Source organism: Paenibacillus flagellatus (assembly GCF_003217775.1).
Taxonomy (GTDB): domain Bacteria; phylum Bacillota; class Bacilli; order Paenibacillales; family NBRC-103111; genus Paenibacillus_AB; species Paenibacillus_AB flagellatus.
The window spans coordinates 115,344-230,686 of the sequence record NZ_QJVJ01000011.1; the positions used below are offsets into that span (position 1 = coordinate 115,344).

At 61.6% G+C, this 115,343-nt stretch carries 95 protein-coding genes, 4 pseudogenes and 2 other annotated features (1 of these 101 only partly in view); of the genes and pseudogenes, 30 read left to right on the forward strand and 69 right to left on the reverse strand.

Annotated elements, in window-relative coordinates; translation table 11 throughout:
* From DLM86_RS23180 to DLM86_RS23205, 6 genes are all read right to left on the reverse strand, one after another.
* Positions 1-568, reverse strand: the 5' end (the start) of a protein-coding gene (locus tag DLM86_RS23180; RefSeq protein WP_110842451.1) for a rhamnulokinase. 905 nt of this gene lie to the left of the window's left edge; the window shows 568 of its 1,473 coding nt (coding positions 1-568); the start codon lies at positions 566-568; the stop codon falls past the left edge of the window.
* A complete protein-coding gene (gene rhaI / locus DLM86_RS23185; protein WP_110842452.1) occupies positions 565-1,785 on the reverse strand; it encodes an L-rhamnose isomerase in 1,221 nt (406 codons plus the stop codon). Before rhaI ends, DLM86_RS23180 begins: the two co-directional genes overlap by 4 nt.
* A 62-nt stretch (positions 1,786-1,847) precedes the next feature.
* Positions 1,848-2,225 (reverse strand): sensory rhodopsin transducer, encoded by a 378-nt coding sequence (locus tag DLM86_RS23190; protein ID WP_110842453.1) that lies wholly within the window; start codon positions 2,223-2,225, stop codon positions 1,848-1,850.
* Positions 2,226-2,241: 16 nt separating this feature from the next.
* Positions 2,242-4,311 carry a bifunctional aldolase/short-chain dehydrogenase gene (locus DLM86_RS23195; RefSeq protein ID WP_110842454.1) on the reverse strand — a complete coding sequence of 690 codons (2,070 nt, stop codon included), beginning with the start codon at positions 4,309-4,311 and terminating at the stop codon, positions 2,242-2,244.
* Between the two features lie 355 nt (positions 4,312-4,666).
* Positions 4,667-6,358, reverse strand: a complete 1,692-nt coding sequence (locus DLM86_RS23200) for a M3 family oligoendopeptidase (protein WP_110842455.1) — start codon at positions 6,356-6,358, stop codon at positions 4,667-4,669.
* A gap of 114 nt (positions 6,359-6,472) precedes the next feature.
* Positions 6,473-7,930, reverse strand: a complete 1,458-nt coding sequence (locus DLM86_RS23205) for a DUF5050 domain-containing protein (protein WP_110842456.1) — start codon at positions 7,928-7,930, stop codon at positions 6,473-6,475.
* A gap of 213 nt (positions 7,931-8,143) precedes the next feature.
* Between DLM86_RS23205 and DLM86_RS23210 the strand changes: the two genes are divergently transcribed.
* The 5 genes from DLM86_RS23210 (at position 8,144) to DLM86_RS23230 (ending at position 14,240) form a co-directional block, all read left to right on the forward strand.
* Positions 8,144-8,719 carry a TetR/AcrR family transcriptional regulator gene (locus DLM86_RS23210; RefSeq protein WP_158289624.1) on the forward strand — a complete coding sequence of 192 codons (576 nt, stop codon included), beginning with the start codon at positions 8,144-8,146 and terminating at the stop codon, positions 8,717-8,719.
* 13 nt (positions 8,720-8,732) lie between these two features.
* Positions 8,733-10,091 (forward strand): MATE family efflux transporter, encoded by a 1,359-nt coding sequence (locus DLM86_RS23215; protein ID WP_110842458.1) that lies wholly within the window; start codon positions 8,733-8,735, stop codon positions 10,089-10,091.
* Between the two features lie 168 nt (positions 10,092-10,259).
* A complete protein-coding gene (locus DLM86_RS23220; protein WP_158289625.1) occupies positions 10,260-11,954 on the forward strand; it encodes an RNA polymerase sigma factor in 1,695 nt (564 codons plus the stop codon).
* A 76-nt stretch (positions 11,955-12,030) separates the two neighbouring features.
* Complete coding sequence (locus tag DLM86_RS23225; protein WP_110842460.1) at positions 12,031-13,464, forward strand: VOC family protein; 1,434 nt, start codon at positions 12,031-12,033, stop codon at positions 13,462-13,464.
* A 5-nt stretch (positions 13,465-13,469) separates the two neighbouring features.
* The gene (locus DLM86_RS23230; protein WP_110842461.1) at positions 13,470-14,240 is read left to right on the forward strand and encodes a VOC family protein; all 771 of its coding nucleotides are present in this window, start codon (positions 13,470-13,472) and stop codon (positions 14,238-14,240) included.
* Between the two features lie 49 nt (positions 14,241-14,289).
* Here DLM86_RS23230 and DLM86_RS23235 read toward each other — a convergent pair whose 3' ends face one another.
* The 4 genes from DLM86_RS23235 to DLM86_RS23250 form a co-directional block, all read right to left on the reverse strand.
* Positions 14,290-15,564, reverse strand: a complete 1,275-nt coding sequence (locus tag DLM86_RS23235; RefSeq protein ID WP_110842462.1) for a glucuronate isomerase — start codon at positions 15,562-15,564, stop codon at positions 14,290-14,292.
* 82 nt (positions 15,565-15,646) lie between these two features.
* Positions 15,647-17,137: a tagaturonate epimerase family protein gene (locus DLM86_RS23240; protein WP_110842463.1), complete on the reverse strand. Its 1,491-nt coding sequence runs from the start codon at positions 17,135-17,137 to the stop codon at positions 15,647-15,649.
* A 125-nt stretch (positions 17,138-17,262) separates the two neighbouring features.
* Complete coding sequence (locus DLM86_RS23245; RefSeq protein ID WP_110842464.1) at positions 17,263-18,219, reverse strand: metallophosphoesterase family protein; 957 nt, start codon at positions 18,217-18,219, stop codon at positions 17,263-17,265.
* 52 nt (positions 18,220-18,271) lie between these two features.
* Positions 18,272-19,051 (reverse strand): DeoR/GlpR family DNA-binding transcription regulator, encoded by a 780-nt coding sequence (locus DLM86_RS23250; protein ID WP_110842465.1) that lies wholly within the window; start codon positions 19,049-19,051, stop codon positions 18,272-18,274.
* Positions 19,052-19,329: 278 nt separating this feature from the next.
* On the opposite strand from DLM86_RS23250, the pseudogene DLM86_RS33210 reads away from it, so the two are divergent.
* Positions 19,330-19,641, forward strand: a pseudogene (locus DLM86_RS33210) (Uma2 family endonuclease); the annotation flags it as partial.
* 219 nt (positions 19,642-19,860) lie between these two features.
* Here DLM86_RS33210 and DLM86_RS23260 read toward each other — a convergent pair.
* From DLM86_RS23260 to DLM86_RS23310, 11 genes are all read right to left on the reverse strand, one after another.
* Positions 19,861-20,235: a hypothetical protein gene (locus DLM86_RS23260; RefSeq protein ID WP_110842466.1), complete on the reverse strand. Its 375-nt coding sequence runs from the start codon at positions 20,233-20,235 to the stop codon at positions 19,861-19,863.
* A gap of 43 nt (positions 20,236-20,278) precedes the next feature.
* Positions 20,279-20,437 (reverse strand): YfhD family protein, encoded by a 159-nt coding sequence (locus DLM86_RS23265; RefSeq protein ID WP_110842467.1) that lies wholly within the window; start codon positions 20,435-20,437, stop codon positions 20,279-20,281.
* A 473-nt stretch (positions 20,438-20,910) separates the two neighbouring features.
* Positions 20,911-22,032, reverse strand: a complete 1,122-nt coding sequence (gene dnaJ, locus DLM86_RS23270; RefSeq protein WP_110842468.1) for a molecular chaperone DnaJ — start codon at positions 22,030-22,032, stop codon at positions 20,911-20,913.
* Between the two features lie 259 nt (positions 22,033-22,291).
* Positions 22,292-24,136, reverse strand: a complete 1,845-nt coding sequence (dnaK, locus tag DLM86_RS23275) for a molecular chaperone DnaK (RefSeq protein WP_110842469.1) — start codon at positions 24,134-24,136, stop codon at positions 22,292-22,294.
* An 80-nt stretch (positions 24,137-24,216) separates the two neighbouring features.
* On the reverse strand, positions 24,217-24,825 hold the full coding sequence (gene grpE, locus DLM86_RS23280; protein ID WP_110842470.1) for a nucleotide exchange factor GrpE: 609 nt from the start codon (positions 24,823-24,825) through the stop codon (positions 24,217-24,219).
* A gap of 25 nt (positions 24,826-24,850) precedes the next feature.
* Positions 24,851-26,377, reverse strand: a complete 1,527-nt coding sequence (locus DLM86_RS23285; protein WP_110842471.1) for a TCP-1/cpn60 chaperonin family protein — start codon at positions 26,375-26,377, stop codon at positions 24,851-24,853.
* Positions 26,378-26,417: 40 nt separating this feature from the next.
* Entirely contained in the window at positions 26,418-27,443 is a 1,026-nt protein-coding gene (gene hrcA, locus DLM86_RS23290) for a heat-inducible transcriptional repressor HrcA (protein WP_110842472.1), read from the reverse strand.
* A gap of 110 nt (positions 27,444-27,553) precedes the next feature.
* Positions 27,554-28,015, reverse strand: coding sequence for an N-acetyltransferase (locus tag DLM86_RS23295; RefSeq protein WP_110842473.1), 462 nt, complete (start codon positions 28,013-28,015; stop codon positions 27,554-27,556).
* A 148-nt stretch (positions 28,016-28,163) separates the two neighbouring features.
* Positions 28,164-29,372, reverse strand: coding sequence for a radical SAM family heme chaperone HemW (hemW, locus tag DLM86_RS23300; RefSeq protein WP_110842583.1), 1,209 nt, complete (start codon positions 29,370-29,372; stop codon positions 28,164-28,166).
* A 230-nt stretch (positions 29,373-29,602) separates the two neighbouring features.
* Complete coding sequence (gene lepA / locus DLM86_RS23305) at positions 29,603-31,417, reverse strand: translation elongation factor 4 (protein ID WP_110842474.1); 1,815 nt, start codon at positions 31,415-31,417, stop codon at positions 29,603-29,605.
* 182 nt (positions 31,418-31,599) lie between these two features.
* Positions 31,600-32,124, reverse strand: a complete 525-nt coding sequence (locus DLM86_RS23310) for an ADP-heptose synthase (RefSeq protein ID WP_110842475.1) — start codon at positions 32,122-32,124, stop codon at positions 31,600-31,602.
* A 459-nt stretch (positions 32,125-32,583) separates the two neighbouring features.
* Here DLM86_RS23310 and DLM86_RS23315 point away from each other — a divergent pair, with 459 nt between their 5' ends.
* A complete protein-coding gene (locus DLM86_RS23315) occupies positions 32,584-33,390 on the forward strand; it encodes a (2Fe-2S)-binding protein (protein WP_110842476.1) in 807 nt (268 codons plus the stop codon).
* A gap of 57 nt (positions 33,391-33,447) precedes the next feature.
* Here DLM86_RS23315 and DLM86_RS23320 read toward each other — a convergent pair whose 3' ends face one another.
* The 6 genes from DLM86_RS23320 to DLM86_RS23345 all read right to left on the reverse strand — a co-directional run bounded on the left by DLM86_RS23320 (position 33,448) and on the right by DLM86_RS23345 (position 39,772).
* Complete coding sequence (locus DLM86_RS23320) at positions 33,448-33,879, reverse strand: DUF3679 domain-containing protein (RefSeq protein ID WP_158289626.1); 432 nt, start codon at positions 33,877-33,879, stop codon at positions 33,448-33,450.
* A gap of 45 nt (positions 33,880-33,924) precedes the next feature.
* Positions 33,925-35,229: a stage II sporulation protein P gene (gene spoIIP, locus DLM86_RS23325; RefSeq protein WP_110842478.1), complete on the reverse strand. Its 1,305-nt coding sequence runs from the start codon at positions 35,227-35,229 to the stop codon at positions 33,925-33,927.
* Positions 35,230-35,322: 93 nt separating this feature from the next.
* Complete coding sequence (spoIIP, locus tag DLM86_RS23330; protein WP_110842479.1) at positions 35,323-36,555, reverse strand: stage II sporulation protein P; 1,233 nt, start codon at positions 36,553-36,555, stop codon at positions 35,323-35,325.
* Positions 36,556-36,736: 181 nt separating this feature from the next.
* Complete coding sequence (locus tag DLM86_RS23335; protein WP_110842584.1) at positions 36,737-37,528, reverse strand: YheC/YheD family protein; 792 nt, start codon at positions 37,526-37,528, stop codon at positions 36,737-36,739.
* Between the two features lie 222 nt (positions 37,529-37,750).
* Complete coding sequence (locus DLM86_RS23340; RefSeq protein WP_110842480.1) at positions 37,751-38,557, reverse strand: divergent polysaccharide deacetylase family protein; 807 nt, start codon at positions 38,555-38,557, stop codon at positions 37,751-37,753.
* 45 nt (positions 38,558-38,602) lie between these two features.
* On the reverse strand, positions 38,603-39,772 hold the full coding sequence (locus tag DLM86_RS23345; RefSeq protein ID WP_110842481.1) for a hypothetical protein: 1,170 nt from the start codon (positions 39,770-39,772) through the stop codon (positions 38,603-38,605).
* Positions 39,773-39,925: 153 nt separating this feature from the next.
* Between DLM86_RS23345 and DLM86_RS33215 the strand changes: the two are divergent.
* The 3 genes and pseudogenes from DLM86_RS33215 to DLM86_RS33225 form a co-directional block, all read left to right on the forward strand.
* Positions 39,926-40,660, forward strand: a pseudogene (locus DLM86_RS33215) (polysaccharide deacetylase family protein); the annotation flags it as partial.
* Between the two features lie 96 nt (positions 40,661-40,756).
* Positions 40,757-41,059, forward strand: a pseudogene (locus tag DLM86_RS33220) (L,D-transpeptidase); the annotation flags it as partial.
* 3 nt (positions 41,060-41,062) lie between these two features.
* Positions 41,063-41,314, forward strand: a complete 252-nt coding sequence (locus tag DLM86_RS33225; RefSeq protein WP_425453995.1) for a peptidoglycan-binding domain-containing protein — start codon at positions 41,063-41,065, stop codon at positions 41,312-41,314.
* Here DLM86_RS33225 and DLM86_RS23355 read toward each other — a convergent pair.
* Entirely contained in the window at positions 41,311-42,597 is a 1,287-nt protein-coding gene (locus tag DLM86_RS23355; RefSeq protein WP_110842482.1) for a Gfo/Idh/MocA family oxidoreductase, read from the reverse strand. The two genes, DLM86_RS33225 and DLM86_RS23355, sit on opposite strands and share 4 nt — an antisense overlap.
* Positions 42,598-42,763: 166 nt before the next feature.
* Between DLM86_RS23355 and DLM86_RS23360 the strand changes: the two genes are divergently transcribed.
* Positions 42,764-43,591: an AraC family transcriptional regulator gene (locus tag DLM86_RS23360; RefSeq protein ID WP_245954855.1), complete on the forward strand. Its 828-nt coding sequence runs from the start codon at positions 42,764-42,766 to the stop codon at positions 43,589-43,591.
* A 15-nt stretch (positions 43,592-43,606) separates the two neighbouring features.
* On the opposite strand, the gene gpr is transcribed toward DLM86_RS23360, so the two are convergent.
* Positions 43,607-44,611 (reverse strand): GPR endopeptidase, encoded by a 1,005-nt coding sequence (gene gpr, locus DLM86_RS23365; protein ID WP_110842484.1) that lies wholly within the window; start codon positions 44,609-44,611, stop codon positions 43,607-43,609.
* Positions 44,612-44,850: 239 nt separating this feature from the next.
* Here gpr and rpsT point away from each other — a divergent pair, with 239 nt between their 5' ends.
* Positions 44,851-45,117, forward strand: a complete 267-nt coding sequence (gene rpsT, locus DLM86_RS23370) for a 30S ribosomal protein S20 (RefSeq protein WP_110842485.1) — start codon at positions 44,851-44,853, stop codon at positions 45,115-45,117.
* A gap of 48 nt (positions 45,118-45,165) precedes the next feature.
* Here rpsT and holA read toward each other — a convergent pair whose 3' ends face one another.
* From holA to DLM86_RS23390, 4 genes and pseudogenes are all read right to left on the reverse strand, one after another.
* Positions 45,166-46,179, reverse strand: a complete 1,014-nt coding sequence (gene holA, locus DLM86_RS23375) for a DNA polymerase III subunit delta (RefSeq protein WP_110842486.1) — start codon at positions 46,177-46,179, stop codon at positions 45,166-45,168.
* A gap of 276 nt (positions 46,180-46,455) precedes the next feature.
* Positions 46,456-46,554: pseudogene (locus tag DLM86_RS32820) on the reverse strand (SgcJ/EcaC family oxidoreductase); the annotation flags it as partial.
* A 210-nt stretch (positions 46,555-46,764) separates the two neighbouring features.
* Entirely contained in the window at positions 46,765-48,087 is a 1,323-nt protein-coding gene (locus tag DLM86_RS23385) for an anti-sigma factor family protein (protein WP_110842487.1), read from the reverse strand.
* Entirely contained in the window at positions 48,084-48,632 is a 549-nt protein-coding gene (locus DLM86_RS23390) for an RNA polymerase sigma factor (protein ID WP_110842488.1), read from the reverse strand. Before DLM86_RS23390 ends, DLM86_RS23385 begins: the two co-directional genes overlap by 4 nt.
* 225 nt (positions 48,633-48,857) lie before the next feature.
* Here DLM86_RS23390 and DLM86_RS23395 point away from each other — a divergent pair, with 225 nt between their 5' ends.
* The 3 genes from DLM86_RS23395 to DLM86_RS23405 all read left to right on the forward strand — a co-directional run bounded on the left by DLM86_RS23395 (position 48,858) and on the right by DLM86_RS23405 (position 50,784).
* On the forward strand, positions 48,858-49,274 hold the full coding sequence (locus tag DLM86_RS23395) for a BlaI/MecI/CopY family transcriptional regulator (protein ID WP_110842489.1): 417 nt from the start codon (positions 48,858-48,860) through the stop codon (positions 49,272-49,274).
* Entirely contained in the window at positions 49,271-50,125 is an 855-nt protein-coding gene (locus DLM86_RS23400) for a M56 family metallopeptidase (RefSeq protein WP_110842490.1), read from the forward strand. The genes DLM86_RS23395 and DLM86_RS23400 overlap by 4 nt, the downstream gene beginning before the upstream one ends.
* A gap of 74 nt (positions 50,126-50,199) precedes the next feature.
* Positions 50,200-50,784 (forward strand): thioredoxin-like domain-containing protein, encoded by a 585-nt coding sequence (locus DLM86_RS23405; RefSeq protein WP_146250275.1) that lies wholly within the window; start codon positions 50,200-50,202, stop codon positions 50,782-50,784.
* A 108-nt stretch (positions 50,785-50,892) separates the two neighbouring features.
* Here DLM86_RS23405 and DLM86_RS23410 read toward each other — a convergent pair whose 3' ends face one another.
* The 4 genes from DLM86_RS23410 to trxB all read right to left on the reverse strand — a co-directional run bounded on the left by DLM86_RS23410 (position 50,893) and on the right by trxB (position 55,471).
* Complete coding sequence (locus tag DLM86_RS23410; RefSeq protein WP_110842492.1) at positions 50,893-51,237, reverse strand: DUF2512 family protein; 345 nt, start codon at positions 51,235-51,237, stop codon at positions 50,893-50,895.
* Between the two features lie 116 nt (positions 51,238-51,353).
* On the reverse strand, positions 51,354-52,637 hold the full coding sequence (tyrS, locus tag DLM86_RS23415; protein WP_110842493.1) for a tyrosine--tRNA ligase: 1,284 nt from the start codon (positions 52,635-52,637) through the stop codon (positions 51,354-51,356).
* A gap of 56 nt (positions 52,638-52,693) precedes the next feature.
* Positions 52,694-52,922, reverse strand: a binding site (T-box leader).
* 53 nt (positions 52,923-52,975) lie between these two features.
* Positions 52,976-54,190 (reverse strand): MFS transporter, encoded by a 1,215-nt coding sequence (locus DLM86_RS23420; protein WP_158289628.1) that lies wholly within the window; start codon positions 54,188-54,190, stop codon positions 52,976-52,978.
* Between the two features lie 354 nt (positions 54,191-54,544).
* Positions 54,545-55,471, reverse strand: a complete 927-nt coding sequence (trxB, locus tag DLM86_RS23425) for a thioredoxin-disulfide reductase (RefSeq protein ID WP_110842585.1) — start codon at positions 55,469-55,471, stop codon at positions 54,545-54,547.
* 225 nt (positions 55,472-55,696) lie between these two features.
* On the opposite strand from trxB, the gene DLM86_RS23430 reads away from it, so the two are divergent.
* From DLM86_RS23430 to DLM86_RS23440, 3 genes are read left to right on the forward strand one after another with little or no spacing between them, the layout of a single operon-like run.
* Positions 55,697-56,182: a MarR family winged helix-turn-helix transcriptional regulator gene (locus DLM86_RS23430; RefSeq protein WP_110842495.1), complete on the forward strand. Its 486-nt coding sequence runs from the start codon at positions 55,697-55,699 to the stop codon at positions 56,180-56,182.
* Positions 56,179-56,469, forward strand: a complete 291-nt coding sequence (locus DLM86_RS23435; protein ID WP_110842496.1) for a Rieske (2Fe-2S) protein — start codon at positions 56,179-56,181, stop codon at positions 56,467-56,469. The genes DLM86_RS23430 and DLM86_RS23435 overlap by 4 nt, the downstream gene beginning before the upstream one ends.
* Positions 56,470-56,515: 46 nt before the next feature.
* Entirely contained in the window at positions 56,516-57,253 is a 738-nt protein-coding gene (locus tag DLM86_RS23440; protein ID WP_110842497.1) for a spermidine synthase, read from the forward strand.
* On the opposite strand, the gene DLM86_RS23445 is transcribed toward DLM86_RS23440, so the two are convergent.
* Positions 57,240-58,121: a LysR family transcriptional regulator gene (locus DLM86_RS23445; protein ID WP_110842498.1), complete on the reverse strand. Its 882-nt coding sequence runs from the start codon at positions 58,119-58,121 to the stop codon at positions 57,240-57,242. The genes DLM86_RS23440 and DLM86_RS23445 overlap by 14 nt on opposite strands.
* Before the next feature lie 120 nt (positions 58,122-58,241).
* On the opposite strand from DLM86_RS23445, the gene DLM86_RS23450 reads away from it, so the two are divergent.
* The gene (locus DLM86_RS23450) at positions 58,242-59,426 is read left to right on the forward strand and encodes an MFS transporter (RefSeq protein WP_110842499.1); all 1,185 of its coding nucleotides are present in this window, start codon (positions 58,242-58,244) and stop codon (positions 59,424-59,426) included.
* A 53-nt stretch (positions 59,427-59,479) separates the two neighbouring features.
* On the opposite strand, the gene DLM86_RS23455 is transcribed toward DLM86_RS23450, so the two are convergent.
* On the reverse strand, positions 59,480-63,772 hold the full coding sequence (locus tag DLM86_RS23455) for a discoidin domain-containing protein (protein WP_110842500.1): 4,293 nt from the start codon (positions 63,770-63,772) through the stop codon (positions 59,480-59,482).
* A gap of 113 nt (positions 63,773-63,885) precedes the next feature.
* Complete coding sequence (locus DLM86_RS23460; protein ID WP_110842501.1) at positions 63,886-67,494, reverse strand: DUF4855 domain-containing protein; 3,609 nt, start codon at positions 67,492-67,494, stop codon at positions 63,886-63,888.
* A 587-nt stretch (positions 67,495-68,081) separates the two neighbouring features.
* Here DLM86_RS23460 and DLM86_RS23465 point away from each other — a divergent pair.
* Positions 68,082-69,431, forward strand: coding sequence for a glycosyltransferase (locus DLM86_RS23465; RefSeq protein WP_158289629.1), 1,350 nt, complete (start codon positions 68,082-68,084; stop codon positions 69,429-69,431).
* Positions 69,432-69,471: 40 nt separating this feature from the next.
* Here DLM86_RS23465 and DLM86_RS23470 read toward each other — a convergent pair whose 3' ends face one another.
* From DLM86_RS23470 to DLM86_RS23485, 4 genes are all read right to left on the reverse strand, one after another.
* On the reverse strand, positions 69,472-71,964 hold the full coding sequence (locus DLM86_RS23470; RefSeq protein WP_110842503.1) for a DNA internalization-related competence protein ComEC/Rec2: 2,493 nt from the start codon (positions 71,962-71,964) through the stop codon (positions 69,472-69,474).
* 64 nt (positions 71,965-72,028) lie between these two features.
* Positions 72,029-72,541, reverse strand: coding sequence for a deoxycytidylate deaminase (locus tag DLM86_RS23475; RefSeq protein WP_110842504.1), 513 nt, complete (start codon positions 72,539-72,541; stop codon positions 72,029-72,031).
* A 16-nt stretch (positions 72,542-72,557) separates the two neighbouring features.
* On the reverse strand, positions 72,558-73,850 hold the full coding sequence (locus tag DLM86_RS23480; protein WP_110842505.1) for a homocysteine synthase: 1,293 nt from the start codon (positions 73,848-73,850) through the stop codon (positions 72,558-72,560).
* A gap of 103 nt (positions 73,851-73,953) precedes the next feature.
* Positions 73,954-74,514, reverse strand: coding sequence for a ComEA family DNA-binding protein (locus tag DLM86_RS23485; protein ID WP_110842506.1), 561 nt, complete (start codon positions 74,512-74,514; stop codon positions 73,954-73,956).
* A gap of 122 nt (positions 74,515-74,636) precedes the next feature.
* On the opposite strand from DLM86_RS23485, the gene comER reads away from it, so the two are divergent.
* Positions 74,637-75,470, forward strand: coding sequence for a late competence protein ComER (gene comER / locus DLM86_RS23490; protein WP_110842507.1), 834 nt, complete (start codon positions 74,637-74,639; stop codon positions 75,468-75,470).
* An 86-nt stretch (positions 75,471-75,556) separates the two neighbouring features.
* On the opposite strand, the gene leuS is transcribed toward comER, so the two are convergent.
* The 3 genes from leuS to fabF form a co-directional block, all read right to left on the reverse strand.
* Positions 75,557-78,010, reverse strand: coding sequence for a leucine--tRNA ligase (gene leuS, locus DLM86_RS23495; protein WP_110842508.1), 2,454 nt, complete (start codon positions 78,008-78,010; stop codon positions 75,557-75,559).
* A 77-nt stretch (positions 78,011-78,087) separates the two neighbouring features.
* Positions 78,088-78,353 (reverse strand) — a binding site (T-box leader).
* A 73-nt stretch (positions 78,354-78,426) separates the two neighbouring features.
* Positions 78,427-79,554, reverse strand: coding sequence for a DUF3900 domain-containing protein (locus DLM86_RS23500; RefSeq protein ID WP_110842509.1), 1,128 nt, complete (start codon positions 79,552-79,554; stop codon positions 78,427-78,429).
* A gap of 177 nt (positions 79,555-79,731) precedes the next feature.
* On the reverse strand, positions 79,732-80,979 hold the full coding sequence (fabF, locus tag DLM86_RS23505) for a beta-ketoacyl-ACP synthase II (protein WP_110842510.1): 1,248 nt from the start codon (positions 80,977-80,979) through the stop codon (positions 79,732-79,734).
* A 139-nt stretch (positions 80,980-81,118) separates the two neighbouring features.
* On the opposite strand from fabF, the gene DLM86_RS23510 reads away from it, so the two are divergent.
* The 4 genes from DLM86_RS23510 (at position 81,119) to DLM86_RS23525 (ending at position 88,411) form a co-directional block, all read left to right on the forward strand.
* Positions 81,119-82,048 (forward strand): helix-turn-helix transcriptional regulator, encoded by a 930-nt coding sequence (locus DLM86_RS23510; RefSeq protein WP_110842511.1) that lies wholly within the window; start codon positions 81,119-81,121, stop codon positions 82,046-82,048.
* Between the two features lie 277 nt (positions 82,049-82,325).
* Positions 82,326-85,946 carry a glycoside hydrolase family 44 protein gene (locus DLM86_RS23515; RefSeq protein ID WP_110842512.1) on the forward strand — a complete coding sequence of 1,207 codons (3,621 nt, stop codon included), beginning with the start codon at positions 82,326-82,328 and terminating at the stop codon, positions 85,944-85,946.
* A gap of 925 nt (positions 85,947-86,871) precedes the next feature.
* Positions 86,872-87,051 carry a hypothetical protein gene (locus DLM86_RS23520; protein ID WP_110842513.1) on the forward strand — a complete coding sequence of 60 codons (180 nt, stop codon included), beginning with the start codon at positions 86,872-86,874 and terminating at the stop codon, positions 87,049-87,051.
* Between the two features lie 7 nt (positions 87,052-87,058).
* Positions 87,059-88,411 (forward strand): arsenic transporter, encoded by a 1,353-nt coding sequence (locus tag DLM86_RS23525; RefSeq protein WP_110842514.1) that lies wholly within the window; start codon positions 87,059-87,061, stop codon positions 88,409-88,411.
* A gap of 74 nt (positions 88,412-88,485) precedes the next feature.
* Here the strand turns inward: DLM86_RS23525 and DLM86_RS23530 are convergent, their stop codons facing one another.
* Together DLM86_RS23530 and DLM86_RS23535 are read right to left on the reverse strand one after the other, a co-directional pair.
* Positions 88,486-89,295, reverse strand: a complete 810-nt coding sequence (locus DLM86_RS23530; RefSeq protein ID WP_110842515.1) for an ABC transporter permease subunit — start codon at positions 89,293-89,295, stop codon at positions 88,486-88,488.
* The gene (locus tag DLM86_RS23535) at positions 89,292-90,179 is read right to left on the reverse strand and encodes an ABC transporter ATP-binding protein (protein WP_110842516.1); all 888 of its coding nucleotides are present in this window, start codon (positions 90,177-90,179) and stop codon (positions 89,292-89,294) included. The genes DLM86_RS23530 and DLM86_RS23535 overlap by 4 nt, the downstream gene beginning before the upstream one ends.
* Before the next feature lie 160 nt (positions 90,180-90,339).
* Between DLM86_RS23535 and DLM86_RS23540 the strand changes: the two genes are divergently transcribed.
* On the forward strand, positions 90,340-90,933 hold the full coding sequence (locus DLM86_RS23540) for a TetR/AcrR family transcriptional regulator (protein ID WP_110842517.1): 594 nt from the start codon (positions 90,340-90,342) through the stop codon (positions 90,931-90,933).
* 239 nt (positions 90,934-91,172) lie between these two features.
* Here the strand turns inward: DLM86_RS23540 and odhB are convergent, their stop codons facing one another.
* The 12 genes from odhB to DLM86_RS23600 form a co-directional block, all read right to left on the reverse strand.
* Positions 91,173-92,474, reverse strand: a complete 1,302-nt coding sequence (gene odhB / locus DLM86_RS23545) for a 2-oxoglutarate dehydrogenase complex dihydrolipoyllysine-residue succinyltransferase (RefSeq protein ID WP_110842518.1) — start codon at positions 92,472-92,474, stop codon at positions 91,173-91,175.
* 55 nt (positions 92,475-92,529) lie between these two features.
* On the reverse strand, positions 92,530-95,388 hold the full coding sequence (locus DLM86_RS23550) for a 2-oxoglutarate dehydrogenase E1 component (protein WP_110842519.1): 2,859 nt from the start codon (positions 95,386-95,388) through the stop codon (positions 92,530-92,532).
* A gap of 187 nt (positions 95,389-95,575) precedes the next feature.
* Complete coding sequence (locus DLM86_RS23555) at positions 95,576-96,223, reverse strand: HD domain-containing protein (protein WP_110842520.1); 648 nt, start codon at positions 96,221-96,223, stop codon at positions 95,576-95,578.
* A complete protein-coding gene (locus DLM86_RS23560) occupies positions 96,213-96,989 on the reverse strand; it encodes a class I SAM-dependent DNA methyltransferase (RefSeq protein ID WP_110842586.1) in 777 nt (258 codons plus the stop codon). Before DLM86_RS23560 ends, DLM86_RS23555 begins: the two co-directional genes overlap by 11 nt.
* 160 nt (positions 96,990-97,149) lie before the next feature.
* Positions 97,150-98,049, reverse strand: a complete 900-nt coding sequence (locus DLM86_RS23565) for a CvfB family protein (protein WP_110842521.1) — start codon at positions 98,047-98,049, stop codon at positions 97,150-97,152.
* Positions 98,046-98,393 carry a ribosome silencing factor gene (gene rsfS, locus DLM86_RS23570; RefSeq protein WP_110842522.1) on the reverse strand — a complete coding sequence of 116 codons (348 nt, stop codon included), beginning with the start codon at positions 98,391-98,393 and terminating at the stop codon, positions 98,046-98,048. The genes DLM86_RS23565 and rsfS overlap by 4 nt, the downstream gene beginning before the upstream one ends.
* Positions 98,394-98,461: 68 nt before the next feature.
* The gene (yqeK, locus tag DLM86_RS23575) at positions 98,462-99,034 is read right to left on the reverse strand and encodes a bis(5'-nucleosyl)-tetraphosphatase (symmetrical) YqeK (protein WP_110842523.1); all 573 of its coding nucleotides are present in this window, start codon (positions 99,032-99,034) and stop codon (positions 98,462-98,464) included.
* Positions 99,024-99,611, reverse strand: a complete 588-nt coding sequence (locus DLM86_RS23580) for a nicotinate-nucleotide adenylyltransferase (protein ID WP_110842524.1) — start codon at positions 99,609-99,611, stop codon at positions 99,024-99,026. Before DLM86_RS23580 ends, yqeK begins: the two co-directional genes overlap by 11 nt.
* A gap of 13 nt (positions 99,612-99,624) precedes the next feature.
* Entirely contained in the window at positions 99,625-99,915 is a 291-nt protein-coding gene (yhbY, locus tag DLM86_RS23585; protein WP_110842525.1) for a ribosome assembly RNA-binding protein YhbY, read from the reverse strand.
* An 89-nt stretch (positions 99,916-100,004) separates the two neighbouring features.
* Positions 100,005-100,859, reverse strand: a complete 855-nt coding sequence (gene aroE / locus DLM86_RS23590; RefSeq protein ID WP_110842526.1) for a shikimate dehydrogenase — start codon at positions 100,857-100,859, stop codon at positions 100,005-100,007.
* 71 nt (positions 100,860-100,930) lie between these two features.
* Positions 100,931-102,046 carry a ribosome biogenesis GTPase YqeH gene (gene yqeH / locus DLM86_RS23595; protein ID WP_110842527.1) on the reverse strand — a complete coding sequence of 372 codons (1,116 nt, stop codon included), beginning with the start codon at positions 102,044-102,046 and terminating at the stop codon, positions 100,931-100,933.
* Positions 102,047-102,048: 2 nt separating this feature from the next.
* On the reverse strand, positions 102,049-102,630 hold the full coding sequence (locus DLM86_RS23600) for a YqeG family HAD IIIA-type phosphatase (protein ID WP_342773115.1): 582 nt from the start codon (positions 102,628-102,630) through the stop codon (positions 102,049-102,051).
* A 217-nt stretch (positions 102,631-102,847) separates the two neighbouring features.
* On the opposite strand from DLM86_RS23600, the gene DLM86_RS23605 reads away from it, so the two are divergent.
* The 3 genes from DLM86_RS23605 (at position 102,848) to DLM86_RS23615 (ending at position 104,844) form a co-directional block, all read left to right on the forward strand.
* Complete coding sequence (locus DLM86_RS23605) at positions 102,848-103,264, forward strand: MerR family transcriptional regulator (protein WP_110842529.1); 417 nt, start codon at positions 102,848-102,850, stop codon at positions 103,262-103,264.
* Positions 103,264-103,800, forward strand: coding sequence for a hypothetical protein (locus DLM86_RS23610; RefSeq protein ID WP_146250276.1), 537 nt, complete (start codon positions 103,264-103,266; stop codon positions 103,798-103,800). The genes DLM86_RS23605 and DLM86_RS23610 overlap by 1 nt, the downstream gene beginning before the upstream one ends.
* Positions 103,801-103,911: 111 nt before the next feature.
* Complete coding sequence (locus DLM86_RS23615; protein WP_110842531.1) at positions 103,912-104,844, forward strand: aminoglycoside phosphotransferase family protein; 933 nt, start codon at positions 103,912-103,914, stop codon at positions 104,842-104,844.
* A gap of 196 nt (positions 104,845-105,040) precedes the next feature.
* On the opposite strand, the gene DLM86_RS23620 is transcribed toward DLM86_RS23615, so the two are convergent.
* The 8 genes from DLM86_RS23620 to DLM86_RS23655 all read right to left on the reverse strand — a co-directional run bounded on the left by DLM86_RS23620 (position 105,041) and on the right by DLM86_RS23655 (position 114,929).
* On the reverse strand, positions 105,041-107,281 hold the full coding sequence (locus DLM86_RS23620; RefSeq protein ID WP_110842532.1) for a transglutaminase TgpA family protein: 2,241 nt from the start codon (positions 107,279-107,281) through the stop codon (positions 105,041-105,043).
* Positions 107,282-108,505 (reverse strand): DUF58 domain-containing protein, encoded by a 1,224-nt coding sequence (locus DLM86_RS23625; protein ID WP_110842533.1) that lies wholly within the window; start codon positions 108,503-108,505, stop codon positions 107,282-107,284. It abuts the gene before it with no gap.
* Between the two features lie 34 nt (positions 108,506-108,539).
* A complete protein-coding gene (locus tag DLM86_RS23630) occupies positions 108,540-109,499 on the reverse strand; it encodes an AAA family ATPase (RefSeq protein ID WP_110842534.1) in 960 nt (319 codons plus the stop codon).
* A gap of 310 nt (positions 109,500-109,809) precedes the next feature.
* The gene (locus DLM86_RS23635) at positions 109,810-111,921 is read right to left on the reverse strand and encodes an LTA synthase family protein (RefSeq protein ID WP_158289630.1); all 2,112 of its coding nucleotides are present in this window, start codon (positions 111,919-111,921) and stop codon (positions 109,810-109,812) included.
* Between the two features lie 229 nt (positions 111,922-112,150).
* Positions 112,151-112,516 (reverse strand): stage V sporulation protein AE, encoded by a 366-nt coding sequence (gene spoVAE, locus DLM86_RS23640; protein ID WP_110842587.1) that lies wholly within the window; start codon positions 112,514-112,516, stop codon positions 112,151-112,153.
* 16 nt (positions 112,517-112,532) lie between these two features.
* Positions 112,533-113,546, reverse strand: a complete 1,014-nt coding sequence (spoVAD, locus tag DLM86_RS23645) for a stage V sporulation protein AD (protein ID WP_110842536.1) — start codon at positions 113,544-113,546, stop codon at positions 112,533-112,535.
* A gap of 1 nt (position 113,547) precedes the next feature.
* Positions 113,548-114,024 carry a stage V sporulation protein AC gene (spoVAC, locus tag DLM86_RS23650; RefSeq protein WP_110842588.1) on the reverse strand — a complete coding sequence of 159 codons (477 nt, stop codon included), beginning with the start codon at positions 114,022-114,024 and terminating at the stop codon, positions 113,548-113,550.
* A gap of 44 nt (positions 114,025-114,068) precedes the next feature.
* Positions 114,069-114,929, reverse strand: a complete 861-nt coding sequence (locus tag DLM86_RS23655; protein ID WP_110842537.1) for a DUF421 domain-containing protein — start codon at positions 114,927-114,929, stop codon at positions 114,069-114,071.
* A gap of 145 nt (positions 114,930-115,074) precedes the next feature.
* Between DLM86_RS23655 and DLM86_RS23660 the strand changes: the two genes are divergently transcribed.
* Complete coding sequence (locus DLM86_RS23660; RefSeq protein ID WP_110842589.1) at positions 115,075-115,281, forward strand: DUF1657 domain-containing protein; 207 nt, start codon at positions 115,075-115,077, stop codon at positions 115,279-115,281.
* The last annotated feature ends 62 nt before the right edge of the window (positions 115,282-115,343 follow it).

Consider the following 115,343-nt stretch of genomic DNA (forward strand, 5'->3'; position numbering starts at 1 on the left):
CATCCCAGCCGCCGCGAAGCGGATTGTACAGCTGCGTCGTCGTCGCGTTCGTAAACTCGTTATGCATGTCGCCCGTCAAGAAATAGCGGAGCAGGTCCGGGATCATCAGAAACCGGCTCGCCTCCCGGAGCAGCGGGGAACGGTCCCGCTTCATCGCCGCCAGCTGATAAATCGTGTTAAAGGGGAGAAACTGGATGCCGGTGCGCGAGAAAATCGTCTCCCGCGCCATCCCTTCCTCGAACAGCTTCTCCATGACGCCGTCCGTATGCCGGTCGCGGTAATGGTACGGGTTGCCGAGCAGCTCGCCGTTTCGGCCGACGAGGCCGAAGTCGACCGCCCACGAATCGATCGCGACGCTGTCCGGCGTCCTGCCGGCATGCTTCGCCTTGAGCAGCCCCTGCTTGATCTCGTGGTACAGCCGCAGCACGTCCCAGTGAAGCCGGGCGCCGACCTCGACGGGGTCGTTCGGAAACCGGTGCAGCTCCTCGAGCTCGATCGTCCGGCCGACCAGGCGGCCGGCGATCGCGCGGCCGCCGCTCGCGCCCAAGTCGTAAGCGAGTACCGTCACCAGCTCGCACCGCCCTTGCCGCGGGCGAGAATGCCGCTGCCGTAGCCGCTTTCGAGATACGCCCGCATCGGATCGAGCGGGAGGCCTTGCTCCTCGCGGACGGCGTGCAGCAGCGGCGTCACGTCGAACTCGAACGCCCGGCGCACCGCATCCTCGGCCCCGAGCACGTCGCCGCGCAGCTGCGCCCGCTCCACCTCGGCGTGGTCGACCAGCAGCGCCTTGGCGTACTGCGTCTGGACGTTCAGCACCGAACGGATCATCGCCGGTATTTTCGCCTCGATGTTGTGCGACTGGTCGATCATGTACGCGATGTTGTCGACCGTGGAGCGGATGCCGGGATCGGGATCGATCGACGCGTTCACGATTTGATAAAAGATCAGGAACAGCTCGTACGGGTTCGACGAGCCGACGATCAAGTCGTCGTCCGCGTACTTGCGGCTGTTGAAATGGAAGCCGCCGAGCCGCTTCTCGTCGATCAGGTACGCGACGATATGCTCGATGTTCGCGCCCTGGAGATGATGGCCCGTATCGACGAGCACTTCCGCCTGCGGCCCGAGCTTGAGCGCGAAATTGTACGCCATTCCCCAATCGGCGATGTCGGTATGGTAAAACGCCGGCTCGAAGCATTTGTACTCGATCAGCATCCGCATGTCCGGCGTCATCGCCTTGTACATCCCGGCGAGCGCCTCGAGCATCCACGCCTTCCGCTTGCGTATGTCGCCCTGTCCGGGATAGTTCGTCCCGTCGGCGAACCAAAGGCTCAAGTCGCGCGAGCCCGTCTCCTTGGCGATGTCGACGCATTCGAGCAGATGGTCCGCCGCCCTGCGCCGGATCGCCGGATCGGCGTTCGTGACGCTGCCCAGCATATACTCGTCGTCCTGGAACAAGTTCGGATTGACCGCGCCGACGGACAGCCCGAGGCTTTCCGCGTGGCGGCGCAGCTTCCCGTAATCGTCGACTTTGTCCCACGGAATGTGGATGGCGACCGACGGACATAGCCCGGTCAGCCGGTGAACCTGCGCCGCGTCCTCGAACTTCTCGAACGGATCGCGCGGCACGCCCTCCTTGCGGAACACCTTGAACCTCGTTCCCGAATCGCCGTAGCCCCAGGACGGCGTCTCGATCTTGAGCGCCTTCAGCTTCGCCTTCACCTGATCCAGGTCGATTCCTCTCGCCTTTTGCTGCTCTTCGAACAACGCGTATGCGCGGTCGGACACGTTCAACACCCTTTCGGTATGGAGGATGATTCTTGCTATCGGACAAATTCGGCTTTGCGCCCTTATCCGCCCTTCACCGGATACGCCATCGTGGACATGAGCGCATTCTCGGCCTGCGTCGCGTCGAGCCGGCTGTACTGCACGATGACGGGCACGTCGCTTTCGATCTCGATGGCGTACGGCACGCCCGCCGTGATCGTCTCGCCGTCCTTGACCAGCGAGCTCGTGCGGATATGCTTCGTTCGACGTCCGGGCACGATGACGCCAATAGACTCCAACGGCTCCCGGTCCTCGAAATAAATCGTAAAAACCAGCTGCGCGTCCTCGAAGCCCGTGTTCAGCACGCAGACCGATTCGTGGCTCGTCAGCTCCCCCGCGCTTTTCTCCGGAATGTACCCGTCCGGTATGACCCAATGCGTCGAGCCCGCTCCTGCCGCCATTCGATTCCCTCCGTTCTTATCGGGTGAACGCCGCCGGCACGCCGCCGTCGATCGTCAGCATGCAGCCGGTCGTTTTCGAAGCTTTCGAGGAAGCGAAGAAGGCGATGCCCTCGGCGATATCTTTCGGGAAAATGTTGACGAGCAGCGTCGTCCGCTTCCGGTAATACTCTTCCAGCTGGTCCGGCTCGATGCCGTAGGCGGCGGCCCGCTCGTTGCGCCAGCCCGAGTTCCAGATCGCCGACCCTTGCAGGATGGCGTCCGGCAGCACCGTGTTGACGCGGATGCCGTATTCGCCGCCCTCGGCCGCGATGCAGCGGGCCAGGTGCGCCTCCATCGCTTTCGCCGCACTGTAGGCGGATGCGTTTTTGCCGGCGTAAATCGAATTTTTCGAGCCGACGAACACCATGCTGCCGCCGGTGCCCTGCGCCTTCATCAGCTTGAACGCCTCGCGCGCGACGAGGAAGTAGCCGGTGCCGAGGACGCCGACGTTCAAGTTCCATTCCGCGAGCGACGTTTCGTCGAACGGGCTCGACGTGGCCAGCCCCGCGTTGTTGACGACGATGTCGACGCCGCCGTAGGCGACGATCGTTTCCGCATACGCCGAAGCGATCTCGTCTTCCTTCGTTACGTCCATTTTAACCGCAATCGCCCGATTGTCGCCGTATCGGCCGTTAATTTCCTCCGCGACCTTCCGCGCGCCTTCCAAGTTCAGATCGGCCAACGCCACGTGAGCCCCCTCCGAGGCGAGCCGCCGCGCCGTCTCGCTGCCGATCCCGCCCGCGCCTCCCGTAATGAAGGCGACTTGCCGGGAAAATTCCGCCTCCGGCGGCGCCAGCGTCAGCTTATACAGCTCGAGCGGCCAATATTCCACGTTGTACGACTCGTTCTCGTCGAGCGACACGAACCGGCCGAGCGACGTCGCCCCCCGCATGACCGCGATCGCGCGGCGGTACAGCGCCCCGCTGACGCGCGACATCGCCGCGCTCTTGCCCGTGTTGATCATGCCGACGCCGGGGATGAGGATGACGCGCGGCGCCGCCTCGAACATGACGTCTCCGTCGTTGCGGTTCCGCTCGAAATACGCCCGGTACCGCTCCTTATAGGCGGCGATGCCGTCCTTCAGCTTGGCGGCGAGCCCGGCCGCGTCGTCCGCGTCCGGCGTCCAGTCGACGAACAGCGGCACGACCTTCGTATGGACGAGATGGTCCGGGCATGCCGCGCCGATTTGCGACAGCTCGGCGGAATCGCGTCCGCCGACGAATTGCAGCACGTCCTCCCCGTCGTCGAACGACAGCATCATCCGCTTGTCGTCGCTTACCGCTCCGCGCACGGCCGGCATGACCGCTGCCGCCAGGGCGCGGCGCGCTTCCGGCGGCAGCGCTCCGTGCTTGACGCCGCCGAACAGCTTCGCCTCGTCGACGCGCGCCTCGATGAACCGCTCCGCCTCGGTGATGATCGCGATCGTCTTCTCGTAGCACGCCTCGGACGTATCGCCCCACGTGACGAGTCCGTGCTTCTCCATCAGGACGAGTTCGGCCTGCGGGTTCGCGAGGACCCCTTCGGCGATCATCTTGGACAGCGTGAAGCCCGGACGGACGTAAGGCACCCAGACGAACCGGTCGCCGAACAGCTCGCGGGCGAGCTCCCGGCCGTTATGCGCGCAGCACAGGCTGATGATCGCGTCGGGATGCGTATGGTCGACGTGCTTGAACGGCAAAAACGCGTGAAGCAGCGTCTCGATCGACGCGCGCGGATGCTTGGCATCGATCATGCAATGCGCCAGGTAGGCGACCATCTCTTCGTCGGTCATCGCGGACCGCTCGAACAGCGGACGGATGTCGTCCAGCCGCAGCCCGGTGAAGTGGCCGGCTTTCATCGTCGCGAGATCCGAGCCGCTCCCTTTGACGTACATCACTTCGATCTCGCGGCCGCGAAAGTCCGTCACCGTCGTCTTGGCCGACGTATTGCCCCCTCCCCAGTTGCAGACGCTCCGGTCCGTTCCGAGCAAGTTCGACCGGTAGACGAGCTGGTCGAGCGTTCCTTCCCGTTTTGAAGCCTCGGCGTTGTCCCACAATCGTTGTACCATCGTCGTTTTTCCTCCCGGTGTGCGATTCGAGTTATTCGATTTTTGTTTATGTCTGTTTTCACTATATCACGCCCGTTTATTTTTGAATATATGTTTTTTTGATAAACAACAAACAAAATCAAACAAACATAATAAGGATCTCGCTCCTCGCCCCGTTCCGCATTTCCCGGGCAACCGCACGTTTCCGCCGCTTTCGACATCGCCACACCGTTCCGTGAGCCACCTCCACTCGTTCGCTCCCTCGTCCCCTTTCGTCCATGGAACTTTTGGCCGCGGGCCCGGCAAAACGCCAAAACGGGCCGACATGCGGCATTCCGCATTCGGCCCGTTTCGTATCGGTTTCGGTATCGGTATATTACAGCTTCGTATCGTCGATGCCGTCCAGCCATCCCCGGATGTCGCCGATAATGGACGAGACGCACCCTTCCTCGAACGGGGAGCGCAGCCCGGCGAGCTTCACGAGCCCCGTGAACGAATCGCTGCCGCCCGCGCGGCAAAGCCGGATGTAGCTCGACCACGCCGAGTCGCGGTCGTCGTTCGCCAGCTTCCAATACTGCAGCGCGCATATTTGCGCCAGCGTGTAGTCGATGTAGTAGAACGGGCTTTTGAAAATATGCTGCTGCTGGTGCCAGAAGCCGCCCCGCTCCAAAAACGGCATGTCGTCGTAGACGCGGCTCGGCACGTATTTGCGCTCGACGTCGCGCCACGCCTTCTTCCGCTCGGCCGGCGTCATGTCCGGATGCTCGTAGACGATATGCTGGAATTCGTCCACCGCGACGCCGTACGGGATGAACGTGATGGCGCCGCTCAGGTGCGAATATTTGTACTTGTCCGTATCTTCCTTGAAGAACGAGCCGATCCACGGCCAAGCGAAAAATTCCATGCTCATCGAATGGATTTCGCAGGCGTCCAGCGTCGGATGCATATATTCCGGCACGGCGAAATCCCGGCTCATGTACGCCTGGAACGCGTGGCCCGCCTCGTGCGTCAACACGTCGACGTCGTGCGACGTGCCGTTGAAGTTGGAGAAGATGAACGGCGCCTTGTGCGTGCCGATATACGAGCAGTAGCCGCCGACGCGCTTGCCCGGCTTGCTCTCGAGGTCCATCAGGCCGTTGTCGAGCATAAACCGGAAAAATTCGTCCGTCTCCGGCGACATGTCCGCGTACATCGCCTTCGCCTGCGCGACGATCCAGTCCGGATCGCCCTTCGGCGTCGGATTGCCGGTCAAAAACGACAGCCCGTCGTAATACCGCAGCGAGTCGAGTCCGAGCCGGATGCGGCGCCGCTCGCTCAGCTCGGAGGCGACCGGCACGATATGCTCCAGCACCTGCTTGCGGAACGCGGCCGCCTGCTCCGGACCGTAATCGGTCCGGTTCATCCGGGCGTAGGCGAGCTCGATGAAGTTGCGGTAGCCGAGCTTGCGGGCCATCCCGGTGCGAAGACGGACGAGCTCGTCGTAGATGCCGTCCACCGTCTCCTCGTTCGCCTCGAAAAACGAATAGCGCGCGTCGGCGGCCCGCTTGCGCGTATCGCGGTCCGTCGACTGCATGAACGGCGACAGCTGGGACAGCGTCCGCTCCTGCCCGTCGAATTCGATTTTGGCGGAGGCGACCAGCTTGATATATTCGCTCGTTTTTTTGTTCTCTTCTTTCAAATCGTCCACGATGGCCGGGGCGAACGTCTTTTGCGACAGCTCGGCGGTGGCGAACAGCTGCCGGCCCCATTGCGCTTCGAGACGGTCGCGGAATTTCGATTCGGTCAGCGCTTTGTAAAAGTCCGTAATCAGCCCTTGGTAGACGGGAGACTGCTCGTCGATAAAGTCCTGCTCCGCTTTGTAGAACGGGTCCGCCGTATTGATCGTATACCGGATGCGCGCGATGGCGAGCATCGACGACACTTCCGTACGGGCCGCGTTGATCGCTTCGAAGGCGGCGTTCTGCTCCTCGAACGTGTCCGCGGCGGTGAACCGTTCCAGCAGCGCGGTAAATTCACGGCGGAACCGCTCCATGTCCGGGCGTTCGTAGACGTAATCTTGAAACTTCATCGTTTCCCTTCTCTCTTCGGAATTTTTCGGATGACGATGGATGACGTACGAAACCAGTATAGCAGAATCGGTCCCGAGGAAGAAAGAAACCGTCCGTAAGCGGCCCTTCGCCCGTTACTCGACTTCGAGCCGCTCCAGCTTGTTGTCGCCGAACATGACCGTTTTCGGATAATACAGCCAACGGTCGACGAAATAGATCGCCGTGGCGCGCGTTTCCAGGAGCCGCGCATGGCCGGTACCGTCGATTCTCAGCCTGTCGATGAAGGCGGAGCCGTGTACGCCGAACGAGCCGTTTATGAAATACAGCCACCCTTCGCGGTAATGGAGCGACGAAATCCACTCGCCGGATTCGTACAGCGGAATGTCGACGGAGCCGTCCGGGCTCGCTTTGCGAAGCTTCGTGCCGCCCTGAACGTAATACACCCATCCGTCGATGACGGCGGCCTCGGTCACGTCGTCCCGAAGCTTGACGAGCTCCGTTCCGTCGTCCCGCATCGCGTACAAGTTTCGCGGGCCGGCATCGACGTCTTGCATCAGGAAATAAAGGCGACCGGAATCGACGAACAGATTGAACAGCTGCCGTCCCGCCACAAGCTCCCGGTCGTCCGCGCCGTCCGTCCTCATCCTGCGAATGCCGTCCGGCTCGTAAAAGCCGCCTCCAAGCGCTTCCGTCTCGACGTAAGTCAAATGAATATACGAAATCCAGCCGTCCCTCACCCATAAATTCGCCGCAGGTACGGTCGACAGCCGCGTACGCTCCGTTCCGTCGGTTTTCATCTTATAGATGCCGCCGAGCTCGGTTCGGTCCGGGTCGGATACCGTGTAATACAGCCAGTCCCCCTCCACGTTAATATTTCTCGGGTTGTCATCGGACAGCTTCGTCTCCTCGCTTCCGTCCTTCCGCACCTTTACGAGACGGTTCGCCCCGCCGTTGCTTCGGGCCGGATTCATATAGATCCAGTCGCCTTGGACGGCCAGCTGACCGTCGTTCGCCACGTTCAGCGCGTCGGCTTGCTTCGACTGCGCGTTCGCCGCTCCGCCGCACGCCTCGATGCCGAAGCCGCGCTGATCGTCCCAGCTCGTCTGCCAGCCGAACTCGTCGTGCGTATACGTCCAGGTCATCGGAAAATATGTGATATTACGGAACAGCAGAATGGGATAAGGCTCCTGCGCAGACGAGACCGGCTTGCCGTTCACCTGTACCGGGAACGAAGCGACCGTCGCCGCGACCGACTTCTCGCTCGTCCGGACGCCGTTCGTCAACGGCTGCACGAACGGGGCGCAGACGTTCGTCTTCGTCAGCGACAGCCCGCTGTCCGCCTTCCAATCGACGGTCAGTCCGAGGGCGGTCGTATGGCTCCACGTCATCGGGAAGTACGTGATCCCCTTGTAGACAAGAGGGGGGTACTCGCTATGCCGCGCATCGATGACGGTGCCGTTGACCGCAACCGGATAGTCGGAAACGGCCGCCCGGACGGCCGGCGAATCGGCCGCCGCACCGGCGGATGGGGACAAGGCTGCGCCGAGTCCGAGGATGACTGCGGTAAGGCAGCTTTTTTTGAGAATGGACATTCGCTCTCTCTCCTATTTGCCGGAAATTCGCATTTTCGCTTGCTTACCATTAGACGGCCGGCCTTGTAAAAAGTTTCTAGCTGGACATCGTGCGAAACCCGCAACTGACTGAGGTCAGCTTCGGTGTTGATCTCCCATGCAAATCATGATAATATATCCGTTGTGTTAACCTGACCACGGTCAGTTTCATCCAATGCTCAATGGGGGATGTCCATGAATCGTAGGGAAGAGATCAAGAAAGCCGCGGTCGGCCATTTGCTGCAATACGGCTATGAGGGGACGAAGCTGGCGGACATCGCGGACGAGGTCGGCATCAAGAAGCAGTCGATGTACGCCCATTTCGCGAGCAAGAAGGAGCTGGTCGTCGAAATTCACGAGGAGGCGACGAAGCAGGAAATCGCCTTTCTCACCTCGTTCTTCGACGAGCATCGGGGCACGCCGCTTCGGGAGCTGCTCGATCGGTTCGTCGTCGAAACGAAAGACCGGTATTCGAACAACCGGAACGTCAAGCTGATGTTCCTGATGGGCTTCATGCCGCCCGAGCCGCTGCAGGAGCTGTTCATTACGATGTTCGATCTGTACTCGCATCATTTGCTCCATCTGCTCGAGCTCGCGTTCGCGCACGATCCGACGGTCCGGACGAACCCGAAACGGGGCGCCTTGGCCGTCCATACGATACTCGAGGGGCTGTCGGCCAAGCTCATCTTCGGCAGCCCGGACTACTACATGCAAGCCTCGGAAGCGACGTTTTCTTTATTGTGGGAAGGACTGCTTCGCGGGGACGATTAAGACGAGGTGCACCATGCATACGAACAACCGCGGCCTCGCGTCGCTGGAAACCGATTCCGTCGGAAAAGTATTCGTCCGTTATTTGATTCCGTCGCTCGTAGGCATGTTCATGATGTCGGTCAACGTCGTCATGGACGGCATTTTCGTCGGGCGCCGGCTCGGGGAGATCGCGCTCGCCGGCGTGAACGTCGCGGTGCCGGTTTTCTCGATCTATATCGCCGTCTCGCTCTGGGTCGGCATCGGAGGGGCGACGATCTATTCCGAGCATTTGGGGGCCGGGCGGCACAAGGAGGCCCGCTCCGTCTTCACCCATTCGCTCGCGCTCATTTTCGGCTTGACGCTGCTGCTGGCGGGACTCGCTTTCGCGTTCCGCGAGAAGCTGGCCGTCTTTCTCGGCGCCGATGCGGAGACGATGCCCTATGTCATGGACTATATGACCGTGCTGCTGGCGGGCGGATTCGCGATTACGGTGCAAAACGCGTTCAGCGTATTCGTCCGCAACGATGGCAACCCGAACTTGTCGATGCTGTCGCTGCTCGTCACCGCCGTCTTCAACGTCGTCTTGAACTACTGGTTTCTGTTCGTGCTCGACTTCGGGGTATCGGGGTCGGCGCTCGCGCTCGTCATCGCCGCCACGCTCGGAGCCGGCACGCTCGCCGCGCATTTTCTGCGCCGGGACGCGACGCTGCGCTTCGTCAAGCCTCGCCTGTCGTGGACGTTGATGAAACGGACGTTCGCCATCGGCTTCCCCAGCTTCCTCGCCGAAGTCGGGATCGCCGTCTTTACGGCCGGATACAACATGGCGATGGCGCATTGGGTCGGAACCGTCGGCGTGTCGGCGTTCTCCGTGCTCAATTACGTGCACAGCGTCATGCTCATGCTGTTCATCGGCATGGGAGCGGCCGTCCAGCCGCCGCTCGGCTATTACCGGGGAGCCGGTCGTACGGACCGGCAGCGGTCTTTGATCCGCATCGCGGTCGCGACCGCCTTCGGCACCGGATTGGCCGTCCTGCTGATCGGACTGGCGGCCGCGGACGGCATCGTCTCGCTGTTCGGCATGTTCGCGCCCGAAGTGAGGGCGATGGCCGTCGCCGGCATCCGGCTGTTCTTCATCGCCTACCTGGTTATGGGCGTCAACTTCGTCATGATGACCTACTTCCAGACGACCGGGCATGTCAAAATGGCCATCTGGATGACGATCGCCCGGGAAATGCTGCTTATGGCGGCGCTGCTCGCCGTCCTCCCGCCCGTGTTCGGCACGACCGGCATCTGGCTCGCCATCCCGATCTCCGAGACGATCGTCCTGCTGACCGTATTCGGTTACGTGCGCGGGCGGGCGCGCTCCGGGCAAACTTCGAGATCCGCCGCTTAGAAGCGGCGTGCTGCGACGCCGCATAGCAAACAGACCCGATCATCGACCGTGACGATCGGGTCTGTTTTTGCGTTCGAAACGGTCTTTCGGCGCGGGTTAGGAAGGATTCGGCGCGGGATGGGCGAATGAATGGATGGAGACTTGAATGAGGACGAGAGGTTGCGGACTATGGCGGAAACGTTCGATCGGGAACAGTACGAATTGGTGGAAAAAGCGAGAAACGGCGACGCTGCGTCGTTCGGAGAGCTCGTTCGGCTGCACCGCAGCCGCATGCTCGGATGGGCGAGCCGCGTCGTGCGCGACCGGGCGACGGCCGAAGACATCGTGCAGGATGCGCTCGTGCAGACGCTTCGAAAGATCGGCCGGCTCGAGCAGCCGGACAAATTTTTGCCGTGGCTGCGAACGCTCGTCCGCAATCAGGCGCTCATGTCGCTCAGGAGCGGATGGAGCCGCAACGAAACTCCCGATCGCTTCGAGGAGGGCGATTCGCCGACATGGTCCTCGCCGGCAGGATGGCATGAGGCCGTTGACGATCCGCAGGCCGAAGCGATCGGGCGGCTCGTCGCTGAAGATTTGCGCATGCTGCTGTCCCGGTTGTCCCCGCGCGACCGGGCGATCGCGGAATCGCACCTGCTTGGCGGATTATCCGTTCGGGAAGTCGCCGCACAGCGGAACATGACGGACGGCGCCGTCTATACGGCCGTTTCCCGCACCCGCAAAAAGTTGGAGGAAGCCCGCTATGAAGACGAAATCGAACGGTACGCGGCCGCTCGGCGGATAAGTGGGAGGCCGGCCGCCCGGCTTTGCGAACGGGCGCGCCCCTATGCCTTGTCCGGCGCATACGACACGATGGCGGCGATGATGACGATGACGGCGGCGGCGGCGGGCCGCCGCAACGTTTCGCTGACGGACGTTATGGGTGCGACCGGGCACGCCTTCCGCATTCAGGTTGCGCCGGACCTCGGCGTCAGCGGCCCGTACGCGTACGATTGGGCGGATTCGCTCCGACTGGGCTGGCGCGGGCTCGGGTACGACGCCTCCGTTTTCGGCGGGGCGGAGCGGCGTCTCCGTCGGCCCGACGAGCTCGTGACCGCGATGGACGCCCTGCTCGCTTCCTTGGAACGGGGAGTCCCGGCCGTCGCCTGGAACGTATCCAACACCGAATTCGGCTTGATCGAAGGGTTCGACGACGGGAAGCGGGCCTGGATCGTGACGGATACGTCGGCAGCGGGCAAAACGCTGCCTTACGCCAAGCTCGGCCGTCTTCACGATGACGCCGAATGGTTCGCCGCCGTACCGACGGGACGTCTCTCGATCGATCGGGCGGCGCATTGGATCGAACTATTCGAGCGGACGGCCCGCCATATGCGCGGGGACGACCATACCGGCACTCGGACGCCCGTCTCGTACGCAATCGCCGGAACGGCCGCGTACCGGCTCTGGATCGATGCGTTCGACCGGCAAGCGGCGGCCGACGCGCTCGGCGCCGCTTACAACGCGGCCTTCACGTACGAAGCGAGAAAGCACGCGGCGACCTATTTGCTGGCGATGGCCGCGGACGGTTTTTTGGCCGACGTATGCCCCGCCGCGCTTCCGGCCGTCGCGCATGCGCAAAAGCTGTACGCGAAAGTAGCGGCGCTGTGGGGTAACGTAAGCGGCCTGTTCCCGCTGCCGTTCGGCGCCGACCCTTCGGCGCCGGGCCCCGCGGATCGGGCGGCCCGGCTGCTGGAGCGCGCATGCGCCGCGGAAGCGGAAGCCGTCGGCGCCCTCCAAGAAGCGGCTTGGCTGCTTGCGCGCAGGCGGACGGACGGGCGCAACGGCTTTTCATACAATCATTTTCAAAAAAATCAAAAACGGCTGTAAGAAATCGGCCGGAATCCGCATCATCCATTTCGAAGGCGTCGAAGCCTGAACCTTACCGCCTGGGAGGAATGATGAAATGAGCGAAACGACGACAACGGCTCGGGAGAAGTCCGGCCATCCGATTACGAACCGGGTCGGAGGCGTGTTCATGCACGTCAGCAACATGGAACGCTCGGTCAACTGGTATCACAAGCTGTTCGGCATGCCCGAGCGGTCGAGCGTGACGGACAAGGTGCACGCGCTGGCGATGCAGGGCCAAGGCCTCGTGCTCGACCAGCACGGCTACGACCGCAAGCTTGCGCCGAAGGACCGGCCGATGCTCATGTTCGACTCGCCCGACGTCCACGCCGCCTACCGGTACCTGCAGCAGATCGGGGTTGCTCCCGAATCGCGGATCGAGGAGTATCCGGGAATGGCGTTCTTCACGTTCCGCGATCCGGACGGGAATCTGCTGATGGTGTGCGGGAAGCCGGGAAGCCGGGATGGCTTAGGCGGCGACGGTCCGGGCACAGCGGACGCGAAACAAGAGCCTCTCCGCTATGACGGAGGAGGGTGCGAGCTCGTCGTCAAAGACTCGGCTTATTACGCGGACGCGACCCGCGAAGGGCTGACATTGACCGGACGCGCCTTCACGGAATCGGCGTTCGCCGTCCCGCTTCGCATCGAAACGTCCGTCCGCCTCGAGGGCGGCTGCCTGCGTCTGCTGTACGGCAAGCACGGATCGTTGACGTTCAACTACGGCCCGTCCTCCGCGAATGGCACGGGGGAAGAATTTTACGTCAGGCATCCCGCGGTGGACAAAGATTTCGGTTACGTCGACAAGGGCGCGATTCCGGTCGGCGAATGGGTCCGCCTCAGCTGGACGATTCGGGAACGGACAATGGAGGTGCGGGTCGACGGCCGGCTGTTCCACGAACAGGAAGGCTATTACGGAAATTTGATTTCCAAGGCGGGCATCGGCTGCGACAATGGACGCATTACGATGAAGTCGTTCGTCGTCGAAGCGCTGTCCGAAGAAGAAACGGCGCCCCGCCTCCCGGTGTCGCGGAACGGGACCGCGGCGGACGAGCTTGTACCCGACGCCGCCTGCCACCCCGTCATGACTGCCGACGGCTTATGGCTCGGCTACAACGAGGAATGGGGATGCGCCCGGACGAACGCCGCGTATTCGGCCCCGTTCGCGGTGGAAGCGGTCGTCCGCAGCGACACGAATTCGGTCGTGCTGTACGGCGGATCGTCGGCCCGCGTGAAATTTCATCCGGACGGCTCGCTCAGCTTCCTCGACCCCGTCACGAAAGAAGAGCTGTGGGCGGAAGGAAAAGGAAGGCTGAGCGGTCGATTCGCGACGGTGCGGTGGGTCGTGGACGACGACCGGACGACGGTTTCCGTCGACGGCGACTGCCGCTTCGAGCGGGAAGGCGATTATTCGGGCTGCCGGTTTGCGATTGGGCTGGGCGCCGACGTCGGCAGCGCGGTCGTCGTCCGATCCATGGAAGTAGAGGAGCGATGAGGGTCATGGAACGGAAAAGTCCGATTACGCATATTGCCGCCGTATTTTTGCCGGTCCGAGAGCTGGCGCGTTCCGCCGCATGGTGGAGCGATCTGCTCGATCTGCCTTCGCCCGATGCGCCGGCCGGGGCCGTCTATGCGCTGCCGATTGCCGGGACGGGCCTCATCCTGGATCCGAACCAATACGGCTTCCCCCACCTCGTCATGTATGGGACCGCCGATATCGACGACGCTTACCGGCTTGCGCGGGAACGGAGCTACGACATTTTCCACAATCTGCAGCGATTTTCGAATGTCGCGTATTTCAACGTATTCGATCCGGGCAAACGAAACGGGATCATGATTTGCCAAGGCGACGACGCTGCCGAACCGGCCGCAGCGAGCGGCCGCTGCCCGATTCGCGCGGAAGTCCGCCGCGTGTTCGCGCATTCGGACGATGTGGACGAGACGGCGCAATGGTACGGCGCGATGCTCGGCTTGGCGCCCGGAGCAAGGTCGCTTGCCGAAGAGGGGTGCGAGCTGCGGCCGGCGCGGGGCGCCCTGCTGCACATCTTGGATCGCCGCCGCAATCCGATACCGCCGGTTTATTACGGGAAGCTGGGTGCAAGCGTCGTCGGCCACCCGATGTTCGAGCTGACGACGCCCGATCTCTCGGCCGCCCGCGAATGGGTGGAAGCGAAAGGCGGCGAAATCGTCGCGACGGATGGCGGCGAAGCCGGCCGTCATTTCTACTTCCGCGATCCGGACGGCAACACGAACCGGGTCGCCGAAGCGTAAACCCGAACAGTCCCGATCGATCCTTTTAGGACGATCGGGACTGTTCGTTTTAGTCGGCTGCGGCGACCGGGTTCGGCTTGCCGAGGAAGCGCCAGAACGCCCCGCCGAACAGATCGGCGACGTCCCGGCGAATTTCTTTTTTCTTGATCCTCCACCCGGTGTCGAGCAGATCGGCGTACTTGTCGTACAGCACGTTCGCGATAATGTCGCGGGAATGGTCCCACTTGTACAACAGCTGGTCGAGCACCCGGCAGTCGGAATGCTGCGGCGTCACGCTCGTGCCGAGCAGCTCGAACCGCATCCGGGTCATTTCCTCGATCAAGCTCGGGTTGTTCAGGAACCACCAGCAGCCGAACACGTGCAGGTTGCGGAACTTGCGGGCGGCGACGGCGAGGCCGTGCTGGTTTTCGCGCGCGAGCATCGTGCACAAAAACTTGTTGTCCGGATGCAGCGAGCACATTTGCTCCACGGCCCGGACATCGCTCAAGCCGACGCTGTCGCCCGCGTCGCCGAGCGCCGGATTGACCCGCTTGTTCACGCCGATCATCATCGCGAACGGAATGTCGAATTCGCGGGCGACCGGCAGGATGCATTTCGCGATGATGTCGCCCCTTGCCGACTGCTCCGGGTAACGGAACGACGGAGGCAGCGACACCGCCATATAGAGCGGATTCATTTTGCGAATCCAGGTGCGCAAAAATTCGCGGATCCCTTCGACCGTCTTGTCGGTAACGGCTTGCTCCACGTCGTAGCCCCATTCCTTCAGACGCTCCCACGTCCGCTCCTCCCACTGCATGAGCAGCGGATCGATGCGCAGGGCGGTGTTGAAGCGCGGATCGATCGAACCGATGTTCTCCCACGCTTGCCGCTCCTCGTCGACGAACGGGTCGTTCGTCATGCAGACGTTGGCCACGTTCGCCAGCTTGAACACGAGGTCGACGTATTCGCCGGTCGTCTTCGAGGCGAAGAAGGCGCGGTACGACTCCAAATCGCGCGAGCCGACGTCCAGCCCGAGACGGCTCAGCACGGTCAGCACGCCTCGGCACGCCTCGCTGTAGGGCGAATGCTCGAGGAACAGCGTCTTCCAGACGAGGTCGGCCTGCTCCCGCTTCGACATCGCCCAGAACGTCTCGTACGGCAGATCGGGATGGAAACGCATCGTCTCCGCGACGAGATAATGGTACGTCAGCAGCTCGTCGATCCCCCACAGCAGCAGATTGCCGAAATCCTCGGTAAACAGATGGGTGTGAATGTCGGAAATCGGCGTGCTGCGGATCGTCTCGCGGACGTAGGAACGAAGCTCCTCTTTCGTTTGAATGGCCATTTCACGCGTCCTTTCCCCGGAATGACGGATATAATGTTAACGTGTGCATGATGTGCATGCTTTCATTGTACACGTCTCCGCCTCATTTGCCAAGAAGCCGAATATGTTTTCCGATATGGGCGACGAGCGCGTCGCGGAACTCCCCTTCATGCCCGGACATCGTCGCGAAAAATTCGTCCTTGAACAACGGCTTGCCCGTTTCGTCCTTCGCCTGAAGCAGCAGACCGTACGTAATGTGCAGCATTTGCCGCGCGTCGTCGTCGTTCAAATAATCCGGCAGCTCGGCATCGGGCGTCTCCTCGAGCGGCTTCACCTTGTTCAAGTCGGCCTTCACGTGGTAATACGCCGTCGCTTCGGAGAAACGGTCCCGCGCGTACGCATGCATGCGGCGGTACAGCTCCGGATTCGTCTTCGCGACGACGCGCATCGCCTCCAGCCAGTTCGTGCCGGCCGTCTTCAGATGGAACCGCCCCCTCGTATGCGCGCCAATCATCGGGAAGACGGTAAACTTGTCGCTGCCGGAATGGAAGCTCAGCTTGTAGCCGAAATGGTCCGCGATCGCCGCATGGATGCGTAGCTCCTCCTCGAACCGGGCGACGTCGCCGATGTAGTCGATCCCTTTTTGAAACTCGCCGCAAAACCGGGGCGCCATCGAAAACAGCGTTACGCCGCGGTCGTACAGCTCCTGCGCGATCAGGAAATGCGAGGCCGGGTCGGTCGGCGTCGCCGTTTCGTCGATCGAGATTTCGAAATCGATCTCGCGTCCCGCCGTCGCGATGTACTTGCGAAAAACGTGTTCCATATACTCGATCGCCTTGGCGTAAATGAGCACGTCTTTCGCGAGCGACGATGCGTTGAAGGTGAAGCGGGTGCCGGCCGCTTCGAACGTCCGGTTCAAGAAACGGCTCTCGTAGCGCTCGCGGACGTCGGCCGGTAGTTGCGCGTAGCGGGCTTGAAGCTCCTCGGCGGACAGTCCGTCGATCGTGTTGTCGATATGCTCGGAGCAGTCCAGCGTCAGCATCGTGAAGCCGAGATCGAGCGCCATCGCGATGTCCGACTCGACCTTCAGATGATCGCCGTCGGCGCCGAAGCCGTCCTTGTACCCTTCCTGAAACGCCGCGTAGCAGGCCGCATCGAGCACTTCCTTGTAGTCGCGCCCGGTCAGGTTCAGCTCGCGGATGCTTTGCTGCGCCAGCACGGGGCGAATATCCTTGCCGCGCACCGTTTCGATATGGCCGGGGGATGCGATGCCGAGCCGGTCTCCCAAGCCGATCGTGGCGATGCCCGTGCCGAAGGCGCGAGGCGCGGTCCACGGGAAGAAGCGGTTCAGCGCCAGCCGGTTCGCATGGCTCGCCGGGCACAGCTTCGCGCCTTCGAGCCCGTCCGGCGTCTCGCCTTCCAGCGCGTCGTATAGCGTGCCCGAGCCTTCGGCGAGCAGCAGCTTGCGCCCGTCCTTCTTGATCATAAGCAGCGAGACGTCTTCGTGCCGCGCGAGCGACCGCTCGTACGTCTCGACGTCGGCGCCGCCGGCTTTCAGCTTGTCGATTACGGATTGAAGCGTTTGCAGGGGCATGGTTCGTAAACCTCCTAGAGGGGCTTTTGGTCCGGAGTTACCGGCGTTAGCCCCATCTTAGCGCAAATTCCGTCGTCTTTCTGTTCATTTTTTGCTATAAAACAGGATAAGTACGCAAATTTTGCTCACGCCTGCCCGGGTGTATGCTCCGGCTGCTCCCGCACTTCCGTCCCGTCGTCGAGCCGAAGCCATGTCTCGAACGCTCGCTCGCCTTCCTTCAGCCGGATCAGGCGCGCTCCCCGCGGAAACCCTTCCCGGCCGTACGTATTGTAGCCCGTCGCCCGGCCGTAGCAGAGACGGACGCCGAACAGCTCTCCCCAATAATCGTTGATATGGTCGTGACCGCAAAACGTCCCCACGACGTCCCCCGCTTCGACCAAAGCGGCGAACAAGCCGCTGTTCAGCTGCGGGCAGCAAACGTCTTCATGCTTGTGTCCGTAGCACGTCTCCACCTCCCACACTTGGCGGTATTCCGGCAGCGGGATATGGAAGAAGGCGAGCGCCGGAACCGGTTGTCCGCCGTTTTCTCCGGTCAGCCGCGCCGATTCGCGCTCGTACCAGCCGATCTGATCGCGGCGCACCCAATCGTAGCCGCGAACGTGCGGCACCGGCGAGTACGCCCCGGAGTCGAAGCCGTACAGCGCCGCCGCCGTCCGGCCGTCCCGCCCTTGCACACGCAGGACGAAGTTGGAGGCGCCCGTCGCCTCTTCCGGTCCGCGCTCCGATACGACATGGCGAAACCGCCCGACGGACGCCGCCAGCTCGTCTCGCGTGATAAGCTGCTCCGTATCGTGATTGCCGAACACGACCGTCCACGGAATCCCGTTCCGCTCGGCCGTCGATACCGCCTCGCGGAAGGCGCCGATCGGGTCGGTGCAGGGGCGGTCGCCTTCCTTCACCCCGCCGGTATAAATGACGTCGCCGGTATAGACGATCAGGTCGGGCTTCTCTACCGCGACGACACGCTCCATCAGCGCCCGCGACCGCAAATCCGCTTCCCGTCCGTCCATCCAATGAATATCGGTGAACTGGGCGATCGTAAACGTGCCGTCCTCGCGAAAGCACAATGCCGTTTTGCTCATATTCGTTCTCTCCCATCCGTTAGGTAAGGTGGTTACGGCCGTCCCGAACCCGTCAATCGATCGGCTCGGCGATCCAGAGCCGGACACCGGCTTGCTCCAGCTGTTCCTTCCATTCCGCCGGGCAGCCCGCATCGGTCACGATCGCGCTCGCGTCGCGCAGGCCGGCGATGCGGGCGAACGCCGTCCGGCCGAGCTTCGAATGATCGGCCAGCACGATCGCTTCCTCCGACCGCTCCAGCATCCGCCGCGAGACGCTCGCCTCGTTCCAGTCGTAGTCGGTTAAGCCGTCGACCGACGATACGCCCCCGACCGACAAAAACGCCTTGTGCGCCTTCAGCTCGCCCAGCTGCCGTTCCGTCATCGGGCCCGACACGAAGCGCAATCCCGGATTCGCTTCGCCGCCGGCGAAAAACACCCGTCCCGCGAACCGCTCCATCGCGAGCAGCAGCACCGGCACCGAATGCGTCACGATCGTCACGTCGGCGCGGTCGCGCAAATGGTTCACGAGCTCGAGCATCGTCGTCCCGTGGTCGACCATGACCGTCTCGCCTTCCCGGACGAGCGACGCCGCCAGCTTGCCGATCGCCGCCTTTTCCGCCCTGCGCTCCTCGGCGCGCTGGGGGAACGGCGCTTCCCGCAGCGCCATCCGGTTCGCGACGGCGCCGCCGTACACCTTGGACAGCCGGCCTTCCTTCTCGAGCCGGTCCAGGTCGCGGCGGATCGTCTCCGTCGAGACGCCGAGCAGCTCGGCGAGCGGCTGCACCTGCACTTTGTCGTGCTCGCTCAGCTGCCGCAATATCGTCTTGCGGCGCTCCTCGTACGTAAGCGACATCGGATCGCCTCCTGAATTCAACATTCATTTGACTATTGATGATGAATCGTGTTGTTTATTGTTGATGTTATCCGGATTTCGGTCTCGCGTCAAGAGCGTTTTTTCGGGGGGCGGGAAAGGATCGCTTCGTTAGGGAGAGGAGTGTCGCAGAAAGGGCGTGCCTGTTGTATGATGAAGCATGTTAGTCATCCGAATGAAGGCGGTGCAGTTCGATGATTCATGACGAAGCGATGGAGGAAACGAAAGAAAGAAACGAGGTTTGGGACGGCAAGAAGTTGATGAGGAGTCCGGGATCGCCCCGGCATGAACTTGTACTCATTCGAATCGCATCCGTGATCGATCATTTCGTTTTTGCCAATAAACTTGGTTACCTGTTTTCCTCCAACATCGCCGTCTACTTGGAGAACGATCCGTCGAGCAAGGACTTCGTCATGCCGGACATCACCTTCGTCTCCGTGGCGAACAAACGGATCGTGAAGCCGATGGGCATCCGGGGCACCCCCGATCTGGTCGTCGAGGTCGTATCTCCCGGTATCCGCAGCACGCGTCGCGACCTGGTCGACAAGTTCAACAAATACGAGAAATACGGCGTAAACGAATATTGGATCGTCGATCCGATCGGCAACGTCATCGAGCTGTATTCGCTCCAGCGGGCGACGGGAACTATGCGCAGGTGGAGCAGTCCGTTTTGCTGCCCGGCATCGAGCTGCCGTATGAGCGAATTTTCGAAGACATATTCGAGGAGTAAGACGGCAGCATGGAAGAAGGGGAAGCGGCCTTTGACCGCTTCCCCTTCTTTTTCGTTACCGCTAGACGAGCCCGCCGCTTTCCTGCACGACGCGCAGCGCCTGATGGTGAACGTCCTCGCTCATGACGGCCGTCAGCAAAAAGTTGCGGCCCATCGTGTCGTCTTCGCCGCCGCCCGCGCTCATTCCGCTCGCGCTGACGTCGGCCGCGGCGAGAATGCCCGCGTTGCGGTCGGTGAAGTCGCCGCCGAGCGTCAAGTAGCCGAGGCTCGGAAAGTCGGCGTTCACCGGATTTTCGACATGGTCGATTCCTTCGCCCGGAAATCGGCCGACCTCATCGATGCGCATGTCCTCGATCCGCAGCGCCTTCAGCTTCGCCGCAGCGCCTTCCGCGTCTTCCCGGCTTTTGAAATAAGCCAATACGTTTTTTTCCGTCATCCTGCGTCACCTCCGTCCGACGGTTCGACAGCCGGAGAACCGGTCAACCGTTCTCTTGACGGTTGTCGGCCGCTTCCGCACGCTCGGCCGCTTCGCGGTCGGCGGCGTCCGCCAGCATCTCGGAATATTCGACGTCTTCGTTTTTCCCGACAGGCAGCTGCTGCTCGTTCGTCTCGGCGTTGTACGCGTTCGATTCGGTCATGGGTGTATCCTCCTTTATCGCCACGATTTGGACGAACGTAGTATGCCACGAACGGTCGGGATTTTATGCATGCCCGACCGGCCGCAGGCGGAGGCGCGACGTCGATCCGGGACGATTCGGGTTTCAAGAGGCGGCGGACGAACATGGACCGGGACCACTGTCGAACGGTACCCAAGCCGTGTCATAAGCGCTTTCCGGGCGTACCGGGCCTGCTGTTGGATTTCATCCCAATCGATTCGCTTCGACCGGACCATAAAGGACGTTCCCATTGGAAACGTTCCAACCGAATCGCCTCCACCGTCTTGCTGTCGTTCGGTTCGAACCGTTTCTGCTGGATATAATCCAACGGCGGGTCGGTTTCGTCTCCGTTCGCGGCTTCCTCATTGGACAAAATCCAACGGCGCTGCCGGATCCAACTAAAAAAGCCATCGTCCGTTCCCGTCCGGGAATCGGAGATGGCTGGAGGCGGGCGATCATTCGCCCAAAAACGCTTTTTTCATCCGCTCGAAAATCGTCTGATGCTGCTCGTGCGTATGCTCGCCGGTTTGTTTGCCGAAGTCGCGCAGCAGCTCTTTTTGCTGATCGGTCAAGTTCGTCGGCGTCACGACGACGACGCGCACTTGCTGGTCGCCCTGCCCGTAGCCGCGCAGACGCGGGACGCCTTTGCCCTTCAAGCGGAAATACGTTCCCGTCTGCGTGCCGGCCGGAATTTTGAGCTTGACCTTTTCGGTCAGCGTCGGGATTTCGATTTCGTCGCCGAGCGCGGCCTGAACGAACGTAAGCGGCACTTCGCAGAAAATGTCGTCCCCTTCGCGCTCGAAAAAGTCGTGCGATTTCACGCGGATGACGATATACAAGTCGCCCGGAGGCCCGCCCTTCGTACCGCCTTCGCCTTCGCCCGATACGCGCAGCTGCGCGCCGTCGTCGACGCCCGCCGGAATTTTGACGTGGATTTTGCGCTGGCGCTTTACTTTGCCGGCGCCGTGGCACGTCGAGCATTTGTCCTTGACGATCGTGCCTTGCCCGTTACAGGACGAGCAGACGCGGCGATTGACGATTCGGCCGAACGCCGTATTTTGCACGACCTCCTGCTGTCCCGTACCGCGGCACGTTTGGCACGTTTCCGGACGGGTTCCCTGCTTGGCGCCGGTGCCGTGACACGTATCGCACGACTCCGTCCGCGGAATTTGGATGTCGAGCTCTTTGCCGAACACCGCTTCCTTGAACTCGATCGTCATCGTATATTGCAGATCGGCCCCGCGCTGCGGAGCGTTCGGATTGCGCCGCTGGCCGCCGCCTCCGCCGAAGAACATGTCGAAGATGTCGCCGAAGCCGCCGAAGTCTTGGCCGAAGCCGCCTCCGCCCATGCCCTGGCTCGGGTCCGCGTGGCCGAAACGGTCGTAATTCGCCCGCTTTTGGCCGTCGCTCAGCACCTCGTACGCTTCCTTCGCTTCCTTGAACTTCTCCGCCGCATCGGCCGCCTTGTTGACGTCCGGATGGTACTCGCGGGCAAGACGGCGGTACGCCTTCTTGATCTCGTCCTCCGACGCATTTTTCCCCACGCCCAGTACCTCGTAATAATCGCGTTTGCTCACCGTTTCACCCCCCCTACTACTTCCCCAAAAAGTGACGATATCCTTCGTAGCTTATTCCGAATACTTTTCGGGGACCCCAATACCTTACCCCAAAAAGTGAAGTTTGCCTCTGTAGCTTATTCCGAGTACTTTTCGGGGACCCCGGAACCTTCCCCAAAAAGTGACGATATCCTTCGCAGCTTATAAACGCAAAACGAAAGTCAAAGCCGCGGTCACCCGGGGCTTTGACTTCCGACGAATCGTTCGCCTGTTCGTCCGCTTACTTCTTGTCGTCCACGACTTCGTAGTCGGCGTCGACGACGTTGTCGCGTTTCGGGCTTTCGGCACCGCCCGCCGCACCGCCGGCGTCGCCCGCTTGCGCGTTCTGCGAAGCTTGCTCGTACAGCTTCACGGAGAGCTGCTGCACGACTTCGGTCAGCGATTCGGTCGCCTTTTTGATCTGGTCGAGATCGTTGCCTTCCAAAGCCTTCTTCAGCTCTTCCTTGGCCGCGTTCGCTTTGTCGACTTCCGCCTGATCGACTTTGTCCCCAAGATCCTTCACCGTTTTGTCGACGGTGTAGATCAATTGGTCCGCCTGGTTGCGCGCCTCGACCAGCTCTTTGCGCTTGCGGTCTTCCTCGGCGTGCGCCTCGGCGTCTTTCATCATTTTGTCGATCTCCTCGTCGGTCAAGCCGCTCGACGACGTGATCGTAATTTTTTGGCTTTTGCCCGTTCCTTTATCGAGTGCGGACACGTTCACGATGCCGTTCGCGTCGATGTCGAACGTGACCTCGATTTGCGGAATGCCGCGCGGCGCCGGCGGGATGTCGCCCAGCATGAACCGGCCGAGCGTCTTGTTGTCCGCCGCCATGGCGCGTTCCCCTTGGAGAACGTGAATTTCCACGCTCGTCTGGTTGTCCGCATACGTCGAGAACACTTGCGATTTGCTCGTCGGAATCGTCGTATTGCGGTCGATCATTTTCGTGAATACGCCGCCCGCCGTCTCGATGCCGAGCGACAGCGGAGTGACGTCGAGCAGCACGACGTCCTTGACGTCGCCGGTCAGAACGCCCGCTTGGATCGCCGCGCCGAGCGCGACGACTTCGTCCGGGTTAACCCCTTTGTGCGGCTCTTTGCCGATCAGCTTCTTGATCGCTTCTTGGACGGCCGGAATCCGCGTCGAGCCGCCGACGAGAACGACTTTATGGATGTCGTTCGGCGTAAGGCCGGCGTCGCTCAGCGCTTGGCGCGTCGGACCGAGCGTGCGCTCGACGAGCGACGCGGAAATTTCTTCGAACTTCGCGCGGGTCAAGTTCAGCTCCAAGTGCTGCGGCACGCCGTCTACGACCGTAATGAACGGCAGCGAAATCGTCGTCGTGAGCACCGTGGACAGCTCTTTCTTCGCCTTCTCGGCCGCGTCCTTCAGACGTTGGACGGCCGCTTTATCTTTGCTCAAATCGATGCCGTGCTCTTTTTTGAACTCGGACACCAAGTAGTCGATGATCGTCTGGTCGAAGTCGTCGCCGCCGAGACGGTTGTCGCCGCTCGTCGCTTTAACCTCGAAGATGCCGTCGCCGAGCTCGAGGATGGAGACGTCGAACGTACCGCCGCCCAAGTCGTAGACGAGAATCGTCTGGTTCGTCTCCTGCTTGTCGAGACCGTAAGCGAGCGCCGCCGCCGTCGGCTCGTTGACGATCCGCAGCACTTCGAGACCGGCGATTTTGCCCGCGTCCTTCGTCGCTTGGCGCTGGCTGTCGTTGAAGTAAGCCGGTACGGTAATAACCGCCTGCGTAACCGTCGTGCCGAGATACGCTTCCGCGTCCGCCTTCAGCTTCTGCAAAATCATCGCCGAAATTTCTTGCGGCGAGTAGCTTTTGCCGTCGATTTCCTCCTTGTAGTTCGTCCCCATATGACGCTTGATCGAAATGACGGTGCGGTCCGGGTTCGTAATCGCTTGACGCTTCGCGGTTTCCCCGACGACGCGCTCCCCGTCCTTTTTGAAGCCTACGACCGACGGGGTCGTGCGGTTGCCTTCCACGTTGGGGATGACGACCGCTTCTCCGCCCTCCATGACGGCTACGCAAGAGTTGGTCGTTCCCAAGTCGATACCGATCACTTTGCTCATGTTCATATCCTCCTCAAGGTTCTCTGTCTGTGGATCGAATAGGCCGGATGCGCCCAAAAAAAATACCGATAACGGACCGATCAGCCCGAAACTTTGACCATGGCCGGCCGGATTACTTTATCTTTCAGCTTATACCCCTTTTGGAGCTCCTCCAAAACGGTGCCTTCCTCATGCTCCTCGGACTCCACCCGCATGATCGCCTGATGGATTTCCGGGTTGAACGGCTGTCCGACCGATTCGATGCGCTCCAGCCCTTCCTGAGCGAGCGCCTGATCGAGCTGGCGGTAAATCATGTCGACGCCCTTCAGCAGCGCCTCGTAATCTTGACTGTCTTTCGCGGCGGCAAGAGCTCGCTCGAAGTTGTCCACGACCGGCAGCAGCTGCTCGATCAGCTTCGCCGAGGCGTACTTGGCGAACTCTTCCTTCTCCTGCCGCGAACGGCGGCGGAAATTGTCGAAATCCGCCTGCGCTCTCAAGTAGCGCTGGTAGTTCTCGTCGGCCAGCTTGCGCTGCTCCTCCAATTGACGCGCGAGCGTCGACTCGCCTTCGGCCGCCTCCGTCTCCGCGCCCGCCGGCTCGGCGGTCCCGCCGTCCGCCTGCGCGGTTTCGTTCGCGCCCGATTCGGAAACCGCTTCGTTTGCCGCCGTTTCCTCGTCGAGAGTCGCTTGTCGCTTTTCTTGTTCGGTCACTTCGGTGCCTCCTTATGATCCTCGTTCATTCGTCGGATTTCATTTTGATCACGGTATGTATGCGCAGCACGGCGGCGGCCACCTCGCCGGCCGCCCGCAGCGCATGCACCTTCACCCGTGTCGGATCCATGACGCCCCGCGCCAAGCAATCGGCGACGTGGCCCGTATCGCAATCGATCCCGTGCCGGTCCGATCGCTCGGCCAGCTGGGCCGCTTTTACCGCTTCGACTTTTTCGAGCGGGTTGAAGCCGGCGTTTTGCGCGATTTGCGCGAGCGGCTTGCGCAGCGCATGGGCGACCGCCTCGACGCCGAACGCCTCGAGGCCCGTCACCGTCTCGCGGTACCGCTCGAGCTCGTGGGCGACCGCCATCTCGACCGATCCGCCGCCGGGCAAGTACCCGCCGCGGATCGCCGCCTGGACGGCCGCCGCCGCGTCGCGGGCGATGCGCGCCCGCTCGCCGACGACCTCGCGCGTGCTCGCGCCGACGAGCACCGTCGCCGTCGGCTTGCCGGCGCCGCCCGCCACGCGGACGCGCCGGATGCGGCCGTCGTACGCGAGCGAGCCGCACCGGCCCGCATAGGCGGCCAGCTCGCGCTCCGGCTTCGCCAGCGCCGAACGGCGGGCCGGGCGTGCGCCGGTATGCTCGCACAGCCGCTCGAGCTCCCGCTTCGGCACCCGCTGCAGCAGCATGATGCCGTGGTCGGCGCAAAACTGCTCCGCCTCCGGGTCCGCCCCGCGATCGAGCGCGACGAGCCGCACGTTCAGCGCGAGCAGCTTGCGCAAATGGTCCGCGAACCGCTCCTTCATCTTCATAAACGTCTGGAAGCCCGCCTCGGTGACGAGCGCTTCTTCCTCCAGCTTCTCCGGCTCCAAGGCGTCGTACAGCACGAGCACCGACGAGCCGCCGAGCTCCGCCTCGAACTGATGCGCCTGGAACGGCCGCTGCTCGAGCAGCAGACCGGGCCACACCTCGTTCCCTTGCCGTTCGTGCGAGACGACGAGCTCCGCGAAGCGGAACGACTCCTCGGCCAGCCGCGCGCCGCCGAGCAGCCGGGCCGCGTCCACGACGAGCTCCGCGATGTCGCCGTTTTCCCGGCCGGCGACGTAGGCGATCCGGTATAGAATCGGATCGTCCGGTCCGCCGACCGACCGCGAGCGCGCGAGCATCCGCTCCGCCGCGAAGCGGATTCCTTCCTGCATCCCTTGCACCACTTTGGCGACCGGGACGCCTTTCGTCACTTGGCTTACCCCTTCGGCCACGAGCGCGCCGGCGAGCACCGTCGCCGTCGTCGTGCCGTCGCCGATCTGCTCCTGCTGCGAACGCGCCACCTGCACGAGCATTCTCGCCGCCGGGTGGGTGACGTCCATCTTCTCGAGAATGGTCGCTCCGTCGTTCGTCACCAGCACGTCGCCGCGGGGGCCGACGAGCATCGTATCGAGCCCTTTCGGCCCGAGCGTCCCTTCGACCGCGGAGCAGATGGCGCGAATCGCGGCCGCGTTGTTCAGCAGCGCGGCGTGGCGTTCTTCTCCTTCATGGTTCGCCTGTTTCATGCGAAACGCTTCCTCTCCGGGCAGCCGGCCGCGCTCCCCGTCATTTGTACCAGCGGGCAAGCACGACGGCCATATCCTTCGACAGATGGTCCAGCAGGTTGATCACCTTCCCGTATTCCATCCGGGTCGGCCCCAGAATGCCGATCGTTCCGAGCAATTGTCCGTCTATCGAATAGGATGCCGTAATCAAACTGCAGTTATTAATCGCCTCGACGCTGTTTTCCGTGCCGATCTTCACCTGAATGCCCGGGGGCGCTTCGGAGAACAGCCGGACGAGCGTATGAGCCTCGTCGAACAGATCGAGAATGCCTTTCACCTTGTCGACGTCCTTGAATTCCGGCTGCGTCAGCATATTCGTCGATCCGCTGACGTAGATGCGGTCTTCCTCGTCGCTCTGCACGACGCCTTCGATCATCCGGATCAGCTCTTCGTATTTCGATACGTATTTGCCGATTTCGGAGCCGACTTCGTTGTACAGCCGCGACTTGAAATGAATAAGCGGCACGCCGGCCAGACGGGCGTTCAGCAGGTTGACGATTTTTTCGATCTCGTGAACCGGCACGCCCTCGGGGATCGAAATGACCCGATTTTCCACATGCCCGGTATTCGTCACGATGATCGCGACCGCCGACGAATCGTTCAACGGCACGATTTGCAAATGCTTCAGCGTCGTCGTCATCAGCTCCGGCCCCATCACGATCGACGTATAGTTGGTCAAGCCGGACAAAACCGTCGCGACGTGCTGGATGATCGACTCCATCTCTTGCAGCCTTTCGGCGAAAAACAGCTTGAGCACGTCGAGCTCGTGCACGGACAAATTCGCCCGCTTCACCAAATGGTCCACATAGTAGCGGTACCCTTTATGGGAAGGAATGCGTCCCGCCGACGTGTGCGGCTGCTCCAAAAATCCGAGCTCCTCCAGATCCGACATTTCGTTGCGGATGGTGGCCGGACTGAATCCGACATCGCCCCGCTTGGAAATGGTACGTGACCCGACAGGCTCCGCTGAACGGATGTAATCGTCTACGATGGCGCTCAAAATCAGTTTCTGACGTTCAGTTAACATGCGCGGACCTCCTTTGATCTCCAAGCTTTTCCGGCGTGTCGTTAGCACTCAATCGAAAGGAGTGCTAAACCTTATTACAAAAATACCAAAAAGAAAAGCACCTTGTCAAGTCAGTCAAGGCGCTTCATGACCGCGATTTCGTCGCAGTTGTTTTGTTTTTTGCAATGGACGCAATCGGTCCAAACTTTCTCGGGGAAGATTTCCTTCGGCACGACCGTAAACCCGTTTTTTTCGAAAAAAGCGACCTCGTACGTGAGCGCCATAATTTTCGGAATTCGGTTCGCCTTCGCCTCCTCGGTCAAAAACGAGACGATCTTCCGGCCGATTCCTTGGCCCTTGTAGCCGTCCGTCACGCCGAGCGAGCGAATTTCGACCAGGTCTTGTCCGAGCCGGAACAGCGATCCGCAGCCGACGAAGCGTCCTTCGTACTCGGCGATGACGAACGTATCGATATGGCGCCCGAGCGCTTCCTTCGAGCGCGGAAGCATGATTCCTTTCTCCGCATAGCTTTGAATGATGTCATAGAGCGAATCGACGTCGCTCTCGGTCGCTTTTCTGCAAGTAACAGTCATGTCGGTTCCCACCTTGCCGCAAATCTAGGATAATATGAATAAATATACATTCGTGTTCGGTTTTATGCAAGAGGTTTTTATCGCGGACTCCTTGCCCTCCGGTGGAAGGAAGCTTCCGCAAAAGCCGGACCGTTCCTTGCCGCCGCGATCAGTCGTCCCCATCGCCGAGAAACGCCCCGAACACGTCGTTGCCGAACAGGACGCCCCGCTCCGATAGCCGATACCCGTTCCCCTCGGCCAACAGCAGCTGCCTCTCGGTCAAGCTCCGGATCGTCTCTCCGAACGCCGCCTCGATCGATAGGCCGAATTGGCTGCGGAAGTCGGCGTCGCTCACGCCGGACAGAAGACGCAGTCCGACCATCATGAAGTCCTCCATCGCCTCCTGCCGGCTCACCTCGTGCGATTCCTTGATTGGAAGCCCGTCCGCGCACGCGTCGATGTACGCCTGCACGCCCTTGATGTTGACGTGCCGCCGTCCGCCGGCGTAGCCGTGCGCTCCCGCACCGAGACCGTAGTAGGCGCGGTTGCGCCAATACGTCGTATTGTGGCGGCTTTCCCGGCCGGGCTTGGCGAAGTTGCTGATCTCGTATTGTCCGTACCCGGCCTCCTTCAATCGCCGCATGACGGTCAAGTACATCTCGAGCTCCTCGTCCTCGTCGGGAAGCGGCAGCTTGTTCTTATGATAAAGCGTGTGGAACAGCGTATTTTCTTCGATTTTCAAACTGTAGGCGGAATAATGCTCGAGGCCGAGCCGCAGCGCCTCGTCGATCGTCCGGTTCAGCGTGTCGGTCGTCTGGTTCGGCAAGCCGAGCATCAGGTCGATGGACAAATTGTCGAACCCGGCCTTCCGCGCGTTCTCGATGCTGCGGTAGACGTCGTCCGTATTGTGGATGCGGCCGATGGCCGCCAGCAGCGCGTTGTCGAACGATTGGACGCCGAAGCTGATCCGGTTGACGCCGCCTTCGCGCATCGCCGCCAGCTTGTCCGGGTCGGTCGTCCCCGGGTTCGCCTCCATCGTCACTTCGCAATCGGCCGTCCGGTCCGGGAAATGCGCGTTGACCGTATCGAGAAAATAGCGCATTTGCTCCGGCGTCAGCACGGTCGGCGTCCCGCCGCCGACGAAGATCGATTCGATCTTCTCCGCCGGCATCCGGGCGACCGTCCGCTCCATCTCGCGCTCGAGCGCCCGCAAGTAGTCCATCACCGGCTGGCCTTGGACGACGTACGAATTGAAATCGCAGTAGTGGCACTTGTTCGTGCAAAACGGGATATGAATATACACCGCTCGCGGCGGCGCTTGGTTGTAATCGGCGGGTGACGTTTGGATCCCTTGCACCCGATTGTGTCCCTCGGTCATCGCTTTCACTCCCTTCCTCCCTACTCACCACAGATCGACGAGTACGATAACGAGCCGGAAAACGAAAAAGAGAGCCCGAAACGCCAAAAGAGGCGGGACATATGCGGCGCAACGTTTACGGCCCTCATCTGAAATCGCGTTCGCGATTTCAAGAGAGGCTGGAGCGCATATTCCCGCCTCTTGCCTCGGACTATTCATCTCTTTTTCGTGTCCCGTTCTCTTCTATCTTTCTACTCGTCGATCTTCAGCACCGCCATGAACGCTTCCTGCGGCACCTCGACGTTGCCGACCTGCTTCATCCGCTTCTTGCCTTCCTTCTGCTTCTCGAGCAGCTTCCGCTTCCGCGAAATGTCGCCGCCGTAACATTTGGCGAGGACGTTTTTGCGCATCGCCTTGATCGTTTCGCGCGCGACGACTTTTTGCCCGATCGCGGCCTGGATCGGCACCTCGAACATTTGCTTCGGAATGATGTCCTTCAGCTTCTCGCAAATGATCCGACCGCGGTTGTAGGCGCGCTCCCGGTGGACGATGAACGACAAGGCGTCGACCTGCTCGCCGTTGAGCAGAATGTCCATCTTCACCAGATTGGAGCGGCGGTACCCCGACAGCTCGTAGTCGAACGATGCGTATCCTTTCGTGCTCGACTTCAATTGATCGAAGAAATCGTAGACGATCTCGGACAGCGGAATGTCGTAAATGAGCGTCACCCGCGTCGTATCGAGATATTCCATGTTGATGAACTCGCCGCGCTTCCCTTGGCACAGCTCCATGATCGCTCCGACGTAATCTTTCGGCACGATGATCGACGCCTTGACGTACGGCTCCTCCACGAAATCGATCCGCCCCGTTTCCGGATAATTGGACGGGTTGTCGATCAAGAGCTCTTCGCCGTTCGTCAGCGTGACGCGGAAAATAACGCTGGGCGCCGTCGTAATAAGCGGAATGTTGAATTCGCGCTCGATCCGCTCCTGGATGATCTCCATATGAAGCAGGCCGAGGAAGCCGCAGCGGAAGCCGAAGCCGAGCGCGGTCGACGTCTCCGGCTCGTACCGGAGCGATGCGTCGTTCAGCTCGAGCTTCTCGAGCGCTTCGCGTAGGTCGTTATAGTCGGCCGTATCGATCGGATACAAGCCGCAGTACACCATCGGGTTGATTTTCCGGTAGCCGGGCAGCGGCTCGGGGGCCGGGTTGCGGGCATCGGTGATCGTATCGCCGACCCGCGTGTCCTTGACGTTTTTGATCCCGGCCACGACGAAGCCGACGTCGCCGACGGTCAGCTCGTCCACGATCGTCATTCTCGGCTTGAACGCGCCGACCTCGATCACCTCGAACGTGGCGCCCGTCGCCATAAATTTGATCGGCGTTCCTTTGCGAATCGTGCCGTCGATGACCCGGACGTAGACGATAACGCCTTTATAAGCGTCGTAGTGCGAGTCGAAAATAAGCGCCTTGAGCGGCTTCGTCTTGTCGCCGCTCGGAGCCGGCACCTTTTGGACGACCTGCTCGAGTATTTCCTTGATGCCGATGCCGGCTTTCGCCGAGGCGAGCACTGCCTCGCTCGCGTCCAAGCCGATGACGTCCTCGATTTCCTGCTTGACGCGCTCCGGCTCGGCGCTCGGCAGGTCGATTTTGTTGATGACCGGCAATATTTCCAGGTTGTTGTCGAGCGCCAAGTAGACGTTTGCCAGCGTCTGCGCTTCGATCCCCTGGGCCGCGTCCACGACGAGAAGCGCTCCTTCGCAAGCCGCCAGGCTGCGGGATACTTCGTACGTGAAGTCGACGTGTCCCGGCGTGTCGATCAAGTTCAGGATGTACTCGTTGCCGTCGTCCGCCCGGTACGCGAGCCGTACCGCCTGCAGCTTGATCGTGATGCCGCGCTCGCGCTCCAGGTCCATCTGGTCGAGCACCTGGTCCTGCATTTCCCGCGACGTCAAGGCGCCGGTATATTCCAAGATCCGATCGGCAAGCGTCGATTTGCCGTGATCGATATGGGCGATGATGCAAAAATTGCGTATCATGCTTTGTTTGTCCGTGCTTTGCGACATGTTGACCCTCCCGCTATTCGCGCATTACACTCCATTATATCAAAGAAGCGGTCCGTGCAGCAATGAGGCGCTTTCGACGGTTAGGAGGAGCGCGGTCTTCCGGCGAATCCGCGGCGCGAACAAGGCCCCGCCTGCGCGAATCGCAAGCGGGGCCGTTCCATACGCGTGAATGTCCGTTTCGGTTACAGCGTTTTCCAGTCTTCCTCCGTCAGCTGCTCCTCCAGCGCGAACTCGAAATCTTCGACGTCGTACGTCTGGATCGGCACCTCGCTGTCGATCACTTTGTCCAAAAACTCCAGCTGATCGGTGACGACCGGCGCCTTCTCGTGCAGCGACGTCAAGATCAGCTCGGTCTCGACCGGATCGAACGTCTCCCCGTAGTGGGCGTTATCGATCGCATAGACGACCGTGAACGTCACTTCGTCGTTGACGAGCAGCGGCGGACTTTTTTTCCACGGCATTTGCAGGGCGCGTTCGATCTTTTTGCGGTTGAACGATTCTTCGAAGAACGCGATCAGCTCGCCGATTTTTTGTTTCACATGGGCGTCGTCGTCCGGTTCCGGCATGACGGGCTCGTCGCTGTCCCGCATTTCGTACAGCTCCTGGATCGTGGAGAAAGGGATCAAATACTCCACGGGTCGGCCCGGCACCAGCAGTTGCCCGTAGACGGCAACCAGGACGGCTTCGATGACAAAGCGCCGGCTCATGGTTGAATTCCTCCTCAGAGTTTTGACGAAGTCAAAACTGGCTTCGTAAGCATTTACCGAGTTTTGACGAAGTCAAAACTGGCTTCGTAAGCATTTACCGAGTTTTTGCCGTAGGCAAAGCTCGCATCGTTTCGCGTGCGCTTGCCGCGGCAAAACCGGCCGTTTACCGAAGCCCGGCCGGACAGGCCGAGCTTCTCCGTGTAAAGTCACCCCTCTATAATACCACTTGCGACACGGACAAACCAGCGGGTGTTTGACCGGCGGCCGTTCGTCCCGTGGCGGATCGCCTTCGGTCCGGCGTCCGTACGCCGGCAAAACGCCGTTTCGAGCCGCACCGCCGCGCTTTTCTTATGAAGGAAAAGCCCGAATCGAAAACGTCGCACGTTTCGGTTGCAACGCGCGGCCGACTCGATTATCATTAATAATGATAATCGTTCTCATATAGATGGAGGGATCGTCATGAACGCTGAGCCGGACCTTTCGCTTGCCGCAACGTACTTCCATATTTCCGCCGCCGGCAGCGCCGACCCGGTATACGAGACGCCCGCGACCGATCTGCTGAAGCCCGCGACGATGGACGACCTGCTTCGGCGCGGCCGGGGTTTGCTGAACGGCCTCGGACTCGACATCGCCGTTTCGTTCGTCGGGCTCGCCTTTTTCGGCGTCCCCGCAACGGTACATACGTACATGTGGCAGTACGACCGGGTGCTCGACCTGTCGCTCGGCAACTTGACCGTCCAGCTGGAAGCGCACGGCGATCACGCCCACCTCGTGCTCAAAATCGGCGAAGTCCGATGGAGAGAACTGCCGGCTGACGGCCGGGAGGCGGCTATCGTCGGCGAGCTCGATACGCTGTTCCGCGAAACGGTCAATCCGATCGTCGAGACGGCCGCCGCCACGGCCGGCTTCAAGCCGGATTTGATCTGGAACCAATTCGGCGCGCGGATGATCTCGGTGGCCGACTTCCTCGTCCGGCGCGCGCCGGACGAGGCGATGAAGAGCAAGTATGAGGCGGACTTGGCGCTGCTCGTCCGCGGTCTTCCTCCCGAAACGTTCAACCGGAGAAAAAATCCGTACGACCACCGTCCGCGGTACGTGGAAAGTCCGTACAAGCCGGGCGAGACGATCGTCGTCCGCTCCTCGTGCTGCATGTGGTATCGCCGGGAAAACGGCGTGAAGTGCTTCAACTGCCCGATCTTGAGCGACGAGCAGCGGGCCGAGATGAAAACCCGGATCGAGGCGGAACGGAAGGCGTCCGGCGGCTGACGCCCATCGTCCTTGCGCGTCACGCCGCCCGCCTCTCCCTCCGGATGCAAGAAGCGTTCAATTGACGATGCTGTCGAGCAGCGAGACGACGGTGCGGATCGTGCCGTGGGCGACCGTCTGCAGCATATCGCCGATCTGATTGCCGACGCGGTTGATGCCCGAATCGGCCGCGATCGGCTGCGGCTGCGGTTTCACCGGCTGAGGCTGAGGCGCCGTCGTCTGCGGCTGCGGCTGCGTGGCCGTCTGGCCGCCGCCCTGCGAGCCCGCCGGCTGCGCGACGCCCTGCGCCTTGACGCCGCCCGATGCCGTTTGGCCGCCCTGCGCGGCTTGTCCCGGCGGCGTCTGCTGGGAAGCCGTCCCCTGCGGAGCATAGCCGCCGATCGGCCCCTGCACCCGCTCCATCCCTCTTGTAGCCAGCTCGATTCCGAAAAACACCCCGAAGACCAGCATCACGACGACGGCGATCAACGTAACGGAGTAGCGCGACATATTCCATCTCCCCTTCTTCATGGCGGTACGGCCGTCCCGCCGTCTTCAGCGGGCCGACGCGACTTTGGCCGTCGGAACGGCGGCTTGGCCCCCGTTCGACGCCGTCGTTTGCGCGTTCACTTTTTCCGCGTCCCAATACAGTCCGGCGATCGTCTTCGCGAGCACGTCGGCCGTCCGGTAACATTCCTCGAGCGTGTTGTAGGCGCCCCCGACCTCGATCAGCATGCTGTTCGGCGATACCGACTGATTGTACTCGGCATGGCCTCCGCTTCCTTTATCCCATATTCCCCGCGACAGCCCCGGATATTCGCTTTCCAGCTTCTCGTGAATCCGTTTGGCGAACGCTTCGTTTTGCTCCCATTTCGCGTTCTTTTTGCCGACGATGAAATATACCTTCGCATAGTCGCTGCCGCCGATTTTCGCCGTCGTTACGTCCCGGCCTGCGGAATCGCGGTGAATGTCGAACAGAAACGTGATGTCTTTGTTTTCCGCGAACGCTTCCTTCACCGTTTCCAGCGAATATTTGTACGAGAAGTTCCAGTTGTAGCCTTTGACGGCCGTCGGATAATCTTTGCCCGAATGGACCGAGCCGATCCCCTGCTCCTCCAGCTTGTCCGCGAGCCGTTTGCCGATCAAGGTCACGTTTTTTTGCGCGTCCTCCGCCTCGTTCACCGACTGGACGTTCAGCTCCGGCACCCACGATTCCCGCGGATGCGAATGATAGACGAACACGACCTTGCGTCCGCCGGTCGTCAGCTTGCCGACCGGCACCGGATCGGGTGCGGCGGCCCCGTCCGGCCCCGAAGCGGCTTGGCCCTGCGCCGGCGGCTGTCCCCCCGCGCCGGTCGTCCCGGCGTCCGCACCGTCCGACGATGCCCCGGCGGCTTCCCGGGAGGGCGGCGCCTCGCCGTCCCCTCCGGGCTTCCCCGCGTCGGACGACACCCCCGGGGAAGCTTGTCCGCCCGGCTCGCGCCCTCCGCGAAGCCCGGGCAGCTCGCTCGCGAGCAGCGACTTCGGCTCGCCGGGGTTGACGTGCAGCAGCATTTGCGCCAAATACCCGCCGACCTTGCCGTGCGAAAACGTCGATTCCCCCTCGCGCTTCATCGCCGCCGATTCCAACCCGAGCATATCGACGAAAAATTGCGGCGATACAGATGCCGTCATCCGCTTCATCGCACTCTTCGGCGTAACGGACGCGTACGACTGCCAGAGCGCCGCCGCCGCGGCGAGCGCGAACAGAAGCAGCGATACGCCGACGTAAACGGCGAATATCCGCCGAATGACGCCGCCTTGCCCGGCTTGCAGGCTTGCGGATTTGAACGTTGCCGCCCATTTGGACCAGATGCTCATCGCCTATCCCTCCTTGGATCGCGCCCGTCTGCGGCGCCTCGATGTTCCTTGCTTCCGGCGGGCTCCGGCTCCCGCCGCGTCCGTTTCTCTGCGTCAGCCGCCGCTCGGCTTGGCGGCGCCCGCCTGCGCATTGGCCTTCACGGCGTCCCGCTGCAGCTCGGCGATCGTCTCCGCCAGCAGATCGGCCGTCCGGTACATTTCCTCGAGCGTGTTGTAAGGTCCGCCGATTTCCAGCAAAATGCTGTTCGGCGACAGCGACTGGTTGTATTCCGCGTTGCCGTTCGACGCTTTGCCGTACACGCCTCTAGACAAACCCGGCATTTTCTTTTCGAGAAGCGTATGGATTTTGTTCGCGAAGTCCGAGTTTTGCTGCCAATGCGGATTTTTTTTGCCGACGACGAAGTACACCTGGGCATAGTCTTTGTCCCCGATCCGCGCCGTTGTCTTGTCGCGGGCCAGCGCATCGCGGTGGACGTCGAAAATCATGCCGATTTGCTTATGCTGCTCGAGCGCCTGCTTGACCGTAGCGGCGGAGTAGGCGTAAGACTTGGCGTAATTGAACGACTGGACCGACGTCGGGTAATCGGTCGCCGCTTGCATCGTCGGGATGCCCAGCGCTTCGATCTTGTCCTTGAGCCGTTTGCCGACGAGCGTCACGTTCACGTCGGAATCGTACGCGAGGTCGGGGCTCGTAATGCCCTTCGACTTCAGCTCGGGAAGAAACGATTCCCGGTTGTGCGAATGGTAGATGAAAATTTGCGGCTCCTTCGAGCTGGCATCCGGCGCCGGAGCGGCCGGCGTTCCGGGCGTCGTCCCCGTCTGCGGCTGGGCCGGCGTATTCGTCCCGCCCTGTCCGCCGCCGGGGCGAATCGCGTCGGGCGGCGGCGTGAAATCCGCCGGGTAATCCGTCTCCTTCGTCGCCGAGCCGGAATAAAGCAGTGCGCTCGACTCGCTTCGCATGCCCGGCAGCTCGCTCGCCAGCAAGCTTTTCGGATCGGCCGGATGGATGCCGGTCAACGACCGGACGAGAAAGGTGAACGTATTTTTCGGCGAAAACGTCGCGCCGAGCGTCTGCCCCTGCAGCTGGGGCATTTCCATCGCCAGCATGTCCAGGAAAAACGAAGTCGAAAGCGTCGCCGCCGCCCCTTTCATCGTCGTAACCGAGGAACCGGGCCATTTATGCTGCGCCAGGCCGAGCAGGCCGGTAGCGAACAAAAACAGGAGTGCGGCGACCGCCATAACGGCGAACAGCCGGCTCATCGAGCGGACGGTGCGCCATGTGCGGGTAACGGAGCTGAAGTTCATCGTCGTAACGACCCATTTCATCGATTTCCCTCCCGGATGAGTGTGTCTCGAATCTATCTGTTATCAAATCTATGAAACGCCGGGAGCCGATAGAACGGTCGGAAGAAAAAAAATAACCCGCCCCGTTCGCGAACGGCGTCACGCGGAAAGCGGGACGCCGCTTGCGGATGGAGAGCGGGTCTATCAATCTTGCAGTCTATCGCTATCGTTTGCGGGACCGCGCTCTTGTTCGAATGCGGCCGTAGGCGACGGCGTACCGGTATATTTTCCGAAACATCGTCTTGTCCTTGAGCGTCCGGAAAATGTACGGGTCGGGCAGCGTATTCACTTCCAAAATCCAAGGGTGGAGCGTACGGTCCAGCGCCACGTCGAGCCCGATCTCCTTGACGCCGGGGAACGAGCGGGCCATCTGCGCCGCCGTATCGACGCCGAGCTTCTCGAGCCGTCGGCATACCGCTTCGCGCCGCGCTTTGGGCATATGGGTCGCGAGCAGCGTGCCGACCGGCATCGGCGTGCCGCCGTTATGGTAGTTCGTCACCACTTTGCGCGGATGGGCAAGCCGGCCGATCAGTCCGGTCGTCTCCCACCTCCGCTTCGGGCTTTGCTGCACCATGACGCGCAGATCGAACCGGCGGCCGCCATGCTTGAGCAGATGAATTCCTTTTTGCACCAAATACGACCGTCTTTTCTTGTACCGGCCGAGCGCGTCATACATCGCCCCGAACGTGTGGAACGTTCGGGCGACCGCGCCCGACTGGAACCAATAGACGGGGGCTCCGCCCGGACCGGTTCTCTTCTCGATCCGGATTACGCCGTTGCCGAACATGCCGATATCGGGCTTCGCGTAAACCATCCGATGCCGGTCGAGCATGTCTTTCAACGTTTGCCGGTTCATCGGCTTCGTGACGGGGACGTGCGCGCGGACCGTTCGGTGGCGGAGCAGCGCGGCCGTCTTTCTCCACTTGCTGTGCACTGTGCGTGGCGTTGTAGGCATCGCGGCGGCCTCTTCCTTTCGCATGGCGATTGACGGGTTCCGGCGCCTGCGGGGAGCGGGCGCTTCGAACATCCCTTCATCGTATGCCGGCGCGGCATATGCCGCATGGGTCGATACCCGCAGCCGGGAAAAATCGGCGCCCGCAAGCGACGACCATGCCAAAAGGAGCGGAGCGGATCCGATTCCGCTCCCAAGGGACGCACGAGTCCGATCGGCCGAATATTACGGCAGCTTGATCAAGCCGGCCAGCTCCGACACGCCGACAAAGCGGATTTCGCCCGCCATGGCGGGCGTCGCTTGATGCAGCACGGCGGCGGTTTTCTTCCCCGGTATGCCGACGTGGCCGATGGCGACGCACATATCGTGATCCGCCAAATGTTTTTGCACGAGCTGAAGCTGGCGGGAAATATGCGACGTGCTCGACACGTCGTCGAGGAAAATATGGTTTTGGACGACCGGCACGCCGAGCTCCGCACCGACTTTGGCCACGATGCTGCGGTAATTCGTCTTGCTGTCGAGAAAAAACAGCCCGCGCTTCTTACATACGTCCAGCACGATTCGCATGACGCGCTCGTCGGCCGTCGCCTTCGACCCCATATGATTGTTCATGCCGACCGCGTACGGCACCTCGTCGATGGCGGCTTCGACGCGCCGGCGAATTTCGTCCTCCGGCAAGTCGACCGTAATCGCGCCGGGACCGAGTCCTTTTCGTTTCCCCCGCAGCGGCTCCATCGGCATATGAACGATTACGTCGTGGCCGACGCGGTGCGCCCACTGCGCATCCCGCTTCGTCGTCGGCAGAAACGGCATGACGGCCACCGTCAGCCGAACGGGAGCGGACATGACCTCCGCCGTCCCCGCCATGTCGTTGCCCAGATCGTCGATGACGATCGCCGCCCGCTTCCCGGCCGAGGCGCCGTTCGCCGTCTCCCGCTCGCCTCCCTCGGCCGCGGAGGCGCCGGGCCAAGCTAGCATGGCGGCCAACGCCGCGACGATCGCCGCGCGTCCGAATCGTTCATGGAATGGCATAAGCTTCGCTCCCTTCATCCAGTGAGTTGCAGCGTTCGGCTAAGCCTATCGTCCTTTCGTTCCCGTCGAATCGTCGACCCGGACGATCGCCCACGGAGATTGCAGCGATTCCCGGGCGAATGCGAACCGGAACGTCACCGTCCGGTTGCCGCCGCCTTTCCGATGAACGACCGTCTTTACGACGAGATCGGCGGTAAGCTCGCCGCCCTCGTACGGCTTCTCCCTCAACGCTTCGTAGCGCAGACCTTCGACCGATCCGATCAGCGGCCGGTACTTATCGAACGTTTCGCTCGGCGCGCGCTCCAGCGCCACCCGGAGAAGCGTCTCGTCCTGCTGGCGGATCGATTCGAGAAACGCCTCCGCCTTCCGCTCGGGCGACGATTCGCGCACGAAGGAAGCGAGCCGTCCCGCCGCTTTGCGCACCATCAGTTGATGCGCCCCATCGACATGTCCCGATTTATGCGTCGAGCTTCCCATGAAATGGATGCAAAAATGCCCCGAGAACCCGTTGTCCGGTATGCCGTCTCCGCCGTGAGGCATGCCGTGCATCGAAGCCGCGATCGGCCGTCCGTCGGCGAGAACGAGAACGGCTCGCCTCTTCCAGCTCCAGGCGCCGCCGTATATTTCCTTCATGATGGCGGAATCCTGCTTCGTCAGCGGCTGGACGTCCGCATGATGGCTTCCGGCCCGACGCTGGCCGCGGAACGAAAGCCCCGTCTCCAAATCGACGACGGTCAGCTTCGCCTTGCGAGGCAGGCGCCGGCTCGCTTCTTCCCAAGGGATGAGCTCCCCGTAATGTTTGCTTCTCAACGCCTCCGCGCATTCGAGCATTTCGCGGCGAATGGCGTCAGGCAGCACGACGGTTCCGCCCGTCCGGGGATCGACGAGAACGCCGTCCTCGGCGAGCGTGAACGTTTGGGCCGCATGCGGTCGAACGACTTCCACGTACGTATCGGAGTATGGCGGAGGCGCCGGCGACGAAGCGTCCTGCCGCGCTTTCGCCCATGCCTTGTTCCACGCTTTCCGTTCGTACGTCTCGCTCGTGGCGTAACGCGACTCCGCCCCGACTTTGACGGTGAATACGAACCGGACGGCTTCGCCCGACTCCGATTCCGCCTGGGCCCCCGCATAAGCCGACGCAAGGGCCCCCGTCGGCAGCAGGACGGCGATGCATGCGATCGCGAGCGCTCGTGCGAAGCGATGAATACGATCCATTGGATGCCCTCCCCGTCGTCAAGTGTCTTCCTTCATTGTTTGCGTTCCGGAGCAAAATATGTGGGATGCAACATTTTGCCGGTTTGAGGAGACGATATAACGAAGCCGGTACAGTGGCGAATATCCAATACGGAACAAAGAGGCGTTATACGGATGAAACGGACTTGGAGATTGGGGCTGACCGCCGCGGCGACGGCCGTCTGTTTGTTGACGTCGACCGGATTGTCGGGGGAGACGAAGCCGAAGACGAGGGAATATTTCGAGGACCGCGGCGAAATCGTTTGGGAAGTGCCGACGGAAGAGAAGTGGATCGCGCTCACGTTCGACGACGGGCCCGACCCGGTTCGCACGCCGCAAATCGCCGAACAGATCGGCAGCTACGACGGGAAAGCGACGTTTTTCGTGATCGGCGACCGTGCCGCGCAGTACCCGGATACGGTACGCAGGCTGGCCGGGGAAGGCCACGAAATCGCCAACCATTCGGGGAAGCATACGTACTTCAGCGATCGAACGGCGGAAAAGACGATCGAAGACGAAATCCGGACGGCGAAAGAAACGATCGAAGCGATCGGCGTCCGCGTCGCACCTTGGTTTCGTCCGCCGGGCGGGTATTACAGCGAGCGGGTCGTCGAGTCCGCCAAACGGCTCGGCTATACGCTCGTCCTCTGGTCGTGGCATCAGGATACGAAAGATTGGCGCGCCCCCGGCGTCGCGGCCATCGTAAACAAAGTGCTCGGCAATGCGCGCAACGGCGATATCGTCCTGTTTCACGATTACGGGGATGGCGCCGGGCAAACGGTCGAAGCGTTGAAGCAAATATTGCCGGAGCTGAACCGCCGCGGGTTCAAATTCGTCACCGTTTCCGAGCTGATGCAGAAGCGGAGCCGGAAGGACGGTCCGGCCGACAAGGCGGGGGGCGACGCGGGGCCGGCGTCGGCCTTGCCGTCCGACAAGGACGGCGGAAAGCACGACTACGCCGTCGTGATCGACCCGCTTCGCAACCGATTGAGCGTCTACCGCGACGGCCAGCTATACAAGCGGTATCCGATCGCTCTCGGCAAACCGGAAACGCCAACCCCCGTCGGAGATTGGCGCATCGTGACGAAATATAAAAATTGGGGTTCGGGCTTCGGCTCGCGCTGGCTCGGCTTGAACGTCCCTTGGGGAACGTTCGGCATTCACGGGACGAACCGCCCGCATTCGATCGGATCGGACGCGAGCCACGGCTGCGTCCGGATGCTCAACTTCCACGTCGAGCAGCTGTTCGAGCTGCTGCCGATCGGCACGCCGGTGACGATCGTCGGCCATCCGCTCGGCGAGCCGCACCAGGAGCCGAGAGGGCTGGCCAAGGGCGATTCCGGCGCCGACGTCATGCTCGTGCAAAGCCGGCTGAGAAGCGCCGGTTATTTGAAGGGTCCGTGCAACGGCAAATTCGACGCCCGGACGGAGCAGGCGATGCGCCGATACGAGACGGACCACAAGCTGCCCGTCGACGGCGTGGTCAACGCCCACGATTATTTCGCCCTCGGTCTGATGGATTAAAACTTCACCAAGTCGTCCACCCGCACCGCGTTGCCCGTCTGCATCGACAAATTGCCGGCGATGCCCGTCAAAATCGACACCGCACCGTCGATATGGGAAGCGGCGCGGCGGAACCGGTCGTCCGCGCGGTCGCCGAACAGGTCGTTCAGCAGCAGCGGATCGCCCCCGCCGTGCCCTCCTGCCCGCTCCTCGATCTCGACCTCGTACGGGCGCCCGAACATCGGCTGAACGGTAAGCAGCTTGTAGGACAAGGCGCCCTCGTCTTCCTTCCGCCCTCCGGAATTGACGTATGCCCGCTCCACCACCTTCAGCTCGATCCGCCCTTTGCTTCCGTTGAAGACGACTTGGAACCCTTCCCACGGCAAATAGGCGTTGAGCGAATACGTCAGGATCGCCTTGTTCTTGTAGCGGACCATCACCCCGAGCGTATCCTCGATGCTGATCCCGTCGCCGAACACGCTCTGGTCGCGCTGGTAGCCGTCGTCCTTCTCCGCGTCCAGATACATCGCCTTCAGGTGCTCGTTGCTCTCCAAATGAATGGCGAACGGATCGTCCTTCGCATGCTCGCTGCCGTAAGCCCGCTGATAAAACGTCGTGACCCCGCGCCGTTCCGCATTTTCCCGCCCGTAGAACATCAGTCCGCCCATCGCAAACACCGTCTCCGGCGCCGTGCCGAGCCAAAAGTTGACAAGGTCGAAATGGTGCGTCGACTTGTGCACGAGCAAACCGCCGCTGTTCCGCTTGTCCCGATGCCAGCGCCGAAAATAGTCGGCTCCGTGCAGCGTGTTGAGCAGCCACTCGAAGTGGACCGAATGGACGTCCCCGATGGCGCCGTCCATGATGAGCTCGCGCACCTTCGTATTGTGCGGCGCGTACCGGTAGTTGAACGCGACGCGCACCTCGCGGCCGGTCCGTTTGACCGCGTCGACGATGCTTTGGCATTTTTCCGCGTCGACGGTCATCGGCTTCTCGGTAATGACGTCGCAGCCGAGCTCCATGGCGCGGATGATGTACGCATGATGCGTCCGGTCCATCGACGTGACGATGACCGTATCGGGACGCTCCTGCCGGATCATGTCGTCGAACGCGTCCGAGCCGTACAGGCGTACCTCGGGATGCTCATACTTTTCCCGCAGCAGCCGGTTGGCGTATTCGAGCCTCGTCCGGTTCAAGTCGCAGAAAGCGACGAGCTCCGCCCGATCGCGAAAATGCTTCGCCAAAGCGCCGTAAAAAAACTCGGCCCGGCCTCCCGTGCCGACGAGCGCGTATTTTTTTCGTGTCATGGTTGCACTCCCTTTGCCGGATGATCGATACGCCTTCATTGTACCGCAATAAATCGGCTGTTTCTGCCGAATTATTGCTGAATCGGCATCATTCTTCGCAATTTTTGCGCACGAACGATGCAAGCATGGTATAATGGCGGCAGAAACGCGCGGAGGAGGGGCGGGCGTGAAGGAGCCGTTTTTCATTCATCAGAACAAAGTGTCCGGGCATCATTCGATGCCGTCGAACCATTTCCACGAGCCGTACGAAATTTATTACCTGCTGTCCGGAGAGCGCCATTATTTCATCAAGGACCATACGTACCGCGTCCGTAAAGGCGACGTCGTCTTCATCGACAAAAACGAGCTGCACAAAACGAGCGATGCCGGCGTGCCGAACCACGAGCGCATCTTGATCAATTTCAACGAATCGTTCCTCGACCCGTTCGGCGAGCCTCTTCTGTTCGAGCCGTTCCGCCGCAAAACGAGGCTGCTCTCGCTCAGCTTGACGGAGCGGGAATGGATCGAGCGGCTCCTGTACGAAATGCTGAGCGAAGACAAGGAAGGGGCGCCGGGCGCCGAGACGTCGCTGCGCGCGCGGCTCGCCTCCTTGCTCATCTGGAGCGGCAGGAAGCTTGAACGGCAGGAGAACGAGCAAAGCCCGGGCGAGCCGGTAAGCGCCGCGCATCAAAAAATTTTCGAAATCGTCGAATACGTCAACGCCCGCTTCGACGGTCCGCTGTCGCTGGAATCGGTGGCGAAAGCGCACTATATCAGCCCGTACCATTTAAGCCGGACGTTCAAGCGCATAACCGGGTTTTCGTTCGTGGAATACGTCAACACGGTAAGGGTGAAAGAGGCGCAGCGGCTGCTGAAGGAGACGGATTGGAGGGTGACCCGCATCGCCGAGCGGGTCGGCTACGACAACATCGGCCATTTCGGCCGCGTATTCAAGCAAATGGCCAAAACAAACCCGCTTGAATACCGGAAATCGGCCAAGCGGGAGCGTCTGTAGACGGCGACGTCGCCGTCAGTGCGTATAAGCGGCGACGTTGTTCTGATCGATCGCCTCGTGCAGCGCGGCGTTCAAGCCGCTCGCGATAATGTTCGCCATGTCCTCGATGAATTGATCGATATCTTTCGGCGTGACGAGCAGGTTGTGGCCGACCGGATCGAGCACCTCGCGGACGAGCTGCAGCCGTTCGTTCTCCTCCATCTTGTCGAGCATGCCGAATATTTGCTCCGTATTGCTCGTCTGCCGCTTGAAATGGCTCAGCATCATATCCATCGTGCTGTTGACGATCGTGGACGCGTAGACGACCGTCGGCACGCCGATCGCGACGACCGGTACGCCGAGAAATTCCTGCGTCAGTCCTTTCCGCTTGTTGCCGACGCCCGACCCGGGATGAATGCCCGTATCGGCGATTTGAATCGTCGTATTGACCCGTTCCAACGCCTTCGAAGCGAGCGCGTCGACCGCGATGACGAGGTCGGGCTTCGACCGCTCCACGATCCCTTGGACGATCTCGCTCGTCTCGATGCCGGTCGTCCCGAGCACGCCGGGCGCCACGGCGCTGACTTGCCGGTATCCCGGACTTACCTGCTCCGGCATTAACTCGAAGTAATGCCGCGTAACCATCACGTTCTCGACGACGAGCGGACCGAGCGCGTCCGGCGTCACGTTCCAGTTGCCAAGGCCGATGATGAGCACCTTGGCGTCTTTGCCGATGCCGATTTTTTGCAGGAAACCGGCAAATTCCTGGGCGAGCCGGGTCGCCACGCGGTCCTGCAAATCCGAATCCTTCTCCCGCAGCCGCGGCACTTCGATCGTGATGTAATGCCCTTTCAGCTTGCCGATGGCGGCGGCGCCCTCGTCGCTCGTAATGTCCATCTTCGTGACGATCATGTCGCCGCCGTCTTCCGACGTCTCCGTATGTACGCCCGGTATTTCATTGCCGAACCGTCCCGACGCCAGCTCCCGGGCCTCGAGCGCCAAGTCGGTCCGCACCGAATAGTGGCTCAAATCGATTTCCATCTCGTTAACTCCTTTCCTTGTCCGCTGCTGCTTAGTTTGTGAGGAATACCTGGCGTTTATGCGAACGGCGGGGCGGAGCGGCGAGATACGTTCGCCTACGGATTCGGGCGTCTCTTATTGCTTTTTGGCAAGTCCCATGGTAGAATGTATAAAGTTGTCGACAAACCTGACACACGAAGATCGGTTGTCTTGGACGAAGTCGAAAGCATGTTGTTGTCTTTTTAAGGAGGTGAACGATCGTGCCTAACATCAAATCCGCCGTCAAGCGCGTGAAGACAAGCGAGAAGCGCCGCCTTCAGAACGCTTCGCAAAGATCGGCACTGCGTACGTCCGTCAAAACGTTCGAAACCGCAGCGGCTTCGCAAAACGTTGAATCGGCTAAGGAAGCCTTGATCGCAGCGTCCAAAAAGCTGGACAAAGCCGTCACGAAAGGCTTGATTCATAAAAACGCGGCAGCCCGCAAAAAATCCCGTTTGGCGAAACAATTCAATTCGCTGCAAGGCTAAGCGAAAAAGCCCCTGCTTCTCGAAGCAAGGGCTTTATTTTTTTTGCGCTTATCCCGCCAGCCGCATCAGAAACAGCTCCAGTCCCATCACCTTGTCCACTTTGCCGCTCTTCATCTTGTAATCGAGCTCCGCCAGCTGGGACAAAATGCGCTCGAGCTTGTCCGGCGTGTACGATTGCCCCTGCTCGGCGGCGATTTTGACCGCGTACGGGTGCAGACCGAGCTGCGACGCCATCTGCTGATGCGAATAGCCGAGCTTGGACAGCTCCATCACCTGCAGGACGATCCGGAACTGCCGCGCGATGAGCAGCACGATTTTGACCGGCTCCTCCTTTTGCTTCAGCAGGTCGTACAAAATTTCGAACGCCCGGTTCAGCCGGAGCCGCACGATGTCGTCGATGAGGATGAACACGTTTTGCTCCGTGCTCCGCGTGACGAGTCGGTCCACGACGTCGCCGGTAACCGTGCCGCCCGCCCCGACGAACAGCGACAGCTTCGAAATTTCCGCCGCCAGCGCCTGCAGGCTGCCGCCCGTATACAAAATCAGCTGATCCGCCGCCCCTTCCGCGAAGACGAACGATTGCCGCTCCGCCTGCCGGTTCACCCAGTTCAGCAGCTGCTCCGCCGACATCGGCAAAAACGGGACAGTAACCTCCTTCAGCCCTTTGACGATTTTTTTCCGTTCGTCGAGCTTCTCCGCCTCGACCGTCAAAACGATGACGGCGAAGTCCGAAGGCGCCTTCATGTAGTCGAGCAGCTTCTCGGGCTGGTGATCGATTTTCCCGCCGTCCTTGGCCCCGGTAAAAAACGTCGCGTTGTCCGCGATGACGAGCTTCTTCGGAGCCATGAACGGCAGCGTCTGCGCATCCTCCAGCACGACGTCGAGCGGCGTCTCCGCCAAGTCGTACTTGCTGACCGCGAATTCGCGGTATTCCGGCTCGATCAGCTTTTGCGTCAAAAAAGCGATAAATTCCTTGAGCAGGTACGTTTCCGTCCCATAGCATACATAAACGGGCGACACTTGGCCTTTGCCGACATCCCGCGCCGCCGATTTGTAATCCACGTTATTCACCTCTGCCGTACGATTTATGCGCGCAAGTCCATCCCCATCTTAACAAAAACAGGCATAAAAACAAAGGGATCACGTCAAAATCCCCGGACTTTGACATCATCCCTTTGTCCCAGCGCATCTATATAAACATCCGGCGCACGGCTCCCAGGCGCCGAAGCCGAATGGTCATACGCGGCAGGTCGTTGTTCCGTTGCTGTTACTACACGATACGCAAAACGCGGCGAAACGTGCGAAGCGGACGGGCCCTTTTTTTGCCGGCTCCGTCCGTCAGTCGAGCAAAGCCCGAAGCCGTTCCGTCATGCTGTCCACGAGCTCGGGCCTTCCATGGAATTGGGCCGGCGTGTTTTGAAACAGCCGGATGCGCCATTCGCTCCGTTCCCGGCCATTTGCCGGGCGTTCCGATCGTTCCACCCCTCCAGCAGCCGCCGATACAGCGCTTGAATGTCCCTCGTATCCTCCATTGCGATCCCTCCCGTTAGATCGAAGCGGCGAACGCCCTTCGTTTCCTTTCAGTTTAGCACGGTCATAGCCCCATTCTTTCTTCCCGATTGCTCACAATAAGAAAAGCCGCAAGCGCTACGCTTGCGGCTGCACGGCTTCGGTTTCTTTGGCGATATCGACGACGATCGTCCGCGTCTTGCCGTCCGCCGACGTGACGGAGTACGTGAGCCGCACGCTCCCTTCCCAGCCGACGAGCTTCGCCTGCTCGCCTTCTTTCCACGGAGCGGACAGGAACATCTCCGTCCGGCTCTCGCCGGTGGAATGAACGACGATGCGGCGGGAAGCGGCGTCGATCGAGGCGACCAGCAAGCCGTCCTCGGAGACGAGCTCGGCGGACGGAGCGGGCGGCATCGCCGCAATGCCCATCATCCGGTCCGCATTCGCCCCTTCCTGCGGTGCGCCCTTCTCGTTCGCCTTCGATTGGAGCGTCGCTTGGTTCCGGTCGGCCGTCTCGCCGCTGCCGGAACCGCCGACCGACGCCCCTGCGAAGCCGTAAACCGGTTCTTCGGTCTGCGGGACGCTGTCCGGCGCCTCCGCATTCGCAGCCGGCGGGGCGTCGGACGCCGCGCTTTCCGGCGCGCCCGCCCCGGCGGCGTCGGAGGCGGCTCCGGTATCGGCTCCGGTATCGGCTCCGGTCGAGCTGCCGGACACCGAATCCGATCCGGCGGCATCGGCGCCGCGCTTGTCGATCGTACGCGGGGCTTCGCCGCCCCGCTGATCGATCACCTTTTCCGTCGGCAGGTCCGGGACGGTCTCCGCTTGCTTCGGCGCCGTTTCCCCCGACGCGCTGCCGGGCGCGGAGCCCGACGGCGCGGGAGCGCCCGACTCGCTCTTCGGCGCATCGGCGCCCGGCGTCTCCGCCGCTTGCGGCGCTTTCGCCTTCGCATCGGCCTTCGGCGCGTCCGCCGCATTCTGGGTCGCCTCGGATGCGGGCCGCGACGCGGACGCCCCGGCTCTTCCCGCTTCATATAAGAGATCGTTATCGTCGGCTACCTTTTGGGTGCCGTCCATATCGTTGACGAACAAGGCCAGCAGCAGTCCAGCGGCGACGACGCCGCCGGCGGCCGCGGCCGTCCAGCCCATCCGGAAGCGGCGCGGCTTCTCGACCGCAAGCGGGACGACCGTCGCGGCGCTCGTATCCGCAGCCGGGACGGCGAACGGACCTTCGCCGGCGCGGTCGATTTCGGCGAGCTGGGGCAAGATCGAGTCGACCAGGCTGAAAGGAGGCGTCACTTTGGGCAGGCTGGCAAGCTCTTGGGACAATTGCCGCAGCCGGTCGAACATTTCCGCGCATTCCGGACACTGCTGCAAATGATCCATCATCGCTTCCTGCTCCGACTCGATCAGATCCCGATCCAGATGTCTTTGCATCAGTTCCATCACCTCTTGACAATTCATCCCCGCACACCACCTTTCTGATAGTCCTGGAGTAACGATTGAAGCTGCTGCCTCGCCCGGAACAAATACGATTTCACCGTATTGAGCGGCAAATCGAGCGAATCGGCGATTTCGTTGTACGAGAAGTCCTGCAAATACCGGAGCACAACGACCGCGCGATGATGCTCGGGGAGACGATCGATCGCCTCCTGGATATCTTTGGCGACGTACGCGGACATCAATTCGTCCTCCACGTTGTTGTGGGACGTGAACACCATATTGTGCTCCTCGATCGATACGGTCGCTTTCGTTCGGCGAAACTTGTCGATGCAGATGTTCGTGACGATCCGCTGCACCCACGTTTTGAACAGCGCTTTTTCTTCGTAGGAATTGATTTTCGTATATATGCGGATCAACGCTTCCTGCGCGGCGTCCTTCGCATCCTGCTCATTGTTCAGAATGTAGTAGGCCGTACGGTACACGTCGGTTTCGATTTCTCGCAGTAGGGTAATTAGAGCGTCGCGATCGCCCGATTGGGCAGCTTGGATCAACTGCTGCGCTACCACAAGGATCCCCCTCTCTTGCAACCTTTTAAACGCCGTTAACGAAAAAAAGGTTGCACATCGCCTGAAAAATGTCCCGGGAAGCCGGTCAACTACTAGAATAACAGAAAAGAACGGCGGGGTATACCGCATACGAGCCCGTGAGCGGCGATGCGGCGAGCCGCTCCCGTATCGCTTGACTGGCGGCGCCGTCCACACTACAATGAGTAGTGTGAGGTGGTACCGTCCATGAAGCCGCAACATTTCAAAATAAACGAAAAAGGGCTGAACCGGTTTTTCGGCCCGCTCGAAGCGAAAGTGATGGACATCGTCTGGTCGGCGTCCGAGTCGTCGATCCGCGACGTGCAGACGAAGCTCGGCTCCGACAAAAGCGTCAGCTTCAATACGGTCATGACGGTCATGAACCGGCTCGCCGACAAAGGGTTTCTCGTCAAGCGGCCGGAAGGCCGGACGACGCTGTACCGGCCGGTGCAGACGAAGGAGCAGTTTCTCGACGGCCGCTCCAAGGAGCTGTCCCAAGAGCTCGTCGACGAGTTCGGCCCGCTTGTCGTGAGCCACATGGTCGACGCGCTCGAGGAAGCGGACCCGGCGCTGATCGACAAGCTGGAGCGGAAGCTGAAGTCGCTCCGGAAGGAGCCGTCATGAAGTGGCGCATCCGTTCGCGACGTCTGTTCGCCGGTTCCGCGATCGTGGCGGCCTTCGTGCTGGCGCAAATGGGCGCCTACGTCGTCCATATGGCGTTCGGCCCCAGCGTCGGCTTCAACGTGTTCGAAGCTTGCAGCGGCTGGCTTCATGCGCTCGGGCTTCCGGCGCTCGCCTACGCGCTCGACGCGCTGGTGCTTTATACGTTCGGCCGCTGCGCGTGGGAAGCCGGCAGGCAGCTCCTGTTGGCCCGCAAGGCGCGCAAGCGGCTCATCCGGCTCGCCGATACGAATCTGACGGCGGAGCTGCGCCGAAAGTTCGATTCGGACGGCCGTGACGACATCGTTGTCGTCGCCGACCCGGCCCCTCTCGCGTTTACGATCGGCTTCGTCTCTCCGCTCATCGTCCTGTCGGACGCCTTGGTGCGCCTGCTCGACGATGACGAGCTCGAAGCCGTCGTTCACCACGAACGGTTTCACCGGATAAGCCGCGATCCGCTCAAAACGTTTGTGCTCGACCTGATCGGAGCCGTCCTGCCGTACGTGCCGATTTTGAAATGGTCGAGCGGCCAATACCGCATCGCAAGAGAGCTGCTGGCGGACCGGTATGCCGTCCAGCGCACGGGAACGTCCGAGCCTTTGGCGTCGGCGCTGCTCAAGCTGATCCGATCGTATCGTCCCGTCGGCGTGCCGTTCCCGCATGCCTCGTTCGCGGATACGTCGGTGAACTATCGGATGCTGCAGCTGGTAGACCCGCACGCCGCCATGCCGCCGGCTCCGCCGCTTCGGCCGACCGTCGTGTCCGCGCACGCTTGCGCCCTGCTGACGGCCGCTTTCGTCTGTTTGCTGCATTGACGCGGACGACGCTGTCCGCCCTTTTTTTGCCCACCAACACTACATTGCGTAGTGTATAAAAGGAGAGAACGACCTTGACCCCACCCAAACCGTTGTCTGAAAAAGCGGCGAACAAAAAGCTTGCCGCCGCCCGACGCGCCGAGCGGGAAAAACGGCGCAGGCTCGTCCGCCGAATCGGCTGGACGTGCGGCTCCGCGCTATTGATCGCCGCCATCGCCGTGCTCGTCGCGAACCGTCCGCCGAAGCCGGGCGAGAAAGTCGACATTATGGCCGACCAGTCGCACATCGCAAGTCCGACTTCGCCGCATAAGCCGTACAACACCGACCCGCCGACGAGCGGCCAGCACGTCGAATATATCGCCCCGTGGGGCGTTCACAAGGAGCCGGTGGCCAAAGAAATTCTCGTCCATAACTTGGAGGACGCGGGCGTCGTCATTTATTACAACGGCAGCGCCGACGCCGATACCGTCGCCAAGCTGGAGGAAGTGGTCAAGCGCTATTCCCGGTACGTGCTCGTCAATCCGTATCCGGACATGCCGAACGCGATCACGCTTACCGCCTGGGGGCGGATCGACCGCCTCGACACCTTCGACGAGAAGCGGATTACCGACTTCATCCAGGCGTACAAAGGGATCGATCATCATCCGCGAAGCGGCTGACGGACCGGCCGGCGCTCAGCCGTTCCCTCCTCGCCCTCCTTGACGCAAGAAAGACCGTTTACGGCCCATGACGGCGCGCAAACGGTCTTTCTCGTGAAGCCGGTATTTTCATTCATCCGCCGTCCTGCGATCGGACGCGTTGAGGTACATATGGTAAAACACCTCGACGACGCCGACGCCGAGCACGAGCGTCGCCAGCTCCGTCGCCGACAGCGACCAGTTCATGTAGTCGGCCACGAGCCAAAAAAACAAGTAAGCGAGCCCCAAATCCGCGATCGTGGCGACCGTATTGTTCGTCCGGCGAAGGATGAGCTGATCGCCGAGCACGTACGCGATGACGCTCAACGCGACGGCGGCCAATGCGGCTTCGAGAAAAGACGCTTCCGTGAAGACGAGCAAAAACGGGACGACGACGATGCCGTTCAACAGCAGCTTGACGAGAAAACGGTTCATGGGCAGTCGCACCTTTCCTTTCGAAAAGCTTGTATGGTGGTTGTACCCATAGGCTTTCCAATCGGGCGCGATCTGTTGCACGTTTCCGTCGGACGGCCGGTCGTCCTAATTTTGGATTACTCGAACCGGACGAGGTAATAATTTTTTTTGCCTCTACGCAGAACGACGTACCGTCCGTGCAGCCGATGGGCCGCCGTAATGGCGGTGTCGATGCCGGTCAGCCGTTCCCCGTTCACGTAGACGGCGCCGCTTTCGATGTCCTGCTTCGCCTGGCGGCGGGAAGGCGCCGCCTGCGCCGCCAGCAGCAGATCGATCAGCCCGATCTCCGACTGGCCGCTGACGACCGTCGTCGGCATATCCTGCAGCGCCTCGACAAGCTCCGCCTCGCTAAGAGTCGTAACGTCGCCGGAGAACAGCGCCCGCGTAATGTTCTCGGCGCTTTCGACGGCCTCGTCGCCGTGCACGAGCCGCGTCACCTCGCGGGCGAGCTCGCGCTGCGCCGCCCGCTGCTCCGGCCGCTCCCTCACTTCCGTCTCGAGCGCTTCGATCTGCTCGCGCGTCAGGAACGTGAAATATTTCAGGAACTTGACGACGTCGTTATCGTCCGTATTGATCCAGAACTGGTAAAACTGGTACGCCGACGTCTTGCTCCGGTCCAGCCAGATGGCGCCCGACTCGGATTTGCCGAATTTTTTGCCGTCGCTCTTCGTGACGAGCGGCATCGTCATGCCGTAAGCGTCGCCGCCGCCCATTTTGCCGATCAGGTCGAGCCCGGCCGTAATGTTGCCCCATTGGTCGCTGCCGCCGAGCTGAAGCGAGCAGCCGTGATCCTGGTGCAGCTTATGGAAGTCGTACGCCTGCAAAATCATATAGCTGAACTCGGTGAACGAAATGCCGTTCGCGAGCCGCGAATCGACGGAATCCTTCGCCAGCATATAGTTGACCGTGAAGTTTTTGCCGACGTCGCGCAAAAACGAAATTGCGTCCAACGGGGCGAGCCAATCGTAGTTGCTGACGAGCTTCGCCGGATTGTCGGCGCGATCGAAATCGAGAAACCGCGACAACTGGCGCTTCAAGCTGTCCGTCCATTGCGCCACCGTATCGGCCGTATTCAAGGACCGTTCGGTTGACCGGCCGCTCGGGTCGCCGATCAGCCCCGTGCCGCCGCCGACGAGCGCGATCGAAAAATGTCCGGCCTGCTGAAACCGCCGCAGGCACAAAATCGGCAGCAGGCTGCCGATATGGAGGCTGTCCGCCGTCGGGTCGAAGCCGCAGTACAGGACGACCCGCTCCTTCGCCAGCTTCTCCTTCAGCCCTTCCCGGTCGGTCATTTGGTAGACGAGACCGCGGTACTCGAGATCCTCCAGCAGTCCTTGGTCCGTTACGGTTCGTTCGCTCATTTGCATTGCCACTCCTCGTCATCGTTTTTTGGCGCACAAAAAAGACCCGTCCCCGGCAAAGGGACGAGTCATCGCGGTACCACCCTGCTTGAGACGGCGCTTCGCACGCCCTCTCCTCTCGATTCGGATAACGGCCGACACCGTCCCGGCCTTCCGCCGGACGGCGGTTTCGGCACGGGAAGCTCCGGGACGTAATTCGCGGTTCATGCGTGTACCGGCTCGCACCGAACGCCGGCTCTCTGGAACACGGGGATGATCGCTACTGATTCCCTTCTTCGCCTTGCTCAACTATCGTTGTTACTCTTATACCATTATTCCCCGCATCGTGTCAATTCGCGTCAACGCTTGACCGCCAGCCGCATCGCGGCGAGGCAAAGCGGCAGCCAAACGACCAACGCGATTTGGAGAGCGGCGGACACGCCGATCCGGTCGGCCAAAAAGCCGATCGCGGAAAACGTCGCCATCATCCCGATCGAAATCGCCATGCTGAAAAAAGACAGCATCGTCGCCCGGATCGGCGAAGGGAGCCGCTCGTTCATATACGCCTCCAGAAGAGGCTCCAAGTAGCTGACGAAAACCGCCATGAGCAAGTAAGCCGCGATCGCCGCGCCCGCGTCCCGGGCCAGAACGAACATCGCCAAGCCGGCCGCGAAGCCGATGCCGGATACGACAATCGAGCCTCTCTTCCCCAGCCGGCGCTCGCCGACGAATGCGACGGCCGCAGCCGCCGCGGACACCCAGGTTTCGATCCCGTTGATCGTGCCGATCCATCCGTTGTTCAGACCGGTATCGCGAAATACGACCTGGCTGTAGAAGGCGATCGACCACGACATGGCATACAATACCGCGCCGTATACGCAAAGCGCGGCGAAGTGCCGGTCCGATCGGCCGAACGCGAAGCCGACCGCCAGCTGCTTCCGAAACGAATAGGCCGATACGCCGCCTCCGCCCGCATTCGCGTTATTCGCTCCATCCGCCTCGTCCGCTTCGGGGCGCGGCTCCGTCGCCAGCAGCAGCGTGACGACCGTCAACAAGCACAGCGCCGTATTGCCGGCGTACACCCAAGCCCAATCGACGGCGGACAAGGCGCCGCCCGCCACGCCGCTCAAGCCGAGCGCGACGAGCGATACGGCGGACAGCCGGGAGTTCGCCCGCTTGAAGTCGCCTTCTTTTCCAAGCTGGCGGTACGTCTCGTAAATCCAAGCGCTTGTCGCCCCGGATCGGAACGTCCCCACGACCGCCCCTAGCAAGAAACCGGCGACGACGATCGACCCATGGCCGCTCCACAGCAGCAGTCCCGACGATACGACGCCGATCAGCTCGGCGACGAGCATGCTCGCCCGTTTCCCGTAACGGTCGGCGACGTACCCCGTCGGCACCTCCAGCAAAAAGGAGGTGCAGTGATAAGCCGACTCGAGCAGCGCGATTTGCGACAGCGAGAAGCCTTCGGACAGCAAAAACAGCATCCAGATCGCCCGGTCCAGGATGAACGAGCTGAACGCTTTATAGAGGTAGAACAGCGGAATGTTGGCGGCTAGCTTTGTCCCTTTCATCGATCTCATCCTTTGCGCATCAAATAAAAAGCTATGGAGCGGCACTCCATAGCTTCGGATGAGAACGATCCGCGAAGGGCGGCGGCCGTTATCGATCAAACCCGTCCGAGAGGCGCAAGGATGTGCCGGTCCGTATATCCGGAAAAGGGCATACTTCTCCCGCTACGCGCATTCGCAAATTTGATCGTACGTACGATTTCCGCCAAATACCGGATCATACTGCACATCGTCGACACCTCCCTTTCATTGGCCGTTACATAGTCAGCCGTATTGTATCATAACGCCGGCAACGCGAAACGGGAAAGTTCGTTTGACAACCGTTCTTTCCCGTACGTTGTCTTCGAATTCACCGGTTCACACCGCTTCCGCCGTCAAAAACCGCTCGCAATCGAGCGCGGCGATACAGCCGCTGCCCGCCGATGTGATCGCTTGACGGTAATGGCGGTCCTGCACGTCGCCGCAGGCGAAAATGCCCGGCACGCTCGTCTCGGACGTCCCCGCCTTCACTTGCAGGTAGCCCAGCTCGTCCGTTTCCAACTGGCCGTCGAGGAACGCCGTATTCGGCGTATGGCCGATGGCGAGGAAAATGCCGTCCGCTTCGATCGTTTCCGGAAGTCCGGTGTCGTTGCGGACCACTTTGAGCCCCGTTACGCCTTTGTCGCCGGCCTCCACTTCGAGCGGCGTCCGATCGAGCAGCCAGCGGATTTTGCCATTGGCTTGCGCGCGTTCCTGCATAATCCGGGAAGCTTTCAGCTCGCTGCGGCGATGCACGACGAACACCTCGCTTGCGAACCGGCTCAAGAAATGCGCTTCCTCCATCGCCGTATCGCCGCCGCCGACAACGACGACTTTTTTGCCGCGGAAGAAGAAGCCGTCGCAGGTGGCGCACGTGCTGACCCCTCTGCCGATATGTTCGAGCTCGTTCGGGATGCCGAGCTTTTTCGCGGATGCGCCGGTCGAGACGATCAGCGTCTCGGCTTTCAGCTCGGCTCCTCCTTCCAGTACCAGGGTGAAGGGGCGCCGCGACGCGTCCACGCGTACGACGGTGCCGGAACGAAACGTCGCGCCGAACCGTTCCGCCTGCTTCCTCATGTTGTCCATCAGCTCCGGCCCCGTCACGCCTTCGGGGAAGCCGGGGAAATTTTCGACCTCCGTCGTCGTCGTCAGCTGTCCGCCCGGCTGGATCCCTTCGATCACGAGCGGGTTCAAGTTCGCCCTGCCCAAATAGATGGCGGCGGTCAAGCCGGCCGGTCCGGTACCGATTATGATCGTGTTGTACACCATACGGATTCCTCCTCGCCTCAAAAAAGTTTCGAACAATTTAGTTGTGCAAAATCTTTCTTGCGGCAATCATACTCCGAGCAATATGTATTGTCAACCATTTAATTTCGCAAAACCTAATCGGATCAAATGTATCCCTTGCTCGTTTGACCGAGCCGAACGCCTTGACGTATAATTTGATCAAATTAAGTTGCTCGCGATTCATTGCGCGGAGAGGGGATCGACATGTCGGCTGCGGACGATTTCGTCAAGCTCGATGACCATTTATGCTTTTCGCTGTACGCCTGCTCGCGGGCCATTTTGCGGATGTACAGGCCGCATCTGGACGAGCTGCATTTGACGTACCCGCAATATTTGGTTTTGCTCGTCCTGTGGGAACGGCGGCAAAGCACGGTGAAGGAGCTGGGCGAGCTGCTCGACCTCGATTCGGGGACGTTGACGCCGATGCTGAAGCGGATGGAGGCGGCGAACCTGATCGAACGCCGCCGCGCTACCGAAGACGAGCGGATCGTCGTCGTACGGATTACCGCCGAAGGCGAGTCGCTCCGCGATAGGGCGGTGTGCATCCCGGAATCGCTGCTCGCCTCCGCGGGCATGACGCCGGAGGAAATCGGCGCTTTGAACTCCGCGATGAAGAAGCTGCTGAAGCAAGTGAACGAGACGGCTCCGAAGCAACCCGAGCCTTACCCGAAAAGGAGATCCGAATCATGAACGAAATCGAGATCGGTCCGATCGACCGATACGCATCGCTGCCCGCGGAAGTCCGGTTGGACCGGGACCGCTACTATCTCGTCGACAACGACGGCTATAAGCTGTTTTCCCGCGTATGCCCGCATGCGGGCGCCATGGTGGAGCTGGAGGACGGCGAATTCGTATGCCCGATGCACGGCTGGACGTTCGAAGCCGATACCGGCCGCTGCCATAACGTACCGAGCGCCAAGCTCGCCTCGTACGAAGTCGTGCTGCGGGACGGCGTCCTGTACGCCCTCATGCCGTAACCGCCGGTCGCCGACCGGAACCTCTGGACGAAGGAGCCCGATAGCCGTGCATGTGCTGTACAAGGAATTCGGCGACGAATGCGAAATCACCGTCTACGACACGGCGGAGCTGGACGGCGAGAAAGGCCGCTTCCGCGTGCTGCAGTTTTCGGAAGCGGCCATCCAGGGCGCGATCGACTTGAATAAGCCCGATCGCGTCCTGCTCGAATACCAGCGGGCGATCATCCACCTGATGAAGACGAACAATCCGGCGTTCGAGGACGCCTTCGTCGTCGGACACGGGATCGGAACGATCGCCTCCCATTTTTCGGACAAACGGTTCCGGGTCGCCGAGCTGGACGCCCGGGTCGCGGAAGTGAGCCGCCTCTACTTCGGCTATCGTCTCGACAATGTGACCGTCGGCGACGGGCGCCTGCTGCTCGCCGGCGAACGCCCCGGCGCCTTCGACTTCATCGTGTTGGATGCGTTTACCGATAGAGGAACCCCCCGCCACTTGACCTCCCGCGCCTTTTTCGAGCTGACGAAAGAGAAGCTCGCTCCGCATGGGGCGATCGTCGTCAACGCGTTCGGCAAAAACGGCCGCGACCCGCTTATCGACGATCTGCACGCGACGCTCGGCGCCTCCTATCCGTATACGAAGGCGTTCGCCACGCCCGGCCGTTCCGCCGGCTTGAGAAACGTCCTGCTCGTCGGCGGCGGCAGGCCGAGCCTGTTCCAAGAGCGCCATATGGCCGGCTTCGCCGCCATTGCGCCCGGAGCCGGCAGCGTCATTACGGACGCTTGAAATGGCGGATCGTCTTGTCGATAAAGGCGCGGGCCGCATGCCCCAAATAGCGGTCCACCCGGTAGATGATACCGATTTCCCGGCTCGGCGCCCCGTCGGCGATCCGGATGCAGCGCAGAGCCGGGTCGTTCATCGTTTCGATCAGCGGCCCGGGCTGAACGGTCGCCGCGACGTTCGCCTTCACGAGCCGGATCAGCGATGTCGCCGAGCTCGTCTCCATAATCGTCTGCAGCGTAAAGCCGCGCCGGCGGCACTCCACCTCCACCTGCTCCCTGCCGATATAACCGAGAGGATACATGACCGTCGGAATGTGGCGCAGCCGCTCCAATTCGATCGATTCCAGGTCCGCCAACGGATGCCGCTCGGATACGACCACTACGTACTCTTCCCGGCGCAACGGGACGGCCACGAGCCGGTCGTCGTATACGGGCATCATGCCGATGCCGATATCCACCTCGTTCCCCAGCACTTGATTCGCGATCTCGATCGAAGTGACGATTTTCAGCTTAATATTCGGGTAAGCGGCATGATAGTCGATCAGCAGATCGGCGATCCGGTAATCCAGATCGGAAGGTAATGCCCCCACGGTCAACGAGCCGCGCCGGTATTCCCGCAAGTCGTTGATCGAATCTTTCGCGTTTTGGAGATCGCGCACGATTTGCGCGCTATGCTCCAGGAAAAGGGCGCCCGCTTCCGTCAGCGCGATTTTTTTGCCGATCCGGTCGAACAGCGTCACGCGAAGCTCCTCCTCCAACGCCTTGATCTGCAAGCTCAGCGTCGGCTGTGTGACGCCCAGCCTCTCGGCCGCCTTCGTAAAATGCAGCTCCTCGCTCACCGCGATAAAATATTCCAACTGCCGAATATCCAAAGCTGCTCGCCCCGTTCATTAGGAAAATTAATGATCATTATAGTTTTCATTATATTGATCAATCCCCGAAACCGCTATACACTGAAACAACAAAAAACAGCCATTCGGGGAGGACTTCTTATGAGATATGTATATTTGGCGCTCGCGCTCATTGTCGCATCCTTGAATTTGCGGCCGGCCATTACGTCCGTTTCACCCTTGCTCGTCACGATTCGGGACCATCTCGGCATGAGCGGCTCGGCCGCGAGCTTGTTGACGTCGATCCCCGTCCTGTGCATGGGTGTTTTCGCACCGACGGCCGTGAAGTGGAGCCGGCGGTGGGGAATCGAGCGCACGATCGCGTACGCGCTGGCGCTGATCGGGCTGGCGACGGTCGCCCGGCTTTTTGCCGATTCGACGCTCGCGCTGCTCTTCACCTCCTTTGCCGCCGGTATCGGAATCGCCGTGTCCGGCCCTTTGCTGTCCGGCTTCATCAAGAAGCATTTCTCCGGCAAAGCCCCGCTCTTCGTCGGCATGTACTCCATGTCGCTCGTCATCGGGGCCGCGGCGAGCGCCGGCTTGTCCGTTTCCGTCCAAACGGCGATGAACGGCTCGTGGCAAGCCGCCCTCGCCTCCTGGTCGGCGCTTGCCCTGCTCGCGCTCGTCCTGTGGGGACCTCTTGCCTGGAAGGAAAAAGCGAACCGGTCCAAGCGGACGGGCGGCTTCTCGGCCGCCGGACGTCTTCCGCTGGCCGATAAACGCGCTTGGCTGCTGACGGCCTATTTCGGACTGATGGCGTTCCTCTTTTATTCGATCACGGCGTGGCTGGCGCCCGCTATCGAGAGCGCGGGGTACGACAAACGGTTTGCCGGCGCCGTTCTGACGCTGTTTACCTTCATTCAAATTCCGGTCAGCCTGCTCATTCCGCTGCTGATCGCCCGCTTTCCGAAGCGTATGTATTGGCTGGTTGGCAGCACGCTGTTCGAATTGGCCGGATTGATCGACATTCTGCTTTCCGGCAATCCGTGGGCGGCCGGGGTTTTGCTCGGCGTAGGCGCGGGCGGACTGTTCCCGATCGCGCTGATGCTGCCGATCGAGGAGACTAGCCACGCGGAAGCGGCCAACGCCTGGTCGGCCATGGTCCAATCGGGAGGGTATATGTTCGGCTCGCTCGGTCCGCTGTTCGTCGGTTGGCTGCAGGACGTATCGGGAGGGTTCGCGCCGGCCTTCGCGGGCTTGGCCGTCGCCGCGCTCGTCATGATCGCGGTGCAGGTGGCGATCGGCAACAAGAAGACGTCCCCCGCCGCTGAAGGCGCTCCCCGATAACGTCGAAACCGACCTCGGGGAAGGTCGGTTTCGACGGAATCGTATGGGCTCGCTCAGTCGGCGTCTGCGGAGGCCGCGTCCGGCTCCGATTCGGCTTCGCCGCCGGTCCACGCTGGAATCAGCGCGTTGGCATCGGCGAGCAGGGCGGTACGAGCCGCTTCGGAAACCGCATCGCTCCCGTCCGCCTTGTCGAGCCGCTTCACCACATCCCGCATCGCCGTGGCGGCCTGCTTGAGCTTGCCGTTCCGCTCGTGCTTCGCCGCGGCGTCCAAGCTGCGGGACAGCTTGTCGCGCAGCGATCCGCTTATGTCGCCGGATTCGAAATAAACGTCCGACAGCCGCTCCATCGAGGCGATGCTCGTCCGCATGGTGAAGGATATTACGGTCCGGGAAACGTTGCCGGCGTCATCCGTCGCTTCGATGCGCACCTCATGCGCTCCCAAGCGGCCCGCCAGCAGCAGCGGCGTGCCCGGCACGTAACGCTGTCCGTCCACCGTAACCGCGACCCCGGCGACGCCGGACGCCGGATCGGCGGCTTGCGCCTCCAGCACGAGCGGTTCGCCGTCGAGGAAGCCGGCCCCCTCCGTCAACGGAACGCCGTTCGCGGTCGCGGCGATCGTCGGAGCCGTCCGGTCAATGCGAACGAGAACGGACTTCGCCGCCTCCAAGTTGCCGGCCTTGTCCGCGGAACGGTACAACAAGTCATGCACGCCGTCCGTTGCGAGCACGATCGGGCCCGTATACGGCCGCCAGCTCGTTCCCCCGTCCGCGCTGTATTCCGTTCGGCCGATGCCGGACCGGTCGTCTTGGGCGGACATCGCGACGGTTGCGGGGCGGACGTACCAGCCGTTTCGCCCGTCCGGCTGCGGAGGCGTTACGGCCGCCGTCGTCACCGGAGGCGTCTTGTCGTTCTCGCGGTCGATCGATTCCTGCAGCAGAACGACGAGCTCCCGCAGCTTGCCGATCGAGCTTTCGTAGTCGTACGGGAACCGGTCCAGCATATCCTGCACCCGGTTTCTTAGCCCGGCGTCGCCTTGGCCCGAAGCGAGCATAGCTTCCGCTTCGCGAGCCAGCTCCACATAGTCGCCCCATACGCCTTGTCCGTACACTTCGAATTCGAATATCGAATAACCGTAAATCGTCCCTCTTTCGATTCCTTGAAGCTTGACGTATCGGGCTTCCGTCGGGGCGAACGCAATCGTCTCGACCCCGCCCTTGCCTTCGACCGCCCCGTCGTCGGCTTTTACGTTGCGCCATTGCTCGCCGTCGTCGGATACGTAAAGCTTGTACGTTTTGGCGAACGCATTTTCCCACTTGATCACGACGCTGTTGATCGGCTGCCGTCCGCCGAGATCGACGAGGAACCATTGATCGTCCGCAAAGGCGCTCGCCCACCGGGTGCCCGCATTCCCGTCGACGGCCTGATCCGCGGATAGGTGGGGCGCCTCGTTCGCCGACGATTCCGCCCGCTTGTTCAGCGCCAAGTTGTTGCCGTCGAAGCTGACCGCCTTGTTGTACACCGTCACATTGTCGACGACGCCCTTGAAGGAACGGGTGGCGCTTCCGATTTTGCCAATCGGCAGCACCAGCGTATCGATCCGGGGAGTAGCACCGTTCGTGACCCACAATTTCTCCACGTATTCGTTTCCGTTGACGTACAGCGACACGCCTTTGTTGTCTCCCGTCAGCAGCAAATGCGTCCATCGCTCCGCCGGTACCTCGTATTGGAACGTGCTGTGATAATGCTCCTTGGAGAAGCCGAGCTTCCCGGACGTCCCTTGCTTCAGCTTCACTTGGCCGACGGGCGATTCGAGCAGCACCGCATCGTCCGGATTGTCGGCGTCCGGCTTCACCCACATGGACGCCGTCCACCCGAAGCCCAACGCTTCCAGCGGCGTTTGGACGTAGCTTTCTCCTCCGTTCAAACGCACGCCTTTGCCGAATTTTCCGTCCGTCACCGATACGTTCTTGCCTTCCCCGGCATAGCCGTTGCCGGATTCGTCGGCGAAGCCGTTCTCGAACCGGTACCGGATGACGCTGCCGTCTTCGTTCGAGACTTGCAGCTTGCGGGAAATGTTCGCGTTCGGCGCCTCCCCGATCCGCGCCGCCGCTGCCGCGTACGCGTTGTAGTCGGCGTCCTCCCGGCTTCCCGTCCACATTTTCTCGGACAACACCTGCACGGCGGGAAACAGCCGGTCGTGGGAATCGTCCATGGACAACCCGCTCGCGTCCGAAATGTCGTTCCAAAGCGCGATCATGGCGCCCTTCAGCTTCGGATGGCCGTACGGCAGCGTCGTATCGCTAAACACGTTCGGCTCCCATTTCTCGTACATGAACTTCGGGTCCATATATTCTTTGAACAAGCGGGGGACAAGGTACATATAGCTGTTCTCGGTGTTGATGATGTCGTAGCCGAGATCGATCGCCTGCCGGGCATCCCCGTAGGGTACGTGCCAAACGTTCATCGCGGCCCGGTTGCTTACGGGCGTCGTCCCGTTGTACTCCGTCATGCCGCCCCACAGGTGGGGACGCTTGCCCTTGTCGTCGATATGCCGGATGAGCGTGTCCATGTAGCCGCGGAACACTTCTTTGTCGCTGCCCCAATATTCGTCCGTGCCGATATGGACGTCGGGGCCGATGAAGGTCGGATTGTCGCCGTCGATATATTCGTCGAACAAGCTTTTGACGAACTCGACCGTCTTCGGCCTCGTAATGTCGAGATGCGGACCGGTACCGAGCGAAGGATCGAACGCGGTGAACGCTCGGGAATGGCCCGGCGTATCGATCTCCGGCACGACGTTGACGCCGTAATCCGCGCCGAGCCGCTGCAGATCGCGGAACTCCGCTTTGGTGTAAAACCCGTTCTTGCTCGCAAGCCCCGGGTACGTCTCGCTCTCCAGCCGGTAAGCCGCAGTCGTGCCGTCCAAGAACGGCGTCCCCACATCGTCGTTCAGATGAATTTGAAAATGGTTCATCTTGTACCACGACAGCAGCTTGACGTACTGTCTCAAAAAGTCGATCGTGTAAAACTTCCGGGCCACGTCGATCATGAGCCCGCGCATTTCGTACTTCGGGTAGTCCCTCGCCGTCCCTTTCGGAATTCGGGCATGCCGTCCATCCTGCTTCAAGATTTGCAGTGCCGTTCTCGTCCCGAAAAAGACGCCCGTCGCGTCGGACGACGCAATCGCGACGTGATCGTCGACATCGAAGACGTATCCTTCATGTCCGAGCGAGCCCAGCGTATCGTCGATCGACAAATACAAGTCCCCCGGCTGCGGGGAGCCGTAGACGATTGCCGCATCGACGTTCGCGATATCCCGCAAATCTTCCTTCGTTTGCTCCGCCGCCTTGCGCAGGGCGTCCCGATCCGCCGGCTCGACCACGATCCGCGAAGCGGGGGTCAGTGTGAAATCGCCGGTCCGGCCGTACCATTCGCGCAGCGAAGGGACGACCTTCGGCTCCACGTTCCGATCGTCCGTCTGCGTATATCGTCCCGGAACGAAGACCGGAACGTTGCCGGTCACACCCTTTTGGCCGGGATCGTTCGTCTTCTCCACTTGGAACAGCAGATTGACGTTCGTATCGACGAGCGGCGCGTGAACGTTCCCTTCCCGGTCGATGACGGGCAGGCGGTCGCTGCCGTATACGGACACGGTGTAGCCCTCGGGTACGTCGGGCAAGACGATTTTCGTCTGACCTTGCGCGATTGGCGGTATTCGGGTAATGCCCTTCACGATTTTGGGCAGGTCGCCGGCATCGTACACTTCGAACTCGAAGAACGAATAGCCGTAATAAATGCCGTCCACCGGCGCCCGCTTCACACCTTGAAATTTGACGTACCGCGCTTGCACGTCGTCGAAATCGACCGTTTCCGTCCCGCCTCTGCACACGATTTCGGCATCGCCGCCGAGGACGTTCGTCCAATGCTCCGCATCGGTCGAAACGTACAGCTTGTATTTGCTGGCGGGCGTCTGCCACTTCAAGACGACACGGTTGATCGTAAATGCCGCGCCGAGGTCGACATAGAACCATTGATCGTCCTGCAGGGCGGACGACCATCTCGTGCTGCCGTTGCCGTCGACGGCATTGGCCGGACCGAGCCATTCCACTTCGCTGCCCGAGGCGTATACCGCTTTATGCACGGCCAAATTGACGCCGACCCGGGAATCGTCGGCCGTGTGCAGGACGATATTGGGAACGGTTTCATAAACGGACCGCGAAACCGAATCCGCCGGGGAAGCGCCGTCGTCCGTCCGCCCCTCCTCGGCTGCCGCTAGCGGCATAGCACTCGTGAACAGCCCGAACAAAAGCGCCATTGACAACCAGATGGGAATCGTTCTCCTCATCGTGCTCTCCTCCTTATTAACCTCCCCGATGAAAGGGGCATGGGCGAACGCCCGCCCTGCGAAGCGGAAGGAAGCCCGCTTCGTCTCGGACAGGCGCGTCCGATGCCGACTTGTTATAGCGCCCGGGCGTCACGCAGCAGCACGGCCGCCGCTTCGTTCGAGATGTGCTTGCCTGCTTGCGCCTCCACTTCGTGGATAAAGCCTGTCACATTGCCCGCTTCAAGCTTTTTGAGCAAGCTTGTCGCGATTCCTTTGTTGTCGATCCGGCCGGCGCTTCGGAACCGTTCCACGAGCGCCTTCAAGCCGTCTATGCCGGCGGCGGTTTCGAACCGTACCGTTCGGGTGGCGATGTTGCCCGCCAAATCGGCGGCCGTCACCGTGAACTCATGCATGCCGAGCTCCAGCTCGTACAGGACGACCGCCGTTCCGGCCCGCACCGGCCTTCCGTCCAATCGCGCAACCGTGGCGGCCTCGTCCGTACCCGAGCCGTCGTCGGCCGCCGTGAACGCCGCAGCGATCTCGTCGGCGCTGGCGTACGTTCGTCCGTCGACCGGCTCGGCGATCGCGATGACGGGACCGGTCCCGTCGACGGCGAAGCGAATCGTTTGAGGCGCTTCCGCGTTCCCTTGCCGGTCCGTCGACCGGTAGCTGACACCGTAGGTGCCGTCCGCGGCGAACACAAGAGGGCCCGTATACGCGTGCCATACCGTTCCGCCGTCCAAGCTGTATACCGTTTCCGTCACGGTCGACGCCTCGTCCCGCGCCGTCAGCGTTACCGTAACCGACTGCCGGTACCAGCCGTTCCGTCCGTCCGGCCGGTCCGGCGTCACGACGGCCGTCGTGACCGGAGCCGTCCGATCGTCGCTCTTGTACTCGAACGACACTTTCGCCGGCTCGTTCATTCCTTCGGCGGTCGCCCATACCTCGTAAACGCCTTGCAGATCGCCGGGAAGCGGGAAGTCGATCCGGAAGCCGCCCGTCTCCGCAACGGTCGCCTTGCCGGCGTCATGAACGTTTCCTTGCGGATCGACCACTTTCAAGTTCACATCGACGAGCTTGCCGTCCATGGACAACCCTTCGACGGTCACCCGCTTGCTCGATGCGCCGATCGACGCCTGCAGCCCGTCGATGGCCGGAATCGCCGCCTTCGGGTTCAAATCGTACACGCCGAATTCATAGAACGAATAACCGTAAAACGTTTCCCGTTCGATGCCGACGAACCGGATATAACGCGCCTTGGTCGGCTCGAAGCGAATCGTGTTTTTGCCGTCCTGCGCCGTCAACCTCCCGCCGTTTTCCGACGTGACGCTGCGCCAGCTTTGCTTGTCGTCGGACACGAGCAGCCGGAACGTCTTCGCCCGGGCGTATTCCCAATCGATCCGGACCGTATCCATCTCGACCGAATCGCCGAGATCGACTTGGAACCACGTATCGTCGACCGTATGGCTCGCCCACCGCGTGGCGGGGAAGCCGTCGACGGCTTTGCCGGCCGCAAGCGCCGCAAGCCCGCCTTCCACCGAGGACGCCTCTGCCGGCTTGTCCTGCGCCAAGCTTCCGATCGTGTAATAAACGCCTTCTTTCAGCGCATTGTACGCTCCCGGCGAGATACCCTGCTCTTGTCGGAGACGATCGAGCGCCGTATTGAAGCCTTTGACGTATTTCGTCGCCTCGGCCTCGTCCCGCCCTTCGAACCGCTTCATCATCTCCAGATGGGATTTCAGCGCGCGGTAGCCGTCGGCGTTCGGAAGCTCCCCGCCGGCGCGGTATTCGTCGACCTGCTTCATCAGGCCGGAGGCGGTCGCGCCCGCTTCGATTACGTATGACGTCGTTTTCGTCTTGCCCGCCGCCGCCGTGACGCTCAGCTCGTGCTTGCCGGCCTTGCCGTTCAGATCGATCTCCGTCCCCGCCGCATACGGCTTGCCGTCGAATTTGGCGGTCACTTGAACGAGCCCGCTTCCGTCGTCATCTTGGATCTCCCACGTGAATCGCACGTTTTCCGTATCCGGTACGACGACGCCGCTTTGCAGCGGCTGCCCGTTCATCCGGACTTCCACCTCGGGCGGAGCGGAGTCGTTCGGCTGGTACGTGCCCTTCACGAACTGGTACAGCCAGTCGTACAAAACGCGCGTCGAAGGCGTCGCGCTGAGCGCCGTGTCGTACACGGCGTTATTCCCTTGATAGTACGCTTTGAAGCCGTTTTGCATCAGTCCGGTCTCGACGCCGCTGTTCAAATAATCGACGAACCGCTCGCGGAACACGCCGTCGTTTACCATCCGATCGTCAAATTCAAGCTCGAGCGACATCCCGTACCGTTTCGCGATATTCGCCGCGTCTTCCAGCCGCTCGTCCCCCATCTCCTCGAAGAAGTAGTTGGGCTGGAACGCCGCCGCGTCGATTCCGACTTCTTTCCACATATACGACTTGTAGGCCAGGAAGTGCGGAATCCAAAAAAACTTCAAATTCGCCGCGTGGACGATATCGCCGGCCGCCTTGACGGTCGCGGGACCGTCGGACGATGTGCTGATCTGCTCCTCCAGCCAATACAGGCCGACGAGCTCGAGGCGGCTGTACGACTTGGTCGCCCATAGCTGCCGGGCTTGATCGACGTACCATTGGATCGCCTTCGCCCGGTTGCAGAGCGCCGCCTCGGCGCCTACGGCGGATGCATTGAAGTTTTCCGATACGCCGTCGCCGTCGACGTCCCCGAAGTCCGTCATCCATTCGCCCGGATCCGGGATCATCAGGACCACTTTCGTTTTATGCGCCGGATCGTTCAGCTTCGCGCCGACCTCCGCCGTCGCGGCGTTCAGCTGATCCATGTCGCCGCCGGCCGCGAACGTCTTGTTCAAATACCACGTCCAGTCGTTTAGGTTCGCGCTTCCGTTGAACCCGCGCCCTTCCGGCGTTTGCAAGCCCAGATACAGAACGCCGTCGAACATCCAGTCCGTCGGCTCGCCGGATCGGTTCACGTAGCTGATGTTGGGAACGATCCGCTCCTTGCTCCAGTCGCCTTTGCCTTGCGGATAATGGCCGTTATAGAACAAAGCGAGATGACGGATTCCCCCCGTCGCTTCTCCCGGCGGCAGCAAGCCGACCGGCTCGGCGGGAACGGCTTCCGCACCGGCGAGCTTGCCGTCCGCGCCCGCGATCTCGATCTCGTCGATCAGCGTGTGCGCTCTCGTATGCATGGAGAAGGCGACCTTTACGTACCGCGCGTAAGCCATCGACGCGCCCGGCTTGCTCTTGATGCCGTCCGCCGCGCCGTCCCACGCGTACGTTTCGTCTCGCGGCGGACCGTCCCCCCACAGCAGCTGCGTCGCCTTATGGGTGAGCAAGCCCCAATGGACGTTATCGTCGGAGACGTACATCGACACCGTCAAAGGCACGAGCGTCTCGTTCGTCGGCCAATCCTGCAAAAACCGCGCTTTGATTTGCGAAATCGATTTGGAGCCGCCCAGGTCGAAGGTGACCTCGCGCGTCATCCCTTTCACATGCCCGACCCATGCCGGGTCCGAGACGTTCAGCGCGCCGCGCTTGCCGTCCGTCAGCTTCCGGGCGCCGTCGGGACGGCTCGCCTCCGGCTGCTCCGACCATTGGTAATCGAGACCGGCCGCCAAATTCCGAATGGCGGGCTTCGCTTCCTCCGCCTGCGCATGAGGCGTCGACGCGAATACGATCGCCGCCGCGACGGCGATGGCCGCCCATTTGTTCCTCGCTCCCATTCCAACTCTCTCCTTTACGTTCCGAATGGATATCTTGTCGAATGCGACTAACGGTCGTTCGTTTCACTTTTCGCCGTCTCGACCCCCTCCTTTCCCGGCACCGCCGCACGAATCGTTGGAATCGCTTTCAAAAAAGGCCCGCACTATTACAATAGGAGACGGGCGCGGCGATGCAAAGAGATTACTCATGACTTTCATATACACTTTTTTACTTCGGCCGCGAAGACGAGCCCGTCATCCACTAATAAGCGACTCGGCTTCGATGCGAGAGCGGACGCCTCCGCATGAGCTGCAAAGTTTTGTGAACGTTGCCGTGTCATCCGCCCGCGAGCCCCGACGCCTGCCGAGCATATAGTGTCATGACGAATACGATTGCGCCTTGTCGAAAGGAAACGGCGCAAGGAGGTGCCGCGATGACACCCAAACGGCGACCGAAAACGAAACGTCGCCCTCCGTACCGAACAAACCGAAGACGCGCCAAAAATCGGGTAACGAAAAGGAGGAAAATGAGGAACACAACGTCGTCGCGCCGCTTGCGCCTGCTCAGAAGAAGATCGGGCGGCGCCACACGAAAAAGGCGTCTGCGCATGAGCCGCGCCGCGCCCGCGCGAGCCCGGGAGGCGCTTCCCCTCGTCCCGAAGCTGGAGCTGCCGGCAGTCGCCCATTACGACCCGCAAACGTCGAATCCCGGGAACGCCGACAAAAAGCTGACCATTTTCTATTTGGTGCACCAGTTTTATCCCGACTCCTATACCGGGACCGAGAAGTTCGTGCTGACGATGGCCAGGACGATGATTCGCAACGGTCATCGCGTCAAAGTCGTGACGCACAGCGGGGGAGATCCCGACGGCTTCCCGTCCGCCCACGGCGAAGTCGTCTTTCGGGAGTACGACCATGAAGGCGTGCCCGTCCTTGCTTATCGGCACAAGCAGCTGGACCCGGCGCTCTCCTTCGACATCGGAAATGCGGATCTGTCCGCTTTCGCGGATGTCGTCTTGGCCCGGGAGCGGCCCGACATCGTCCATTTCGGTCATCCGATGCGGGCGATGGAATTCATGCAGGCGTGCCAGCGCGGAGGCGTGCCGTACATCGTCACGTTGACGGATTTCTGGTTTATTTGCCCGAAAGGCATTATGCTTCACGCGAACCGCAACCTGTGCGCGGGACCCGAGCAAGGCGAAGCGTGCCTGCGCCATTGCCAAATTGCGGGCGTCCCCAATCGGCTCGCCTCGCACATTCCTTTGCTGCAAGGCGCCCGAAAAATCGTGTCTCCCTCGACGTTTCTCGCCTCGATGATGAAAGCCTCGCTGCCGGATCTTCCGATCGAGGCGTTGAATCACGGCATTCATCGCGATCCGGCGCTCGCCAACCGCAAAACGTACCGGCGCGGCGACAAGCTGACGCTGTTCTACGGAGGATCGCTCAACGAGCATAAAGGGGTGCATCTCCTATTGGAAGCGATGTCCCGCATCCGATCGAACCGGCTGAGGCTGAAAATATACGGCTCCGGGCCAGCGGCCTACACGGAGTCGCTGCGGCAGGCGGCGGCCAAAGACCGCCGAGTCGAGCTGTGCGGACCGTACGCCGAAAGCGATATTCCGGGCATGTATCAACAAGTCGACGTTGCCGTCGTTCCTTCCGTCTGGTACGAAAACTATCCGTTGGCGCTTCATGAAGCGCTCTCCTACCACGTGCCGGCGATCGTATCGGCCGCGGGCGGCATGGCGGAAAGCGTGCGGGACGGAGTTAACGGGTACACGTTCCGATTGGGCGACGCCGGACATTTGGCCGAACGAATACGGGCGCTTTTGGCCAACCCCGAGCTTCTGAATGCGCTAAAAGCCAACTTGAGCAGTCAACCGATCGCAACGCCCGAGCAGGAAGCCGCCTCCTATGAAACGATCTACTACACTCACGCTTCGAGGGATCCGAAGTAAAGGAGGAAAAGCCGCGAATGTCGCGGCTTTTTCGCTTTTTTCAAAGCTTCGTTTCGACCTTCACCCCGTCCTCTGTCACCGTAAAAACGATCTCGCCGTCCCGGTCGGTCCGGTACGTCTCACCTCCCGAGCGGGCAAGGCGCTCCAACACGCCCGGATTCGGGTGTCCGTACGCGTTGTTCAGGCCGACGGAAACGACGGATAGGCGCGGACGCCAATAGGCCAGCCATTCGTCGGTCGTCGACGTTTTGCTGCCGTGATGGGCGACCTTGAGCACGTCGACCGACGGCGGAGGAGCGGCTCCGTTCCTTTTCAGCGCCGCCAGCAGCTCACCCTCCCGCTTCGCGTCCATGTCGCCCGTGAATAAAAACGTCGTCTCCCGCATGCGCATCAGCAGGACGACCGACTCGCCGTTCTGCTCCTCCTCGATTCGCAGCGGCTCGTCCGGCCCGGGGCCTCCCGCATCCAGAACGGTCAGCTCGGTATGGCGGTCGACCGGGATTCGCCCGCCCTCCGGCAGCGTGACGATGTCGGCTCCGCGCCGCATCGCCGTCTCGAACAGCTTGCGCGACGAATCGTTTCCTTTCCACGTCCCGTTCATCGCGACGGCGCGCACCGGGATTTGCTCGACGACCGCCTGCAGCCCCCCGATATGGTCCTGGTCCTGGTGGGTGGCGACGACCAGGTCGAGACGGTGGACGCCACGCTGCTTGAGCAGCGGGACGAGCAGCTTGCCGCCGACCTCGTACGGATCGCGCCGCTCCTTCCACTCGTCTCCCGGCTTGCGGAACGTCACCGTCCCGCCTCCGTCGACGAGGACGTGGCGGCCCTGCGGCGTCCGGATCAAGATCGCGTCGCCTTGGCCGACGTCGAGAACGTGGACGCGGCCGTCGCGGCTTCGGACGTCCGGGTCGTAGCCGTACGCGAGCAGCACGAGCAGAGCCGCTACCGCGGACACCGCGACGGCCGGCTTGCCGCGCTCCCGCCAGGCGGCCGCACCGGCAAAGGCGAGCGCCAGCGCCGCGTAAAAGGCGGCGACCCACCAGAGCGCCGGCTTCGGCCAGACGAGCCGCAGCGGGTCGTGCTCGGCCCCCGTGCCGACGATTCGGAACGTCGCGTCGTTCAGCCGGACGACGAGCCAGCCGATCGCGCCCCCGGCGGGCGTCGACACCGCTCCCGCCAGCAGCGCGATCGTCCCGAGCGGCAGCACGACGAAGCTGACGAACGGCACGAGCAGGAAGTTCGCGAACCCCGACAGCAGCGAGATGCCGTTGAAGTAGTAGACGGTCACCGGAAACGAGATGAGCTGAGCGACGACCGTCACCGAGATCGCCGAATTGAGCGCCGCGGGACGGACCGGGAGCAGCTTCGAGAACCGGGGGACGCCGAGAATCAAGCCTAGAGTCACGAGGAACGACAGCTGAAAGCTGACGTCGTGCAAGTAATACGGGTCCCACAGCAGCATCAGAACGGCGGCCAGCCCGATGACGTTGAGCGCGTCTTTCCAAATTCCCCTTCTCGCCGCATACAGCCCGATCATCGCCATCAAGCCGGCGCGGACGGCCGACGGCGAGCCTCCCGACAAGGCGATATAAAACGGCACGAGCGCGAGCGCGACGGTCAGCGTCTTCTCCCGCGTCAGCCCGAACAGCCGAAGCAGCCATAGGCAGCCGGCGACGAACACGGCGACGTGCAGGCCGGATATGGCCAAAATGTGCGTCAGGCCGAGAAGCGAAAACTGCCGGTACAAATCCGGGTCCATGTCGTCGGTCAAGCCGAGCACGAGACTCTTCAAATAGCCGGCGTCCGCCCCTTCCGGGAACAGCCGGTCGAATACGCCGCCGAGACGGCTTCGCAGGTCGTCGTTCCAGCGAAGCGCCCTCTGCGCGGCGGAGGCGCCCGGGGCGTCACCGGCTTGTCCGTCGCTCCCGGCTTCTTCGCCGACCCGTACGGCATCGGTTCCTTTCGCCGACAGCTGCCAATGAATATGGTTGCGGTACAAGTAGAGCCGGTAGTCGAAGCCGCCGAAATTGCGCGCGGCACCGGGCGGCTTCAGCGTCCCCGCAAGCTTGATCGCGTCTCCCCGCCCCCAATGCTTCGCCGCATCCTGCTCCTCCCGCTTCAGCAGGCGGATCGACACCTGCACTCGCTCGTCGATCTCCTCTCCGGCGTCCGTCCCGTTCGTCCGGATGCGGGCCGCCCGCATCGCGAACGCGACCCGATCCCCGTCCACCGTTACGGCCGAGGCGATCGTCCCGGTCAAGACGGCGTCCCACTGCTCCGTTTCGGCGGAAGGCGGGACGATCGACGAGACGTTGCGGGCGTCGTAGCCTTGGTAATAAGACGCCGCCGCGACCAGCAGCAGCGCGCAGCCGACCGCCCGGCGGAACGGCACCGCGAGCAAGGCGGCCATCATCGCCAGCGCGGCGGCGATCGCCGCCATTCTCCACGACAGGACGCCGGCGGGCAGCCGGCTGCCGATCGCGGTCCCCGCCGCCCATGCGACGGCAAGCCACGTCAATGGCCGATTCATAACAAAAAAAGCACCTCCCTTTCGGATCGAAAGGAGGTGCTTCCCCGCATTTCTTATCGTCGAATCAATTGGTCACTTCGCCGGCAATGCCCGCCGGCGCCGTATAGTCCGCCAGCTGGCGGAAGCGGATGCCCCGCGTCGCCATCATCTCCGTCACCTTGTCGCGATCCTTCGGATACGGACGGTGGTAGACGATTTCCGCCACGCCGCTGTTGGCGAGCATGTTGGCGCACGTCCAGCACGGCTGGTCGGTCACGTAGACGGTCGAGCCTTCCCGGTCGCGCCGGTCGGTGAACAGCAGCAAATTTTGCTCCGCATGGATCGTCCGGATGCATCGCTGCTTTTTCACCATCTCCTCGCGGCCGTCGACGTGCTTCACCTCGTACTCCTCGACCAGCATGCAGCCGGCTTCGGAGCAGTCGGGAACGCCCATCGGCGCGCCGTTGTAGGCGGAGCCGAGCAGCTTCTTCCCTTGCACGAGGACGGCGCCGACGCGCCTGCGCGAGCATTGCGAGCGGGTGGACGCCATGTAGGCGATGTCCATGAAGTACGTGTCCCAATCCTTGCGCATCGTCATGACCGCACTCGTCCGATCACGCTTGGCTGGCCCGGATCGCCTGATCCAGATCGTGCAGGATGTCGTCGATGCCCTCCGTGCCGACCGACAGCCGGATCATGCCCGGCGTCACCCCGGTCGACAGCAGCTCCTCGCCTTCAAGCTGGCTGTGCGTCGTGCTGGCCGGATGGATGATGAGCGACTTCGAGTCGCCGACGTTCGCGAGATGCGAAAACAGCTTCACGTTGTTGATGACTTTCTGCCCGGCTTCCACGCCGCCCTTGATGCCGAACGTCAGGATGGCGCCTTGGCCTTTGGGCAAATATTTCTGAGCCAGCTTGTACGACGGATGGCTCTCGAGTCCCGTATAGCTGACCCATTCGACGGCCGGATGCGTCTCCAAAAACTTGGCGACGGCGAGCGCGTTCGAGCTGTGGCGCTCCATCCGCAGGTGGAGCGTCTCCAGACCTTGCAGCAGCAGGAACGAGTTGAACGGCGAAATCGTCGCGCCGATGTCGCGGGCGAGCTGCACGCGCGCTTTGATAATATAAGCGATCGGGCCGACCGCGTCCGCGTACACGACGCCGTGGTAGCTCGGATCCGGCTCGGTCAAGCCCGGGAACTTGCCGCTCGCCTTCCAGTCGAACTTGCCGCCGTCGACGATGACGCCGCCGATCGACGTGCCGTGGCCGCCGATGAACTTCGTCGCCGAATGGACGACGATGTCCGCGCCGTGCTCGATCGGACGGAGCAGGTACGGGCTCGGGAACGTGTTGTCGATAATGAGCGGAACGCCGTTGTCGTGCGCGATCTTCGCGACCGCTTCGATGTCGAGCACGTCGCCCTTCGGATTGCCGATCGACTCCGCGTACACCGCTTTCGTCTTCGGCGTAATCGCCTTGCGGAAGTTTTCCGGGTCGGACGGGTCGACGAACTTGACGTTGATGCCGAGCTTCGGCAGCGTGATGGCGAACAGGTTGTATGTACCGCCGTACAGGCTGCTCGCCGAGACGATCTCGTCGCCCGCGCCCGCGATGTTCAAAATCGAATACGTGATGGCGGCTTGTCCGGAAGACGTCGACAGCGCGCCGACGCCGCCCTCGAGCGCCGCGATGCGCTTCTCGAACACGTCCGAGGTCGGGTTCATCAGGCGGGTGTAGATGTTGCCGAACTCCTTGAGCGCGAACAGGTTCGCCGCGTGCTCCGTGTCGCGGAAGCCGTACGAGGTCGTCTGGTAGATCGGAACCGCGCGCGATTGGGTGGTCGGATCGATTTCTTGGCCGGCGTGTACGGCCAGCGTGTCCAGCGAAAGCTTGCGTTGCTCGGTCATGGGTAAACGGTTCCTCCTTCGGATAGCCGATAAATGATAACGTCCTCATTGTCTCATATTTGGTACCAATTGAAAAGATAATGCCGGATCGGGCTCCCGGCCGCTAGCGGGAAACCGCTCCCGCCGTGACGAGCTCCTTCAGCGACTCGAACGTTTTGTCTCCGATGCCTTTGACGTTTTTCAGCTCCTCGACGGACCGGAACGGGCCGTGCCGCTCCCGGTGCTCGACGATCGCCTTCGCTTTGGCCGGGCCGATGCCCGGCAGTCCGTCCAGCTCGTCGGCTCCCGCCCGGTTAATATCGATCGCGCCGGCGGGGGCGGCCGCCGGTTCGGGCGAAGCCGGGGAGGCGCTCGGACCGGACGGCGACGGCGGCTCCCGGGACGTTTTTCCGCCGGCTTCGTTCGTCGCGGCGCCGCTCGCCCCGTCCTTCCTCTCCTTGCCGGACGCGGTCGGCGCCGCCGGCTTCTCCTCCTCCGCACCGTCGTGCGAAGCGAACAGCGCCGACAGTTCCTCGTTCCGCACCGTCCAGCCCGTTCCGATCGGGCCGGCGTCGGTCGCGAACGACCGCGCGGCCCACAGCATCAAAGCGAGCGCAGTCCAGCAGGCGACCGCCATCCAAACGATCGCGGCCGTTCGTCCGGCCCGTCCATCCGTCGCTTTCATCGTTCAAGCCCCTTCCACAATTTGTTAACCACAAGCATATGGCCGCCGCCGGGCGCATACAAATAATTGAATCGTTGCGGGCGTTCGCGATTACCGTTTACTTCTCCGGGAGGGATTGCGCCATGAAGGTTGGTTTTATCGGTACGGGCAGCATGGGCACCGTGCTCATCGAATCGTTCATACGCTCCGGGGCGCTTCAGCCGTCGTCCGTCGTCGCGAGCAACCGGTCGCAGGACAAAGCGGACCGGCTCGCCGAGCGTTATCCGGGTTTGACGGCGGCCCGCTCGAACCGGCAAGTCGTCTCGTCTTGCGGAACCGTCTTTCTGTGCGTCCGTCCGCTCTCGTTCAAAGCGGTCGTCGACGAGATCAAGCCGTACGTGTCGCCGGACCAGACGATCGTCTCGATTACGAGCCCGGTGCTGCTCAAGCATCTCGAATCGGCATTGCCGTGCAAAATCGCCAAAGTCATTCCGAGCATTACGAACAACGTGCTGAGCGGAGCGGTGCTGTGCATTTTCGGCGATCGGATGACCGAGGACGACCGGCATTCGCTCGAATGGATGCTCGGCATGATCGGCAAGCCGATCCGCGTGTCGGAGCGCCATACGCGCGTCACGTCGGACATTTCCAGCTGCGGTCCGGCGTTCCTCGCCTATTTCGTGCAAAAGCTCGTCGACGCCGCGGTCGAAGTCGCCGGCATTCCTCACGACGAAGCGACGAGGCTCGCCTCCGAGATGGTGCTCGGCACCGGCAAGCTGCTGAACGAAGGCGGCTTCACCCCCGAATCGCTGCGGCGGCGCGTCGCCGTGCCCGGCGGCATCATCGAAGCCGGCCTCGAGCTGATGGAGCGCGAGCTCGATACGACGTTCGTCCGGCTCATCCAAGCGACCCACGCCAAATACGACGAAGACGTCGAGAAGGTGGACCACCTGTTCTACGGCACGATCGTAGAATAAACGGCCGGCCCTGCGCCCGCGGAACTGCTTGTTCCTGGGCGAGGCCGGCCGTTCGTTTTCGTATCGGCGGTCCGTCCGCTATGAAGTTACCCGACTACGATGTTGACGAGCTTGCCTTTCACGGCAATCACCTTGCGCACCGTCTTGCCGTTCATCGCTTCCTTCACCTTGTCGAGGCCGAGGGCGAGCTCCTGCATCGCCGCCTCGTCCGTATCGCTGGCGATTTTGACGCGGTCGGCGATTTTGCCGTTCACCTGCACGACGATTTCGACCTCGTCGTCGACCGTCAGCGCCTCGTCGTACGTCGGCCAAGCGGCGTACGTAATCGACTCGGCGTGGCCGAGCTTCTCCCACAGCTCCTCCGCGATGTGCGGAGCGATCGGCGACAGCATCTGGACGAAATGGTTGGCCGCTTCGACCGGCACGGCGTCCGCCTTATACGCCTCGTTGACGAAAATCATCAATTGGCTGATCGCGGTGTTGAAGCGGAGCGCCTCGAAATCCTCCGTCACCTTCTTGATCGTCCGGTGCCACGTCCGCTTGAACGATTCGCTCGCTTCTCCGCCGATTTTCGGCTGGAGCGAGCCGTCCTCGTTCACGAACAGCCTCCAAATCCGGTTCAGGAATCGGTACGATCCTTCGACCCCGTTCGTATTCCACGGCTTCGTCGCCTCGAGCGGCCCCATGAACATTTCGTACAAGCGCAGCGTGTCCGCCCCGTATTGGCCGACGATGTCGTCCGGATTGACGACGTTGCCGCGCGACTTGCTCATCTTCTCCATATTCTCGCCGAGAATCATCCCTTGGTTGACGAGCTTGTGGAACGGCTCCTTCGTCGAGACGTAGCCGAGATCGTACAGCACCTTATGCCAAAACCGCGCGTACAGCAGGTGGAGAACCGCATGCTCCGCGCCGCCGATGTACAGGTCGACCGGCAGCCACTTCTCCTGCAGCTCCGGCGAGCACAGCTGCTTGTCGTTGCGCGGATCGATGAAGCGCAAGTAATACCAACAGCTTCCCGCCCATTGCGGCATCGTGTTCGTCTCGCGCTTCGCCGGCTTGCCCGTCTCCGGGTCGACCGTGTTGACCCACTCGGTTACGTTCGCGAGCGGCGACTCGCCCGTCCCCGACGGACGGATCTCGTCGACTTCCGGCAGCAGCAGCGGCAGCTGGTCTTCCGGCACCGGCTTCATCGTGCCGTCCTCGAGGTGGAGAATCGGAATCGGCTCGCCCCAGTACCGCTGGCGGCTGAACAGCCAGTCGCGCAGCCGGTACGTCACTTTGCCCTGGCCTTTGCCGTTCGCTTCGAGCCAATCGATCATCTTGGCGATCGCCTGCTCGTTGTTCAAGCCGTCGAGGAAGCCGGAGTTGACGTGCGCCCCGTCGCCGGCGTACGCTTCCTTCGCCAAGTCTCCGCCCTGCACGACCTCGATAATCGGCAGATCGTACTGCTTCGCGAATTCCCAGTCGCGCTGGTCGTGGCCCGGCACCGCCATAATCGCGCCCGTCCCGTAGCCGCCGAGCACGTAGTCGGCGATCCAGATCGGCGTCTTCGCGCCGTTGACCGGGTTGATCGCGTACGCGCCCGTGAATACGCCGGTTTTCTCCTTCGCCAGATCGGTGCGCTCGAGATCGCTCTTCGTCGCCGCCTTCTCCTGGTACGCCTTCACGGCCGCCGCTTGCTCCGCCGATGCGATTTTCGCGACGAGCTCATGCTCCGGCGCGAGCACGCAGTACGTGGCGCCGAACAGCGTATCCGGACGCGTCGTGAACACGGTCAGCTTGTCGCCGGCGTGCCCTTCGATGTCGAAGACGACCTCGGCTCCCTTCGACTTGCCGATCCAGTTGCGCTGCATATCCTTGATGCTTTCCGACCAGTCGAGCTCCTCGAGGTCCTCGAGCAGCCGCTCGGCGTACTCGGTAATTTTGAGCACCCATTGGCGCATCGGCTTGCGGATGACCGGATGGCCGCCGCGCTCGCTCTTGCCGTCGATGACTTCTTCGTTGGCCAGCACGGTGCCGAGCGCCGGACACCAGTTCACGGGCACTTCCGCCACGTAGGCGAGCCCTTTCTTATAAAGCTGGATAAAAATCCATTGCGTCCATTTGTAGTATTCCGGGTCGGTCGTGCTGATCTCGCGGTCCCAATCGTACGAAAAGCCGAGCGATTTGATCTGGCGCCGGAAATTGTCGATGTTGACGAACGTGATGTCCCGGGGATGCTTGCCGGTGTCGAGCGCGTGCTGCTCGGCGGGCAGGCCGAACGCGTCCCATCCCATCGGGTGAAGCACGTTGTAGCCGCGCATCCGCTTGTAGCGGGAGACGATGTCCGTCGCCGTATAGCCTTCCGGATGGCCGACGTGCAGCCCCGCCCCGGACGGATACGGGAACATGTCGAGCGCGTAAAACTTCGGCTTCGACGAATCGTCGAGCACCTTGAACGTTTTGTTGCGGTCCCAATATTGCTGCCATTTCGGCTCGATCGCCAGCGGATTGTATCCTTGCGGCTCCTTGCCCGTCTCTCTCTGCTCCTGCGTCATCGTCATATCCTCCCTAACTGTCCCGCAAAATGTTCAACCCTGTTCAAACCAAAAAACCTCCCGTCGCTAGCGCTAACGCTAGGGACGAGAGGTTCGAATTCCCGTGGTACCACCCTAGTTGGCATCGGCCGTACTTCGACCTCCGCCCACTTTAGCCCCTTAACGCGGGGACCGACGTTCCGGCTTGCCGCGACGCTGGATGCGTCGGCGCTCGATCGCGCGCTGCGGGTTATGCCGAAGGCTCCAAGGCGAGTTCGCTTGATCCGTCCGTCGGCTCGCACCTGCCGCCGACTCTCTGGGGTGACGAATGATCGAAGCTACTGTTCCTTTTCCGTGCCTTTTGTCGATATGGATGTTTCAAGTTATTATAAAAGCAAAAAGTCGGGAATGTCAAGCGAGGCGGGGCCGCGCGCCGATTACCACGGCACGCCGCCGTCGTCTCCCCCTCCGCCCGAGGAAGGCCCGTACGGCTCCGGCGCGGGAGCCGGCTTCTCGATCAGCTTGCGGGCGACGTCCTCGAACGACTCCGGGTGGAGCAGCTCAACCGGCGAAAATCCTTTTTCGAACTGAAACGATTGGCCCTCGATCAGCAGCACGTACCGGCCGTTCAGGCTGGCCACATGGACGGACTCGCCGTAATCGGCGAGAAGCGCCTTCACCGTCACGCCGTCGAGCTTGAACTTGAGCTCCACCTCGGGCTGGTGCTCGACGATGCGCATCGCGGCCGCCGCCACCTGCTCGTGGCTCCACTTCTGCTGCAGCTCCCGCTGCTCGCTCGCCGCCCACAGCTCCATCTCCTCCGCCTCGCGCTGGCGCCCCTCCTGCTCCTCCGGCTGGCCCTGCCATTTCTCCTCCATATATTCCTGGACGATGTCCATCACTTGATGGGTGATCAGCTCGGGCACCGACGGCTCGTAGGAGACGAACTTCAGGAAATCCTCGAAGTAGCGGGCGTGCGACGATTGATGAAGCTTCAGCTCCCATTCCTCGAGCATGCCTTCCTCCGGCATGTGCGGGTATTGAATCGACTTTATGTTTTTCGCGCTGATCGCCATTTCGACGTGCTGCACCAAGCTTTTCTCGTCCGCGATCGTGGCGATTTTCGGCTCGAAGTCGCATTTCATGACGAACAGAAGCGGGTCGTCGAACCATTTCGACAGCTTCGCCCGCGCCACGATCAAGGCGCCGCCGCGAACGGAGCTCGTATCCATGTAGGCGCGGACGAGCTCGTCGGCGGCGTACAAAAACTGCTGCGCGTCCTCCGCGAACCGGATGCGCTGAAACAGCGCGTAGTTCGGGTTGCCGCCCAGCTCGAAGCCCGGCTCGACGATGAATCGTCCGATCTTCGTCGGCGACTGCTCGGTGCTCGGATTTTTTTCCGCCTTCCGCTTGCAGATGCGGGCGAATTCGCCGTCGAGAAACTTCTTGATCTCGCTCGTCTCGTACGACTCGCGGTCGAGCGTCTGGTAATGCTTGAACGTTTTGGACGATTGGCCGTCCGTTTGGATGACGAAAAACGATAAATGCTGAACGAAGAAGTCCATGGCTGCCGTAACGCTCCTTCTTAGGTTCGAAAAAAAGCCCAGACTTCTACTTTAACAAAAATGCGGTCTTCGTCAATATGCCGGATGTTTCCGTGTACGGCCGACCCGCTCCGGAAGACCGGCCGGACCCGCCGGCCGGTCGCGGGCGGTCGGATCGGTCGCTGGGCGGCGATGCGGTTAAGCCTCGTACCGCTTCAACACGATGACCGCGTTATGCCCGCCGAAGCCGAACGCGTTGGACAGCCCGACCCGCACGTCGGCGCGGCGCGCCCGTCCCGGCACGTAGTCGAGATCGCATTCCGGATCGGGGAATTCGAGGTTGATCGTCGGCGGGACGATTCCGTCCTCGATCGTCTTCACGAGCGCGACGGCCTCGATGCCGCCGGCCGCGCCGAGCGTATGCCCGGTCACCGACTTGTTGGCGCTGATCGGGACGTCGTACGCCCGGGCACCGAGCAGCCGCTTGATCGCTTTCGTCTCGGAGACGTCGCCGAGCTTCGTCCCGGTGGCGTGCGCGTTGATCGCGTCGACGCTTTCCGGCGGCAGGCCGGCGTCCGCCAGCGCCTCGCGCATCGCCCGGTACGCGCCGTCCCCTTCCGGGTCGGTCGCGACCATATGGTACGCGTCGGCGCTAGCGCCGTAGCCGGCGATCTCGGCGCGGATGCGCGCCCCGCGCCGGAGCGCGTGCTCGAGCGACTCGAGCACGACGACGCCGGCGCCTTCGGCGGCGACGAACCCGTCGCGCTCGGCGTCGAACGGGCGGCTCGCCCGCTCGGGCTCGTCGTTGCGCGTCGACATCGCCGTCGCGTTGCCGAAGCCGGCGAACGCCAGGTCGGCGATCGTCGCCTCCGAGCCGCCCGCCACGACCGCGTCCGCGCCGCCGCGCTGGATCAGCTTGAACGCCTCGCCGATCGCATTGTTGCCCGTCGCGCAGGCGGTGACCGGCGCGAGCAGCGGGCCCTTCAGCCCGTACAGGATGCTGACCTGCGCCGCCGCCATGTTGGCGATCATCATCGGCACGACCGTCGGGCTGACGCGCCCCGGGCCGCGCGAAAGCAGCGTCCGGTAATTGTCGAGCAGCGTATGAATGCCGCCGATGCCGGAGCCGATGTAGACGCCGATCCGATCGCGGTCCGCGCTGTCGGGATCGAGCGCCGCGTCGTCCAGCGCCTGCTTCGCCGCGGCCACCGCGAACTGGGTATACCGGTCCATCCGGCGCACCTCCTTGCCCCCGATCGTCGACTCGGCGTCGAAGTTCCGGACGACGCCGCCGATTCTCGTCTTATAGCCGGAGACGTCGAACGTATCGACGGCCGAGACGCCCGAACGTCCGGCGGTCAACGCTTCCCAAAACGTCGCGACGCTTTGGCCGATCGGCGAAACGACGCCCATTCCCGTTATGACTACCCGCTGCTGCTGTACCATGCTCATTTCCTCCCTCGCCGCCGGGCTTCGCTGCACGCACCGGCCTTCGTTGCTCCTAGCATGTCACAAGTGTTATCCTATTACAAGTTATAGGTTATCCTGGTATAATGGATAACAGGCAAATCGAAGGAGGTCCCAGATGACCCGACACGACGAAACGAACGATCCCCGCCCGAACACGAACCCGAACCGGTCCCCGGTCCGCGGCGCCAATGGAGGACACGGCCTAAGCCCCGATCCGCGGCGCCAGTCGCTTTCCGAGTTTTTGACCGCGCACCGCGCCCGGCTGCAGCCGCAATCGGTCGGCCTGCCCGCGGGCGGCCGCCGCCGGACGCCGGGACTGCGCCGCGAGGAGGTGGCCCAGGTGGCCGGCGTCAGCACGACGTGGTATACGTGGCTGGAGCAAGGGCGCGACATTTCGATGTCCGCCCAGGTGCTCGACCGGATCGCGTTCGCCCTTAGGCTGAACGAGGAGGAGCGCGACTACTTGTTCGCGCTCGCCCTCGGGCCGTCGGCTCCCGCGCCGGCGGCGGACAAGCCCCCCGAGCTGCCGTCCTCGCTCGGCCTCATTCTCGGGGAGCTGAAGTACTGCCCGTCGATCGTCTCCGACCGAAAATGCGATATCGTCGGCTGGAACCGGGCGGCGTCCGCCGTTTTCATGGATTTCGAGCAGGTGCCGCCGGACGAGCGCAATTTGATCTGGCTGCTGTTCACCCGCAAAGAGCTTCGGGCGCTCGCGGTCAATTGGGAACACTTCGTGAGCGGCTTCATCGCCATTTTCCGCTACTATTACGGGAAGTACGTCGGCGATCCGTGGTACGGAAGCTTCGTCGAGCGGCTCGGCGGCCGCAACGAGGAGTTTCGCGCGTTTTGGGACCGCAACGACGTCAGCTCGGCGCCCGAGCTGTTCATCGAATTCCGTCACGCCAAGGCGGGCAAAATGCTGTTCGACCTCACCTCGATGCAGGTGCAGGGCCGGGCCGATTTGCGCTGCAGCGTCTATACCCCGTCCGTCGGCTCCGACACGGAGACGAAGATGAAGCGGCTCATGAGCCGCCTCGGCGAATAGCGGACCGACGGCGCTCCAACCGCCCTTCGCGCTCGCGTTTCGCCGGGGAATCGTCCGGCTCCGGCGCATCCGCGGCGTTTCGTTTACGGCTCGCCCACCGGCTCTCCCCTCCGCCGTTCCGCGGCCCCGCCTTCCCGGCCCGGACGGGAAACGTTCCCGAATGACGGGAAATTCGTTCCCGATTCTCCAAACTGTTACAAACGATACAGAAACCGATCGCCGCGATGTGCTATGATGGCATCCGTTGGAAATTTTCAAACGGAAAGGAATTCATGCCATGCCATCATTACCGACACTACGAAAACCAGGCCGCCTGCTCCGTCTCGCCACGGCGGCCGCCCTGCTTCTCGGCAGCATCGGCTTCCCGGGGACGCAGCACCATGCGCGGGCCGAAGCCCGCATCGAAGCGTCCGCGGAAGCGACGCCGTCGATCGTCGAGGCGGGCTCCTCCGCTAATGTGGACATCACCGTCACGTCCTCGGAGACGACGTCCGTCATGATCGACCTCGAGCTGTTCGATTCGTCGCTCAACCGGGTGAAGCAAATCGTCGTCGACAACGTCGCGGTCACCGCCGGCCAGCCGGCGACGGTGCCGTTCCGTTGGGACGTCCCCGCGACGCTCGCTCCCGGTCGTTATATCGTGAGCTTCGGCGTATTCGGCGCCGGCTGGAGCGCGAGAATCAACGAATGGTTCGCCGCCGCGGCCTCCATCACGGTGACGGGCGGCGCGCAAAGCCCCGTCCTCGCGAGCTCGGCGGCCGTCAGCCCGGCCGGAGCGGCGTACGGCGATACGATCGTCGTGGACGCCGCGGTAACGGTCGCCGCCGACACGGAAGCCGTCACGGAGCTCAGGCTGATCGGCCCGGACGGCGCCGAGGCGCTTACCCGTTCGTTCGCCGGCACGCTGCGGGCGGCCGAGCCGAACCGGTTCCGGACGGAATGGACCGTCCCCGAAGGGGCCGCCGCCGGATCGTACGCCGTCGGCGTCGACGTGTACAGCCCGGACCGGCTCGGCACGTACCACCAAAACCGCGAAGCCGCCCGCTTCTCGGTGACGCCGACGACCGGGCAGCCGCTGCCCGCGCCGGAGCACGTGCAGGCCGTTCCGTTTCCGACGGCCGTCGACTTGAGCTGGAGCGCCGTCCCCGGCGCCACGGGCTACGAGGTCGAAGCGGACGGCGTCGCGGCGCCCGCGGGCGGCGCAACCGAAACCGCCTACCGCCACGAAGGGCTTGCGCCCGACACCGAACACGCGTACCGGGTTCGAGCGGTCGGGATCGGCGGCGCTCCGGGAGCATGGAGCGAGCCGGTGCAGGTGCGCACGAAGCCGGATTCGGGGGAGAACCCGGCAAGCGCCGTCAAGGTCGCCGTGAAAACGGGCACGGACGCTTCCACGCCGATGCTCGGGCCGAACTTCCGGATCGTCAACGCAAGCCGGTCGCCGATCGCGCTCTCGGACGTGAAAGTCCGTTATTACTTCACGATCGACGGCGAGGAGAAGCCGCTGTCGATCGGCTTCTGGAGCTCGGTGCCCGACCAGAGCCGCAACGTTTCCGCGTCGTTCGTCAAGATGCCGACTCCCGCCGCCGACGCCGACCGGTACTTGGAGATCGGCTTCGCCGACGGGGCCGGTACGCTCGCTCCCGGCGGAGACGTCGTCATCAACACGTGGATCAACAAAAGCGACTGGTCGAATTTCGATCAGACGAACGATTACTCGTTCGAGCGTTCGACGGATTTGTCGGACAGCTTGAAGACGACGGCTTACGTTTCCGGCCATTTAAGCTGGGGACAGGAGCCGGTACTGCTCGACCTGCCGCCGTTTCCGTCCCGCATCGCGGCCGTGCCCGCCGACACGTCGGTCGCTTTGACGTGGGAGCCCGTCGCCGGCGCGACCGGGTACGACGTCATGGCCGACGGCTCGATCGTCGGCCCGCTCAGCGAGGCGTCCTTCACGCAGCAGTGGCTTGCGCCGGGCACCCGGCATACGTATTACGTCCGAACGAGATCGGGGGAACGTACCGGGGTATGGAGCCCCGCCGTTACGGTCAAAACGACGGGCTTGCCGAACATCCCCGCTCCGGCCAACATCAAGTCGCAGCGGACGGATACGTCCATCGCGCTGACATGGTCGGCGCCGGACGCCGAAATTACGGGTTACGACATCGAAGTCGACGGCTCCGTGCTCGACGCCGGCACGTCGACCTCGTATACGCACGAAGGGCTGGAACCGGGCTCGCGCCATACGTACCGGATCCGGGCGAAGCAGGACGCCGTCCCGGGAACCTGGAGCGCGCTGCTTTCCTTGAATACGACCTACACGCCGACCGGGACGTTCGACGTCGACATCGAAGTCGATCCGTCGGCCGACCGTCAACCGATCAGCCCGTACATTTACGGGACGAACGACGACTTGAGCGGCGTGGACCGCTGGACGGCCCGCCGGATGGGCGGCAACCGGCTGACGACGTACAACTGGGAAAACAACGCCTCCAATTCCGGCGACGACGAGGCGTTCCACAGCGACCGGTACGTCGCGCACTATTTCGGTGGCGTGCCGTGGAGCGAGACCGGCGACGAGCCGGGAGTCGGCGTCACCGGGTTCCACGAGCGGTCGCTGGCGCAGGGCGCCTACACGCTGACGACGCTCCAGACGGCGGGCTACGTCGCCAAAGACGTCGACGGCTACGTCACGCAAGCCGAGACGGCTCCGTCCTCCCGCTGGGTCGAGGTGAAGCCGGCCAAAAACGCGCCGTTCAGCCTGACCCCCGATTTGACGGACGACGCCGTTTACATGGATGAGCTCGTCAACCTGCTCGTCAGCCGGTTCGGGAACGCCTCGACCGCAACGGGCGTTCGCGGCTACGAAATCGACAACGAGCCGGGCATTTGGCGCAAAACGCACGCCTACATGCACCCGCAGCCCGCCGGCGCGGCCGAGGTGCTGAACAAAGGAATCGCGCTCGCGAAGGCGGTCAAAAACGTCGACCCGCACGCGGAGCTGTTCGGCCCCGCCGCCTTCGGCTTCGACGACATGTACAACATGTTTCTCGCGAGCGACTGGCCGGCGCTGAAGGCGAATTACGGCTGGTACCTCGACTATTACCTGGACCGGTTCCGCGCCGCATCTGAGCAAGAAAACCGGCGGCTGCTCGACGCGCTCGACATTCATTGGTACCCGGAAACGACGGGCGGCGGCATCCGTATCCAGTACCAGGCGGGCAACGACAACCCGGAGACGAACAAAGCCCGGCTGCAGGCGCCGAGACAGCTGTGGGATACGAGCTATACGGAGGATACGTGGTTTTTCAAGGGCGATTACGCCTCCTTCTTCCCGCTCATCCCGAGCTTGCAGCGGTCGATCGACACGTACAATCCGGGGACGAAAATCGCCTTCACGGAGTACAACTACGGCGCCGAGCACAATATATTCGGCGGTATCGCGCAGGCGGACGTCCTCGGCATTTACGGCAAATTCAACGTCTACATGGCGAACTTTTGGCGGATGACCGACGCCACCCTCGGCTCGGCCTACGTCAGCGCCGCCTTCAAGCTGTACACCGATTACGACGGCGCCGGCTCCAAGTTCGGCGATACGAAGGTCCGCGCGGAAACGTCGGACATCGAGAACAGCTCCGTCTACGGCTCCGTGTACAAGGACGACGACGACAAGCTGCACCTGATCGTGCTGAACAAAAACACCGACTTCGACATGAACGCGATCGTGAACATCGCCGGCGATACGGCATACAAGTCGGCGCGGGTGTGGGCGTTCGACGCGTCCGGTCCGGCGATCACGGAGCGGCAGCCGGTCGCGCGCATCGAGAACAACAAGCTCGTCTATACCGTTCCGAAGCTGACGGCGTGCCACATCGTGCTATCGGCCGAGCCGCAATAAGATAAGCTTGGGGGAAGTCCCGCCGGCTCCGCGCTGGCTCCCCCCCCCCCTCGCAGCAAAGGTTACGTACGCAACCGGTATCGATTGTACGGAAAAGACAGGCGAACCTGAATGGAACCGCCCCCTTTGTAAGCCGGTGTTTAACCAGCGGGGTGCAGTTCATCCATTCGCCTGTCTTTTCGTACGTTCTATGGTTCGGCCTGCTTTGCGTGAATCCGCCAACCTCCTCGGACATACGCCGGACGACCTTAACGGGAAAAACCTCGTGTCCAAACCATGCTGGAATGCCGGGCAGGAAACTTCGCGTTCATGCACGATGGACGATCGATCTTGATGGAGAAAATGGAAGCGAGCTGCCTTAACGATATAATGCTCGAATAGGCCCGCCAGACTGCATTAAAAGGAAAACCTCCCGTTAAAATCGGCCGGCTTCCCCCTTTCAGATTATTAACTGGAATTCCTCCATCAACTTCAGCAAAAAAGCTTAGCCGTTTGCAGACACGCCGATTTAGCAGGAGCTTTTCCGGTTAAAGCTTCGCCGATAGCCGCTTGCCGGACAATAGATGGATGTTTTCCCGCTAAACGCACGATACCCTTAAAAGGCTCGATCTCCTCCGCCACTATTCGAACCACGCTCCCGAATCAGCGTTACGATTTCTCGCGAGACCGCTCCCCGTCTCCCAAACCGACGATTCTATCTCACAGCCCCCGTCCTCGTCGCCCAGCCATGCGTCCCGACACGGGCCGCTTCCGGCCAATCCGTCGAATCCGTCGGCCCCAGCGGAAAACCGGAAAACCAGGCCATCTCATTATGGCGTTTCGCTCGTGGATACATATACATGCAGTATCAATATCGAGGAATGACGAATGATAGGGAATTTTCATAGACGGCCTGTCGTTCCCTTCGAATGAGGAGGAGTATCGCATGCTCGCATTTTGCATCATTCTCGTATCCGGCATCGCCTTATACGCTCTCCTGAAGCCTCCCGCCGAGCTTCGCAGCGGGACGGACGCACAGGAGCCGGCCGCCGGCGGAGGCTTGGCCCTGCCCGACATGTCGAATGCGGGACGGACGCCGGCGTCGATTCCGGCTCCGAAGGAATGAAGCCGGCATGTACGGTTCCGCTGCGGTCACGCTGACGATCATGACGTTTGCGCTTACGATGGCGCTCATTCTTTGGCGGCCGAACGGCGTCAACGAGTCGGTGCCGGCCACCGCGGGAGCGGCCGTCATTTTGCTGTGCGGGACGGTGTCGCTGTCGGACCTGTGGAATATCGCGGCGACGGTAAGCAGCGCCGCCATTACGATTTTGGCCACGATCGTGATGGCGATCATTTTGGAAAGCTTCGGCTTCTTTTATTGGGCCGCGGAAGGACTGGCCGCCCGAGCGAAAGGCTCCGGCATCCGGCTGTTCTGGTACGTCAATCTCATCTGCTTCCTGATGACGCTGTTTTTCAATAACGACGGCAGCATTCTGATCACGACGCCGATCTTATTGATCCTGCTCGAACGGCTCGGTCTGAAAAACCGCGAAAAAATTCCGTATTTGCTGTCCGGAGCTTTGATCGCAACCGCTTCGAGCGCCCCGATCGGGGTGAGCAACATCGTCAATTTGATCGCCTTGTCGATCGTCGGCATGGATTTGTACATGCATACGCTCATGATGTTCGTGCCGGCCACGGCGGGACTGCTGCTGCTCGTCTTTTTGCTTTTTCTATGCTTCCGGCGCCAGCTGCCGCGCAAGCTGCATGCCCGGAAGGCCGGCTTCGCGGGCATGGGCAAGCATCCGTTGGCCGACCGGCCGCCCGTCCCGCTTCCGAACGTCAAAAACCGCGGGGCATTCATGCGCAACGTGCTTCTGTTCGTATTCGCCGTGCGCGTCAGCCTGTTCGTCGCCTCCTACCTGAAAATCCCGATCGAGCTCGTCGCGGTGGCGGGCTCCGTCCTCCTCCTCGGGTGGCGATGGATCGTCTTGAAAATTCCTCCGGCCGATATGGTCCGGAAAACGCCGTGGCACATTCTCGTGTTCGCCTTCGCCATGTACGTGATCATCTACGGTCTGAACAACATCGGCTTGACCGACGTTCTCGTCCGGGTGTTCGAGCCCGTCGTCTCTCGCGATCTGGTAAACGCCAGCCTGCTGATGGGAACGCTGCTGTCGCTGATGTCGATTTTTTTCAACAACCACCCCGCCCTCATGATCGGCACGATGACGCTCACGAGCATGCAGCTCGACCCGCTCGTCTTGAAAATCGCGTACTTGGCCAGCGTCATCGGAAGCGACGTCGGCTCGCTGCTGCTGCCGATCGGAACGCTGGCTTCGCTGATCTGGATGCATATTTTGCGCCAGCACAACGTGAAGATCCGATGGCACGACTACGTCAAAGTCACGTTGATCGTCATCCCCCCGACCGTGCTCGCGACGCTCGTGCTGCTCGCGTACTGGGTCGAATGGCTGTACTAGGGGGGGCGCGGCGCAGGAAAAAAAACGGAAAAGCTCCAAGCCGCACGCCGGCTTGGAGCTTTTCGATTCGTTGGCTACAACGGGAGGTCGCGCCTGCGGAACAAAGCGGCGGCCAAACCGAACGCGGCCAACCCGATAAGCGCGAGCACGACGAACGACGTCACCGTATCCGCATTGCCGTTTATAATCTCCCCGGGCTTATATAAGGCGAACAGGGATACGCTGCGGAGCCAATCGAGCCGCTCGCTGAATTTGCCGAGCAGATCGAGGCTAAAAAAACCGAACGTGATCGCGCCGGACAAGCCGAGCGCTTTTTTCTCGTCGTTGATGAGCGAGGATACGAGAAAGGCGATCCCCCCGACCGCGAAGAAGAGCAAAAACGCGGCGGCGTTCATCAGCAGAAAAGCGGACGCGTCGAATTCGTACTCGTCCCCGAGTATCCAAGCGCTTCCGGCGAACCCGGCGATCGTCGTCGCGGCCAGAATAAGGAACAATCCGCTCGTCAGGACGGCCGCTTGCGTGAAGGCGACTTTTCCGCGGGTGGTCGGGGCGGAAAGCAAATACGCCATCGACCCTTGATCGACCAGCTTCGCCATAAGCTGCGTCGACAGCTGCACGCACACGATCGCCAGGATCAGCACGAGAATCAACCCGTAATATTCCCCCGAGATGAACGCCTCGGCCGTACCGAAGCCGTTCAGACCGAATGCGGCGCCCACTCCCTCCGGCATCGATCGGACGATTTCGTCGATCGCCTTCGCGTTTTGCGCGATGCCGGGATACAGCCAAAACATGAGCAGCATATAAAAGGCGGAGCCGAACGCGTAGTTCATGAACCCTTTCATGTTCACCTTCATCATTTGCTTGTATAAGGTGCCGTTCATTTCGCTGTCCCCTTCCGATCGTAGTATTGCATGAAGACGTCCTCCAAGTTCTGGGTGAACAGATCGATGCTGCGCACGTCATACTTCGCCGTCTCCGCCACGAACCGGTCGTAATTGCCTTGGACGGCCACCCGTACCCGTTCACCCTCGTGCGATTCCACGATCAGACCGGACTCCGCGAACGATTTCGCCTCTTCCCGGCTGCTGAAGGTCACCTCGAACAGCTTCCGCTGCATCGATTGCAGCTCGCGGATCTGTTTGACGGCGATAAGGACGCCGTCCTTGATAATGGCGGCACGGTCGCACGTCCGCTCGATTTCCGGGAAGCTATGCGACGACATCAAGAACGTTTTCCCTCGGGCTTTCTCCTCCAGCACGATCTCGATGAACACGTTCTGCATCAGCGGGTCGAGTCCGGACGTCGGCTCATCCAAGACGATCACGTCGGGATCGTGCATGAACGCCGCCACGATACCTACCTTTTGCTTCATCCCTTTGGACATTTTGCGGATCGGGGTGCGGACGTCGAACTGAAGACGGTCGATCAGGCGGTCCCGCTTCGTCCGGTCCTTCACGCCCTGCATATCGGCTATGAAATCGAGGAACGATTGACCGGTCATCCCTTCGATAAAGGCGATTTCTCCCGGCAAGTAGCCGATGAGCGACTGTACCGCCCCCTGATCCTTCCACGTGTCCAACCCGTTCACTTTCACATATCCTTTATCCGGCTTCATGAAGCCCATAATATGCCGGATCGTCGTCGATTTCCCCGCCCCGTTCGGTCCGAGGAAGCCGAATACCTCGCCCTTTTCCACCGCGAACGATACGTCGAAAATGCCTTTCCCATTCGGGAACGTTTTCGTCAAATGCTGAACGGTCAACATGCCGGGCACCTCCATCATGGAATAATGAAATATTTAAGATCACATATTTCATATGTTATACTATACCCGAGGCGCGATAGGCGTCAATGATTTTGTGAAATATATTTATTTATATATTTCATTAATTTTAAAATTATGCTACGGGGCAAGGAGTACGCCGATGAACGGTTTCGAAAAACGAGCCAGCCTGATCAAAGAAAAAATTAAAAAAACGACGTTGGACATGCTCCGGACATCGGATCCGAAACGGATTCGGATCGCGGACATCGCCAAGCGGGCCGACGTGTCGCAGGTGACGATTTACAACTATTTCGGCAGCAAGGAAGCGCTGCTGCAAGACGTGTTCAAAAGCTTCGTGGACGGGGCGGTACGCGATTTCGAGAACTATATGGCCGAGAAGCGCACACTGAAGGAACGGATCGAGTATATCCTTTTCCGGGAAAAAGAAGCGTACCGGGATTTTCCGCCCCGCCTGATCAAGGAGATGCTGATCGAGGACCACGAGCTGACCCGGTACATCGAGGAGCTGTATAAGGAAAAAACGATTCCGTTAACCGTCCAAATGATTCAGGAAGGCAAAGATAGCGGAGAAATTTCGCAGGACGTCTCCATCGAGAGCGTGCTGGCGATGATCCGGCTTTATCTGAGCCAGTACGAAACCATTTTGGAGATGGCGGAGCAGAGCGGGGATATGGACCGTTTTATCAAAGGCATGGTTCATCTGTTCTTTTACGGCGTTTGCGGGAAAAGCTGACCCTCGCGGGGGCGCGGCTGGTAATGTCTTGTTAGCGGCCCTTATACGGACAGAAGTCCGTTTCTCCGACCGGTTTACGGTACTCCGGCGCTATTATTTACGGAAAACTCCGTGCTGGTGCCGTCGATTCGTTTCGCGCAATGAAGGCTTGTCGGTCCAGAAAAAAAAAGACGAGGGAACCGGATCCCCTCGTCTTCCTCGACTTCGTGCCCGACAGGAGCATGCATTCCTCCTGTCGTTTACCCTTCCAGCAGCAGCGACTCCGGATCCTCCAGCAGCTCCTTCACCGTGACGAGGAACCGGACCGCCTCGCTGCCGTCGACGATGCGATGGTCGTACGAAAGCGCGACGTACATCATCGGACGGTTTTCCATCCGTTCCTCGTCGATGGCGACGGGGCGCCATTGGATTTTATGCATCCCGAGAATGCCGACCTGCGGTGCGTTCAAAATCGGCGTCGACAGCAGCGAGCCGAATACGCCGCCGTTCGTAATCGAAAACGTGCCGCCTTGCAGATCGGCCAGCTGCAGCGCATTGGAGCGCGCTTTGCCGGCGAGGTCCGCGATCCGCTTCTCGATTTCGGCGAAGCCGAGACGGTCCGCGTCGCGCACGACCGGGACGACGAGTCCTTCCTTCGCCGCGACGGCGATGCCGATGTCGTAATATTTTTTGACCACGATCTGGTCGCCGACGATTTCGGCGTTCAGCAGCGGGAATGCCTTCAGCGCCCCCACGACCGCCTTCGTGAAAAACGACATGAAGCCGAGGCCGACGTCGTGCTTCTCCTGGAACGCCTGCTTGCGGCGCTTGCGGATGTCGAGAATTTTCGTCATGTCGACCTCGTTGAACGTCGTCAGCATGGCGGCGGTCCGCTGCGCCTCGACGAGCCGGGTCGCGATCGTCTGGCGCCGGCGCGACATGCGTACGATCTCGACCGGCTTCGCCGGGTCGAGCGCCGGCACGACCGGCGCCGCGGAAGCAGCCGGCTGCGGCGGCGTAGCCGGCGCGGCTGCGGCGCGCGCATCGGCGACGTCGAGCCGGTGGATCCGGCCGCTCGGGTCGGACGGCGGCACGCGCTGCAGGTCGATGCCGCGCTCGCGCGCCAGCTTCCGCGCCGACGGCGTCGCCGCGAGCGGGGCGCCGTACGCCCCGTCGCGGGCGGCGTCGGCATCGTCGCGCGCGGCCGGAGCCGGCGACGGCTGCAGTTGCGGCTGCGGCGCCGCTGCGGCAGCCGCGTCAGCCGCTCCGCCGGCGGCGGCCTGCGCCGGCTCCGCGGCGGGCGGCGCGGCGTTTCCGCCGGCGGCCGCGCCTTCGCGGATCGTGCCGATCACCTCGCCGACGCGGACCGTCTCGCCTTCTCCCTTGCGGATGTCGGCGACGACGCCGGACGATTCCGCGTTTACTTCCAAATTCACCTTATCCGTCTCGAGCTCGGCCAGCAAATCGCCTTGCCCGACCGTATCTCCGACCTTCACGACCCATTTCGCGATCGTGCCTTCGGTTATCGATTCGCCCATCTCGGGCACTTTGATTTCGGACATCGGGACGCCCCTCCTTCAATCGTTCGTATACATCATCCGCCTCGTCCGGCCGCGGTCACTCGGCACGCCCGCGCTCCAATGCGGCCGTTATCAGCTGCCGCTGCTCGTAAGCGTGAACGTTCTGGTACCCGCTCGCCGTGCTTGACCGTTCGGGCCGGCCGACGTAGCGAACCGACGCCCCCGCGGGAGCCAGCTCGCGAATGCGCGGCTCCATGAAGCTCCATGCGCCCATGTTGCGCGGCTCCTCCTGCAGCCAGACCAAATCCTTCGCGTTCGGGAACCGCCGGACGATCGCGGCGATGTCGTCCGCCGGGAACGGGTACAGCTGCTCGACGCGTATGACATGCAGCCAATCGAATCCTTCCGCGCCCGCCGCGTCCATCGCCTCTTCCAGGTCGATGGCGACTTTGCCGGTGCACAGCACGATCCGCTCGACCCGTTCCGGCTCGCTCCCCGGGCGGTGAGGCTCCAGTACCGGGCGGAAGCGCCCCTCGGCGAATTCCGTCCCGCCGGAAGCGACGCGCGGATGGCGGATCAAGCTTTTCGGCGCCATCACGATAAGCGGCTTGGCTTCCTCGGTTTCGCTCAACGCCGCCTGCTTGCGCAGCAGATGAAAATATTGCGAAGCCCGCGTCATGTTGACGACGGTCCAGTTGTTTTCCCCCGACAGCTGCAAATACCGCTCCAGCCGGGCGCTCGAGTGCTCCGGTCCCTGCCCTTCGTAGCCGTGCGGAAGCAGCAGGACGAGACTCGATTTTTGCCGCCATTTCACCCGTCCCGCCGCCAAAAACTGGTCGATGATCACTTGGGCGGCGTTAGCGAAATCGCCGTACTGCGCCTCCCAGATGACGAGCGTTTCGGGAGCGAACACGTTGTAGCCGTAGTCGAACCCGAGCACCGACGCTTCCGAGAGCGGGCTGTTGTGGATGGCGAACGACGCCTTCGCTTGGGACAAACCGTGAAGCGGACAATACGTCTCGCCCGTCGCCGCGTCGTGGAGTACCAGATGGCGATGGGCGAACGTACCCCTCTGCGAATCTTGGCCGCTTACCCGAATCGGCTTCCCGTCGGCCAAAATCGTGGCGAAGGCAAGCGTCTCGGCCAGCGCCCAGTCCGCCTTCTCGCCCTCGTCGAGCGCCTTCGCCCGCCGCTCCAATATGCGCTGCAGCTTCGGATACGTCCGGAATCCTTCAGGCCGCACGAGCAGCGCCGCATTGATATCGCGCAGCCGATCGAGCGGCACGGCCGTCTCCGGCTCGGGCCGTTCGGCTCCCGAACCCCCGCCGTTCCGTCCGCCGTCCGCCTCCCGCTTCTCGCCGCGCCTCATTTCCTCATACGCCTCCTGCAGCCGGGCGAGCGCTTCGCGCTTCATCCGCTCCACGTCGAACTCGGTTACGACGCCGGCGCCGATCAGCTTGCGGGCGTACAGCTCGGCGACGGGCGGATGGTTCCGCAGCTTGCCGTACATGATCGGCTGCGTCGTTTCGGGATCGTCCGATTCGTTGTGGCCGTAACGGCGATATCCAATGAGATCGATCAAGAAATCTTTGCCGAAGCGGGCGCGGAACTCGCAGGCGATGCGGACCGCCTCCAGGCAGGCTTCCGGATCGTCCGCGTTGACGTGCACGACCGGTATTTCGTAGCCTTTGGCCAAATCGCTCGCATAATGGGTCGACCGCGCGTCTTGGCTGTCGGTCGTGAAGCCGAGCCGGTTGTTGACGATCAGATGGATCGTCCCGCCGTTCCGATAACCCGACAGCCGGTTGAAATTGAGCGTTTCCGCGACGATTCCTTCCCCCGCGAAGGCGGCGTCGCCATGGATGAGAACGGCGGCCGCTTTATTGAAATCTTGAACCGGATAACCCGGAGCGGACCGGTCCTCCTGCGCGGCCCGGGTAAACCCTTCGACGACCGGATTGACGAATTCCAGATGGCTCGGATTGTTGGCCAGCACGACGCGGATCGAACGGCCTTCGCCTTCGTCCACGTTCCGGTCGGCGCCCAAGTGATATTTCACGTCCCCCGTCCAGCCGTAATTGATGCCCGTCGAGCCTTCCGAGGGGACAAGGTCTTTGTTCGGCGCGTGATGAAACTCGGCGAAAATGTTGACGTACGGCTTGCCGAGCACGTGGGCGAGCACGTTCAGACGTCCGCGGTGGGCCATGCCGATCAACAAATGGCTGCCGCCCCGCCGCGCGACGCAGCGGATCGTCTCGTCGAGCATCGGGACGAGGGCGTCGTTGCCTTCGATCGAAAACCGCTTCTGTCCGACGAACGTCCGATGGAGGAAGCTTTCGAACTGCTCCGCCTCGATGAGCCGGTTCAGCAGCGCCGCCCGCTCCTCACGGGTGAGCGACTCGTCGGCCGGCGTGCCGTTCTCGACGCGCTTGTTCAGCCAGTCGCGCTCGCGCTCCTCGTGGACGTGGGCGAACTCGTAGGCGGTTGTCCGCGTGTATGCGGCTCTTAGCCGGCGGATCGCCTCCAAGCCGTTCGCGACGCCGGGCGGCGCGTTGTCCCAGATCGAAGAAGCCGGAATCGACTCCAGATCGGCCGGACTCAGGCCGTACGTCTCGGGCTCGATGAGCCGGGTGTCCGCCGTCGCCCCCAAGCCGAGCGGATCGATATCCGCCGCCAAGTGGCCGTACGTCCGGATATTCCATACGAGCTTTCCGGCCGCCACCGCCTTGCGCAGCATTTCTCCGTCGACCCCCGGTCCCGCCGCGGCGATTCGCCCTTGCGGCTCCCCCGTGATCGGAAGCGGAGGCGCCCCCCATCGGGCGAACAGTTCCCGAAAAGCCGGGTCGACCGATTCCGGGTCGGCGGCGTACCGCTCGTATTGCTCCTGAACGTACCCCAAGTTGGGGCCGGCGTAGCCTTGCCAAGGATGCAGTTGATTCGTAACCCCGGTATTCATCGATATACCTCCCCTTGCGGCCGCGCGGTGAAAAGTCCGCACGGATGCTTACCTCTTTTATCACCAGTATAAGCCAAGTAAATCATATTAAAAATGATCTATTTGGCATAAAACCGTTCTAATTTTGATATAGATAGACCGCACGCCCGCCGCCCCGGACGCCCGTTCCATCCGGAAACGGGGACCGTCAAGCGTCCCCGTTCCACTCTTTATGGAACTGCTCCAAGTAGTTTTCCATAAAACGATGCCGTTCATCCGCGATCGTTTTCGCCGTTTCGGTATGCAGCAGCCGTTTCAGCTTCAACAGCTTTTCGTAAAAATGATTGATCGCCGTCGTCTTGCCGTGCCGGTATTGCTCCCTCGTCATCTGCTCGCGCGGCGGCAGCGCCGGGTCGTGGATCGGGTGCCCTTTCCACCCGGCGTAGACGAACGTGCGGGCGATGGCGATCGCCCCGATCGCATCGAGCCGGTCGGCGTCCCGGACGACCCGTCCTTCCGCCGTACGCATCGGCGTATTCTCCCCCGCGCCGTACGACATCGTCGAGATGATGTCCATGACATGCCCGGCGGTCTCGGCTTCGACGGACTCGGCCTGCAGCCACTCCCGCACGCGAGCGAGCCCTTCTTCCTTGGACGGATTGAGCTTCTCGTCCGCCACGTCGTGCAGCAGAGCCGCCAGCTCGCAGACGAACGGGTCGGCCCCTTCCGCCGCCGCCAGCCTCCTCGCCATCCGGACGACCCGCTCGATGTGCGGCCAGTCGTGACCGGACGCCTCCCCTTCGTGGAACGCTCGGGCAAACTCCGTCGCACGGCTCAGCACCCGCTCACGCTCCATGGCCGCCCTCCTTTTTCAACGCCACGAAAAACGCGCGCTCCGTACCGACCGACGGCGCCTTCAGCGCAAAATCCGCATACCGCCGCACGTCCGCGAATCCGGCCTCTCTCAGCAGCGCCTCGATCCGATCCAGCGGGTACGCCCGCTGCACGTGGGTTTCGTCGATCCGTACATATTTGGCGCCGTCCGCCGCGGCGGTCCGTTCCTCGCCCCATTCCGACTCGCGGACGAATATCGCCAGCTCGTGCTCGATCTCGCACCTCTCCTCGTCCAGCTCGCTCGTCCAAATGTACGAAATGTCGTCGTCGTTCAGCACGAACGGCTGCATCTCCGCATACGACCGAAGCTGTCCTTCCGTATGAACGTCGAAGATGAACGTTCCTCCGTCCTTCAGCCCGGCATACGTCCGCCGGAACGTCGCGGCAAGGTCGTCCTCCTCGGTCAAATAGTTGATGCAGTCGCAGCACGACAGCACCGAATCGACCGGCTCGGCCAGCTCCCATTCCCGCATATCCTGCTGCAGCCACGTAACCGAACCGCCCGGCGCGAACGGAAACATCCGCTCCTGCCGCTCCGTCTTCTCCTGGGCGACGGCCAGCATGTCGTCGGACAGGTCGATGCCGTATACCCGAAGCCCCGATTGGGCGAGCGGTATCGACAAGTTGCCGGTGCCGCAGCCGAGGTCGACTACGCTCCGGGGAGCGCCGTACCGGTCCCAGCATTGACGGACGAAGCGCAGCCATTGCGGGTACGGCATCTCTTCCATAAGCTTGTCGTAAATGTAGGCGAATTGTCCGTAACGCACCGTTCCCGCCTCCCTTTCGCCGCGAATGATCTACAAACAAAAGAAACAGCGGCAGTCGTTCCTGCCGCTGAAGCTGCCGATCCGGTCGGCAAACGGACTTGCTCGATAAGCCGGCGGATCGTCATTCCTGCCGCTCCTTCAGCCGCGTCCAGCTTCCTTCCTGCGTGACGAGCCCTTCCTTCATCAGCTTGCCGACCGCGCGCTTGAACGCCGCCTTGCTGATGCCGAACCGGGCCGCTATAATGTCCGCCGGCGTCTCGTCCGAGTAAGGCATCGCCCCGTCCTTCCGCTCGCGCAGCATCGCCAGGATCCGGTCCGCATCCTCCTCGCGGCCGATCTGCTTCGGCTGGCGCATCGACAGGTTGACGCGTCCGCCCTCGCGTACGAAGACGACTCTCGCGTTGACGCGCTCGCCGAGCCGCAGCGGCCGCGTCCGCTCCTTCTCGTGAATCATGCCGATCGCGCCGAAGCCGAGCACGCCGCCGTCGCATATGACGAAGGTCCCCATCTGCAGCGGCTTGTAAACGGTCGCGTCGACTTTGCCGTTCTTCCAGGAATCCGGCGCCCGGAAGCAAAGCGGGGCCAGCTCCTTCTCCCCGGCCAGCTTGGCGGTCATCCGGCCTTGCCGGTCATGGTCGAGCCGGACGTAAACCCGGTCGCCCGGCTTCGGGTGCAGCTCTTTCGCCTCGGGAAGCTCCGAGGCGGGCAGCAGCAGCTGGCGGCCGAGCCCCATCTCGAGGAAGCAGCCGAACCGCGGATGAATGTCCGCCACCTCGAGCAAGCCGATTTCGCCCAGCCGGATCGCCGGTTTTTTCATCGTCGCCGCCAGCCGGTCTTCCGTATCGTGAAACAAAAACGCTTCCACTTCGTCCCCCGGCTTGACGGTCCCTTCGACCTCGCTGTAATGCAGCAAAACGTCCCGCGTGCCGTTGGTCAAAAAAAAGCCGTTCGGCGGAACCTCGCGAGCCACCATCAGCTTCATCGACGTGCCGGCCTCCAGCCGATCCGTATCCCGCCTCATACGAGCTCGACCACTTTCGCGTCGGACCATAACCGCTCGATGTTGTAATATTCGCGTTCGTCGCGATGGAATACGTGAACGACGACGTCCCCCAAGTCGATGAGCACCCAGCGGGCGGTATCGAGCCCTTCGAGTCCGCGAACCGGCACTTCCAGCTCGCCCGCTTTTTTGCGCACCTCCGTGGCGATCGCCTGTACCTGCGTATCCGAATTGCCGTGGCAAATGACGAAATAGTCGGCGAGCAGCGAAATTCCTTTCAGGTTGAGCACGACGACGTTATGCGCTTTTTTGTCCTCGACCGCTTTGACGACTTCGTTCATGACATCATCCGGCGTTCTTGCCATCAACATTCCCCCTAATTTACCCCAAAAAGTGAAGTGATGCTTCGCAGCGTAGTCCGATTACGCCAAGCTTACCTTGCCCGGTTCAGCACGTCGATCAACGCGTTGCGCGCGATGACGGTGAGCGGGTATACTTTCTTCCCTTTGGCGAGCAAAAAGGCGATCGTCGAATCGAAGCCCGCCACAAGCGCTCTCTCCAAGCTATGTTCGGCAATTTCGCGAATATTATGCACGCCCGGAAAGTCGCGGCCCGGCTCGATGTAGTCGGCCAGGCAGACGATTTTGTCGAGCAGCGTCATCCGCTCGCGGCCGGACGTATGGTAGCGGATCGCATCCAGCACTTCCTCGTCCTCGATGCCGTGCCGCTTGCGGACGACTTCGGCGGCGATCGGACCGTGCAGCAGCTGCGGATCGTACTCCAGCAAATCCGGATCGAGCGATTCTTCCGCATACACGCGCCGCTGCTCGTCGATCGGCCAATATTTGCAATAGTCGTGCAGCAGGGCGGCCAGCTCCGCGCGCTCCGGATCGCCGCCGTACCGGTTCGCCAGCTCCACCGCCGAGCCGACGACGCCGAGCGTATGGTCCCACCGCTTCGCCGGCATTTGGCTGCGGGTCGCTTCCCTCAACGCCTCACGATTCATAGAGCCGATTCTCCTCGATATAAGATAAGACCGGATCCGGTACGAGGTAGCGGATCGACCTTCCCGCCGCCCGCAAATGCCGGATCATCGTCGACGAAACGTCGACCTGCGGCATCGACGCCGAGAGAACGCTGTCCCGAATCGAAGGCGGCAGCAGGCCGACGTCGGAAGGGTAGCCGGGACGGGCGAGGCCGACGAACGTCACCATCTTGACGAGCTCCTCGATCCTCGCCCAGTTCGGCAAATATTGCACCATGTCCGCTCCGATAATGTAATGAAACGCGACCTCCGGCTCGCGCTCCTTGAGCTCGCGCATCGTATCGACCGTGTAAGAGGTGCCGCCCCGGACGATTTCGAATTCCTCCGCCCGGAAAAACGGGTTTCCCGCGATCGCCGCCTTCACCATCGCGAGACGCTGCTCGGCCGTCGCCTTCGGCGCGTTCGGCTTGTGCGGCGGTGTATTGGACGGCATGAACCATACCTCGTCGAGCCCGGCTTCCTCCCTCGCCCGTTCGGCCGCCAGCAGGTGTCCCTGGTGGATCGGATCGAACGTACCTCCCATGATCCCAACCTTCATGTTCGACACTCCTTTAAGGGAGTACGATTTGCTTGTTTTCTTTCGATTCCTTGTACAGCACGATCGTCTTGCCGATCCGCTGGACGAGCTCCGCTCCGGAACGGTCCGCCAGAACGGTCGCCACGTCGTCGCTGTCTTCCAGACAGTTGTTCAGCACGGATACCTTGATCAGCTCGCGAACTTCCAGCGCCTCCTCGATATGGCGGATCAGCTGGTCGTTCACGCCGCCCTTGCCGACTTGAAAAATCGGATCCAAATGATGAGCGAGCGAGCGCAAATGTCGTTTTTGTTTTCCTGTAAGCAAATTGGTCGATCCCCTCTTCTCCCCTGCCATAGGGGGCGGGACTTCGGATTCGTCCTTATTCCCGTTTCGTATTATAATGGCTCCGTATCTTAACGAAACGCCTCCAGCACCGCTTCGCGCATGGCGGCTACCGGCGCCTCTCGGCCGGTCCAATACTCGAACGCGTAGGCGCCCTGATACAGGAACATGCCGAGCCCGCCGTGAACCTTCGCTCCCTTCGCCTCCGCCTCGCGCAAAAGCCGCGTCACGAGCGGATTGTAGACGAGGTCGCTGACGGTCAGACGATCGTGGAACCAAGACGTGTCGATCGGCACCTCGTCCACGTTCGGATGCATGCCGACCGACGTATTGTTGACGACAAGCTCGACGTCGTTCCGAATGTCGATCGTCTCGTCGAAGCTCATGCCGTACGCCGGAGCGTAAGCCGATATCGAATCGGCCAGCTCCGTCGCCTTCGATACCGTCCGGTTGGCGATATAGACGGCCGACGCTCCCTCTTTGGCGAGCGCGTAGGCGACGCCGCGGGCGGCCCCGCCCGCGCCGAGCAGCAGAACTTTTTTGCCGGCGGCCGAAAAACCGGCCTCCTCCTTCAAGGAACGCACGTACCCGATGCCGTCCGTGTTGTAGCCGGTCAGCTTGCCGCCGTCGTTGACGATCGTATTGACCGCGCCGATCGCCCGGGCGTCCTCGTCGATTTCGTCCAAGTAGTCCATCACTTCCAGCTTATGCGGAATCGTCACGTTCACGCCGCGAAATTGCAGCGCCCGTATGCCCGCCACCGCGTCCTTCAGCTGTCCGGGCAAGATGTGAAACGCCGCGTAAGCCGCATTCAAGCCAAGCTCGCGAAACGCGCGGTTGTGCATGATCGGCGATTTCGAATGCTTGATCGGATCGCCGAACACGCCGTGCATGACCGTCGCCGTATCCATTCCCCATTGGTTCATCGCGTTCTTCTTCTCCCCATGCCATATTGATCGCGTCCCCGAGGCGGAACCGATGGAGGTCCGCCCACCGGTCAAATCAACGAATCGCGAATCGCGACCTTGACGCCCTTCGGCGCATGGACGACGATTTGCGCGCCCGCATCGCTGTTGACGGCGATCCAGCCGAGTCCGGAAATGACGACGTCGCTCAAGCTGCCCTTCGGGATGCGGAACGCGTGCTTGACGAGCGGAGGAAGCGCGTCGAGCCGATCCTTCGCGGGCGGCGACAGCATCTCTCCCTTATGCTCGGCGTACAGCTCGTCCGCGCGCTCGAGCTTCGTCCGGTGAATCGGCAGCGCGTTCGACGCGTAGCACGTAAACGACTGCCGGGCCCCCTGCACGAAATCGAACCGGGCGAACGCGCCGAAAAACAACGTCTGCCGCTCGTTGAGCTGAAAGACGATCGGCTTGATCGGTTTGTCCGGAAGGACGGCGTTCAAATCTTTTTTGTCGATTTTCTCGGTCAGCCGGTGCTCGTATACGATTCCCGGCGTGTCGATAATATGCCGGCCGTCGTCCAGCGGAATTTGCACCAAATCGAGCGTCGTCCCCGGAAAAGGCGACGTCGTCAGCTCGGCGTCCAAATCGCTGTAGTCGCGAATGAGCCGGTTGATGAGCGTCGACTTGCCGACGTTGGTCGCGCCGACGACGTAAACGTCCTTCGTCCCGCGATGCTCGGCGACCGCCTCGACGACGCGGTCGAAGCCGATATTTTTTTTGGCGCTGCACAGGACGACCTCGACCGTCTTCAAGCCGTGCTCCTTCGCCTGCTTGCGCACCCAGTTCAAAATCCGGTTCACGTTGATCGCCTTCGGGAGCAGGTCGATTTTGTTCACGACGAGCACGACCGGGTTGTTGCCGACGAACCGGTGCAGCCCCGCGATCAGGCTTCCTTCGAAATCGAACAAGTCGACGATATGGACGACGAGCGCGTCCGTGGCGCCGATGCCGCTCAATATTTTCAGAAACTCGTCCTGATCCGGCGTCACGCTGGACATTTCATTATAGTGCTTGATGCGGAAACAGCGCTGGCATAGAAGCGGGTCCCGCGACAGCGCCGCCTCCGGCGCGAATCCGAGCCGCTCCGCCGATTCCGTCTGGACCGACACGCCGCAGCCGGAGCAGCGTCTTTCGATTGCCGTCGCCATATTTACGAGTCCTCCCATTCCATGAGACCTCTGCGCTTCATCCACGAGAGCGCGACCTTCTCGATGCGCCGGTTGATTTTCGTGAAAAATCCTTCGTCGGCCAAGTGGATCGGCGTGACGAGAATCGTATAGAGCCCGAGCCTATTCCCTCCGAGCACGTCGGTCAGCATTTGATCGCCGATGACGACCGTTTGCTCCGGGGCGAGCGACATGATGTGCATCGCTCGGCGAAACGCCATGTTCCCGGGCTTGCGCGCCCGAAATATGTAAGGGATCGAGAGCGGCTCGGAGAACGAGGAGACGCGCAGCCGGTTGTTGTTCGACACGATCACGACCTTGAAGCCGATCGCCTGAAGCCTCTTCAGCCAATCGATCAGCTCGGGCGTCGCCCGGGGATGCTTCGCGCCCACGAGCGTATTGTCCAGGTCGGTAATGATGCCGCGTATGCCGGCCGACCATAACGCTTGGACGTCGATTTCATAAATCGAGCGGACGTTTTTTTGCGGAATCAATTTTTTCAGCAAACGCCTTTCAAGCTCCTTTGCTCCTACGTATATACGACAAACTATACCATAGATGCCCATACCCTGCAAAACGGGTTATCGCGCAGCGAATGCCGCGGCCTCTCTCCGGTCGCGGACGTCAGGAACCGATTCGGAGGCTTCCCGCCCGCTCGAACGATCGAATGAGGCCCCATACTGCAAGCGAGCGGAAGCGAGCCCGTCTCCTTTACAGCTATCGTCCGTTACAGTATACTGTAACACAAACACCAAACTGTAAACCTGGGACGAGGTGACCGATATGTCCTCTTATACCGCCAAGCAATTGACCGAGCTCGTCCAAAAGGACGATCCCGACGTCAACCTGCGAACCGTCCGCTACTATACGCAAATCGGCCTGCTGCCGCCGCTCGAGACGGAAGGCAGCAAACGGGTCTATACCGACCGCCATCTCCATTGCTTGCGCGCTATCCGGGCGCTCGCCAACAATGGGGAGACGCTGGCCGGCATCCGGGATAAGCTGAACGGCCTTTCCTTCGAGGAAGTGACCGCGATCGGCGACAATTTGCGGCTCGTCCGGTCGGACGACATGCTGCTGAACGAGACGCACCGGATCGGGGACGACGTTATTTTGTCCATCCATCCGAGAGTATCGGACGAAGTGAAAGCGAAAATGATCGAAACCGTATCCCGCCTGTTGAAAGGAGACGACCGATGATGCGCGGTAAATTGGCCAAATCCGTCATGGAGCACGAGGAAGGGCTGAACTATTTATGGGTCCGGATCGAACCGCTCGAAGCGAGCGGCCCGCTTCGTCTGTACGTCAAGCTTCCGGAGGGCGTCCGCCGGCGCACCATTCGAACCGGCTTCGACGAGACGGAGTCCGGCGCGATCGTCATTCCGGCCGGCCGCTCGCAAGGCGGAGCCGACGTGTACGTGGAGCTGTACACCGTCGAGCCAACCGAATGCGGCGATTTTGACGTGATCGTGACGCTCGCCTATACCGACAGCACGGGGCGGGCATGCGAGATCGAGCGGCGTATTCCGCTGCGGATCATGCGCGAGGAAGAGATCGCGGATCCGCTCGTGGACGAGGAAACGGCGGAACGGATCCATCGGCTTGAGCCGATGCGGACGGCACGCGCCGAGTCGGACCGCTTCCGGTTTTACTCGTCCAAAGACTTGATCCGGATCGACCCGAACGTCTTGTCCGAGCAAGAGAAGAAATACCGCATCGACTGGCGGCTTGGATAGGAAAAGGAAGGGTTGCTTATAATGGAACTTCCCCTTGCCGGCATCCCGAATCGGCGTTTACGCTTCGGGTATGGATGGCGGCCGGTTTGACGGCCGGAATGGAGGAGCCGCATGGATAACGACAATGAAAGAAACGCCTCGTCGCGCCCCGGGAACATCCATGCCGACGAGGTTGCGGTCGACGAGTCGACGGCGAAGAAGCTCGTTGCGACGCAATTTCCGCAGTGGGCGCAGCTTCCCGTCCGAAAGGTCGAGTCCGACGGTACGGACAACGCGATCTATCGGCTCGGCGAGGAGCTGGCCGTTCGATTCCCCCGCATCGGGTCAGCCGTCGGACAGGTGGAACAAGACTTCCGATGGCTGCCGTTCCTTGCCCCGCAGCTTCCGCTTCCGATTCCGGCGCCGGTTGCGAAGGGGGAACCCGGAGAGGGCTATCCGTGGGTATGGTCCGTCTTCCGCTGGCTCGAAGGGGAATGCGCGACAACCGGACAGATCGGCGATTCGCGCGAAGGCGCAAACGTGCTGGCGCGATTTGTGGCCGCCCTGCATCGAATCGATCCCGCCGTCGGAACGCCGCCCGTCTCTCCCCGCGGCATGTCGCTCCTATCGCGCGATCGAGCCGTCCGGGACGCCATCGCGGCGTTGGATCGCGTAATCGACACCGTTGCGGCGACTGCGGCGTGGGAAGCGGCTCTCCGTGCGCCGGAATGGCGCGGTCCGCCCGTCTGGATTCACGGCGACCTGCACGCCGGCAACGTGCTGGTCGACCGGGGGCGGGTAAGCGCCGTCATCGACTTCGGCTGTTTCGGGGCGGGCGACCCCGCGTGCGATATGCTGCCCGCGTGGAGCATCCTCGACGCCGATGGGCGAGAAGCGTTCCGGGCGACGCTGATGCCGGACGAAGCCACTTGGGCTCGCGGCCGCGGCTGGGCGCTGTCGATCGGCCTCATCGCCCTCCCCTACTATATGGATACTCATCCCGGCATGGCTCGTATCGCCCGCCGCCTGATCGACGAAGTGCTCTCCGACCGCCTCCGTGACTAGGGGTGATGGGCGGGAGCCCGGTAGATCGGCGGAAATAGCGTACATTTGTACACTATTCGGGTGCGTGCGAGCCCTATGGGACCAATCATGTACAAACGCACCTTATGCGCATCAACCGCCTTGCCACCGCCCGCGTCCCCTCCCCCGCTCAACGGCGACAGCCGCGACCCCAAGGTCGCGGCTGTCGCCCCATGTCCTACATTTCCTCACGCAGCTTATGCACTGTCCGCGATATCGCCGACAGCTCCTCTTCGCTGATGCGCGAGCCGCTGTACTTCGCTTTCTCGAACAGCAGCAGCAGCGATTCCAAATCTTTTTGCAGCCACTTGTCTTTGCCGATCCACCGCTGCGCCGCTTCCCGCGCCGTTTCATGCTCGAAACGGGCGTAGCCTTTCCGCTTCGCGTACCGGAGCAGCCGCTCGAACTCGAGCACGGCGCGCTGGTTCGCGTCCAGCTGGCGGCCGATCGGGCCGACGTAGCGGAGCAACGGCAGGCGCCGGCGGTTCACCCAGACGAAGCCGAGCAAAATCGCCGCCGCGACGGCGCCTGCTCCCCAGCCGATCGAGCGCGGCACGACGACCCCGCCCTCTTCCGCCGCCGGTGCGGCCGTCGCCGGCTCGGAAGGCGTCTCCGGCAGCGGCTCGGCGACGATCTCCTCCTCCGGCGCGAACGACGGAAGCGCGAAGCCGGACGTCGGCTCGAACGGGATCCAGCCGTAGCCGGGGAAGTACACTTCGACCCACGAATGGGCGTCGGAATTGCGGATCGTATACTCGCCGGCTCCGTCCGGATCGAGCAGCCCTTCCGGCAAATTGAGCATTTCCTGATCGATCGCCGTCACGCCCGGCGTATAGCCTTTCACCCAGCGGGCCGGAATGCCGAGCGAGCGCGCCATGACGGCCATCGCCGTCGAATAGTAGTCGCAATAGCCTTCCTTGATTTCGAACAGGAACCGGTCGACGAAATCGCGGCTCCGTCCTTTGCTCAAATCCGGCGTATTCGTATACGGGAACGTTTTGGCCAAATATTGCTCGAGCAGCTTCACCTTGTCGTACATGTTCGTACCCGACTGCGTTACCTGCAGGGCCAGCTCCTTCACGCGAGCCGGAAGCGTCTCCGGGAGGAACAAATAGTCCTCGAGCCCCGCCCGGGTCGGCAGCTCCGCAGGCACCTTGCGCAGCTCCGCCTCGTCGACGATCGGCACCTTCGACGTAACCGTGTACGACTGCGGGTACGATTGCCGCCCGTTCACGACCCACCGCAGCTCGGACAGCCGCGGCGACCATTGCAGCGACGCCAGGCTGGCGTTCGCGCCTCCGTTCGTGACGCTTTGCACCTTGTCGATCGCGTAAGCCCCGAACAGCACCGGGAACTCGTTCTCCGCCTCCGCCGCCATCGTAACCGTCTGCGTCACCTCTACCGTCTTCAGCTGCGACGGGGCGAGTCTCGGGTCCTGCGGGAGCGGCGTATCCGCCGATACCGGCGAAAGCGGCGTCCGCCGCTCGACGTCGCTCAGAATCCAGCCTTTGCCCGTATAGAGCGAGCGCGTTTCCCCGCGCCAGTAGCTCCGATGAGACGTGACGACCGACATGACCGGCGTGTAGTCGAACGCAAATTCCCCGCCGAGCGACGAATCGTTCCGGCTGTAGCCGGACGACGACTCGCCGCCGAACGCCGAAGTCGTCCCGTACCCTTTATTGAAAAACGGGATCTGCTCGCCCCGCATGTTTTTCCACAGCGTATACGGATCGGTCAGCACCGCCCGGACGTCCGGCGCCAGCGTACCCAGGAACACGACGAGCGAGACGAGGAAGACGATCGGCAGCGCGATGTAGGCCGGGTAATCGGCCAGGTGCGACCAGCCGACCGGATTTTTTTTCTTCAGCCCGGCGAAATGGCGGATGATCAGCAAAAACAACCCGCAAAAAATGACCGTCGCCGCCTGCTTCCACAAGATAAGGAAGCTGAACGAGTCGCGAATCGCGAAGGCGGTCACCGTCACGACGAGCACGACCATGATGCGCCATTTCGCCCGCATCGCCCATAGGGCGATCAGCGTGACGAGCCAGGCCGACAAGGCGAACCAGACGAACGGCGCCAGCTGCATGAAATTGTCGCGGATCACGAGGCCGACGTCGCGCAGCTTGTCGATCTCCCGGCCGGCGGGCGCGTAATCGAGCACGGAGCCCGAGGCGATCAAGAGAGCCGCCAGCTGCAGCAGACGGCGGAGCGCCCAATGGAGCCGGGGGAACAGCTCGACGACGACCGTCGCGAGCAAGGTCAGCTTCACGATCGCTATCGTCTCCGGCAGCCACACTTGATCTTCCTTCTCGATCCACAGGACGTACTGCAGCAGGAACAGCCCCGTCAGCAACGCCGACAGCCGCTCGTGCCAATCTTGGGTGAGCGCTCTTTGCCACCATCGTTTCTGTTCCATCTATTTACGCCCTCCTAATGCGAGAGCCAGCTCGTCGAGCGACGAAACGGCGTAGCCCATGACGCCCGTCGTCTGCAAATGCCGCTTCCACCGGTCCTGCTCGGCCGCCGTCACGTCCGCGGCGATCCACATATGACACGGGTTCATTTGCCGCTGCTCGATCCAGGCGAGCGACGGCGCCAGCGTGTCCCCGAACTGGGGAGTGACGACCGTGAAGAAGATGCCGGGCGTGAACAGCCGGGCCCGGTCCTTCAGCACGTCGATCAGCGGATAGGTGCCGTCCGGCTCGACGTCGATCAGATGGTTGACGATCACCTTCTGATGGCTCGCGCTCAGCTTCGGCTCGAAATATTTCGAATTTTTCCCGACCGACAGCAGGCCGACCGCCAAATCCCGGCTCGCCGCGTAATCGAGAAGCGACGCCGCGATCGAAACCGCCAGCTCGAAATGCTCCTTGCTCCGGTAAGCGCGCATGTTCCGGTCCAGTACGATGACCGTCTTCGGCAGCGATTCGCGTTCGAACTCCTTCGATTTCCACGTGCCCGTCTTCGCCGTCGCGTTCCAGTGGATGCGGGACAGCCGATCGCCGTAAATGAATTCGCGCACGCCGTTAATTTGCGTCGTTTCCCGGTGGGACCGGGTCGTCGCGGAATGGTGGTGCACGCCGCGGAACAGCTGGTGCAGCTGCTTCCATTCCCGGATATGCACCTTTTGCGGCAGCACGCCGAACGAATACGGCAGCTCGAGCCGGCCTTTATGCTGGAACAGCCCGAAAATATCTTCGGTCGAGCAATCGGTATCGCCGAAATGGTAATACCCCCGGCGCAGCGGAGGCGTCCGGTACGACACTTCCCCGCGACGCTTCCAGTCCGGGATGAGTAACGTCTCGAACAGATGCTCCTCGCCGCCCCGGCGGACGAGCCGGTCCTTGATCGATACGTAAGGAATCGGCCAAAAGCCGGGAATTTGCACTTGGATTTGCACCGCAAGCGACGTCCCCGCCTCGACGACCGCTTCGTGCTCCGCATTCAGCAGCGTGCGGCCGCCCTGCGTCTTCGAGATGCCGCTCCACCGGCTGAGCGCCAAATAGAGGCACAACGCAGCGACGATGATGAAAATCATGAAAGCGAGCTTGCCGCCTTGAAACAGCAAATAAAACAAGCTGAAAGCGAATAAGGACGCAATGCCCCAAAACCGGGCCGAATATCTCGCGAAAATGCCCATCTGAACCGCTCACCCCGTTTCCGCGCGCAATCCGCTATTTCTCGAGACGGACGGGTACCCGCACGTTCTGGAATATCGACTCGAATACCGAATCGAGCGTCGTGCCGTCGATTCTCGCCTCGGAATGAAGAATCATCCGGTGACCTAGCACGTACGGCGTCAAATATTTGATGTCGTCCGGTATGACGTAATCGCGCTCGCGCAAATAGGCGAGCGCCTTCGCCGCCTGCAGCAGGGCGATCGTCGCCCGCGGGCTGGCGCCGAGGAACACCGCGGAATGCTCGCGCGTCTTTCGCGCGATCGAGACGACGTAATCGGCAACGGCGTCGTCGACATGCACCTGTCTCGCGCGAAGCTGCATATCCGTCAGGCGCTCGACCGTCGTCACCGGCTCCAGCCGGTCGACCGGATGGCCGCTCGCCTGCGAGAACAGCATCCGCTTCTCCGTCTCATGGTCCGGATAGCCGAGGCTGAATTTCATCATGAATCGGTCCAGCTGCGCTTCCGGCAGCACGTACGTGCCTTCGAAATCGATCGGGTTTTGCGTCGCCAGCAGCAGAAAAGGCGCCGGCAGCGGATAGCAGTCGCCGTCCACGGTGACGTGACGCTCCTCCATCGCCTCGAGCAGCGCGGACTGCGTCTTCGTCGTCGCCCGGTTGATCTCGTCGGCCAGCAATATGTTCGTCATGACCGGCCCCGGCCGGAACAAAAACGTTTCTTGTTTCGGGTGATAAATCGAAACCCCGGTTATGTCGGTCGGCAGCAGGTCGGGATTGCATTGGATACGGCGGAACTGGCCTTGTACGGACTTGGCCAACGCTTTGATCAGAACGGTCTTGCCGGTTCCCGGCACGTCTTCGAGCAGAACGTGTCCGCCCGCGAGCGCGGCGGCGAGCAGCAATTCGACTTCCGTCTCCTTGCCCAGAATGCAGGATTCCAAATTTGCCTTCAATTGCTTCAAAATGGTTAAATCTTCCTTAAACGTCGCATCCATCTCGTCCTGCTCCTCTCCATGATCCGTAGTGCCGTTCGCGTCAGACAATAGTTGCTAATTCTATATTACAAGAATTGAAAAACCGCGTATAGGCCTTCGTTGTTAGAAAAAAGTGTCTGCCTGTTGGAGGAAACGGGCCGTACGCCGAGTCGGTTCGACGCGAACGCGCTTTCCTGTATACGTTTCCAGCAGCGGAAGGTTTCATCCGCGATGCAAATTGTTCGACGGAAAACTCCTCCGCTTCCGCCGTCGACACGAAAGGCCGCCCTCCCGAAGGAGAACGGCCTGGCAGCTTGGTCCTAATTCCGTATTACGGCTTCGAAGCGGCCGTCATCGTGAACACGTTCGATTCGGCGATGACGATCTCCTTCGAGTCCAGCACTTTCACTTGAATGTCCGCCTTGCCGGCTTTGAGCGCATCCGGCGGCAGCTTCGCGGTCAGCGCTCCGTCCTTGCCCCGCTGCGTCTCGACCGGCTTCCCGTTGACGTACACCTTGCCGAGCGCCGGAAGGTTCCGGCCCGTCACGACGATTCCCGCATCCGCTCCGCTTTTTTGCGGATCGGTCGCGACCTGCTCGATCGTCAACGGTCCGAAGCCGAGGAAGTAGTTCGGATTGACGATTTTGTTCTTGACGTCCCCATACGCGTGCTGCTCGCCGAACAATATATCGTATTGGAGAAGCTCGTACTGCTTCAAGTCGGCTTCGTTGATATTCATTTCGGTATAATAGCTTTTCGGCGGGATGACCGGATATTTCTTCGACAGCTCGCGCAAATAGTCGGTATAATACGAGCCGGGCAGCTTCGCTTTGTCCAGCACGTAGGAAGACAGGAACGACGGGCTCATATGAAGCGATTCCTTCTGCTGCGGCGTAAAATTGTCCCATACGACGAGCGGCGTCCGGTACATCTTGTTCAGGAAGTCGGGGTCGCTTTCGCCCGTAATCCATTTCGCATCCTTGTACGCCTTGTACTCGTCGCCCAAATACGGCAGATGGTCGCCGAAAAAGACGATAATCGTAGGCTCCGGCGATTTCTGATAATGCTCGACGAGCGTCCGCAGCATTTTGTCCGCGTCCTGGGTGCCCTGTGCGTACGTCTCCAGCATGCCGCGCGTGTCCGCCGGCACGTCGCCTTCGACCTTGATCGTGTTTTCCTTGAACTTGCCGGGATAGTAGTGGAAATGGTTCTCCATCGTGTTCGCGAACACGAAATCCCGCTCCGGCGTCTTGGCCGTCTGCTCGATGATCAGCTTGCTCACTTCGCTGTCGGCGATGTAGGCCCCCTCATACACCGGATCGAAAAATTCGAGCGGAATGTACTGCGCGAAGCCGAAGTTTTGATACACCTTGTCGGCGTTGAAATACCAGCGGTGGAACGGGCTGATCGCCGTCGCGTAATAGCCTTGGCGGGCCAAGATGCCGGCAAGCGAATCGACGGGATGCGTAATGTGCTGGTTGTACGGAATCGTCCCTTGCGGGAGGAACCGCATCGAGTTGCCCGTCAGCACCTCGAACTCGACGTTGGCCGTGCCGCCGCCGAATTGGGGCGACAGCAGCGTGCCCGTCGTCGTCTTTTGCTGCAGCTCGTGATAGAACGGCATCGGATCCCTACTGAACTTGACATCCTTCAGCTGCGACGGGTCCCACAACGATTCGCTCAGCACGACGATGACGTTCGGCTTGACGGACGACTCGGCGGCGCCTCCGCCGACCTGCGGCTGGACGCTCGTGGCGACGATTTCGGCGATCGCCTTGTTATCGTAATCTTTCATCTTGTCCACGTTCATATAATCGAGATTGAGAACGGATGCAAGAAGAAGGCCGTTCGTCTCGACGTGCTCGGATTGGTCCCACGGAATGGCCCCGATGCCGAACGCGCTCTTGACCGGGATCGGCTTGTCGGTATACACGACGGCAACGAGCGCTATGGCGAATACGGCAATGGCGGCCCGCTCCTTCCAGCGGATCACCTTGACGACGCGGTTCGTCTTGTACAGCAGCAGCCAGCTGACGGCCAGGAAGACGACGATGTCGGCGATCAGCTCGAACGTGACGATGTTTTTCAAATATTCGGCCATGTCGCTCGCTTCCCCGGTCAGGACGAAGTCCCACGGCAGCAGCGGCACGCCCAGCATCTTCGACTTGACGCCGCTTACGAGAGCGAGCGCGAAGCCGATGCCGGCTACGATCCAATACGAAAGCCTCATTCGTCCGGTAGCCGCCGTAAGCGCGAGCAGCGCCCCGAACACGAAAGCCCCGTTCAGCGCGAAGGCCGGGATGTGCAGAAAGCTCCACTTGATCGCGCCCCATGTATGGTTGCGGCTTAATTCCTCCATGAACAAGACGAGCCAGCCGGTCAATACGAACATCAGGTACCGGTCTTTCAAATACGCTCCCGCGAGTTTTGCCCATTTCCCCATTGAACCAATCTCCCAATCTATCAAAGGATTTCCTCTATGAACCGGCCCGAATCGAAATAAGTCTGAACGAAAGAGGATCAAGGTCGCCATATGAAGTTCTTGTAAACGTCTAAGCCATTATATCACGAGTGGAAACGGCCTACAAAGCTAACAATTATGCCAAGTCGCCCTGTTCGCGGCAAAAAGCGGACCGGCCGTTATCCGCCGATCCGCCCGGCGACGATCCGTCTTAGCCCTTCGGCTTGACGAACGTCGCCGCGAGAAACGAGAAGATGATCGCGGCGGATATGCCGGCGCTCGTCACCTCGAAAATGCCGGTGATGATGCCGACCGCGCCGTGAAGCTTGTATTCCTGCAGGGCGCCGTGAACGAGCGAATTGCCGAAGCTCGTAATCGGCACCGTCGCTCCCGCCCCGGCGAATTCGATGAACCGGTCGTACAAGCTTTTGTTGCCGATCATGATCCCGTCCACGATCGCGCCGACGACGACGAGCGTGCTCATCGTATGGGCCGGCGTCAGACGTCCGGCGTCCATCATGAGCTGTCCGACGACGCATATCGCGCCCCCGATGACGAACGCCCATATCAGCTGCATCCAATCCATAGTCGATTCAGCTCCTTCCGCTTTCGATGGCGACCGCATGCGCGATGCAGGGGATGCTTTCCCCTTGCTGGTACGACAGCGGGGACAGAAGCGCGCCCGTCGCCACGACGAGCAGCCGGTTCAGCTCGCCGGCCTTCATCCGCTTGAGCAAATGCCCGTACGTCACGACGGCCGAGCAGGCGCAGCCGCTGCCGCCGGCTTGCACCGACTGGCGTTCGACGTCGTAGACGAGCAGACCGCAATCGTAATAATTGGTCTGATCGATCCGGACGTTATGCTTGTCGAACAGCTCGCGGGCGATCGAGTAGCCGACCGAAGCCAAGTCGCCGGTGACGATCATGTCGTAATCCCCCGGCTCGAGCCCCGTATCGCGGAAATGCGCCTGAATCGTATCGACCGCGGCCGGCGCCATGGCGGCGCCCATATTGAACGGGTCCTTGATGCCCATGTCGACGACGCGGCCGATCGTCGCTCTCGTCACCCGGGGCCCTTCTCCCGAAGCGCCGATAACCGCCGCCCCCGAGCCGGTAACCGTATATTGCGCCGTCGGCGGCTTCTGCGAGCCGTATTCGGTCGGATAGCGGAACTGCTTCTCGACGGTGCAGTTATGGCTCGCGGTCGCCGCAATGGCGTGCTTCGCCGCTCCGGAGCTGACGATGAGCGAGGCGAGCGCCAAGCTTTCCATCGAGGTCGAGCATGCGCCGAACACGCCCAAGTACGGAACGGCCAACGTCCGGGCGGCGAACGTGGCGCTGATGATCTGGTTGAGCAGGTCGCCCGCCACGAACATTTGGATGTCGCCGTTCGTCAGCCCGGCGTTTTCGACCGCCAGCTTGGTCGATTCCTCGAGCAGCTTGCGTTCCGCCTTCTCCCAGCTGTCTTGACCGAGCATCAAATCGCCGTGCACGATGTCGAAATCGCGGGCGAGCGGGCCCGCCGCTTCGTCCGGACCGACGACGGTCGCGGTCGACAGGATGACGGGGGGCTGCGCGAACGTCCACGTCTGATGTCCCGTCAGCATGTCAGCTCCCTCCCAGTCCGAGAAACATATGAACGATGCCGACGAGGAAAGCGGCCACCGTGCCGAAGACGATGACCGAGCCGGCCAGCTTGAACATGTTGCCTCCGGTGCCGAGCACGAGCCCTTCGCTCCGATGCTCGATCGCCGCCGAGCACATCGAGTTGGCGAAGCCGGTAACCGGTACGGCGGAACCCGCTCCGGCCCATTGGGCGATTTTGTCGTACACGCCCAGACTGGTCAAGACGACCGAAAGGAAGATAAGCACCGCCACGGTCGGACTTCCGGCCGTTTTCTCGGTAAAGCCGAACCAATGGATAAACATTTCCGTCAGCAGCTGGCCGATCGCGCATATCGTTCCGCCGGCGATAAACGCGCGGACGCAATTGCGGACGATCGGCCGCGGCGGTTCTTTCTGCTTGGCAAGCGACTGGTACTCTTGCTGGACCGGGGTGAGCTTCTTTTTTTTCTGGGCGGCCATCGTTGCCATTCGCATCTCTCCTTCCGTTCTGGTAAAAAGGCGGCTTACCGCTTCAAATAGGGCTCGACCTGCTCGACGACGCGCTTCATGGACATGACGCCGTCGGCATACAGCTCCTTCGCCTGGCGGTCTTCGGACGCCAACGCGAACAGCTCCAAGTCGGCTTCGCATTTTTTGAGCGTCGCCCACAGCAGCTTGCGGGAGCAGGGCTTCGGCACCTTCAGTTGATCGTCGTACAGATCGACGCTCAATTGGCCGTAGCCGTCCACTTGGGCCAAATAGACGTTTTCTTGGGCTACCCCCAGTTTCTCCAGCTCGGCGCTTAACCATCCGCGGCTCAGTCCCGCCGTCGCGAGCGGCTCGTCCATGATTTCCCCATCCATAATGACGACTTGGGGCTCCGGTTCGTTCGCTACTTGGATGCCGAGATGTCTCGGCGTAAGCGGCTGGTTTTCGCGGGTCAACAGGACGCTGACGTCCCCGTCGGTTTCCAGCACGGCGAATTCGACGTCGGCCAGACGGAACGCGTTCTTTTTGCGCAGCTCCTCGAGCAGCTCGTCCGACGTAAACCGGGTTTTCTTCAAATTGTCTTCGAGCACCTTGCCGTCCTTCACGAGCACCGTCGCTTCCCCCTCGAACCAATGGCGGATATGCTTGCTCTTCATGGACAGCTTCTCGAGCCCGATCGGAATGAGCGTCCAGATAAGAATCCCCGTTACGCCGTGCCAAAAGTGGCTTTCCATCTCCAACGAAATGAAGCCGGCAATGTCACCGATCGTAATGCCTACGATGTAATGGAAAAAATTGAGCTCGGACAGCTGCTTTTTGCCGAGCAATCGGGTCAACAGGAATAGCACCGCTACGGCGGCGGCGGACCTCCAGACGATTTCCGTCCATATCGGCATCGCATGCTCCCCGTTTCTTCTCGTTGGATATGTGCCCCGTTATTATTGGTAAAAGGAACGAGCGGATTTCGTGACAGTTTTTAACAGGAAAGGATTCCGGCCCGATACGGGCATAGTAGTGTTGGAAACGGAGGTGATGATCGAAATGACAGTCGCATCGCAAGTAAAAACGTGTCTGGCGTCGCTGAAAAGCGCACAAGCAAGTCTTGAGCAATTCGCGCTCAATACCCAGAACCAGGAGGCGAAAACCGTCTTTCAAAATTGCGCGCAAACGACGCAGCAGGTTGTCGACCAAATCAGCTCCCGCGTCCAGCAGCTCGAGAACGAAGAACCGCAATACAAGGGCTTCTGAGCCGCACAAATCCGCGATGAGCATGCAAACAGCCGCGTGAACCGTCTTCCGACGTTCAGGCG

Coding starts and splice junctions, on each gene's coding strand:
- DLM86_RS23555 (WP_110842520.1), bottom strand. CDS start 96,223: ATGGAGCGTGAGCGGGTGCTGAGCCGTGCGACGGAGTTTGCCCGAGCG.
- DLM86_RS23310 (WP_110842475.1), bottom strand. CDS start 32,124: ATGAGCCGGCGCTTTGTCATCGAAGCCGTCCTGGTTGCCGTCTACGGG.
- DLM86_RS23535 (WP_110842516.1), bottom strand. CDS start 90,179: ATGTTGACCGTTCAGCATTTGACGAAAACGTTCCCGAATGGGAAAGGC.
- spoVAE (WP_110842587.1), bottom strand. CDS start 112,516: ATGCAGCTGATATGGGCGTTCGTCATCGGGGGCGCGATATGCGTCGTC.
- DLM86_RS23315 (WP_110842476.1), top strand. CDS start 32,584: ATGAACGCTGAGCCGGACCTTTCGCTTGCCGCAACGTACTTCCATATT.
- DLM86_RS23500 (WP_110842509.1), bottom strand. CDS start 79,554: ATGGACTTCTTCGTTCAGCATTTATCGTTTTTCGTCATCCAAACGGAC.
- DLM86_RS23530 (WP_110842515.1), bottom strand. CDS start 89,295: ATGAACGGCACCTTATACAAGCAAATGATGAAGGTGAACATGAAAGGG.
- fabF (WP_110842510.1), bottom strand. CDS start 80,979: ATGGTACAGCAGCAGCGGGTAGTCATAACGGGAATGGGCGTCGTTTCG.
- DLM86_RS23225 (WP_110842460.1), top strand. CDS start 12,031: ATGAGCGAAACGACGACAACGGCTCGGGAGAAGTCCGGCCATCCGATT.
- DLM86_RS23465 (WP_158289629.1), top strand. CDS start 68,082: ATGAGCCGCGCCGCGCCCGCGCGAGCCCGGGAGGCGCTTCCCCTCGTC.
- DLM86_RS23600 (WP_342773115.1), bottom strand. CDS start 102,630: ATGGGCATCTATGGTATAGTTTGTCGTATATACGTAGGAGCAAAGGAG.
- DLM86_RS23435 (WP_110842496.1), top strand. CDS start 56,179: ATGAACGAAATCGAGATCGGTCCGATCGACCGATACGCATCGCTGCCC.
- DLM86_RS23625 (WP_110842533.1), bottom strand. CDS start 108,505: ATGGGCATTTTCGCGAGATATTCGGCCCGGTTTTGGGGCATTGCGTCC.
- DLM86_RS23285 (WP_110842471.1), bottom strand. CDS start 26,377: ATGAAACAGGCGAACCATGAAGGAGAAGAACGCCACGCCGCGCTGCTG.
- leuS (WP_110842508.1), bottom strand. CDS start 78,010: ATGACGCAGGAGCAGAGAGAGACGGGCAAGGAGCCGCAAGGATACAAT.
- DLM86_RS23230 (WP_110842461.1), top strand. CDS start 13,470: ATGGAACGGAAAAGTCCGATTACGCATATTGCCGCCGTATTTTTGCCG.
- DLM86_RS23220 (WP_158289625.1), top strand. CDS start 10,260: ATGGCGGAAACGTTCGATCGGGAACAGTACGAATTGGTGGAAAAAGCG.
- DLM86_RS23580 (WP_110842524.1), bottom strand. CDS start 99,611: ATGAAGGTTGGGATCATGGGAGGTACGTTCGATCCGATCCACCAGGGA.
- gpr (WP_110842484.1), bottom strand. CDS start 44,611: ATGGAAATCGATTTGAGCCACTATTCGGTGCGGACCGACTTGGCGCTC.
- DLM86_RS23460 (WP_110842501.1), bottom strand. CDS start 67,494: ATGGGAGCGAGGAACAAATGGGCGGCCATCGCCGTCGCGGCGGCGATC.
- DLM86_RS23630 (WP_110842534.1), bottom strand. CDS start 109,499: ATGGATGCGACGTTTAAGGAAGATTTAACCATTTTGAAGCAATTGAAG.
- DLM86_RS23190 (WP_110842453.1), bottom strand. CDS start 2,225: ATGGCGGCAGGAGCGGGCTCGACGCATTGGGTCATACCGGACGGGTAC.
- DLM86_RS23420 (WP_158289628.1), bottom strand. CDS start 54,190: ATGAAAGGGACAAAGCTAGCCGCCAACATTCCGCTGTTCTACCTCTAT.
- DLM86_RS23250 (WP_110842465.1), bottom strand. CDS start 19,051: ATGTCGCTTACGTACGAGGAGCGCCGCAAGACGATATTGCGGCAGCTG.
- DLM86_RS23610 (WP_146250276.1), top strand. CDS start 103,264: ATGCGCGGTAAATTGGCCAAATCCGTCATGGAGCACGAGGAAGGGCTG.
- DLM86_RS23395 (WP_110842489.1), top strand. CDS start 48,858: ATGAAGCCGCAACATTTCAAAATAAACGAAAAAGGGCTGAACCGGTTT.
- yqeK (WP_110842523.1), bottom strand. CDS start 99,034: ATGAATCGTGAGGCGTTGAGGGAAGCGACCCGCAGCCAAATGCCGGCG.
- DLM86_RS23340 (WP_110842480.1), bottom strand. CDS start 38,557: ATGCCATTCCATGAACGATTCGGACGCGCGGCGATCGTCGCGGCGTTG.
- yqeH (WP_110842527.1), bottom strand. CDS start 102,046: ATGGCGACGGCAATCGAAAGACGCTGCTCCGGCTGCGGCGTGTCGGTC.
- DLM86_RS23320 (WP_158289626.1), bottom strand. CDS start 33,879: ATGTCGCGCTACTCCGTTACGTTGATCGCCGTCGTCGTGATGCTGGTC.
- DLM86_RS23660 (WP_110842589.1), top strand. CDS start 115,075: ATGACAGTCGCATCGCAAGTAAAAACGTGTCTGGCGTCGCTGAAAAGC.
- DLM86_RS23540 (WP_110842517.1), top strand. CDS start 90,340: ATGAACGGTTTCGAAAAACGAGCCAGCCTGATCAAAGAAAAAATTAAA.
- DLM86_RS23260 (WP_110842466.1), bottom strand. CDS start 20,235: ATGACGGAAAAAAACGTATTGGCTTATTTCAAAAGCCGGGAAGACGCG.
- hrcA (WP_110842472.1), bottom strand. CDS start 27,443: ATGTTAACTGAACGTCAGAAACTGATTTTGAGCGCCATCGTAGACGAT.
- lepA (WP_110842474.1), bottom strand. CDS start 31,417: ATGTCGCAAAGCACGGACAAACAAAGCATGATACGCAATTTTTGCATC.
- DLM86_RS23345 (WP_110842481.1), bottom strand. CDS start 39,772: ATGGATCGTATTCATCGCTTCGCACGAGCGCTCGCGATCGCATGCATC.
- DLM86_RS23515 (WP_110842512.1), top strand. CDS start 82,326: ATGCCATCATTACCGACACTACGAAAACCAGGCCGCCTGCTCCGTCTC.
- hemW (WP_110842583.1), bottom strand. CDS start 29,372: ATGACCGAGGGACACAATCGGGTGCAAGGGATCCAAACGTCACCCGCC.
- DLM86_RS23455 (WP_110842500.1), bottom strand. CDS start 63,772: ATGAGGAGAACGATTCCCATCTGGTTGTCAATGGCGCTTTTGTTCGGG.
- DLM86_RS23560 (WP_110842586.1), bottom strand. CDS start 96,989: ATGGAAGAGATGCCGTACCCGCAATGGCTGCGCTTCGTCCGTCAATGC.
- aroE (WP_110842526.1), bottom strand. CDS start 100,859: ATGAACCAATGGGGAATGGATACGGCGACGGTCATGCACGGCGTGTTC.
- DLM86_RS23215 (WP_110842458.1), top strand. CDS start 8,733: ATGCATACGAACAACCGCGGCCTCGCGTCGCTGGAAACCGATTCCGTC.
- DLM86_RS23520 (WP_110842513.1), top strand. CDS start 86,872: ATGCTCGCATTTTGCATCATTCTCGTATCCGGCATCGCCTTATACGCT.
- DLM86_RS23475 (WP_110842504.1), bottom strand. CDS start 72,541: ATGACGATGCGCAAGGATTGGGACACGTACTTCATGGACATCGCCTAC.
- DLM86_RS23205 (WP_110842456.1), bottom strand. CDS start 7,930: ATGTCCATTCTCAAAAAAAGCTGCCTTACCGCAGTCATCCTCGGACTC.
- DLM86_RS23195 (WP_110842454.1), bottom strand. CDS start 4,311: ATGGTACAACGATTGTGGGACAACGCCGAGGCTTCAAAACGGGAAGGA.
- odhB (WP_110842518.1), bottom strand. CDS start 92,474: ATGTCCGAAATCAAAGTGCCCGAGATGGGCGAATCGATAACCGAAGGC.
- DLM86_RS23245 (WP_110842464.1), bottom strand. CDS start 18,219: ATGAGCAAAACGGCATTGTGCTTTCGCGAGGACGGCACGTTTACGATC.
- spoIIP (WP_110842478.1), bottom strand. CDS start 35,229: ATGAGCATCTGGTCCAAATGGGCGGCAACGTTCAAATCCGCAAGCCTG.
- DLM86_RS23200 (WP_110842455.1), bottom strand. CDS start 6,358: ATGAAGTTTCAAGATTACGTCTACGAACGCCCGGACATGGAGCGGTTC.
- DLM86_RS23510 (WP_110842511.1), top strand. CDS start 81,119: ATGACCCGACACGACGAAACGAACGATCCCCGCCCGAACACGAACCCG.
- comER (WP_110842507.1), top strand. CDS start 74,637: ATGAAGGTTGGTTTTATCGGTACGGGCAGCATGGGCACCGTGCTCATC.
- DLM86_RS23410 (WP_110842492.1), bottom strand. CDS start 51,237: ATGAACCGTTTTCTCGTCAAGCTGCTGTTGAACGGCATCGTCGTCGTC.
- DLM86_RS23385 (WP_110842487.1), bottom strand. CDS start 48,087: ATGAATTGTCAAGAGGTGATGGAACTGATGCAAAGACATCTGGATCGG.
- DLM86_RS23550 (WP_110842519.1), bottom strand. CDS start 95,388: ATGAATACCGGGGTTACGAATCAACTGCATCCTTGGCAAGGCTACGCC.
- dnaK (WP_110842469.1), bottom strand. CDS start 24,136: ATGAGCAAAGTGATCGGTATCGACTTGGGAACGACCAACTCTTGCGTA.
- DLM86_RS23480 (WP_110842505.1), bottom strand. CDS start 73,850: ATGACCGAGCAACGCAAGCTTTCGCTGGACACGCTGGCCGTACACGCC.
- DLM86_RS23525 (WP_110842514.1), top strand. CDS start 87,059: ATGTACGGTTCCGCTGCGGTCACGCTGACGATCATGACGTTTGCGCTT.
- DLM86_RS23620 (WP_110842532.1), bottom strand. CDS start 107,281: ATGGAACAGAAACGATGGTGGCAAAGAGCGCTCACCCAAGATTGGCAC.
- DLM86_RS23265 (WP_110842467.1), bottom strand. CDS start 20,437: ATGACCGAATCGAACGCGTACAACGCCGAGACGAACGAGCAGCAGCTG.
- DLM86_RS23335 (WP_110842584.1), bottom strand. CDS start 37,528: ATGCCTACAACGCCACGCACAGTGCACAGCAAGTGGAGAAAGACGGCC.
- DLM86_RS23355 (WP_110842482.1), bottom strand. CDS start 42,597: ATGACACGAAAAAAATACGCGCTCGTCGGCACGGGAGGCCGGGCCGAG.
- DLM86_RS23655 (WP_110842537.1), bottom strand. CDS start 114,929: ATGCCGATATGGACGGAAATCGTCTGGAGGTCCGCCGCCGCCGTAGCG.
- spoIIP (WP_110842479.1), bottom strand. CDS start 36,555: ATGAAATGGGTCGTTACGACGATGAACTTCAGCTCCGTTACCCGCACA.
- tyrS (WP_110842493.1), bottom strand. CDS start 52,637: ATGAGCGAACGAACCGTAACGGACCAAGGACTGCTGGAGGATCTCGAG.
- DLM86_RS23235 (WP_110842462.1), bottom strand. CDS start 15,564: ATGGCCATTCAAACGAAAGAGGAGCTTCGTTCCTACGTCCGCGAGACG.
- DLM86_RS23400 (WP_110842490.1), top strand. CDS start 49,271: ATGAAGTGGCGCATCCGTTCGCGACGTCTGTTCGCCGGTTCCGCGATC.
- spoVAC (WP_110842588.1), bottom strand. CDS start 114,024: ATGGCCGCCCAGAAAAAAAAGAAGCTCACCCCGGTCCAGCAAGAGTAC.
- DLM86_RS23605 (WP_110842529.1), top strand. CDS start 102,848: ATGTCCTCTTATACCGCCAAGCAATTGACCGAGCTCGTCCAAAAGGAC.
- spoVAD (WP_110842536.1), bottom strand. CDS start 113,546: ATGCTGACGGGACATCAGACGTGGACGTTCGCGCAGCCCCCCGTCATC.
- DLM86_RS23430 (WP_110842495.1), top strand. CDS start 55,697: ATGTCGGCTGCGGACGATTTCGTCAAGCTCGATGACCATTTATGCTTT.
- DLM86_RS23240 (WP_110842463.1), bottom strand. CDS start 17,137: ATGCCCCTGCAAACGCTTCAATCCGTAATCGACAAGCTGAAAGCCGGC.
- DLM86_RS23210 (WP_158289624.1), top strand. CDS start 8,144: ATGAATCGTAGGGAAGAGATCAAGAAAGCCGCGGTCGGCCATTTGCTG.
- DLM86_RS23295 (WP_110842473.1), bottom strand. CDS start 28,015: ATGACTGTTACTTGCAGAAAAGCGACCGAGAGCGACGTCGATTCGCTC.
- rsfS (WP_110842522.1), bottom strand. CDS start 98,393: ATGGCAAGAACGCCGGATGATGTCATGAACGAAGTCGTCAAAGCGGTC.
- DLM86_RS23450 (WP_110842499.1), top strand. CDS start 58,242: ATGAGATATGTATATTTGGCGCTCGCGCTCATTGTCGCATCCTTGAAT.
- DLM86_RS23485 (WP_110842506.1), bottom strand. CDS start 74,514: ATGAAAGCGACGGATGGACGGGCCGGACGAACGGCCGCGATCGTTTGG.
- DLM86_RS23470 (WP_110842503.1), bottom strand. CDS start 71,964: ATGAATCGGCCATTGACGTGGCTTGCCGTCGCATGGGCGGCGGGGACC.
- DLM86_RS23615 (WP_110842531.1), top strand. CDS start 103,912: ATGGATAACGACAATGAAAGAAACGCCTCGTCGCGCCCCGGGAACATC.
- DLM86_RS23565 (WP_110842521.1), bottom strand. CDS start 98,049: ATGAGGCGGGATACGGATCGGCTGGAGGCCGGCACGTCGATGAAGCTG.
- DLM86_RS23635 (WP_158289630.1), bottom strand. CDS start 111,921: ATGGGGAAATGGGCAAAACTCGCGGGAGCGTATTTGAAAGACCGGTAC.